At 68.9% G+C, this 115343-nt stretch carries 97 protein-coding genes and 3 pseudogenes (1 of these 100 cut by a window edge); 34 read left to right on the top strand and 66 right to left on the bottom strand.

What is annotated here, in order from left to right:
* Positions 1-47, bottom strand: partial view of a M64 family metallopeptidase gene (locus tag CLV54_RS14760; RefSeq protein ID WP_170062011.1) — the 5' end (the start) only. It extends 3199 nt beyond the left edge of the window; the window shows 47 of its 3246 coding nt (coding positions 1-47); the start codon lies at positions 45-47; its stop codon lies beyond the left edge, outside the window.
* 273 nt (positions 48-320) lie between these two features.
* On the opposite strand from CLV54_RS14760, the gene CLV54_RS14765 reads away from it, so the two are divergent.
* A complete protein-coding gene (locus CLV54_RS14765) occupies positions 321-1172 on the top strand; it encodes a helix-turn-helix domain-containing protein (RefSeq protein ID WP_100345749.1) in 852 nt (283 codons plus the stop codon).
* A 9-nt stretch (positions 1173-1181) separates the two neighbouring features.
* On the opposite strand, the gene menC is transcribed toward CLV54_RS14765, so the two are convergent.
* Entirely contained in the window at positions 1182-2291 is a 1110-nt protein-coding gene (gene menC / locus CLV54_RS14770) for an o-succinylbenzoate synthase (RefSeq protein ID WP_100345750.1), read from the bottom strand.
* Between the two features lie 100 nt (positions 2292-2391).
* On the opposite strand from menC, the gene catA reads away from it, so the two are divergent.
* On the top strand, positions 2392-3048 hold the full coding sequence (gene catA / locus CLV54_RS14775) for a type A chloramphenicol O-acetyltransferase (protein ID WP_100345751.1): 657 nt from the start codon (positions 2392-2394) through the stop codon (positions 3046-3048).
* A 23-nt stretch (positions 3049-3071) separates the two neighbouring features.
* Here catA and CLV54_RS14780 read toward each other — a convergent pair whose 3' ends face one another.
* The 10 genes from CLV54_RS14780 to CLV54_RS14825 form a co-directional block, all read right to left on the bottom strand.
* The gene (locus CLV54_RS14780) at positions 3072-3845 is read right to left on the bottom strand and encodes a GNAT family N-acetyltransferase (RefSeq protein ID WP_100345752.1); all 774 of its coding nucleotides are present in this window, start codon (positions 3843-3845) and stop codon (positions 3072-3074) included.
* A gap of 40 nt (positions 3846-3885) precedes the next feature.
* Complete coding sequence (locus CLV54_RS14785) at positions 3886-5163, bottom strand: saccharopine dehydrogenase family protein (protein WP_100345753.1); 1278 nt, start codon at positions 5161-5163, stop codon at positions 3886-3888.
* Between the two features lie 128 nt (positions 5164-5291).
* Positions 5292-5639 carry a hypothetical protein gene (locus CLV54_RS14790; protein ID WP_157803005.1) on the bottom strand — a complete coding sequence of 116 codons (348 nt, stop codon included), beginning with the start codon at positions 5637-5639 and terminating at the stop codon, positions 5292-5294.
* A complete protein-coding gene (locus CLV54_RS14795) occupies positions 5636-6013 on the bottom strand; it encodes a hypothetical protein (RefSeq protein ID WP_100345755.1) in 378 nt (125 codons plus the stop codon). The genes CLV54_RS14790 and CLV54_RS14795 overlap by 4 nt, the downstream gene beginning before the upstream one ends.
* A 74-nt stretch (positions 6014-6087) precedes the next feature.
* Positions 6088-7599, bottom strand: coding sequence for an arabinosylfuranosidase ArfA (gene arfA, locus CLV54_RS14800; protein ID WP_100345756.1), 1512 nt, complete (start codon positions 7597-7599; stop codon positions 6088-6090).
* A 2-nt stretch (positions 7600-7601) separates the two neighbouring features.
* Positions 7602-8939, bottom strand: coding sequence for a family 1 glycosylhydrolase (locus CLV54_RS14805; protein ID WP_100345757.1), 1338 nt, complete (start codon positions 8937-8939; stop codon positions 7602-7604).
* 9 nt (positions 8940-8948) lie between these two features.
* Entirely contained in the window at positions 8949-9806 is an 858-nt protein-coding gene (locus CLV54_RS14810) for a carbohydrate ABC transporter permease (RefSeq protein ID WP_100345758.1), read from the bottom strand.
* Position 9807: 1 nt separating this feature from the next.
* Entirely contained in the window at positions 9808-10758 is a 951-nt protein-coding gene (locus CLV54_RS14815) for a carbohydrate ABC transporter permease (protein WP_100345759.1), read from the bottom strand.
* Between the two features lie 119 nt (positions 10759-10877).
* Entirely contained in the window at positions 10878-12143 is a 1266-nt protein-coding gene (locus tag CLV54_RS14820) for an ABC transporter substrate-binding protein (RefSeq protein ID WP_100345760.1), read from the bottom strand.
* A 189-nt stretch (positions 12144-12332) separates the two neighbouring features.
* Positions 12333-13388 carry a LacI family DNA-binding transcriptional regulator gene (locus CLV54_RS14825; RefSeq protein ID WP_100345761.1) on the bottom strand — a complete coding sequence of 352 codons (1056 nt, stop codon included), beginning with the start codon at positions 13386-13388 and terminating at the stop codon, positions 12333-12335.
* 281 nt (positions 13389-13669) lie between these two features.
* Between CLV54_RS14825 and CLV54_RS14830 the strand changes: the two genes are divergently transcribed.
* Positions 13670-15796: an RICIN domain-containing protein gene (locus CLV54_RS14830; protein WP_245861753.1), complete on the top strand. Its 2127-nt coding sequence runs from the start codon at positions 13670-13672 to the stop codon at positions 15794-15796.
* A 48-nt stretch (positions 15797-15844) separates the two neighbouring features.
* Here the strand turns inward: CLV54_RS14830 and CLV54_RS14835 are convergent, their stop codons facing one another.
* The 7 genes from CLV54_RS14835 to CLV54_RS14865 all read right to left on the bottom strand — a co-directional run bounded on the left by CLV54_RS14835 (position 15845) and on the right by CLV54_RS14865 (position 24528).
* A complete protein-coding gene (locus CLV54_RS14835; RefSeq protein ID WP_100345762.1) occupies positions 15845-16582 on the bottom strand; it encodes a phosphatase PAP2 family protein in 738 nt (245 codons plus the stop codon).
* Between the two features lie 71 nt (positions 16583-16653).
* Complete coding sequence (locus tag CLV54_RS14840; RefSeq protein WP_100345763.1) at positions 16654-17883, bottom strand: multidrug effflux MFS transporter; 1230 nt, start codon at positions 17881-17883, stop codon at positions 16654-16656.
* Positions 17884-18133: 250 nt separating this feature from the next.
* Positions 18134-19372: an ROK family protein gene (locus CLV54_RS14845; protein ID WP_245861754.1), complete on the bottom strand. Its 1239-nt coding sequence runs from the start codon at positions 19370-19372 to the stop codon at positions 18134-18136.
* A gap of 376 nt (positions 19373-19748) precedes the next feature.
* Positions 19749-20969 (bottom strand): ROK family protein, encoded by a 1221-nt coding sequence (locus CLV54_RS14850; RefSeq protein WP_245861755.1) that lies wholly within the window; start codon positions 20967-20969, stop codon positions 19749-19751.
* A gap of 89 nt (positions 20970-21058) precedes the next feature.
* Positions 21059-22060, bottom strand: a complete 1002-nt coding sequence (locus CLV54_RS14855; protein WP_100345766.1) for a sugar phosphate isomerase/epimerase family protein — start codon at positions 22058-22060, stop codon at positions 21059-21061.
* Between the two features lie 76 nt (positions 22061-22136).
* Positions 22137-23276: a Gfo/Idh/MocA family protein gene (locus tag CLV54_RS14860; protein WP_100345767.1), complete on the bottom strand. Its 1140-nt coding sequence runs from the start codon at positions 23274-23276 to the stop codon at positions 22137-22139.
* Between the two features lie 202 nt (positions 23277-23478).
* The gene (locus tag CLV54_RS14865; RefSeq protein ID WP_100345768.1) at positions 23479-24528 is read right to left on the bottom strand and encodes a substrate-binding domain-containing protein; all 1050 of its coding nucleotides are present in this window, start codon (positions 24526-24528) and stop codon (positions 23479-23481) included.
* A 421-nt stretch (positions 24529-24949) separates the two neighbouring features.
* Here CLV54_RS14865 and CLV54_RS14870 point away from each other — a divergent pair, with 421 nt between their 5' ends.
* The 4 genes from CLV54_RS14870 to xylB all read left to right on the top strand — a co-directional run bounded on the left by CLV54_RS14870 (position 24950) and on the right by xylB (position 30431).
* Positions 24950-26470 (top strand): sugar ABC transporter ATP-binding protein, encoded by a 1521-nt coding sequence (locus tag CLV54_RS14870; RefSeq protein ID WP_100345769.1) that lies wholly within the window; start codon positions 24950-24952, stop codon positions 26468-26470.
* Positions 26467-27519 (top strand): ABC transporter permease, encoded by a 1053-nt coding sequence (locus CLV54_RS14875; RefSeq protein ID WP_100345770.1) that lies wholly within the window; start codon positions 26467-26469, stop codon positions 27517-27519. Before CLV54_RS14870 ends, CLV54_RS14875 begins: the two co-directional genes overlap by 4 nt.
* Before the next feature lie 161 nt (positions 27520-27680).
* Positions 27681-28871: a xylose isomerase gene (gene xylA, locus CLV54_RS14880; protein WP_100345771.1), complete on the top strand. Its 1191-nt coding sequence runs from the start codon at positions 27681-27683 to the stop codon at positions 28869-28871.
* A gap of 159 nt (positions 28872-29030) precedes the next feature.
* Positions 29031-30431: a xylulokinase gene (xylB, locus tag CLV54_RS14885; RefSeq protein WP_100345772.1), complete on the top strand. Its 1401-nt coding sequence runs from the start codon at positions 29031-29033 to the stop codon at positions 30429-30431.
* 520 nt (positions 30432-30951) lie between these two features.
* Here the strand turns inward: xylB and CLV54_RS14890 are convergent.
* Positions 30952-32100, bottom strand: a complete 1149-nt coding sequence (locus tag CLV54_RS14890; RefSeq protein WP_100345915.1) for a glycerate kinase — start codon at positions 32098-32100, stop codon at positions 30952-30954.
* A 142-nt stretch (positions 32101-32242) separates the two neighbouring features.
* Here CLV54_RS14890 and CLV54_RS14895 point away from each other — a divergent pair, with 142 nt between their 5' ends.
* Positions 32243-33559, top strand: a complete 1317-nt coding sequence (locus tag CLV54_RS14895) for a GNAT family N-acetyltransferase (RefSeq protein WP_100345773.1) — start codon at positions 32243-32245, stop codon at positions 33557-33559.
* A gap of 86 nt (positions 33560-33645) precedes the next feature.
* A complete protein-coding gene (locus CLV54_RS18000; RefSeq protein WP_100345774.1) occupies positions 33646-35217 on the top strand; it encodes a helix-turn-helix transcriptional regulator in 1572 nt (523 codons plus the stop codon).
* A gap of 37 nt (positions 35218-35254) precedes the next feature.
* Here CLV54_RS18000 and CLV54_RS18005 read toward each other — a convergent pair whose 3' ends face one another.
* From CLV54_RS18005 to CLV54_RS14940, 8 genes are all read right to left on the bottom strand, one after another.
* Positions 35255-35773, bottom strand: a complete 519-nt coding sequence (locus tag CLV54_RS18005) for a DUF2510 domain-containing protein (protein WP_245861756.1) — start codon at positions 35771-35773, stop codon at positions 35255-35257.
* 70 nt (positions 35774-35843) lie between these two features.
* Entirely contained in the window at positions 35844-36800 is a 957-nt protein-coding gene (locus CLV54_RS14910; protein ID WP_100345775.1) for a hypothetical protein, read from the bottom strand.
* Complete coding sequence (locus tag CLV54_RS14915; protein ID WP_100345776.1) at positions 36797-37174, bottom strand: PadR family transcriptional regulator; 378 nt, start codon at positions 37172-37174, stop codon at positions 36797-36799. Before CLV54_RS14915 ends, CLV54_RS14910 begins: the two co-directional genes overlap by 4 nt.
* Positions 37175-37237: 63 nt before the next feature.
* A complete protein-coding gene (locus CLV54_RS14920; protein ID WP_100345777.1) occupies positions 37238-38863 on the bottom strand; it encodes an MFS transporter in 1626 nt (541 codons plus the stop codon).
* Positions 38864-38873: 10 nt separating this feature from the next.
* Positions 38874-39902, bottom strand: coding sequence for a glutaminase A (gene glsA, locus CLV54_RS14925; RefSeq protein WP_211294568.1), 1029 nt, complete (start codon positions 39900-39902; stop codon positions 38874-38876).
* Positions 39903-39979: 77 nt separating this feature from the next.
* Complete coding sequence (locus CLV54_RS14930; RefSeq protein ID WP_157803006.1) at positions 39980-41512, bottom strand: hypothetical protein; 1533 nt, start codon at positions 41510-41512, stop codon at positions 39980-39982.
* A complete protein-coding gene (locus CLV54_RS14935; protein WP_245861757.1) occupies positions 41502-42230 on the bottom strand; it encodes a TIGR03943 family putative permease subunit in 729 nt (242 codons plus the stop codon). Before CLV54_RS14935 ends, CLV54_RS14930 begins: the two co-directional genes overlap by 11 nt.
* Positions 42231-42240: 10 nt before the next feature.
* A complete protein-coding gene (locus CLV54_RS14940; protein ID WP_100345780.1) occupies positions 42241-43293 on the bottom strand; it encodes a permease in 1053 nt (350 codons plus the stop codon).
* Between the two features lie 107 nt (positions 43294-43400).
* On the opposite strand from CLV54_RS14940, the gene CLV54_RS14945 reads away from it, so the two are divergent.
* Positions 43401-43772: a hypothetical protein gene (locus tag CLV54_RS14945; protein WP_100345917.1), complete on the top strand. Its 372-nt coding sequence runs from the start codon at positions 43401-43403 to the stop codon at positions 43770-43772.
* Positions 43773-43811: 39 nt separating this feature from the next.
* Here CLV54_RS14945 and CLV54_RS14950 read toward each other — a convergent pair whose 3' ends face one another.
* The 7 genes from CLV54_RS14950 to CLV54_RS14980 all read right to left on the bottom strand — a co-directional run bounded on the left by CLV54_RS14950 (position 43812) and on the right by CLV54_RS14980 (position 54209).
* Positions 43812-44654 carry a lytic murein transglycosylase gene (locus CLV54_RS14950; protein WP_245861758.1) on the bottom strand — a complete coding sequence of 281 codons (843 nt, stop codon included), beginning with the start codon at positions 44652-44654 and terminating at the stop codon, positions 43812-43814.
* Entirely contained in the window at positions 44647-45540 is an 894-nt protein-coding gene (locus tag CLV54_RS14955; RefSeq protein WP_100345781.1) for an anchored repeat-type ABC transporter permease subunit, read from the bottom strand. Before CLV54_RS14955 ends, CLV54_RS14950 begins: the two co-directional genes overlap by 8 nt.
* 3 nt (positions 45541-45543) lie before the next feature.
* Complete coding sequence (locus CLV54_RS14960; protein ID WP_100345782.1) at positions 45544-46287, bottom strand: anchored repeat-type ABC transporter ATP-binding subunit; 744 nt, start codon at positions 46285-46287, stop codon at positions 45544-45546.
* Positions 46284-47207: a choice-of-anchor M domain-containing protein gene (locus CLV54_RS14965; protein ID WP_211294569.1), complete on the bottom strand. Its 924-nt coding sequence runs from the start codon at positions 47205-47207 to the stop codon at positions 46284-46286. Before CLV54_RS14965 ends, CLV54_RS14960 begins: the two co-directional genes overlap by 4 nt.
* On the bottom strand, positions 47204-48805 hold the full coding sequence (locus CLV54_RS14970; protein ID WP_245861759.1) for an anchored repeat ABC transporter, substrate-binding protein: 1602 nt from the start codon (positions 48803-48805) through the stop codon (positions 47204-47206). The genes CLV54_RS14965 and CLV54_RS14970 overlap by 4 nt, the downstream gene beginning before the upstream one ends.
* Positions 48802-53349, bottom strand: coding sequence for a choice-of-anchor M domain-containing protein (locus CLV54_RS14975; RefSeq protein ID WP_100345783.1), 4548 nt, complete (start codon positions 53347-53349; stop codon positions 48802-48804). Before CLV54_RS14975 ends, CLV54_RS14970 begins: the two co-directional genes overlap by 4 nt.
* Before the next feature lie 161 nt (positions 53350-53510).
* Positions 53511-54209, bottom strand: coding sequence for a TIGR03769 domain-containing protein (locus CLV54_RS14980; RefSeq protein WP_157803007.1), 699 nt, complete (start codon positions 54207-54209; stop codon positions 53511-53513).
* Positions 54210-54367: 158 nt separating this feature from the next.
* Between CLV54_RS14980 and CLV54_RS14985 the strand changes: the two genes are divergently transcribed.
* Positions 54368-55102 carry an alpha/beta fold hydrolase gene (locus CLV54_RS14985; RefSeq protein WP_100345785.1) on the top strand — a complete coding sequence of 245 codons (735 nt, stop codon included), beginning with the start codon at positions 54368-54370 and terminating at the stop codon, positions 55100-55102.
* A gap of 40 nt (positions 55103-55142) precedes the next feature.
* Here the strand turns inward: CLV54_RS14985 and CLV54_RS14990 are convergent, their stop codons facing one another.
* Positions 55143-55715: a TetR/AcrR family transcriptional regulator gene (locus CLV54_RS14990; RefSeq protein WP_100345786.1), complete on the bottom strand. Its 573-nt coding sequence runs from the start codon at positions 55713-55715 to the stop codon at positions 55143-55145.
* A 104-nt stretch (positions 55716-55819) separates the two neighbouring features.
* Here CLV54_RS14990 and CLV54_RS14995 point away from each other — a divergent pair, with 104 nt between their 5' ends.
* Positions 55820-56251 (top strand): tautomerase family protein, encoded by a 432-nt coding sequence (locus CLV54_RS14995; RefSeq protein WP_157803008.1) that lies wholly within the window; start codon positions 55820-55822, stop codon positions 56249-56251.
* Between the two features lie 63 nt (positions 56252-56314).
* Here the strand turns inward: CLV54_RS14995 and CLV54_RS17600 are convergent, their stop codons facing one another.
* From CLV54_RS17600 to CLV54_RS15010, 3 genes and pseudogenes are all read right to left on the bottom strand, one after another.
* Positions 56315-57208, bottom strand: coding sequence for a hypothetical protein (locus CLV54_RS17600; RefSeq protein ID WP_157803009.1), 894 nt, complete (start codon positions 57206-57208; stop codon positions 56315-56317).
* A gap of 340 nt (positions 57209-57548) precedes the next feature.
* Positions 57549-58082, bottom strand: a pseudogene (locus CLV54_RS15005) (aldo/keto reductase); the annotation flags it as partial.
* Between the two features lie 343 nt (positions 58083-58425).
* Positions 58426-59460 (bottom strand): helix-turn-helix transcriptional regulator, encoded by a 1035-nt coding sequence (locus CLV54_RS15010; RefSeq protein WP_100345789.1) that lies wholly within the window; start codon positions 59458-59460, stop codon positions 58426-58428.
* A 106-nt stretch (positions 59461-59566) separates the two neighbouring features.
* Here CLV54_RS15010 and CLV54_RS15015 point away from each other — a divergent pair, with 106 nt between their 5' ends.
* From CLV54_RS15015 to CLV54_RS15025, 4 genes and pseudogenes are all read left to right on the top strand, one after another.
* Positions 59567-60022 carry a VOC family protein gene (locus tag CLV54_RS15015; RefSeq protein ID WP_100345921.1) on the top strand — a complete coding sequence of 152 codons (456 nt, stop codon included), beginning with the start codon at positions 59567-59569 and terminating at the stop codon, positions 60020-60022.
* 89 nt (positions 60023-60111) lie between these two features.
* Positions 60112-60285 (top strand): annotated as a pseudogene (locus CLV54_RS18225) (aldo/keto reductase); the annotation flags it as partial.
* Positions 60275-60520: a hypothetical protein gene (locus tag CLV54_RS17735; protein WP_170062004.1), complete on the top strand. Its 246-nt coding sequence runs from the start codon at positions 60275-60277 to the stop codon at positions 60518-60520. The pseudogene CLV54_RS18225 and the gene CLV54_RS17735, both read left to right, overlap by 11 nt.
* A 98-nt stretch (positions 60521-60618) precedes the next feature.
* The gene (locus CLV54_RS15025) at positions 60619-61128 is read left to right on the top strand and encodes a YdeI/OmpD-associated family protein (protein WP_245861760.1); all 510 of its coding nucleotides are present in this window, start codon (positions 60619-60621) and stop codon (positions 61126-61128) included.
* 229 nt (positions 61129-61357) lie between these two features.
* On the opposite strand, the gene CLV54_RS15030 is transcribed toward CLV54_RS15025, so the two are convergent.
* On the bottom strand, positions 61358-61966 hold the full coding sequence (locus CLV54_RS15030; RefSeq protein ID WP_100345791.1) for a TetR/AcrR family transcriptional regulator: 609 nt from the start codon (positions 61964-61966) through the stop codon (positions 61358-61360).
* Between the two features lie 79 nt (positions 61967-62045).
* Here CLV54_RS15030 and CLV54_RS15035 point away from each other — a divergent pair, with 79 nt between their 5' ends.
* Positions 62046-64256 carry a glycoside hydrolase family 3 protein gene (locus CLV54_RS15035; protein WP_100345792.1) on the top strand — a complete coding sequence of 737 codons (2211 nt, stop codon included), beginning with the start codon at positions 62046-62048 and terminating at the stop codon, positions 64254-64256.
* Between the two features lie 22 nt (positions 64257-64278).
* Positions 64279-65568 carry an MFS transporter gene (locus tag CLV54_RS15040; RefSeq protein WP_100345793.1) on the top strand — a complete coding sequence of 430 codons (1290 nt, stop codon included), beginning with the start codon at positions 64279-64281 and terminating at the stop codon, positions 65566-65568.
* A gap of 105 nt (positions 65569-65673) precedes the next feature.
* On the opposite strand, the gene CLV54_RS15045 is transcribed toward CLV54_RS15040, so the two are convergent.
* Positions 65674-66297, bottom strand: coding sequence for a TetR/AcrR family transcriptional regulator (locus tag CLV54_RS15045; protein ID WP_100345794.1), 624 nt, complete (start codon positions 66295-66297; stop codon positions 65674-65676).
* Positions 66298-66399: 102 nt separating this feature from the next.
* Between CLV54_RS15045 and CLV54_RS15050 the strand changes: the two genes are divergently transcribed.
* On the top strand, positions 66400-67146 hold the full coding sequence (locus CLV54_RS15050; RefSeq protein ID WP_100345795.1) for an SDR family NAD(P)-dependent oxidoreductase: 747 nt from the start codon (positions 66400-66402) through the stop codon (positions 67144-67146).
* Positions 67146-68084 (top strand): SDR family NAD(P)-dependent oxidoreductase, encoded by a 939-nt coding sequence (locus CLV54_RS15055; RefSeq protein ID WP_100345796.1) that lies wholly within the window; start codon positions 67146-67148, stop codon positions 68082-68084. The genes CLV54_RS15050 and CLV54_RS15055 overlap by 1 nt, the downstream gene beginning before the upstream one ends.
* Positions 68085-68134: 50 nt before the next feature.
* Here the strand turns inward: CLV54_RS15055 and CLV54_RS18015 are convergent.
* Positions 68135-68251, bottom strand: a pseudogene (locus tag CLV54_RS18015) (IS3-like element ISAar24 family transposase); the annotation flags it as partial.
* A gap of 116 nt (positions 68252-68367) precedes the next feature.
* The gene (locus CLV54_RS15060; protein WP_245861761.1) at positions 68368-69852 is read right to left on the bottom strand and encodes an MDR family MFS transporter; all 1485 of its coding nucleotides are present in this window, start codon (positions 69850-69852) and stop codon (positions 68368-68370) included.
* Positions 69853-69923: 71 nt separating this feature from the next.
* Here CLV54_RS15060 and CLV54_RS15065 point away from each other — a divergent pair, with 71 nt between their 5' ends.
* Together CLV54_RS15065 and CLV54_RS15070 are read left to right on the top strand one after the other, a co-directional pair.
* A complete protein-coding gene (locus tag CLV54_RS15065; RefSeq protein ID WP_100345798.1) occupies positions 69924-70562 on the top strand; it encodes a TetR/AcrR family transcriptional regulator in 639 nt (212 codons plus the stop codon).
* Positions 70559-71152, top strand: a complete 594-nt coding sequence (locus tag CLV54_RS15070; protein WP_100345799.1) for a class I SAM-dependent methyltransferase — start codon at positions 70559-70561, stop codon at positions 71150-71152. The genes CLV54_RS15065 and CLV54_RS15070 overlap by 4 nt, the downstream gene beginning before the upstream one ends.
* A gap of 102 nt (positions 71153-71254) precedes the next feature.
* On the opposite strand, the gene CLV54_RS15075 is transcribed toward CLV54_RS15070, so the two are convergent.
* Positions 71255-71728 (bottom strand): MarR family winged helix-turn-helix transcriptional regulator, encoded by a 474-nt coding sequence (locus CLV54_RS15075; protein ID WP_100345800.1) that lies wholly within the window; start codon positions 71726-71728, stop codon positions 71255-71257.
* A gap of 61 nt (positions 71729-71789) precedes the next feature.
* On the opposite strand from CLV54_RS15075, the gene CLV54_RS15080 reads away from it, so the two are divergent.
* Positions 71790-72224: a MarR family winged helix-turn-helix transcriptional regulator gene (locus CLV54_RS15080; RefSeq protein ID WP_100345801.1), complete on the top strand. Its 435-nt coding sequence runs from the start codon at positions 71790-71792 to the stop codon at positions 72222-72224.
* The gene (locus CLV54_RS15085; RefSeq protein ID WP_100345802.1) at positions 72221-72655 is read left to right on the top strand and encodes a hypothetical protein; all 435 of its coding nucleotides are present in this window, start codon (positions 72221-72223) and stop codon (positions 72653-72655) included. Before CLV54_RS15080 ends, CLV54_RS15085 begins: the two co-directional genes overlap by 4 nt.
* Positions 72656-72951: 296 nt before the next feature.
* Here the strand turns inward: CLV54_RS15085 and nrdF are convergent, their stop codons facing one another.
* From nrdF to nrdH, 4 genes are read right to left on the bottom strand one after another with little or no spacing between them, the layout of a single operon-like run.
* Positions 72952-73929 carry a class 1b ribonucleoside-diphosphate reductase subunit beta gene (gene nrdF / locus CLV54_RS15090; RefSeq protein ID WP_100345803.1) on the bottom strand — a complete coding sequence of 326 codons (978 nt, stop codon included), beginning with the start codon at positions 73927-73929 and terminating at the stop codon, positions 72952-72954.
* A 34-nt stretch (positions 73930-73963) separates the two neighbouring features.
* The gene (gene nrdE / locus CLV54_RS15095; RefSeq protein ID WP_281258190.1) at positions 73964-76105 is read right to left on the bottom strand and encodes a class 1b ribonucleoside-diphosphate reductase subunit alpha; all 2142 of its coding nucleotides are present in this window, start codon (positions 76103-76105) and stop codon (positions 73964-73966) included.
* Positions 76090-76491 carry a class Ib ribonucleoside-diphosphate reductase assembly flavoprotein NrdI gene (gene nrdI / locus CLV54_RS15100; protein WP_100345804.1) on the bottom strand — a complete coding sequence of 134 codons (402 nt, stop codon included), beginning with the start codon at positions 76489-76491 and terminating at the stop codon, positions 76090-76092. The genes nrdE and nrdI overlap by 16 nt, the downstream gene beginning before the upstream one ends.
* A 12-nt stretch (positions 76492-76503) precedes the next feature.
* Entirely contained in the window at positions 76504-76737 is a 234-nt protein-coding gene (gene nrdH, locus CLV54_RS15105; RefSeq protein ID WP_100345805.1) for a glutaredoxin-like protein NrdH, read from the bottom strand.
* Between the two features lie 624 nt (positions 76738-77361).
* On the opposite strand from nrdH, the gene CLV54_RS15110 reads away from it, so the two are divergent.
* The 6 genes from CLV54_RS15110 to CLV54_RS15135 all read left to right on the top strand — a co-directional run bounded on the left by CLV54_RS15110 (position 77362) and on the right by CLV54_RS15135 (position 85381).
* The gene (locus tag CLV54_RS15110; RefSeq protein ID WP_245861762.1) at positions 77362-78996 is read left to right on the top strand and encodes a M20/M25/M40 family metallo-hydrolase; all 1635 of its coding nucleotides are present in this window, start codon (positions 77362-77364) and stop codon (positions 78994-78996) included.
* 252 nt (positions 78997-79248) lie between these two features.
* Positions 79249-80436: an ROK family transcriptional regulator gene (locus CLV54_RS15115; protein WP_100345807.1), complete on the top strand. Its 1188-nt coding sequence runs from the start codon at positions 79249-79251 to the stop codon at positions 80434-80436.
* A 230-nt stretch (positions 80437-80666) separates the two neighbouring features.
* Positions 80667-81755 (top strand): sugar ABC transporter substrate-binding protein, encoded by a 1089-nt coding sequence (locus tag CLV54_RS15120; protein ID WP_100345808.1) that lies wholly within the window; start codon positions 80667-80669, stop codon positions 81753-81755.
* A 145-nt stretch (positions 81756-81900) separates the two neighbouring features.
* Positions 81901-82758 (top strand): ATP-binding cassette domain-containing protein, encoded by an 858-nt coding sequence (locus CLV54_RS15125; RefSeq protein WP_100345809.1) that lies wholly within the window; start codon positions 81901-81903, stop codon positions 82756-82758.
* Positions 82755-84035 (top strand): sugar ABC transporter permease, encoded by a 1281-nt coding sequence (locus CLV54_RS15130; protein ID WP_100345810.1) that lies wholly within the window; start codon positions 82755-82757, stop codon positions 84033-84035. The genes CLV54_RS15125 and CLV54_RS15130 overlap by 4 nt, the downstream gene beginning before the upstream one ends.
* A gap of 398 nt (positions 84036-84433) precedes the next feature.
* Complete coding sequence (locus CLV54_RS15135; RefSeq protein ID WP_100345811.1) at positions 84434-85381, top strand: hypothetical protein; 948 nt, start codon at positions 84434-84436, stop codon at positions 85379-85381.
* Between the two features lie 184 nt (positions 85382-85565).
* On the opposite strand, the gene araA is transcribed toward CLV54_RS15135, so the two are convergent.
* Genes araA through araB form a run of 3 tightly spaced genes read right to left on the bottom strand, consistent with a single transcriptional unit; the run spans position 85566 to position 89532 of the window.
* Entirely contained in the window at positions 85566-87083 is a 1518-nt protein-coding gene (gene araA, locus CLV54_RS15140) for an L-arabinose isomerase (protein ID WP_100345812.1), read from the bottom strand.
* 5 nt (positions 87084-87088) lie between these two features.
* Entirely contained in the window at positions 87089-87808 is a 720-nt protein-coding gene (locus tag CLV54_RS15145) for an L-ribulose-5-phosphate 4-epimerase (protein WP_100345813.1), read from the bottom strand.
* Entirely contained in the window at positions 87805-89532 is a 1728-nt protein-coding gene (araB, locus tag CLV54_RS15150; protein WP_100345814.1) for a ribulokinase, read from the bottom strand. The genes CLV54_RS15145 and araB overlap by 4 nt, the downstream gene beginning before the upstream one ends.
* Before the next feature lie 234 nt (positions 89533-89766).
* Between araB and CLV54_RS15155 the strand changes: the two genes are divergently transcribed.
* Positions 89767-90951 (top strand): MarP family serine protease, encoded by a 1185-nt coding sequence (locus CLV54_RS15155; protein WP_100345815.1) that lies wholly within the window; start codon positions 89767-89769, stop codon positions 90949-90951.
* Between the two features lie 99 nt (positions 90952-91050).
* Here the strand turns inward: CLV54_RS15155 and CLV54_RS15165 are convergent, their stop codons facing one another.
* The 10 genes from CLV54_RS15165 to CLV54_RS17740 all read right to left on the bottom strand — a co-directional run bounded on the left by CLV54_RS15165 (position 91051) and on the right by CLV54_RS17740 (position 105679).
* Positions 91051-91437 (bottom strand): nuclear transport factor 2 family protein, encoded by a 387-nt coding sequence (locus tag CLV54_RS15165; protein ID WP_211294570.1) that lies wholly within the window; start codon positions 91435-91437, stop codon positions 91051-91053.
* Positions 91438-91582: 145 nt separating this feature from the next.
* On the bottom strand, positions 91583-92614 hold the full coding sequence (locus CLV54_RS15170) for a LacI family DNA-binding transcriptional regulator (protein ID WP_245861763.1): 1032 nt from the start codon (positions 92612-92614) through the stop codon (positions 91583-91585).
* Positions 92615-92709: 95 nt separating this feature from the next.
* Positions 92710-93753: a type IV toxin-antitoxin system AbiEi family antitoxin domain-containing protein gene (locus CLV54_RS15175; protein ID WP_100345816.1), complete on the bottom strand. Its 1044-nt coding sequence runs from the start codon at positions 93751-93753 to the stop codon at positions 92710-92712.
* 182 nt (positions 93754-93935) lie between these two features.
* Complete coding sequence (locus CLV54_RS15180; RefSeq protein WP_100345817.1) at positions 93936-94904, bottom strand: cyclase family protein; 969 nt, start codon at positions 94902-94904, stop codon at positions 93936-93938.
* 49 nt (positions 94905-94953) lie between these two features.
* On the bottom strand, positions 94954-96336 hold the full coding sequence (locus CLV54_RS15185; RefSeq protein WP_100345818.1) for an amino acid permease: 1383 nt from the start codon (positions 96334-96336) through the stop codon (positions 94954-94956).
* A gap of 157 nt (positions 96337-96493) precedes the next feature.
* On the bottom strand, positions 96494-99634 hold the full coding sequence (locus CLV54_RS15190; RefSeq protein WP_157803010.1) for a poly(ethylene terephthalate) hydrolase family protein: 3141 nt from the start codon (positions 99632-99634) through the stop codon (positions 96494-96496).
* Positions 99635-99899: 265 nt separating this feature from the next.
* A complete protein-coding gene (locus tag CLV54_RS15195; protein ID WP_100345820.1) occupies positions 99900-101090 on the bottom strand; it encodes a cystathionine gamma-synthase in 1191 nt (396 codons plus the stop codon).
* A gap of 143 nt (positions 101091-101233) precedes the next feature.
* The gene (locus CLV54_RS15200; RefSeq protein WP_100345821.1) at positions 101234-102598 is read right to left on the bottom strand and encodes a cystathionine beta-synthase; all 1365 of its coding nucleotides are present in this window, start codon (positions 102596-102598) and stop codon (positions 101234-101236) included.
* 507 nt (positions 102599-103105) lie between these two features.
* Positions 103106-105007: an ABC transporter ATP-binding protein gene (locus CLV54_RS15205; protein WP_100345822.1), complete on the bottom strand. Its 1902-nt coding sequence runs from the start codon at positions 105005-105007 to the stop codon at positions 103106-103108.
* Positions 105008-105439: 432 nt separating this feature from the next.
* Positions 105440-105679: a hypothetical protein gene (locus CLV54_RS17740; RefSeq protein WP_170062005.1), complete on the bottom strand. Its 240-nt coding sequence runs from the start codon at positions 105677-105679 to the stop codon at positions 105440-105442.
* A 7-nt stretch (positions 105680-105686) separates the two neighbouring features.
* Here CLV54_RS17740 and CLV54_RS18020 point away from each other — a divergent pair, with 7 nt between their 5' ends.
* Complete coding sequence (locus CLV54_RS18020; protein ID WP_245861764.1) at positions 105687-107477, top strand: ABC-F family ATP-binding cassette domain-containing protein; 1791 nt, start codon at positions 105687-105689, stop codon at positions 107475-107477.
* Between the two features lie 118 nt (positions 107478-107595).
* Complete coding sequence (locus CLV54_RS15215; protein WP_100345823.1) at positions 107596-108372, top strand: isocitrate lyase/PEP mutase family protein; 777 nt, start codon at positions 107596-107598, stop codon at positions 108370-108372.
* 231 nt (positions 108373-108603) lie between these two features.
* Here the strand turns inward: CLV54_RS15215 and CLV54_RS15220 are convergent, their stop codons facing one another.
* From CLV54_RS15220 to CLV54_RS15230, 3 genes are all read right to left on the bottom strand, one after another.
* Positions 108604-109590 carry a carbohydrate ABC transporter permease gene (locus CLV54_RS15220; RefSeq protein ID WP_100345824.1) on the bottom strand — a complete coding sequence of 329 codons (987 nt, stop codon included), beginning with the start codon at positions 109588-109590 and terminating at the stop codon, positions 108604-108606.
* Complete coding sequence (locus tag CLV54_RS15225) at positions 109587-110558, bottom strand: carbohydrate ABC transporter permease (RefSeq protein ID WP_100345825.1); 972 nt, start codon at positions 110556-110558, stop codon at positions 109587-109589. The genes CLV54_RS15220 and CLV54_RS15225 overlap by 4 nt, the downstream gene beginning before the upstream one ends.
* A 193-nt stretch (positions 110559-110751) precedes the next feature.
* Positions 110752-112095, bottom strand: coding sequence for an ABC transporter substrate-binding protein (locus tag CLV54_RS15230; protein WP_100345826.1), 1344 nt, complete (start codon positions 112093-112095; stop codon positions 110752-110754).
* 367 nt (positions 112096-112462) lie between these two features.
* Between CLV54_RS15230 and CLV54_RS15235 the strand changes: the two genes are divergently transcribed.
* Complete coding sequence (locus CLV54_RS15235; protein ID WP_100345827.1) at positions 112463-113482, top strand: LacI family DNA-binding transcriptional regulator; 1020 nt, start codon at positions 112463-112465, stop codon at positions 113480-113482.
* A 14-nt stretch (positions 113483-113496) separates the two neighbouring features.
* On the opposite strand, the gene CLV54_RS15240 is transcribed toward CLV54_RS15235, so the two are convergent.
* Positions 113497-114756, bottom strand: coding sequence for an MFS transporter (locus CLV54_RS15240; protein WP_425430288.1), 1260 nt, complete (start codon positions 114754-114756; stop codon positions 113497-113499).
* Between the two features lie 3 nt (positions 114757-114759).
* A complete protein-coding gene (locus CLV54_RS15245; protein ID WP_245861765.1) occupies positions 114760-115251 on the bottom strand; it encodes a MarR family winged helix-turn-helix transcriptional regulator in 492 nt (163 codons plus the stop codon).
* Between the last annotated feature and the right edge of the window lie 92 nt (positions 115252-115343).

Here is a 115343-nt window from a genome sequence, read left to right on the forward strand (position 1 = left end):
ACCACCATCCCCGCGATGACGGCGACCGCCGCGAACATCGCGGTCATCCTGGTTTTTTTGCGTGGTATCACCGTTGCTACCTCATTCTCTCGGAGCTCTCTCACGGAGCCGATCTCGACATTGCGCGACACTGAACTCGACCGTACTACAATCCGTGACATATCACATTTTAATTAGCAAATTTGATGATCCCCCGATGTCTTTCCCCTCATCCCCAACCGCACACCTCTCGTCGAGTGGACGCAAAACGGGGGTGTGAGACCCCGCGCACCCCCGTTTTGCGTCCACTCGGGACCAGGGGCGGTTGGGATACTGGGGTTATGAGCGGTTTCGAGCGCCTGCGGCGCGCCGGCAGCCCGGAGAGCAAGGGGCAGCTCACGCCACCCGCTGAGGCGGCTGCGGACGCCTCTCCCGGCACGGCGAGACCGCTGAGCATCGACCGCCTGTACCCCCGCGACGATCTCGCCGCACTCGTGCGGCACTACTGGATCCCGCGCTGGACGCTGCCCGACGGCGTCGTCGTGCGGCAGGGGGTGCTCGAGTACCCGGGTTGCAACCTGGTCGTCTACCCGCACGGCGCCGCGCTCCACGGGGTCACCCTGGGTCGCGGCGAGCAGGCCCTCAGCGGCACCGGCTGGGCCTTCGGCGTGCTGCTTCAGCCCGGCACCGCGCGAGCGCTCACCGGGCGCAGCACCGCCGAGCTCACCGGCACGGTCGTCGACGCCTCCGAGCTCCCGCGAGCGCAGGAGTTCATCGGAGCCGTGCGGCAGGAGGCATCCGCCGGTGACGACGCGGCCGCCGCCGCGGCCTTCGAGAGCTGGCTCGAGAGCCTCGGCCTCGCCCTCGGCGAGGATGCCGCGCTCGCCGCCGGCATCGTGCAGGCGGTCGAGGCCGACCGCGACCTGCTGCGGGTCGAGCAGCTCGCCGAGCGCTTCGGTCTCGGCCTGCGACGGCTGCAGCGACTGCTCGCCCAGGAGGCGGGGGTGACGCCCAAGTGGCTCATCCGGCGCTTCCGGCTGCAGGAGGCGGCGTACGCCCTCGCGCAGCCGGACGCCCCCGCGCTGGCCGAGCTCGCGGCATCCCTCGGCTACGCCGACCAGTCGCATTTCAGCCGCGACTTCGTCTCGATCGTCGGCGAGACCCCGCGCGGTTACGCGGATCGCGCCCGCTGAGGCCGCCCCTCAGCGGGCGAGCACGACCGGCGGCCGCGAGGCCCGGTCGCGCACGAGCCCGGTGCGCACCGTGACCCCCGTGCCCGGCCCCGTCGGCACCGCGAGGCGCCCGTCGACGAGCTCGAAGGGCTCCGTGAGGTCTTCGGCGAAATAGCGCTTCGAGGCGCTCGTGTCGCCCGGCAGGGTGAAGTTCGGCAGGGCCGCGAGGGCCACGTTCGCCGCACGGCCGATGCCGGTCTCGAGCATGCCGCCGCACCAGACCGGAACGTCGAGCTCCCCGCAGGCGTCGTGGATGCGCACGGCCTCCAGATATCCGCCGACCCGGCCCGGTTTGATGTTGACGACGGATGTCGCGCCGCGCTCGATCGCGTCGACCGCGACATCCACGTTCACGATCGACTCGTCGAGGCACACGGGCGTCGCGATGGCGCGGGCCAGGCTCACGTGCGTCGCGATGTCCTCCTCGACGAACGGCTGCTCGATGAGCAGCAGATCGAAGGCGTCGAGCCGGCCGAGGTGCTCGATGTCGGCGGCCGTATAAGCCGTGTTGGCGTCGACCTGCAGCAGCATCTGCGGCCCGATGAGCTCGCGCACGGCGGCCACCGGCTCGAGATCCCAGCCGGGCTTGATCTTGAGTTTGATGCGCCGATAGCCCTCGTCGACGTAGCCGGCGACCTCCTCGAGCAGCGACGGGATGTCGCGGGCGATCCCGACGCTCACCCCGCAGTCGACCTCGCTCCGCGCCGCGCCCAGGTACTCGCCGAAGGAGAGCCCGGCGGCCCGCAGCTGCGCATCGAGCAGGGCGGCCTCGACGGCGGCCTTCGACATCCGATGCCCGATGATGCCGCCGAAGAGCTCGCCGAGGCCCTCCGCGGCGATGTCGGGCGCGCCCAGCAGGCGGGGCGCGAGGTAGTGCTCGATGAGCTCCGAGCAGCCCTGCACGTACTCGGAGCTGTAGAGCGGATGCTCCATCGCGACGCATTCGCCCCAGCCCTCGCCCTCGTCGCCGAGGAGGTGCACGAGCAGCACGTCACGGGCGCTCTGGCGCCCGAACGAGGTCTCGAAGGGCCGCACGAGCGGCATGGCGATGCGGTGCAGTTCGACGGCTTCGATTCTCATAACGCCCCTCGTCTCGTGTGTCGCGTCGCGGCCTCCGTGTGGTCACAGCCTAGGCCCGCGCGCTGGCGACGTCTCCTGCGCGGTGTGACAGGGTGGGACCATGGACCGCACGACCCCCATCGACCTCGATCACTGGCCGCGGCGGGAGCATTTCGAGCACTACCGATCCCGGGTGCCCTGCACCTACAGCCTCACCGTCGAGCTCGACGCGACCACCCTGTCCGCCGCGCTGCGCCGGACCGGTCGCAAGACCTACCCGGCGCAGATCTGGGCGATCGCCTCCGTCGTGAACGATCACGACGAGTTCCGGATGTCGGTCGACGAGGCGGGCAGCCCCTCGGTGTGGAGCGTCGTGCACCCGTTCTTCACGGTCTTCAACCCCGAGCGCGAGACCTTCGCGGCCGTCTGGGCCGACTACGATCGCGACTTCGCGCGCTTCCACGACCGCGCGGTCGAGCTGCTCACGACGCATCGCGCAGCCACCACGATGTTCCCGCAGGGCGAGGTGCCGCCGAACGTCTTCGACGTCTCGAGCCTGCCCTGGGCGTCGTTCACCGGCTTCACCCTGAACATCGCGCACGGCACCGACCACTACCTGCCGATCGTCACGCTCGGCCGGTACGTCGAGCGCGACGGGCGTGTGATGCTCCCGCTCGCGATGCAGATCCACCACGCCTCGGCCGACGGGTTCCACACCGCCCGCTTCGTCACCGAGCTCCAGGGGCTCATGGACTCCTCCGGCGACTGGCTCGGGTAGCAGGCGGCTTCGGGCTTCGGGGCTCACGCCTCGGGCGGGGTGGGCGTGAAGACGTAGGCGGTGCGGTCGAGCTCGGCGCGCAGCCCGCGCTCGGCGGCCTCGGCGAACGCCTGCCGTGACTCCTCGCGCAGAAGCGCGGCGGCATCCGGGTCGAGGCGCCGCAGCGCCTGGTAGTCGGTCGCGAGCTCGAGGCGCAGCGGCCCCGCCCAGGCCGGCGCCGGCCGTTCGGCGAGCGCGTGCCGCACCCGTGGCGAGTCGAGCCGCCAGAGCACCTCGAGCCGGTCGCTCGCATCCCCGCCGCTGATCGCGTCGTCGAGATCGCCGTAGAAGTCGGGGTGGAACGCGACGACCTCGGCGCCGAGCTTCACGAGGTTGAAGTAGGCGTTGCGGCGGATGAGCGGATCGAAGGTCCACCGCATCTGTCGGATGCCGCGATCCAGGCACAGCTGGCGCTGGAACACCTTGAGCGCGAAGCCCACTCCCCCGCCCTGGTGCCGCGGGTCGACGGCGGCCATGTGCGAGTGCAGGTGCACGCCGCCCTCCCAGCCGAGGAAGCCGAGGGCCGCCCCGACCGTGCGGCCACCGGCATCCGTCGCCAGGATCACGGTGTTGCCGGCGTGCGCGACGGCGCGCAGCAGGCCGTCGTCGGGGCTGCGGCCGGCGCCCCAGGTGCTCTCGAAGAGACGCACGATCTGCGCCATGTCGTGGGGCCGGGCCTCGCGCACCTCGACGGCGGCCCGGCGGCAGGCACGATCGACGAGGGACGCCGGGCTCAACTCCGGGGGCGTCGCATCCATGGGTCCGTCAGCTCGTCGCGCTCATCAGCTCACCGGCTCGTCAGCTCGCCGAGCGATCGTCGAGCCCCCAGCCCTGGCCGTAGCCGCCCTCGGCGAGGGGCAGGGCCATGAGGTCGAGGAAGGGCTTCGCGTCGAAGGCCTCCGGGCCGAGCACTCCCGTGCCCTGCCAGATGCCGCCGGCGAGCAGCTCGAGGGCGATCACGGGGTTGAGCGCGGTCTGCCAGACGACGCACTGGCTCTCGTACTCGGCCATCGTCCACTCGTTGTCGCTCACGTGGTAGAGGTAGACCTCGCGCGGGGAGCCGTCGGTGCCGGTTCCGGTGACCCACAGGCCCGCGCAGGTCTTGCCCGTCATCCGCGGCCCGATCGTCGCGGGGTCGGGCAGCGCCGCCGCCACGACGTCGCGCGGCGCGACCTCGACGGGGCCGTTCGCGGACCGCACCCGCAGGGGGGTCGTCGCGTCGAGCCCCAGCAGGTGCAGGGTCTTGAGCACGCCGATGAACTCGTTGCCCAGCCCGTACTTGAAGGTCACCCGCTGGGCGTCGACCCAGCGCGGCATGAGCAGCACCTCCTCGTGCTCGACGTTGACGCACTCGACGGCGCCGATGCCCTCGGGGAACTCGAAGATCTCGGGCTCGCTGAACGGCGGCGTCGTGAACCAGCCCGCGTCCTTCTCCCAGATCACGGGCGGGTTGAGGCACTCCTCGATGGTCGTCCAGATGCTGAAGGAGGGCGCGAAGATCTCGTTGCCGGCCTCGTCGCGCACCACGAGGTTCGCGCCGTCGCGCACCCCGAGCTCGTCGATGCTCGAGAAGAGGTGGTCGGCCGCGTACCGCGCGAAGACGTCGCTGAGCCCGGGCTCCACGCCCATGCCCACGAGGGCGAGGCGGCCCGCGCGCTCCCAGTCGCCCGAGAGCGCGAACTGGTCGTCGCCGAGTTTCACCCCGGTCTGCGAGTGCGGATCCGTCGGATGCGGCTCGGAGAGGCTCATGGCCATGTCGAGGTAGTCGGCTCCGGCCGCGAGCGCCCCGGCGAAGATCGTGGGCACGAACTTCGGCTCGACGGCGTTCATCACGTGCGTGGCCCGGTGTTCACGAGCGACGGATGCCACGGCATCCGGATCGCTCGCATCGATGCCGGTCGCGCCGAACCGGGCGGCCACCTCGTCGCCGTGTCTCGCGCGGATCCAGTCGACGACGTTCTGCGCGCGGGCGACGTCGTAGTCGCTCACGATGATCTGCTCGTAGAAGTCCCGTCGCGCGGCGATCTTGGCGATCGCCGTGCCGACGCCCCCTGCGCCCACCAGAAGTATTCTCATGGGGTCACGCTACCGGTCGGCGCCACTCAAAACGACGGAGATTGTGCCGAAAACGGGGCCGTTTGCGCAGTATCGCCCCGCTTTTCCCAGAATCTCCGTCGTTTTGAGTTGGAGAGAGGGGGCGGGGGTCAGGCGACCGTGGCGGCGATGATCAGCTGCGTGACGATGCCGAGCAGGTAGAACGCCCCGATGGCGAGCGCGGCCGCGGGCGAGGCGGGCGAGAGACTGCGCTGCAGGAGGCCGATGGCGCCGAGGATCGCGCAGGCGAGCGCGAGCACGGCCTGCACGATGTACGAGATCACCGTTCCGATGCCGACACCGGTTCCGCCGGTGAGCTGCACCGAGAACTGCAGCAGCGAGGTCAGCAGCGCGACGACGACGAGCAGCACGGCGAGCACGAGGCCGATCACGCCCAGGGGGTTGGCCGGGCGCCGCGCGGGCCGCTGCTCGGCGGAAGGCACGCCGTACACGCTCACGGGGCCGCCGCCGCCCCCGCGATCGCCGCGAAGCCGAGGCTCGTGACGAGGAACGTCATGACACTCACCATCCCGATCCCGATGCCCACGGCGGCCAGCGCGTGCCCGGCGCCTCTGCGGGTGACGCCGATGATGCCGAAGACGAGCGCGACGAGGCCGAAGACGAGGCTCGCGAGGGTGATCGCCGACAGGAGCACGCCCACCTCGGCGACCGTCGCCGAGCTGGCCGAGACGATGCTCGGCGCGTACACCGCGAAGACGCGGGAGAGGATGCCGGCGACGGCGACGAGGAGCGCGGCGACGAAGGCGATGACGCCCCAGACGTTGCGCGCCCGCGCGACCGGTTGCGGCTCGGGCGGCATCACGGAGGTCACCGCTCGAGGCTATAGCGAGGGATGCCGCCACCACCAGTCCCCAGCATCCGAGGATGCCGTGAACCCGCGAACGCTCAGCCGAGGGACAGCGCGCTCCACGACACGGGCGGCAGCGTCACCGTGATCGTGCCGTCGGCCTCCTCCACCGACTCGAGCGGGCGCAGCCCCACCCGGGTCGGTTCGGCGAGGGTGTTCTTCGCGTGGATGTCGGCGTCGCTCAGGGTCTGCGCGTCGAGGAGGGCCGCCGAGCCGAGGGCGCCGACGTCGATCGTGACGACCGCGGCATCCGTCTGACTGCGGTTGACGAGGAAAACGGAGGTGCGGCCGGAGCCCTCGTCGTGGGTCGCGACGGCGTCGACCAGGTTCACCTCGCCGTAGAGCTCGCTCGTGTAGCGGTCGCTCGTGAGCTTCTGCACGAGGGTCGACCCGGTCGCGAGAGCGGAGGTGAGCGCGAAGGGGAAGAACGTCGTCTGCTTCCAGGCGGGGCCGCCGGGCTCGGTCATGATCGGCGCGATGACGTTGACGAGCTGCGCGAGGGAGGCGGAGGTGACCCGGTCGGCGTGCTTGAGCAGCGAGATCAGAAGGCTGCCGAAGACGACGGCGTCGGCCACCGAGTACACGTCCTCGAGCAGGCGGGGGGCGACGGGCCAGTTGTCGATGCCCTCGATCTTGTCGACCTGCTGGAAGCGGTCTTGGTACCAGACGTTCCACTCGTCGAAGGAGATGTCGATCGTCTTGTCGCTGCCCTTCACGGCCTTCACGTGGTCGGCGGTCGCCACCACCGACTCGATGAAGCGGTCCATGTCGACGGAGGAGGCCAGGAAGCTGCCCAGGTCGCCATTCTTCTCCTCGTAGTAGGCGTGGCACGAGATGTAGTCGACCTCGTCGTAGCTGTGCCCGAGCACGACCCGCTCCCACTCGCCGAAGGTCGGCATCTGGGCGCCCGACGACCCGCAGACGACGAGCTCGATCGACGGGTCGACCATCCGCATCGCCTTCGCCGCGCGGGCGGCGATCGCGCCGTAGTCGTCGGCGGAGCGGTGCCCGAGCTGCCACGGGCCGTCCATCTCGTTGCCGAGACACCACATCCGGATGCCGAACGCATCCGTCTTTCCGTTGGCGATGCGCTGCTCCGACAACGCCGTGCCCCGCGCGATGTTCGTGTACTCGATCAGATCGAGCGCCTCGAGGGTTCCGCGGGTGCCGAGGTTGACGGCGAGCATGAGCTCGCTGCCGACCTTGTCGAGCCACGACGAGAACTCGTGCAGCCCCACCTCGTTCGTCTCCGTCGAGTGCCAGGCGAGGTCGAGGCGACGGGGCCGCTCCTCGCGCGGGCCGACGCTGTCCTCCCAGCGGAAGCCGGAGACGAAGTTGCCGCCCGGGTACCGGATGGCCGAGACCCCGAGCTCTTTGACGAGCTCGATGACGTCGGTGCGGAAGCCCTCCTCGTCGGCGGCGGGATGCCCCGGCTCGTAGATGCCGTCGTAGACGCTGCGTCCCAGGTGCTCGACGAACGAGCCGAAGAGCCGTCGGTTGATCGGGCCCACGACGAAATGCGGGTCGATGGTCAGGTGTGCGGTCGGCATGGCTATCCTCGGGGTTCGGGGTGGTCGGTCGTGCTGTTCTGTTGTGACTGTTGCGCTTGTTGCGGCTGTTGCGGACGTCGTTCGGATGAGGCCCCTCGGGCCTCTCGTGCGTGGTGGGCGAAGCGGTCGGCGACGGGGTTCCTGCGCCGCTCCAGACGGCTCGGCGTCTCCACGAGATCCCAGAGGCCCATGCTCAGCAGGTGCTCCTCGCGGGCGGCGGTGCTGTGGCGGTAGGTCCATTCGTACATGTCGAAGAGCGGCCACCACGTGTAGCCGACGATCGGGAGCCCGCGGGCCTTCGCGGCCACGACCGCGTCGACGGATGCGTCGAGCCAGGCGATCCGCTCGTCCACGGTTCCCGTGACGCAGGTCTCGGTCAGCATGACCGGGGCGCCGTAGCGCTCCGCATAGGCGCGGAGCACCTCGAGGAGCCCGTCGACGCCGTCGTCCCGCGTCGGCCGCGGGTCGGCGAAGCCCCCTCCGTGCTGCACGCCCGCCTCGAACACCTCGGTCGAGTGGCGGGGGTAGTAGTTCACGCCCATCACGTGCGGCCTGACCGGCGCCTCGCCGAACCAGGAGAGCGCGGCATCCGTCATGCCGTTCTCGCTCAGCAGGGGCCGCAGCGGGTGGGCGTCGTCGACCCGGCCCGTGACGAGGTCCTCGACGAGATAGCTCTGCCGACGCAGGCGCAGGGCGGTTCCCCGGTGCTCCGGCGCCTCGGCGTCGCCCGTGTAGCGGAACCCCGCGTCGACGTGCACGAAGGTCGCGGCATCCCCGAGCACCTCGGCGATGCCACGCTGGCTCAGCACGAAGCCTCTCGCGATCGCCGCGGAGATCTCGACGAGACCGCCCGGGCCCGTGCGATACGGAGGCCAGTAGCCGTACTCCCCGCTGAAGAGGGCGTGGATCATCGGCTCGTTGACGGGTGTGTAGTCGGTGACGACATCCCGATAGCGCTCCGCGACGGCCACCGAGTACTCGGCGACCCGCTGCGGGTAGTCGGGGTTCGCGAACTCCCCCTCGAGCCAGAGCGGGGTGCCGTAGTGCAGCAGGTCGACGATGGGGCGGATGCCGAGCTCGCCGAAACGCGCCATCACGGCGTCGAGCCAGCTCCAGTCCCACTCGCCCGGGGCGGGGTTGACCCGGTGCCAGGGCACGCCCCAGCGCAGCATCTCGGCGCCCGACTCCCTCACGAGCTCGAGGTCGGAGCGCCACTGCGTGTAGTGCTCGGTGAGCTCGTACTCGTCGACGGCGCGCTCCCCGGGGCGCTCCTGCGGCACGAAGGTGTCCTCGATGCCGAGCGCGAAGTGCAGGGCGCCGTCGTCGAACCATTTCGTCATTGCCTTCTCCTACTTGAGTCCGGTGCTGGCGACGCTCTCGATGAAGCGGCGTTGGACGACGAGGAACATGATCGCGAGCGGCACGACGGCGACGAGCGAGCCGGCCATCATCACGCCGTAGGGCACGATCCCGCTCGGCCCGGTCAGGAGGGTCAGGCCCGAGGTGATCGTGCCCATCTCGGACTGGGTCGTGAACACGAGCGGCCAGAGCAGGTCGTTCCAGTTGTTGACGAAGGTGAAGATGCCGAGCGTGAGCAGGGCCGGCACGGCGTTCGGCAGCACGATGCTGCGGAAGATCCTGAACTCGGACGCCCCATCGATACGGGCCGCGTTGTCGAGGTCGCGCGGGAGCGAGACGAAGAACTGACGCAGGAAGAAGATGCCGAAGGCGTCGGCGGCCCGGGGGATGATGAGGCCCGCGAAGGTGTTCACCCAGCCGAACTGGGCGACCAGCTGGTAGATGGGGATGAGCGTGGCCTGGAACGGGATCATCAGACTCGCGACGATCACGATCAGCAGCACGCGGCTTCCCCGGAAGTCGATGCGCGCGAGCACGTAGGCCACGAGCGAGTCGAAGACGAGCGCGCACAGCGTCACTCCCCCCGCGAACACGAAGCTGTTGCCGATGAGCCGGGCGAACGGCAGCTCGGAGAAGATCCGGGTGAAGTTGTCGAACGTCCAGGTGCCGGGCACGAGCGACGGCGGGTAGGCGTTCACCTCGGCCACGGGCTTGAACGCCGTGAAGACGATGATGATCACGGGCAGCAGGATGAGCAGGGTCACCACGATCATGCCCGCGAACGAGAGGGCGGGCACGACCCAGTGCCGGGGCGGGCGCGGGCGGCGCAGACGTGCGATCGTCGTCATCTCAGTTGGCGTCTTTCTCGCGGCGGCCGAAGAAGAAGAACTGGGCGAGGCTGAGCAGCAGCGTCGCGATCAGCAGGACGTACGAGAGCGCGGAGGCGAACCCGATGTCGAGCTTCTTGAATCCCGACTCGTAGATCTGCATGACGATCGTCTGAGTGCTGCGGTACGGCCCGCCGCTGGTCATGACGTAGATCTGGTCGAAGGCCTGCAACGCGGCGATGACCGCGATGATGAGCACGAAGGCGGTCGTGTTGCTGAGCAGCGGGAGGGTCACGTTGCGGAAACGCGACCAGGCGTTCGCGCCATCCATCTTCGCCGCCTCGTACAGGCTCGTCGGGATCTCCTGCAGCCCGGCCAGGAAGACCACCATGTAGAAGGCGAAGCTCTTCCACACCGCGACGAGCGCCACGGTGGGCATCGCGAGCACGGGATCCTGCAGCACGTTCCCGATCCTGATCCCGAACGCCTGCAGCCAGTAGTTGAGCAGCCCGACCTGCGGGTCGAGGAGGTACGACCACGCGAAGGCCGCGACCGCGAGCGACACGATGAAGGGCAGGAACAGCCAGGTGCGGAAGAGACCGCGCAGGGGAAGCCGCGGGCTGTTGAGCGCGAGCGCCAGCAGCAGCGCGAGGATCACGGCCGCCGGGGTGAACAGCACCGCGTAGAGCACCGTGTTGCCCATCGACTGCAGGATCTGGGGATCGGTGAAGACCTCCACGTAGTTGTCGAAGCCGACGTAGTTCTCGGCGCCGAAACCGCTCGCATCGGTGAACGACAGCCTCAGGGCCGAGACCATCGGCCAGAAGACGAAGAGCGTCAGGAGAGTGAGGCCGGGGATCAGGAACGCGGCGATCGTCAGGCGGCGCTGTGTGCGGCCCGTGAGCGGGCCACGACCGCCGAGCTGCGGTGCGGGTCGGTAACGGCGGGTGCGCCGTTCGGTCTGGGTCGTCATCGTCCGATTCTCTCTGCCCGGGTTCTCTCAGCACAGGTTCTTCTCGCAGGGGCCTTTCGCACGGCGGGTCGCCGCCGAGTGCCGGCGGCGACCCGCTGTCGCCCTGGTGGGTGTCGCGGCTACTGGTCGTCGAGGGTCTGCTGGATCGCCGTCTGCGCATCGCTCAGAAGAGAGGGGATGTCGCCGCCGGCGAGCGCCTTCTGGGTCACCACGTCCATCTCGGTGAGCACGTCGGTGCTGTTGACCACCCCGGGCAGGAGGGCCCGGCTCGTCTCGGAGATCTCGGTGAGCGCCTTCACGACCGGGTTGGCCGAGACGTCCTCGGCGGGCACATCCGTGCGCAGGGGCGGCCAGCCCGAGCCCAGCGACCACTTCGTGTCGACGTCTGTGCTGAGGAAGTACGCGAAGAACTGCTCAGCGGCCTTCTGCTTCGCCTCGTCCGCCTGGCTCGTGACGGCCATCGACACTCCGATCGCCGAGGCGGCCTGCTCTTTCGGTCCTGCGGGGATCGCGGCGATGCCGTAGTCGATCTCGTTCTCGGTCGACACCGACGCCATCCAGGGCCCGCCGACCTCCATGGCCGCCTTGCCGGAGCTGAAGAGCTCGTCGGCGCCCACGCCGTCGATTCCGGTCGGCGAGATGTGATCCTCGTTCACGGCCTTGCTCCAGTACTCGAGGGTCTCCTGGTTCTCGGGCGAGTCGATGACGGCGGTGGTGCCGTCTTCGACGATGTCGCCCCCGTTGCCGTAGAAGAGGCTCGGCCAGACCCCGTTGCCGACCGTCGCGTGGTCGGGCAGCACCATGCCGTACTGCTCCGGGGTGCCGTCGCCGTCGGCGTCGACGGTGAGCTTCTTCGCGGCATCCACCCACTCGTCCCAGGTGGTCGGGAACTCGGTGATGCCCGCCGCGGCGAACAGGGTCTTGTTGTAGAACACCGAGAGCGGCACGAAGCCGGTGGGCACACCGTAGGGCGCGCCGTCGACGGTGACCATCTCGACGGCCTGGGGGTTCAGCTCGGCCGTGTTGCCGTCGGCGGAGGCGTAGAAGTCGGAGAGGTCGACGAACGCGCCCTTCGATGCGTAGACGGGAAGCCGCTCGGCCGGCATCGCGACGATGTCGGGCCCCTGGTCGGCGGAGAGGGCGGTCAGGAGCGTGTCATCGATGACGGCCCAGGTCTTGACCTCGGTCTCGATGGTGACGTCGCTCTGCGACGCGTTGAAGTCGTCGACGATCTCTTGCAGGACGTCGCCGTCGGCCTCGGTGTAGCCGTGCCAGAACGTGAGGGAGACCGGGCCTTCCTCGGCCGCCGGCTGAGCCGAACATGCGGTGAGGCCGAGGGCCGCGATGCCGATGGCCGCGAATGCCGCCAGAGCCTTGCTTCTCATTGCGTGTGCCTTTCTCTTTCGGACGACTTCCCTGTCGATCCCGTATGACGTCGTTGTCCGTGACATTCCGGAGGTTCAAAGCGCCGGACCTTCACTTTACAACGTTGGAGGTAAACGTTGTAATCCAATGCTGCGGAGAGGCCGGAGGATTTGTCAAGCCCGCGAACGGCTTCGTTACCTCTTCGACATTCAGAGACCGGATGACCCCGGCGCGCCCGCAGCACGCGTCGTCGACTCGCGCTGGACCAACCGGAAATCGGTGAGTACCTCCCGGGGCTCGGCCGGGCTCGACTCCGCCGAGGCGCGCTCCTCGATGCGGGCCAGCAGCATGTCCACAGCGGTCTCGGCGATCTGCGGCCGCCCGGGCTCGATCGTCGAGAGCGTCGGAACCGAGTACCGGGTCTCGTCGAGGTCGTCGAAACCGATCACGGCGACGTCCTGCGGGATGCGCAGGCCCGCCTCCTGCATGATCCTCATGGCCCCGAGGGCGAGCGAGTCGTTGAAGGCCACGATGCCGTCGAACTCCGTGCCCGCCGCCAGGATAGACCGCATGGCAGCGGCGCCGTCGACCCGGTGCCAGCGGTCGGCGTGCACGATGAGCCGCTCGTCGACGGGCACGCCGGCCGCGTCGAGGGCCTGGAGGTAGCCGTCGAGGCGCAGGCCGGCCGAGCCGATGACCTCGCCGGGGTGGGATCCGAGGGCGATGATGCGCCGGCATCCGATCGCCAGCAGGTGCTCCGTCGCCGCCCGGAGGCCGTCTTCGTTGCGCATCGTGACGTGGTCGCGCGAGGAGTTGAAGATGCGCTCGCCGAGCAGCACCATCGGCAGCGGGATCTCGTCGAGCACCGCCGCATCCTCCTGACCGAGCGCGAGCACCGAGTAGAGGATGCCGTCGACCGCCTGACGCCGGGATCCCCGCAGTACCGAGAGCTCGCTCTCGCGGTCGCCGCCGACCTGCTCGATGAGCACGGACAGCCCCCGAGCGGATGCCGCGTTCATAACGTCGTCGGCGAGTTCGGCGAAGTACGGGTTGCGCAGATTCGGGATGATGAGGCTGATCATGCCCGTGCGGCCGGAGCGGAGGTTGCGCGCCGAGAGGTTCGGGCGGTACCCCAGCTCGGCGATCGCCGCCAGGACCCTCTCCTTGGTCTCCGGGCGCACGTGGGGATAGTCGTTGATGACGTTCGAGACCGTCTTGATCGAGACCCCGGCTACACGCGCGACGTCGTGAAGTGTTGCCGCCATGGATCTCCTTCCCCGAGGTGGCCCGGCGCCTGCGCCGTGAGAAGCACTCTATAACGTTGTACAAATTTCATTGACACGACGCCCGCTCCCTCAATAAAGTGGCAGCGCCATCCCACCTACAACGTTGTATACAACGTCAGTACTCCATTCAAAATTTACAACGTTGTAGATCGATGGTTGCTCGGCCGACAATGCTGTCGACTCGAGGCGGGGGCGCATTCTCGTGCGGGACGACAGCCGAACACATCAATTCTGCGAACAACTCAACGAGGAGAAGAGCAATGAAGACAGATACGACACCCATGCCCGGGCGAGACCGCCGGAGCAGACCCGCACGAGCGCGGATGGCCGTGCTCGGGCTGCTGACGACGGCCGTGATGGTGCTCGGCGGGCTGTCGGCGACCTCGATCGCCTCCGCCGTCACGACGGGCAACGGCGCGCTGGTGTTCTCACCCGCCGCCGGAACCTCTTTCGACCCCGAGGGCACCCGCCCGGTGGGTACGACGTACGCCAAGATCGTCTCCCTCAAGAACAGCGGCGCCAGCAACGGAACGCAGCTCGTCACCTTCGACCAGCTCGTGCTCGTCGGCGGCGTTCAGGTCTACCCGATCTACCGCAGCACCGACGATGGAGCGTCGTGGACGAAGGTCGCCGACATCGCGCCGAGCTCGACCTTCCCCGCCCTCACCCGCACCGCGCAGCCATTCCTCTACGAGCTGCCCCAGCAGGTCGGCGACCTTCCCGCCGGCACGATCCTGCTCTCGGGCATGATCATGCCGGCCGACCGGTCGAGCAGCAGGCTCGTCGTCTACAAGAGCCTCGACCACGGCGTCACCTGGTCGTTCCAGAGCACGATCGACACGGGCGGCCCGGCCGTCTACGACCCCAGCCCGAGCTCCACGACGACGACCGTGTGGGAGCCCTCGCTCGCCGTCGCCGGTGACGGCAGCCTCGTCGCCTACTTCTCCGACGAACGGCAGAAGGCCAGCGGCGTGCTGCAGGCGATCTCCTACCGCCGCTCGACCGACGGCGGGCTCACCTGGGGCCCGCTCGTCAACGTCTCGGCGCCGACCAATTCGAGCGACCGGCCCGGCATGATCACGGTCACCAAGCTGCCCGACGGCCGCTACCTGGCCACCTACGAGGTCGTCAACCGCCCGAGCCAGTCACTGAACACCGCGCCCGTCTATGCCAAATACTCCCCCGACGGCCTCAACTGGTCGCCGACGACGAGCATCGGCACGCCCATCCAGCTCGCGAACGGCCGGGGCATCGGCTCGTCGCCCTTCGTCAAGTGGGTGCCGACCGGCGGCCCGAAGGGCATGGTCGTGGTCTCGTCGAAGTGGTCGCTGGATGCCGCGGGCAACATCAACCCCGGGCAGAACTTCTACGTCAATTACAACCTCGGCGAAGGCCCGTGGGAGCGACTGCCCTACGCGGTGACCTACGACTCGACCGACACCCAGGGCGGCGCCTTCAGCGGCTTCGCGCAGGGCTTCGACACGAGCCCGGACGGCCGCACGCTCTTCCAGGCGACGAACGTGGAGAATCCCACGACGACGTACAACGACATCCGGGTCGGGTCGATCCCGCTCGACGCACAGCAGTACGAGGCCGAGCGCGCGACCCGCGTGGACACCTCGCTCGTCACCCATCACGACGCCTCCAACGGCTCGAAGGTCGGCAACATCAACAACCCGGGCAGCACGGTCACCTTCTCCGTGCGGGTGCCCGCGGCCGGCAGCTACACGCTCAACGTGCGCTACGACAACGGCACGGGCGCGGCGAGCACCCACACGGTGACCGTCAACGGGGTCGCGAGCACGGCGATCAGCTACCCGCCGACGGTCGACTGGGGCCGATTCGCCTGGGCGCAGAAGACGGTGACGCTGAACGCCGGCCTCAACACGATCGCCTTCGGCAAGGGCACCTCCTTCGCCGAGCTCGACGTGCTGCAGGTGTACCGGCCCACGGTTGCGACGGATCCGCAGTTCCGGGTGGTCAACCGCAACAGCGGCAAGTTCCTCGAGATCCTGAGCGCGCTCACGACGGATGGCGCGGGGGCAGGGCAATGGGGCGACACGAGCAACGCCACTCAGGTGTGGAACGTCGCCACGGTGAGCGGCGGGGTGCAGCTGAGCAACGCGAACAGCGGCAAGCTCCTCGAGATCCCGTCATCCTCGCTCGCCGATGGCACCCAGGCGGTCCAGCGGGGGTCGACCGGTCTCGCCACCCAGAGATGGGCGGCCGCGACGAGCGGAGGATGGTGGACGCTCACCAACGCGAACAGCGGCAAGCTCCTCGAGGTCGCGAGCGGCTCGCTCGCCGACGGCGCCGTCGTGCAGCAGTGGACCGCGAACGGGTGCACATGCCAGCAGTGGCGCCTGACCCGCGAGGGAATCCAGTGACGGGCTGACGACCGGGGAGCCTTCGCGCAGGCGCGGGGGCTCCCCGGCTCAGGCCGAGCCGGCAGGCCCGTCAGGCCCGCGCGACCCGGTCTGCGGCATCCAGAACGGCCGGTGCGGCAGCCGCCTCTCCCTGTGCAGGCGCGCGGCGAACGGCGCCCAGACGAGCACCGCGACACCCGCGCCGAGTACGATGCCGCCGATCGTGTCGGTGAGCCAATGCGCCCCGAGGTAGGTGCGGCTCAACAGCATGAGCACCGTATAGAGCACACCGGCCACCCACACCCAGACCCGGGGAAAGAGGATGCCGAGGGCCACCGCCATGGTCGCCGCGTTCGCCACATGCCCCGAGGGGAATGAACCGAAGTCGCTGGTCACGAGCATGTCTTCCGGCCTCGGCCGGCCCACGACGTTCTTGATGATCTGCACGAGGGCCGCGCTCAGCACGGTCGCCGCCGCGTAGTAGCCGGCGCCCCACGGCCTGCGGTAGATCAGCAGCGTGACGACGATGAGCCCCGGCACGACGAACACGCCCATGAGCCCTCCGCCGAGGAAGTCCATCACGAGAGCCGCGCCGTCCCAGAACGGATCACGCAGCTCGAGCAGCTCTTCGAGCCACTCCTCGTCGATCGAGAAGGGCAGCCCGCGCTCCCGCACGACGATGACGAGGCCCATCAGCACGACGACGATCACGGCCGTCACCGCGCCCAGCACGGGCCAGCGCCGGTGGAGGCGTCTCTCGACCGGGATGCCCCCGGCCGGATCCGAGGCGGGCGTCGTCGTCTCCATCGGTTTATGTTACCGGCCGTCACCGCCCCTTTCCGGAATGCGCGTCGGGGCGCGCGTCGGGACGGAGCGGGTCAGTTCGACAGGGCGGGAACCGTTCGCGGCCGCACCACGGTCCAGAGGACGACGATCGAGATGATCGCCGTGCAGCCCATGACGGCGGCCATGGGGATCGAGTTGCCCACCCCGAGCACACCCACGATCGGCGAGATGAGGCCGGCGAGCCCGAAGTTGACGGCCCCCAGGAGCGATGCCGCCGTGCCCGCCTCGTGACCGTGGTTGACGAGCGCGAGCACCTGCACGCAGGGGAAGCTGAAGCCGCACGCCGCGATGAAGAACCACAACGGGATGAGGGTTCCCCACAGCCCGGCGCCCGCCGCGTCGAGGATCATGATGAGCAGCGCCATCGAGAGCATCGTGAGGGTCGTGAAGACGAGGATCCACTGCGGCCCCACGTACTTGGTGAGGCGTGACGCCGCCTGCACGCCGAACACGACGCCGAGCGAGTTCACGGCGAAGAGCAGCCCGTACTGCTGCGCGTCGAACGCGTAGATCTGCTGGAAGAGGAACGGCGAGGAGGAGAGATAGGCGAAGAGGCCGGTGAAGGTCATGCCGCCGATGATCGCGATGCCGATGAAGACGCGGTCCTTCAGCACCGCGCGGTAGCGCTGCAGCGTCGTGCTGTGCCCGGCATCGTGCCGGCGGGGCGACGGGAGGGTCTCGACGATCCACAGCGAGACGGCGACGATCACGAGGATGCCGTAGGCCCCGAGCACCCAGAAGATCCCGCGCCAGTCGACGATGAGCAGCAGCTGCGAGCCGATGACGGGGGCGAGCACGGGCGCGAGCCCGCTCACGAGCGCGAGCCGCGACAGCATGCGCACGAGCGGGCGGCCGCCGAAGAGATCGCGCACCATGGCCATGGCGACGACACCGCCGGCGGCGGCGCCGAAGCCCTGCAGCACCCGGAAGACGGCGAGCGTCACGATGTCGGGGGCGAGGGCCGCGCCCACGCAGGCGAGCACGTGCACACTCGTCGCGGCGATGAGCGGGAGCCGCCGCCCCACCTTGTCACTCCACGGCCCGACGATGAGCTGACCGAGCGCGAACCCGACGGTCGTGCCCGTCAGGGTGAGCTGGATGACCCACGGCTCGACGCCGAACTGGCCCTCGATCGTCGGGAACGCCGGCAGGTAGAGGTCGATCGTGAACGGCCCGAGCGCGGTGAGCGCCCCGAGCACGAGGATGTAGGTCAGCCTTTGGCGCCCGGAGAGCGAATCGCCCGGGTGTACGACGGTGGTCACGTGACAGTCCTTGGAAAAGCGGATGACGGAAGGGAGGATGCGGGCGAATGCGCGCGGCGACGGGCGCAGCACCGTGAGACGACGGTGCGCGAGGGTGGTGGTGGGAATGACGATCGTTCCGACGGGCGCGGCCCGGGAACGCCATACAAGCCTAGCGGTCGGAGCGAAGGGCGCCCGACATCAGCATCCGACTGTGATCAAACGTTTTCCACGCGGATGCCGCAGCCGCAGCCGAGGCGATCACCCGAGCTCAGACGGCAACCGAGTGTCCGTACCGCGCCGGGTCGGCCAGCAGCTGGGCGAAGGCCAGCTGCGAGGCCCCGACGACCAGGAGGTCGCGGCCGAGGGCGGCGCGGGTGATCTGCACCGCTTCGCGCGGGCCCATCATCGCCGAGCGCACGACGGTGGACTGGAGCCGCTCGGGAGCCACCTCGTAGAGGGTGCCGAGGAACCCGCCGAGCACGATGAGCTGCGGGTTGAAGAGGTTGACGGCGTTCTTGAGGGCGACGGCGAGGAAGCCGAGCTGCCGGTCGACGACCTCGGCCACGGCCGGGTCGGTCGCCGCCGGATCGGCGTACTGGTCGATGAGCGCCTGCTCGAGCTCGTCGCCCTGGTTGGGGGCGAGGCCGAGCGCCGCGAGGAGCGGGCCGCGCGAGACCTCTGTCTCGAGGCATCCGTACGACCCGCAGTGGCAGGCGACGCCCTGGCTGTTGACGAGGGTGTGGCCGAGCTCGCCCGCGTAGCCCGATGAACCGGTCATCAGGTGGCCGTCGATGACGACTCCCCCGCCGATGCCGCTCGCGCCGCCGTTGAGGTAGATCATGTCTTTCATGCCCTTGCCAGCGCCGAACATGCTCTCGGCCGTCGCGCCGACCGCGGCGTCGTTGGCCGCGTAGACGGGCAGGCCGAGGGCGTCCTGGAGCATCTGCGAGACGGGCTCCTGGTGCCAGCCGAGGTGCGGGGCGAGGTTCACGAGACCGTCGCTCGCTCGGACCAGGCCGGGCACGGCGAGGCCGAGGCCCACGGTGTTGTACTCGTGGTCGAGCTGGTCGCGCATGCCCGCGACGACCGCGCCGACGATGTTGACGACCTCTTCGACCGAGGGGATCCTGAGCGTGTCGTAGCGCACCCTCTTGACGACGTTGCCGCCGAGCGCCACGAGGCCGATGGTCACGGAGTCGAGCTCGGGGTTGACCGCGAGCGCCACCGTGCGCTGGCTCGGCATGATGACCGGGCTGGGCCGGCCGACCTGGTTGGTGGTGTCGGGGTCGGCCTCGTAGACGAGGTCGAGGCTCACGAGCTCGGCGACGAGGGCGCCGATCGTCGAGCGGTTGAGACCCGTCTCACGGGTGAGCACGGCGCGGGAGACGGCGCCGCGGGTGTGCACGAGCGTGAGCACGGCAGACAGGTTGTTGCGGCGCACGTCGTCGAGGTTGTTGCCCCGGGGCGCACCACGCGCTGGCGGCTTCACCGCTTCAGAAACGACCACGACACGCCACCTCCCTGATCACGGCGCACTCAGCTGCCCGACCGACCCCACCCTCGTCAGCGGACACGTCATATTATCAGCCGGGAGACAACAAATTCGCGGCACCGTGCACGGTCTTCGAGCCCGAATACCCCCCGAATGGCCGACAACCACTCGAGCACATCGGCCCGGGACATCCGCAGATCCCCGGAAACACGGGGAAATCTCGTCAAGCATGCTTCGCCATCACCCTCGTTCAGGGGTAGACGGCCATGTCTCCCGGATAGGTCCATAGCTTGGAGAAAATAGGATCATCATAGGCAATATGAGGTGGTTTGCCAGGTCTGCGACCCCGCTCACAACGAATCGACGAAACGCCTCGAACGTCGCCGACGCCTCAGAGCTGAGCCATCCTGCGCAGGGGCAGCCCCGCCGGATCCGCCAGCACACCCGAGAAGGCGAGCTCGGCGGCACCGATCATCAGGAGGTCGGAGCCGAGCTGCGCCCGGGTGATCGTCACGCCCTGAGCGGGGCCGTCGAGCGCCTCGGTGAGCACGATCCCCGTGAGCCGGTCGGGGGCGAGCGCGAAGAGGGTCGCGAGGAAGCCGCCGAGCACGATCTTCTGGGGGTTGAAGACGTTGACCGCGTTGCGGAGGGTGATGGCGAGGAAGTCGAGCTGCCGTTCGATCTCGGCGAGGACGGCCGGGTCGGTCGACGCCGCGAGCGCCGCCTCCAGCTCCTCGCTGTCTCCGCCGTCGAGGCCCACCACGTCGAGCAGCCGCTGACGGCTGACCTCGGTCTCGAGGCATCCGATCGCCCCGCAGTGGCAGAGCACGCCCTCGGAGTTGACGAGCGTGTGGCCGAGCTCGCCGGCGTAGCCGTCGACACCCGTGCGCAGGCTGCCGTTGCTGATGACGCCGCCGCCCACGCCGCTCGCGCCGCCGTTGAGGTAGACGAGGTCCATGGCGCCCTGGCCCGCGCCGAAGATGATCTCGCCGCCGGCCCCGAGCGAGGCGTCGTTCGAGGCCCAGACCGGGTAGCCCGTCGCGCGGGCGACCATCTCGGCGATCGGCTCGTCGTTCCAGCTGAGGTGCGGGGCGTAGGTGACCACGCCGTCGTCGGCGCGCACGAGACCGGGCACCGCGATGCCGATCCCGACGATGCGGTAGGAGGTGTCGAGCTCGCTGCGCATGCCCTCGATCACGGCGGCCGCGATGTTCGCGACCTCCTGCGACGACGGCACGTGCTGGGTCTCGTAGCGGATGCGCTTGATGACCTTGCCGCCGAGGCCGACGAGGCCGATCGTGATCGCGTCGATCTCGGGGTTGATGGCGAGCGCCGCCGTCGACGGGTTCGCGTGCACCCGCGGGCTCGGCCGCCCGACGTTCGTGCTCGTGCCGGGCGCCGTCTCGTAGAGCAGCTCGAGATCGCTCAGCTGGCTCGTGAGCGTGGCCACGGTCGAGCGGTTGAGGCCGGTCGCCCGCGCCAGCTCGGCCCGGGTGAGTGTGCCCCGATGGTGCACGAGGGAGAGGATGAGGGAGAGGTTCGTGCGACGGGTCTGGTCGTTCGTCGTCGCGGTGCTCGCGGAGCCGAACACCGGTGGCTCAGTTATCGACACGATTCCCCACATCTCTCGTTTGTCGGTTGTTGCCGGGTGGAGCGACGCACGAGCGACGCGCCACCCGGCGAGGTTCGCCGTCCTCCGCGTCAGCGAGTGCTGAACGCGGCATCGAACGCCGCCGTGGGGGCGTCGAATGCCAGTCGCTTCACGAACTCGAGGGCTTCGGGTGCGCCGACGAGCCGATCCATGCCGGCGTCCTCCCACTCGACCGAGATGGGGCCGTCGTAGCCGATGGCGTTGAGCGCACGGAAGCTCATCTCCCACGGCACGTCACCGTGACCGGTCGAGACGAAGTCCCAACCGCGGTGCAGGTCGGCCCAGGCGAGGTGGGATCCGAGACGGCCGTTGCGGCCGTTTCCGATGTTCATCTTCACGTCTTTGCAGTCCACGTGGTAGATGAGGTCTTTGAACTCGAGGATGAAGGCCACCGGGTCGAGCTGCTGCCAGACGAAGTGGCTCGGGTCCCAGTTGAGGCCGAACGCCTTGCGGTGCCCGATCGCCTCGAGGGTGCGCACGGTCGTCCAGTAGTCGTAGGCGATCTCGCTCGGGTGCACCTCGTGCGCGAAGCGCACGCCGACCTCGTCGAAGACGTCGAGGATGGGGTTCCAGCGGTCGGCGAAGTCCTGGTAGCCGGCGTCGACGGCCTCCTGCGAGACGGGCGGGAACATGGCGACGTACTTCCAGATGCTCGAGCCCGTGAAGCCGACCACGGTCTTGACTCCGAGCTTGGCCGCGAGACGGGCCGTGTTCTTCATCTCCTCCGCGGCGCGCTGGCGCACGCCCTCGGGGTCGCCGTCGCCCCAGACGACGTCGGGCAGGATGTCGCGGTGCCTCTGGTCGATCGGGTCGTCGCAGACCGCCTGGCCCTTGAGGTGGTTGGAGATCGCGTAGACCTTGAGGTCGTACTTCTCGAGCAGGGCCAGCTTGCCGGCCACGTACTCCTCGTCGTCCCAGCGCCACGGATCCAGGTGGTCGCCCCAGCAGGCGATCTCGAGACCGTCGTATCCCCAGCCGCTGGCGAGTCTCGCCACCTCCTCGAACGGAAGATCCGCCCACTGGCCGGTGAACAGGGTGATCGGTCGTGACATGTGCTCTTCTCCTACTTCTTCTGTGCGGGGTGGTGGGTGAGGCGGGTGGGTGGGTCGGCGTGGATGTCGGCGAGCGTCAGACGGTGGTCCAGGCGCTCCCGTTCTCGGAGCTGGTCTCGACGGCGTCGAGCACCTCCTGCACCTGCAGGCCGTCGGCGAAGGAGGGGCGGGGCTGGGTTCCGGAGGCGATCGCCTCGACGAAGTCCTTGGCCTGGTGCGAGAAGCCGTGCTCGTAGCCGAGCATGTGCCCGGCCGGCCACCACGCCGAGATGTAGGGGTGCTCGGGCTCGGTCACGAGGATCGTGGTGAAGCCCTGCTCCGTCGACGGCGCGGTCGCGTCGTAGTACTGCAGGGAGTTGAGGTTCTCGAGGTCGAAGGAGATGGCGCCGGCCGAGCCGGAGATCTCGATGCGCAGGGCGTTCTTGCGGCCCGTGCTGAAGCGCGTCGCCTCGAAGGATCCGAGGAAGCCGCCTTCGAAGCGGCCGGTGAACAGGGCGAGGTCGTCGACCGTGACCGCTCCGCGCTCGGTCGAGGCGGTTCCGGAGAGGCCCTGCGAGCTCTCGAGCAGCGGACGCTCGGAGACGATGGTCTCGAGGATGCCGGAGACGGTCGTGAGCTTCTGACCGGTGATGTACTGGGCCAGGTCGATCGCGTGGGCGCCGATGTCGCCGAGCGAGCCGGAGCCGGCGAGGTCTTTCTTGAGGCGCCAGGTGAGGGGCGACTCGGGGTCGATGAGCCAGTCCTGCAGGTAGGCGGCGCGCACCTGGCGGATCTCGCCGATCCTGCCGGCGGCGACGAGGTCTCGCGCAAAGGTCGCGGCGGGAACCCGGCGGTAGGTGAAGCCCACCATGGCGTAGACGCCGCGCTCGGCGGCGGCGGTCGCGGCATCCGCCATGGCCTTCGCCTCGGCGACCGTGTTGGCCAGCGGCTTCTCGCAGAGCACGTGCTTGCCCGCCTCGAGGGCGGCGATGGCGATCTCGGCGTGGGAGTCGCCGGGGGTGACGATGTCGATCACATCGATGTCGTCGCGTGTGAGCACCTCGCGCCAGTCGGTCGAGGTCTCGGCCCAGCCCCACTTCTGCGCGGCCTCGGCGACCCGTGTCGCGTCGCGACCGACGAGCACAGCCATCTCGGGGGCGGCGGGGAGATCGAAGAACCTCGGGGCGACCCTCCACCCTTGCGAGTGTGCGGCTCCCATGAAGCCGTAGCCGACCATGGCCACGCGGAGTCGAGGTGCTGTTTCTGTCACGTTCGGTGCTTTCTGCTCGATGAGGAGGATCGGAGCCCGGAGGTGACGGGGCTCGCCGGAGAAGGCCTCAAGAAAGAGTACGAGTAAAGAGGAGTGTTGAGGCGGATCGGGGCGCCGACGGCGATGACAGCGCCGACACCCCGATCCGGGTCAGGTGACGGTTCGGGTCTTAGGACTCGAACGCGTTCGGCAGGAACTCGTCGACGTTCTCCTTGGTGACGACGGGTGCGTAGAGCTGGATCTTGCGCGGGACCGCGGTCTCGACGAGGTCGCTCATGCCCTTGCCCTGCACGATGAGGCGGGCGAGGTTGATGCCGTCGGCAGCCTGGGTGTGCGGGTAGATGACGGTCGCCTTGAGAACGGTGTTGTCGTCCTTGATGGCGCGCATCACGTTGGCGGAGCCGGCTCCACCGACCATGAAGAACTCGTCGCGGCCGGCGGCGTCGATCGCGGCGAGCACGCCGACACCCTGGTCGTCGTCGTGGTTCCAGATGGCGTCGATCTTCGGAGCGGCTGCGAGGAGCTGCGAGGCGGCTGCCTCACCGCCCTGGACCGTGAAGTCGGCGGCGACGCGGTTGGTGACCTCGAGGCCGCAGTCCTCGAGGGCGTCCTTGAAGCCGGCGCTGCGGTCGACCGTCAGCGGAAGGCTGTCGATTCCGGCGATCTCGGCGACGACGGCGTCGGGGTTGTCGCCCAGCTGCTCGCAGATGTAGGTACCGGCGCTGACGCCCATGCCGTAGTTGTCACCGAGGATCGTCGTGCGTGCGGCGAAGGTGCTCGAGAACTCGCGGTCGACGTTGATGACCGGGATGCCGGCGTCCATGGCCTTGATCGCGACGTCGGTGAGTGCGGCACCGTCGGTCGGGAGCAGGACGATGGCGTCGACGCCGTCGTTGATGAACGTCTCGACCTGGCTGATCTGCAGGTTCGCGTCGTTCGTGCCCTCGGCGACGACGAGGTTGATGTCCGGGTACTTCTCCGCTTCGGCGAGGGCGGCGGAGTTGATGGCGCCGAGCCAGCCGTGGTCGGCCGCAGGGCCCGAGAAGCCGATCGTGATCTCTTCGCCGGCCGCAGCGTTGTCCTCTGCGGAGTTGCCGGACGGAGCAGCACTGCTCGTGTCGGACGGGCTGGCCGTACAAGCCGTCAGCAGACCGGCGACGGCAAGCGAAGCGCCTCCGGCGACGAGCAGGCGGCGGCGCAGCGTGCGTGAAGCAAGCATGTAATTCCTCCTAGTAAGTGATTGCAGTTTCGCTCGCCAATGGGAGGTGCATCGGCGAGAGGACCGGAGCATGCACTCCGAGGTCTCGACTGAGTCCGCATTGACGTTTCATGCAACATAACAGAGATTATTCCGATTGTCGCTCTTTCTTTTTTCTCAAAGGTCACGATTTGGCCCTGTAGCGATGCGCCAACAACAAATCCCAAAGTGAACGGAAGGCGATCAATTCATGGGACGATTTGGGTCGGAACCGCGTGATCTCAGGGCAGAATAATCCCCGGCATCCCGGGCGAGAAGAGAATCGAAAGACCCGAGTCGACCACCGCCTCCCTCGAGCGGGGTGCACGCAGGCGCACGGTCGCTGCGGGAGAAATCAGATCGATTGAGTGCGGGCCTGCAACAATTCTGTTATGTTGCCACCATGATCAATGTCGACCATCCGACCTCGCTGCTGCAAGTGCGCGGTCTCACGAAGAGCTTTGCGGGCGTCCAGGCGCTTAAGGGCGTGGATCTGGACGTCGTTCCAGGAGAGGTGCACTGCGTACTGGGCCAGAACGGCGCAGGCAAGTCGACCCTCATCAAAACGCTCTCCGGCGTCAACCAGCCCGACGAGGGCGAGATCCTCTGGCGGGGCGAGCCCGTCACCATCAGCGACCCCATCGCCGCCCTCGGCATGGGCATCGCCACGATGTACCAGGAGCTCGATGTCGTCGACGGCCTCACCGTCGCCGAGAACATCTTCCTCGGCCACGAATACGCCCGCGCCGGCGTGACCGACCGCCGCACGACCAACCGCAGGGCCCGCGAGATCATGACTCGCCTCGGCCACGGCGACATCCCCCCGAACCGCGAGGTCGGGCATCTGTCGGCCGCCAACAAGCAGATCGTGAGCATGGCCCGCGCGCTCTCGCACGACACCAGGCTCATCATCATGGACGAGCCCTCGGCCGTGCTCGACGCCGAAGAGGTCAAGAACCTCTTCCGGGTCGTGCGCGAGCTCACCGCCGACGGCATCGCGGTCATCTACATCTCGCACCGCCTCGAGGAGATCCGCCAGATCGGCGACCGAATCACGGTCATCAAAGACGGCCGGAGCATGGCGAACAACCTCCCCGTCGCCGACACCCCCACCCAGGAGCTCATCCGCCTGATGACGGGCCGCACGGTCGAGAACGTCTTCCCGCCGGCCACGCCGGTGGCCCCGGATGCCCCGGTCATGCTGTCCGTCGAAGGGCTCGGCGTCCGCGGCCTCTTCGAGAACATCGACTTCGAGGTTCGCGCGGGCGAGATCGTCGGCCTCGCCGGGCTCGTCGGCTCCGGCCGCTCAGAGATCATCGAGACGATCTACGGGGCCCGCAAGGCGACATCCGGAACCGTCACGGTCGAAGGCAAGGCCCTGCCGCCCGGCTCCGTCATCGCGGGCGTCGGCTCGGGAATGGGCCTCTCCCCCGAGGAGCGCAAGAGTCAGGGCCTCATCCTCGACCAGCCCGTCTACCGCAACGTGACGCTCGCGAGCTTCGCGCGCTGGGCCAAGTTCGGCTTCCTCAACGAACGCGCCGAGAAGGCCGTCTCGCTCACCGAGCTCGAGGCCCTCGAACTGCGGCCCGCGGATCCCATCCGCCCGGCACGCACCCTCTCGGGCGGCAACCAGCAGAAGATCCTGCTGGCCCGGTGGCTCGTGCACGGCACCCGCGTGCTGCTGCTCGACGAGCCCACCCGCGGCGTCGACGTCGGCGCGCGCGCCGAGATCTACGCGCTCATCCGCAAGCTGGCGGCGGCCGGAACCGCCGTCGTCGTGATCTCGAGCGAGATCGAAGAGGTCCTCGGGCTCTCCGACCGGGTTCTGGTCATCGCCGAGGGACGTCTACTCCACACAACCAACGCAAGCGACATCGACGAGCACGGCGTGCTCGATCTCGTCATGAAAGGAAGTGCCGCGTGAGCGAGCAGAACACGACCGCTGACGCGGTCACCGCCATTTCGGCCGGCGGCGGCCATCAGCAGCCGGCAGACAAGAGGAACGTGCTCAACCGGGTGCTCGGAGGCTCGGCCGCTCAGAGCATCGGCCTCATCATCGCCCTCGTCGTGCTCTTCATCGTCGGCACCATCACGGCGGGCGACCGCTTCGCCAACTTCGACAACATCCTCACGATCATCCGCTTCGCGTCGATCACCGGTGTCATCTCGATCGGCATGACCTTCGTCATCACCGCCGGCGGCATCGACCTCTCGGTCGGATCGGTCATGGGCCTCGCGACCGTCGCCGCGACGCTCTCGTGGATCCAGACCTTCTCGACGGCGAGCAGCTGGATCGTGATGGTGCTCGTCGCCCTCGCGGTCGGCGCCGGGGCGGGCTTGATCAACGGCATCGTGATCGCCTACGGCAACGTGGTCGCCTTCATAGCGACGCTCGCGATGCTCGTGGCGGCACGAGGGCTCGCGGAGGTGCTCGCCAACCGCACGACGCAGATCGTCAACGAGCAGGGCTTCCTCAACTTCTTCCGCAGCTCCCCTCTCGGCGTGCCGATCCTCATCTGGATCTTCGTGCTCGTGATCATCGCCGGCTGGTTCCTGCTCAACCGCACGACCTTCGGCCGCCGCACGGTCGCGATCGGCGGCAACATCGAGGCCGCCCGGCTGGCGGGCATCAAGGTCAAGCGCCACACGATGTACCTCTACGTGCTCGCGGGACTGACCGCCGGCATCGCGGGTGTGATGATGCTCGGACGCACGACGGCGGGGACCTCGACGCACGGCACGCTCTACGAGCTCGACGCCATCGCCGCGGTCGTCGTCGGTGGAACCCTGCTCGTGGGCGGACGCGGAACGATCATGGGAACCGTGCTCGGTGTCCTGATCTTCTCGACCCTCACGAACATCTTCACCCAGAACAACCTCTCGACCTCGGTGCAGGCCATCGCGAAGGGCGTCATCATCGTCGTCGCCGTGCTGCTGCAGCAGCGCTTCGCCAACCGCACACCACGGAAATGATCGCGAATTCATAGCGGACGCGAATAATGCGCAAGACTGCAACAAATTTATGGTCAAGCGCTGACAAGCAGTCTCAAAGGCAGTAGGTTCGTTTTGAGCCATATGTCTATGACTGAAACTATTATCGCCGCGTGAGCGGCACGAAACAGAAAGCTCTTCTCATGACACTCACCCCGTCGCGTGACGACAAGTTCTCATTCGGCCTCTGGACCCTCGGATGGGCCGCACAGGACCAGTTCGGCGGCCCGACCCGCCCGCACCTCGACACCGTCGAGGCGGTCGAGAAGCTCGCCGAGTACGGCGCGTACGGACTGACGTTCCACGACGACGACCTGTTCCCGTTCGGCTCGGCCGACAACGTCCGTCAGGGTGAGATCGACCGCCTCAAGCAGGCGCTCTCCGACACCGGGCTCATCATCCCCATGGTGACGACGAACCTCTTCTCGCACCCGGTCTTCAAAGACGGCGGCTTCACCTCCAACGACCGCGGCGTGCGTCGTTTCGCGCTCCGCAAGGTGCTGCGCAACATCGACCTGGCCGCCGAGCTGGGTGCGAAGACCTTCGTCATGTGGGGCGGTCGCGAGGGCAGCGAGTACGACGCGGCCAAAGACATCCGCGGCGCCCTCGAGCGCTACCGCGAGGCCGTCAACCTGCTCGGCGACTACGTGACCGACAAGGGCTACGACCTGAAGTTCGCGATCGAGCCGAAGCCCAACGAGCCCCGCGGCGACATCCTGCTGCCGACCGTCGGCCACGCTCTCGCGTTCATCGCGACCCTCGAGCGCCCCGAGCTCGTGGGCCTCAACCCCGAGACCGGCCACGAGCAGATGGCGGGACTGAACTTCACGCACGGCATCGCGCAGGCGCTGTACTCGGACAAGCTCTTCCACATCGACCTCAACGGCCAGCGCGGCGTGAAGTTCGACCAGGACCTCGTCTTCGGCCACGGCGACGTGCAGAACGCGTTCTCGCTCGTCGACCTGCTCGAGAACGGCGGCCCGAACGGCGGCCCCTCGTACACCGGCCCGCGTCACTTCGACTACAAGCCCTCGCGCACCGAGGACATCAACGGCGTCTGGGACTCCGTGCAGGCCAACATGCGCATGTACCTGCTGCTCAAGGAGCGCGCCGCAGCGTTCCGCGCCGACCCCGAGGTGCAGGAGGCCCTGCTCGCCGCACGCGTCGACGAGGTCAACGCGCCGACCCTCAACGAGGGCGAGTCCTACGACGCGCTGCTCGCCGACCGCGCCTCCTACGAGGACTTCGACGCCGACGCCTACTTCGGCGGCAAGGGCTTCGGCTTCGTACGCCTGCAGCAGCTCGCCATGGAGCACCTCCTCGGCGCCCGCTAGGCCGTACCCGCTCCATCCCGCTTGACCCCTTAACCCGCTTCACCCCTTCTGAAAACGACGGAGATTTCGTCTCGAATGGGCCGTTCACGCCAGCTGAACGGCCCATTCGGGGCGGATCTCCGTCGTTTTGGGTAGGCACCGAGAACTGAAAGGCCGCACATGACACTCGTCGCGGGAGTCGACTCGTCGACGCAGAGCTGCAAGATCGTGATCAAGGATGCCGCGACCGGCGCGCTCGTGCGCCAGGGCCGCGCAAGCCACCCCGACGGCACAGAGGTCGACCCGCAGTTCTGGTGGGACGCCCTGCTGTCGGCGATCGACGACGCCGGCGGTCTCGCGGATGTCGCGGCGATCTCGATCGGCGGACAGCAGCACGGCATGGTCGCCCTCGACGTCGACGGGCGCGTCATCCGCCCGGCCCTGCTCTGGAACGACACCCGGTCTGCACAGGCCGCCCTCGACCTCATCGAGGAGCTCGGCGCCGAGGAGCTCGCCATCCGCACCGGCTCCGTGCCCGTGGCATCCTTCACCTCGACGAAGCTGCGCTGGCTGCGCGACGCGGAACCGGAGAACGCGGCCCGGGTCGCCGCCGTCGCCCTGCCCCACGACTGGCTCACCTGGCGGCTGCGCGGCTACGGCCCCGCCGACGAGAGCAGCCTCGGCCCCGTGCTCGAGGAGCTCACGACCGACCGCTCCGACGCGAGCGGAACCGGCTACTGGAGCCCCGCGAGCGGCGAGTACGACACGGCGATCCTCGTGCGTGCGCTCGGCCACTCCGCGATCCTGCCCCGCGTGCTCGGCCCGGCCGAGTCCGCCGGGACGACCCCCGGCGGTCTCGTCGTGGGCGTGGGCGCCGGCGACAACGCCGGCGCGGCCCTCGGCCTGGGTGCCATGCCCGGCGACGTCGTCGTGTCGATCGGCACGAGCGGCACCGTCTTCGCCGTCACCCCCGAGCCCGTCGCCGACGTCACGGGAACCGTCGCGGGCTTCGCCGACGCGAGCGGCGTCTCGCTGCCGCTCGTCGCGACCCTCAACGCGGCCCGTGTGCTGCGCTCCACGGCCGAGCTGCTCGGCGTCGACAACGACGAGTTCTCCCGCCTCGCCCTCGAGGCGGCTCCGGGCGCCGACGGCCTCGTGCTCGTTCCCTATTTCGAGGGAGAGCGCACCCCCAACCTGCCGAACGCGACCGCGAGCCTGCACGGGATGACGATCGCCTCGACGAGCCGCGAGAACCTGGCCCGGGCGGCGATCGAGGGGATGCTCTGCGGTCTCGCAGCGGGCCTCGACGCCGTGCGCGCGGTCGGCGTGCGCGAGACGCGGCTCCTGCTCGTCGGCGGCGCCGCGCAGAACCCCGCCATTCAGGCGATCGCCGCGCAGGTGTTCGACGCGCCCGTCGTCGTTCCGCGCCCCGGCGAGTACGTCGCCGACGGGGCCGCCGTGCAGGCTGCATGGGCGCTCACCGGTTCGCGCCCGAGCTGGCCGATCGACATCGTCGCCGAGCCCGCCCCCGACCTCCGTCCGGTCATCCGCGCGCAGTACGCCCGCTACACGACCTCCTAGCCTCCTCCCTCTGCGCTCACCCTTCCCTCTTCTGTCTGTCTGTTTCTGTCTGCGCTCAACTCTTCTGTCTGTTTCTGTGCTCAAAACGACGGAGATTTGCCCTCTGGAGGCCCTTTCCGGCCCGAAACACCCCATTTTCGGGCATAGTTCCGTCGTTTTGAGTTCCGTCGTTTTGAGCAGGCGGGACGGGGAGGGACGGGGAGGGACGGGGAGGGGAGGGAGCCGGGTGCGCACCCCAGATCAGGGGTAGACACCGCTGTCGGGAATGCGTTCATACCTCGTCTGTGGGTACTGTTTCGAGCATTCACAGATCTTCAGAACGCTACGGCGCGCCGTCATGCCGCGGCACCGGCGACGGCATCGTGACGACTGTGATGGCACGCCGCCGGGCGCGACGCCCGGCTCCCGGTCTCGGCCGGCCCCGCACGTCCCCTTCGGCGGGCTCAGGAAGTTCCCCCGCGCCCTGAGCCTGTCGGAGGGGACTTCTCTCTTCGGTCAGTCCGTCGATCGATCCGCCGGATCAGTCGGCGGCGAGTGCGGTCGAAGCGAGCACCGCTCCCGCCTCACGCAGCCACCGCTCGGTGTGCGCCATCGCGGCGGCCGACGACCCCGCCAGCTCGGTGAGCGACACGCTCGCCGCAAAACCGTCCACGGGAGCCTCGATGAGGCCCGCGACGAGAGCGACGGATGTCGCGACACCTGCAGCCGCCGACCCCGCATCCGTTGCGCCCGCAACCGCTGCGATCTGCGAGACGACCTTGCCCGCGGCCGACTGCTCGTCGAAGCGGCCCTCCCCCGTGATCACGAGATCCGCGCCACGCACGGCATCCGCGAGCCCCACGACCTCGGCGACCGCCTGCGCGCCGGACGCCAGCTCGGCTCCCCAGACGAGGAGCCCGAAGGCGGTGCCGCCCGCGGCTCCGGCTCCGGGCGTCGACGGGTCGACGCCGGCCAGGAGGCCCGCGAGCCGCACGAGGTTCGCTTCGAGCCGGGCGACGGCCGCGGCATCCGCCCCCTTCTGCGGACCGAAGACCGCTGCCGCCCCGGCCGGGCCGAGGAGCGGGTTGGTCACGTCGCTCAGCACGATCGCGCCCCCGGCCGGAAGGGCCGCGAGCGCCGTGAGATCGACGGCGGCGAGCGACTCGAGCCCGCGGTTGCCCCGGGCGAGCGGGCGCCCGTTCTGGTCGAGGAGGCGCACGCCGAGAGCGCTCAGCGCCCCGGCTCCGCCATCGCTCGAGGCGCTGCCGCCCACCGCGAGCAGCAGCCGCCGCACGCCGTGGTCGAGGGCGGCGCGGATCGCCTGGCCGAAGCCCGAGGTGTGCGCGTCGAAGGGCGCGAGCTCGCCGAACAGGGTGATGCCGCTCGTGGCGGCGAGCTCGACGACACCGGTGCCGTCGGGCAGCAGCAGCCACGCGGCATCCACGGCGTCAGCATCGGCGTCAGGCGCATTCGTCCGGCCGGGCCCGTCGACCGTCACCGGCATCCGACACGCACCGGGAACCGCGAGCTCGAATGCGTCGAGCGTGCCCTCACCGCCGTCGGCCATCGGCAGCAGCACGATCTCGTCGTGCGGGCGCACCGAGCGCCAGCCCTCGGCGATCGCCCGGGCGACGACGACAGCCGACGCGGAGCCCTTGAACGAGTCGGGGGCGATCACGATCCTGCTCACGCGCTGCTCCTCGGCGCTCAGACGCATCCGGTGCGGATACGGCTACGGGTACGGGCCGGCCCGTACTCCTCGGCCTCGAGCCCACCACCCAGCGTAACGGGGCGGACGGGCGTCGCACGACCGCCCTCGCTAGGCTGAGGGGGTGACTCCGATCTACCTCAGCGCAGCAGTCGACGCCCTCTCCGCCGCCCGTCTCCGAGAGAACGGCCTCGAGCTGCGCCTCGTCGACACGACGGATGCCGCGGAGCTCGGCTCCTGGCTGCAGGCCGAGTTCCGCGGCTTCCACGAGGGCGAGCCCTCTGCGGAGGAACTCGCCGCAGACCTCGACGGCGTGACCTTCCGCCGCACGACCGGAGTGTGGGACGCCACGATCGCCGAGCCCGAGCTGCCGGTCGCGACCGTGAGCTCCTGGCCCATGCAGCTGACCGTTCCCGGCGAGCGCAGCGTCGAGGCCTGGGCGGTCTCCTCGGTCACCGTCGCGCCGACCCATCGGCGGCGCGGCATCGCCCGCGCCCTGCTCGAGGCGGAGCTGCGCACGGCCGCGGCCGCCGGGGTTCCCCTCGCGATGCTCACCGTGACCGAGGCGACGATCTACGGCCGCTACGGCTTCGGGGCCGCCACGCTCACGGCGCCGCACACGATCGACAGCCGCCGCGCGCGATGGATCGGCCCCACCCCAGCCGGGCGGGTGCACTTCGTGAGCCCCGCGAACCTGCTCGCCGACGGCCCTGCGATCGTCGAGCGGATGCGGCTCGCGGTTCCCGGCGAGGTCGAGCGCTGGCCGCTGTGGTGGAAGAAGATGCTCGGGCTCGTCGAGCCCACGAGCGCCTCCTCCCGCGCCATCCGCACCGTGCGCTACGACGACGAGAACGGGGTGGCCCAGGGCTTCGCCGTCTTCTCGGTGCGCGACAAGGAGGACTACCCCGCCGGCCTGACGGTCAAGCACCTCGTCGCCGCGAGCGACGACGCCTACGCGGCGCTGTGGCGGTTTCTCGTCGAGATCGATCTCGTCGGCGACATCACGGTTCCGCTGCGCTCCGTCGACGAGCCGCTGCCCTGGCTGTTCGACGACCGGCGCGCCGCGCACAAGGTCGACGAGCGCGACCACCTCTGGCTGCGGATCCTCGACCTCGAGGGGGCCCTCGAGGCCCGGCGCTACAGCGCGCCCGGGAGCTTCGTGCTCGAGGTCGCCGACCCGCTCGGCTTCGCGTCCGGCACGGTGCTCGTGAGGGTGGGCGACGACGGCGCGGCCAGGGTGAGCCCTGCGGATGCCTCGGCCGACGGCATCCCGCGTCTGAGTCTCACGGTCAACGATCTCGCCACGATCTATCTCGGCGGGGTCAGGGCCTCGGTTCTGCATCGGGCCGGACGGGTCGCCGAAGGCCGCCCGGGCGATGCGCAGAAGGTGGATGCCGCCTTCCGCTCCCCCGTCGCGCCGTTCACGAGTATCTGGTTTTAGCCGATCCGGCGCGATCCGGGGCGCGGTGTCGCGAAATGGCGCCTGAAATGTCACACGGTTAACCTGGGCGAATTAGGCTACGATCTGTGAATCGTCCGGATAACCCCGCTGACGAGCCGTCTCCCGCGGCCCGCCTCTCCGCGGCACAGCAGGCCGAGGACTGGGTGACCGCCATCGGCATCATCGAGCAGCACTGGTCGGCCCTCATCGTCGAGGATCCGATCCGCATCCGCGAGGCCGTGCACTCCCTGCCGGAGTCGATCGTGCAGCAGAACCCGCGCTGGGTCGCCGCGCAGAACTACCTCGACTACCTGCCCATGGGCGACAAGCCCGGCCCGGTGCGCTACCGCGACTCCACCCCCGCGGCGCCGACCGCAGGACTCTTCGACATGCTCGTGGGCCTCACGAGCCGGTGCGCCTCCCGGCGCTCCTCGGGCGACTTCGCCCGGGCGGCGCGCTGCGTCGACGAGGCGCGGGAGGCCCTCGCCGACGCGAGTGACGAGAGCCTCGTCGAGTTGCAGCACTCCCTTCCCGACCTCTACTTCCAGTGGGGCAAGGCCCGTGAGTTCAATGGGCAGAACCCACTCGCACTGCAGGAGTATCAAGACGCCTACGACCTCGCCGTCGTCACCGGCAACGTGCTCATGATGGCGAGCTCGGCCGGAAGCTCCGCCTTTCTGCACGCCCTGGCGGGCCGCACGGGGGATGCCGAGCGCTGGCTGGGCCGGATGCCCGCGGGCGACAAGGGCTGGCACACACCGCGGTACTCGACGACCGCGAACCTGGCCCGGGCCCTGCTGCACCTCGATCGCCTCGAGTACGATGCGGCCGAACGGGTGCTGCACGACGACATCGACATCGCCCAGTCGCCCGAGTACTGGGCGGCCCTCCTCCTGCTCGAGGCGCGTCTCGTGCACAAGACCGGCGACCCGTGGCGCATGCTGAGCGACATCGATTCCGCGGCGGCGAGCCGGCCGAGCGCCATGAGCACCTCGGGAGTCAACGTCGCCTACCTCTCGATCGCGCGAGCCGAGATGTTCCTCGCACTCAAGCAGCCGGCGCGTGCGCGTGCCGTGCTGGTAACCGGGCACCAGCTGCACTCCGCGGCGATCATGATCGACCTGGAGCTCGCGAAGGTCGAGTTCGTGCTCGGTGAGATCGACTCCGCCGACCGTATCGTCGAATCGCTCCTGCCTGACGCGACCGCCGTGCCCCGAGTGCTCACCGGAGGGCTGCTGCTGCGCTCGGTGATGCGCCTGCGCCAGAGGCTGCCGCTCGAAGCGGCGGAGCTCTTCACCCAATCGATGATGCTCGAGTCGGAGCACCGGCTCCTGTCTGCTCCGACGATGATCCCTCGGGCCGACTGGGATCGGGTCTCGACCCTGCCGGGCAGCGTCGCCGACGCCGAGCTCATTGCGACCATCGAGCGCGAGGGCGGCTTCGTCGCCGTGCCCGAGACCTTCGCGCCGCTCTCGCCCCGGGAGCGCTCCGTGCTCACCGAGCTGTCGACGGGCGTCACGATCGCCGAGCTCGCGGCGCGGCGCTTTGTGAGCCAGAACACGGTGAAGTCGCAGCTGCGCAGCATCTACCGCAAGCTCGGCGTCGCGAGCGGGAAGGATGCCGTGGCCGCGGCCCGGAGGTTCGGGCTGCTCGACTAGCAGGCGCCGGCTTGCGACGCCGGCCGTCTTTCTGCCGCTAGCTGCCTGTCGCGATCCCGATGACGACGGCGATCGTCACGAGCAGGCCGAAGAAGGCGGCGAGCGAGCCGAGCACGAGGCCGACGACCGCGGCAGCCGAGGAGGCCGCTCGGGCCCCTCGCACGCCGAAGACGATCGCGAGCGCGCCGAGGATCGTTCCCACGAAGGGGATGAAGCCGAGCACGAAGGCCACGATCCCGAGCACGAGAGCCGTGGTCGCGAGCGGGTTCGAGGGGCGCGGAGCGGCGATGGACTGATAGGGCGCGGCCGTGTAGCCGACCGTCGTGTACGCCGACGGCGCGAGGCCGGGCTGAGCAGGAGCGGGCGGGGCGTAACCGGGCTGGTGCGTCTGTGTCTGCGTCTGTGCCTGCGCCACCCGGACGTAGTCGGGCTGCGTCGGCGCCGCCGGAGCAGCGGGTGCGGGCACCGGTGCGAAGTGCTCGGTCCAGCTGACGCCGTTCCACCAGCGCAGGCGTCCGCTGCCGTCGTCGTACCAGCCTGGAGGGGTTGCGGTCACGGTTGTCCCGATCGGTCGAAGACGGATTGTCCTCGAATTCTAGCGAGTGGTCACGGCCGCACGCTGGGGATCACCGGCCTCGCTCACCCCGCACGACCACGACCCGCAGCCCCGTGCGCCGGAGCGCGACCGCGCCGAGGGTCAGCAGGGTCGCCACGACGAGAGCCACGGCGACGGCGGTCAGTGCGACGACGATGTCGTCGGCCGCGAGATCGAGCACCCAGATCGCGGCCCAGGGAACCGCCGAGAGCGCCACGACCGCGGCCGCCGGGAGTCTCCGTGCCACGCACAGGGCAGCGACCGCGACCGCGAGCAGCACGAAGACGACCCCGAGGTTGTAGCCGTCGGCCACGGTCTCCCAGAAGAAGCGATCGTTGCCGCCCCGGAGCGCGCTGGTTCCCGAGAACAGCCCGCCGAGCGCGTACAGGGCGACGAAGACGACGACCCAGCCCCCGGTCAGAACGGCGAGGCGCGACCGGCTCCGGGGTGTGCCCGCGAGACTCAGAGCCGCGAGGATGCCGAGGAAGACGAGGTTTCTCGACGAGGGCCCGCCCCACGGCAGCAGCGGGAGGGTCACTGCGACCGCGATCGATGCGATCAGGGCGATCCGGGCCGCCCCGAGCCAGCCGCCGAGCAGCAGCGCGAACGCGAGCGCCCACAACGCCCCCAGAACGACACCGGGGTTCAGGAAGGGCCCGAAGTGAGGGGTCCGCTCCAGCACGAGCTCGCGGCCGGGCACGAACGGCGCCCACGACTGGAACCAGACGTACACGAGCGCGAAAGCCGTGCCCGTCGCGAACGCCGTCTGCGCGACGCGGTCGCGCACCGCGACCGGCACGATCCCGATCCGGGCGGCCAGCCCGTTGGCAGCCAGGTCGACGCGCTCGGAGAGCCGGGGACGTGTGCGCCCCTCGGCGTCGGCCGCGTCGAGCAGCGTGCCGATCGCGGCATCCTCGTTGACCCGTCGCCAGGATGCCGGATACCACCGCAGCGCGCGCCGGTACCGCTGCTCGGGCGAGGCCCTCACGGCCGCACCCCCTCGACGACGTTCGCACGCCCCAGCCCGGGCAGGAGCCCCTGCGGTCGCAGCAGCAGTCGCGCTCGTGCCTCCCGGGCGTTCTGCTCGAGGCGGTCGGCCTCACGCGCCAGCACCGCGGCGCCGGCGTCGCTCAGCGCGAAGTACCGGCGCAGGCGGCCGTCGACGATCTCGTCGCCCGCGGGCTCGACGAGGCCCTGCTGCCCCAATCGGTCGAGCGCGGCATAGAGGGTGCCGACCTTGAGCCGCACCCGGCCGTGCGAGAGCGCCTCGGCTTCTGTGATCAGGCCGTAGCCGTGCTTGCGCCCGTCGGCGAGCGCCGCCAGCACCAGGAAGGTGGGCTCGCGTATCTCGGTCTCGGTCATGTCACCATGATACTCATGTCACGGATATATTACGAACATCTGAATATATGAGATCGTCGCCCTCTACTCGCCGTGTGGCTGCAGGTCGGGGATCTCCCCCGGGCGATACCGCGGCAGACGACTGGCCGGGATGATGGCCAGGGCGCTCACCGAGGCCATGATCAGCAGCCCGAGCTTCAGAGCGGCCAGTCGTGCCGAGGTGTTGACCGCGACGGCCGCATCGACCTGCACGCTCGTCGCATCCGTCTCGGCGAGCACCTCACGCAGACGATCGTTGCTGACGAAATCGACGCTGTCGAGGTCCACCTGGGCGACGAGGGCGGGCGGCAGCTCGATGTCGTTGACAACGGCCTGTCCGATGTTGAAGCCCAGAATCGTGGCGAGCAGGGCGCCGGCGACAGCCGTTCCCACAGCCGATGCGAGGTTCTGCGTGGTCCCCCGCACCGAGCCGACATCTCCTGCGAGTTCTTTCGGGGCCGCTGTCACGAGCACGTTGAAGACGAGCGTCACCAGCGCGCCCTGGCCGACGCCGAAGACGACAAGGCCCAGGATGGTCGGCAGGGTCTCCCAGTCGTTCGTGACGACGAGGGCGAGCCAGGCGAGAGCCGCGGTCGTGAGGCCGAAGCCCGCCATGCCGATCACGCGAGGCGGGAACCGCTTGTAGAGCCGCACCACGAGCGTCGCCGTGACGAAGACGGTGAGGTTGAAGGGCATCATCGCGAGCGAGGTGTCGAAGGGGGTGCGCCCCTGCACGATCTGGATGTAGAGCGGAACCGTGAAGTTCAGCGCGGCCTCGAGCCCCACGACGATGAACATGGCGTAGACGGCGGCCCGTTCGCGCGACGATCCGAGCACTGCGAGGCTCACGAGCGGCACTCTGCCCGCCGCGATGCGCCGTCGGGTCCACAGGAAGAACGCCTGCCCCAGGACAACGCCGATCACGATCAGAAGCGGGGCGGGGGAGAGCCCGACGACGTCGAACGGCGCAGCAGGGGCGGCCTCGAGGATCCCCCAGGAGTTGAGGTTGTTGAAGCCGACCGTGAGCGAGATGATGCCTGCACCGATCAGCACGGCCGCGACGACGTCGATCGCGACGGCGGGATCGCCGCGGTCCGAGCGGAGCCGGAAGCTGAACGCGAAGACCGCGATCGCGAGTGCGAGCACGATGGCGAACACAGGCCGCCAGCCGACGAAGGTGCCGAGGGCGCCGCCGATCAGAAAGGCGCTCACGCCCGAGAGCGCGCGGGCGGATCCCAGCGAGCCGATCGCGGTCGCCTGCTGCACACCGTGGTAGTTCTCGGCGATCAGGGCCACGAGCGACGGCACGATGATCGCCGCCGCCGCACCGGCACCGGCTTGCGCGACGATGACCCAGGTGACCGTCGGCGCGAGGATCATCAGAAGGGCCGAGACCGCGAACAACGCCACCACGATGCGGAACATCACGATCCAGCCGACGCGCTGGCCGAGCTTCGCGCCCACCATCACGAGCGCGGCGACGACGAGACCGTAGGTGACGATCGCCGTGCTGACCGCGGTGGGCGGGACCCCGAACTCCTCGACCATACCGCCGAGCGACACGGGCAGCGCGGCGACGTTGAACGACATCAGCACCTGGGCCAGGAAGAGGCCCGTCAACGGCACCCATGAGGTGCGGGTCTCCGACACGGCCGTCTGCTCACTCGCCATGACTGCTCCTTCAGCTCTCCTGGCCCTGATGGCTCTCCGGATGCTTCGACCGATGGACATCGGATGCGAAGATGTTCAGCCCCAGCGCGCGCGAGAGGTATGCGGTCGCCCGCTGACCTCGCACGCTGTTGCCTGCGACGTCGAGAAGGGGTGAGAACACCCCGATCCCCGCCTTTCCCGGCGCGATCGTGACGATACCGCCCGCGACACCCGACTTTCCGGGCAGCCCGATCTCGAACAGCCACTCGCCGGATCGCTCGTACAGCCCGTTCGCCGCCATCACGGCGAGCGTGTCGCGACAGACCGCGGCCGAGACGACCTGCTCCCCGGTGACCGGGTTCACGCCGCCGTCGGCGAGAGTCGCCCCCATCACGGCGAGATCGCGGGCGCTCACCCGCAGGGCGCACTGCTTCGTGTAGACGTCGACGATCTCGGACGGATCCCGCTGGATGCGTCCGTAGCTCTCCAGGAGCGCGGCGATGGCGCGATTGCGCTGGTTGGTCGCCGCCTCCGACTCGTACACGACGGTGTCGAGCTGCAGGGAGCGGCCGGCGAATCGCGACAGGCCGTCCCGCACCGCCTCCCATTGCAGCTCCGGGGTTCGACCGGGCATCAGAGCCGTGGTCGCGAGCGCGCCCGCGTTCACCATCGGGTTCATCGGATGCCCGTCGTTCAGCTCGATCGCGACGACCGAGTTGAAGGCGAGCCCGGTGTTGTTCACCCCCACCCGCTCGTGCACGACCTCGTGCCCGAGCTCCTCGCAGACGAGGGCGTAGACGAAAGCCTTCGAGATCGACTGGATGGAGAAGCCGACCTCCGCGTCTCCGGCGGAATGCACCTCGCCGTTGACCTCTGCGACGCACACCCCGAACAACTCCGGATCGGCCGCCGCGAGGATCGGGATGTAGTCGGCGACCGCACCGCCTGCCCGGGTTCGGGAGCGCTCGTAGGCGGCGACGACATGCGCCTCGACGGCCTCCCAGCCCGGCAGGACGCCCGTCGAGACCGACTGGTCGACCCCCGCGATGTCCTGCTCCATCACCACCCCCTTGTCAGTCTGGCACGGTGCTCCCCGTTTGACGAGAGCGCAGTGGATCCGGCCTGGCGGAGGAACGGCTACGGCCAGCGGATGCCGAAACCGACGACACTGCGCACGACCTCCCCCGTGACGCGGTCGACGATCAGGGTCGTCACCGAGCTGGGCTCGGAGTTGACGGGATAGTTGTCGGACACGCTCGATGTGGTGTCGGGCACCATCGTGATGGCGAGGTACTGGTCGTTCGGCGAGACGACGACGTGACGCAGGAGCTCATGGGGAAGCCGCGGCTCGTAGATCAGCCTCTGCTCGCCGCCCCGCCGTTCCGCCACGTACTGATCCGGCTCCCCCGTCACCGGATCGAAGTAGCTCACCTGCTCGATGAAGGCGTCCTCTGACGCGAGGAAGCGCACCTCGGCGGGATAGACCTCGCTGCCGTCACGCGGCGTCGTCGCCCTCGTCGACAGCACGGTATCGGTGTCGGCGACATCCGTGAGCGAGCCATCCCTGAGGTCGAGCACCTGCCGGTTGCCCTCGTCGGAGACAGCGACCCGCGTGCCGTCGAGGGCGAAGGCGTCGATCGCCGAGAAATGACCGAGAGGCACCGGGATCGCCTGCTTCACCGGATCGAGCAGGAGCACGGAGGAGTCGAACGCCTGCGCCAGCAATGCCGAACGGCCCGGCAGAAAACCCCACTGCGAGGTCTTGATCGGCTCGCCGTCGACCCCCAGGACCGGCTCCGCCACGGCCGTCGCGAGGTCGATCAGGAAGAGCCCGCTCTCGAAACGCGGCTCGCTCGCGTCGCTGGAGCTCGTGAAGCGGAAGCCGAGGAGGCCCGCCTCGGGCGCGGCCTGGAGATCCTTGACCATACCGGGACCGGGCAGGGTCAGCGCGTCCACCGTGTCGCCGTCGGAGCGCACCATCACGAGCGAGTTGCTGCGATCCTCCTCGAGCAGCACGACGGCGAGCGAATCTCCCACGACGGCGAAATCCTGGATGTAGGGAGCGGAGTAGACCACGCGGTTGTCGGTCGAGCGCACGCCGGTGGTGATGATCTCGTCATACTCCTTGCCCGGCGTGCCGTCGGCGCGCGTGACGGTCGCGCCCCGCATCAGGTAGAAGAACGGTCGCTCGCCCGTCGTGAAGGTCGCAGTGAACTCCGACGGCTGATCGGCCGAGAAACCGGTGACGTCGTCGATCGAGACACGGTACTCGGTGTTGTAGAGCAGACGGTCGGGGAAGACGAGCGTCACCGTGTCGTTGGCGGTCTGCACCTGGAACCGAGCCTGCGGCGCAATGTGCACCTGCGACTCCTCGACGGTCGTGATCTGCTGGTTGGCGTCGAAGATCATCCGCTGATTCACGTTCGCGACAAGGTTCTCCGGGCTCACGTCGACCTTCGTGACGTGGGGGCCCTGCGAGACGGTGAGGCCGAGGAGGCCGATGCACAGGATCGCGAGCCCTCCCACGAGCCAGAGGAAGCGGCGACGGTACCCGGCGGCCGTGGCGGGCTCGGGTTCGGGCCTCGTCGCCGCGACCGAGCGCGTGGCGGGCGTGGAACGCCGAGCGGGTGGGCGCCGGGACGTGGACGGCCGTTGACGTCTAGTAGACATAGGGATCGTTGGGCTCGTCGATGGGCTCGAGGGTCGTCGGCACGACGACGAGCGGGTCTGCGCTCGCCGCGCTCGGGTTCGTCTCGAAGCCGCCCGTGGCCTCCACCCACTGGTCGGCGTCGAAGGTGTCGTCCCAGTCTTCGAGGTAGACCGGCACGCCGATCGGCTGGGCATCGACGGCGCAGCAGGTGACCACGAAGCGGGCGATGTAGAAGATGTCCTCCGGGTCGGAGGGCGCCGGGCTGATGAAACCCGACAGCTTCGCGGTCTTGCCGTCGAAGAACGACGGGTCGGTCGTCTGGGTCAGGAGCGAGGCCCAGTCCTTGAGCGTGAGCCGGTCGAAGTCTCCCGCGCCGGCCAGCAACGCGGCATCCGCGGTGTCGGCCTCGGAGGAGATGCCGCCCGAGTTGATGTCGCGCTGCTCGACGGTCGCCGTCGTGAGGGTCGAGGGCGGGACGACGATCATCGCCGTCGTGAGCACGGCGAGCACGAGCATCCCGACGACGGAGAGGACGAGCTGCCGACGTGAGGTCTTCTCGGAGTCGTCGTGGCCGCGATGGAGCAGCCCGCCGACGACGAAGGCGAGTCCGATGACGGCCATGATGATCGTGAAGACGAAGTACCGGGGGTGGATGTACAGCCCGAGCTGACCGTTGACCGCCAGCACGATCGTGATCACGACGGCGACGAGCGTCAGCACCACTCCTTGCCAGGTCACGAGAAGTCGTCTAAGCCACATAGTTCACCAGCAATCCGAGGGCGGCGCTGAGAAGCGCCACGACGAGTGTGATCTGCACGAGCGCCTTGGTCGTGTACGTCGTGCGCATGAGAGCGAGCATCTTGATGTCGATGACCGGCCCGAAGACGAGGAACGCGACGATCGAGCCCGGCAGAAAGGTGCTGCTGAACGACAGCACGAAGAACGCGTCGACATTGGAGCAGATCGCCACGATGAAGGCGAGGGCCATCATCGCGACGATCGAGAGCACCGGGTTGCTGCCGAGGGCGATGAGCACCTCCCGCGGCACGAAGACCTGGATGCCGGCCGCCACGAAGGAGCCGATGAAGAGCGCGGGCATGATGTTGCTCGTCTCGCGCACGAACAGCTCGACGCTCTCCGCGGTCTTGCCGTGCTTGTGGCCATCGGCCGGCAGCGCGCAGATCGCCTGGAACGTGGGGGTGAGGAGCTGCGACGGATCGGGGTGCCTGCTGAACAGCCAGCCGATCACGTTGGCGATGAGGAAGCCGCCGACCAGACGCGCGACGAGCACGTAGCCGTCCCAGCCGAAGGCCTGATGGGTCGTGATGATCGTGATGGGGTTGAGGATCGGCGCCGCGAGCAGGAAGGTGACGGATTCGGGCACCGTGAAGCCGCGCACCATAAAGCCGCGGGCGAGCGGTACGTTGCCGCACTCGCAGACCGGGAAGAACATGCCGAACAGCGAGATGCAGGCACGGCGCAGGATCGGTTGCCGGGGCAGGTATCTCGCGAGGATGCCGTCGGGCAGCCAGACCTGCACGACGATCGACAGCACGATTCCGAGGACCACGAAGGGCAGGGACTCGATGATCACGCTCATGCCGAGTGTGAGGAAGTCCTGCGCTCGGTTCGGGATGGCCAGATCGTCGAGGAGCGGGGCGATCAGCCTCAGCACGACGATGAGGGCGATGCCGACGAGTCCGATGACGAGCGGCCTGAGGCTCGTCTGCTGCACGAACCCGCGCCGCGCCGCTGCGGTCTGTGGGGGTATGTCAGCCTTCAACGGTGCGGAGGTGGGCATTCGAGAATAGTACCTGAGAATGATAATCGGATCGGACAAGCCACTCCTTCGGCCCGGAACTGTTTACGAAATGGCCATGTCGCAGCGGTGATCTAGGGTTGGTCGAGATGATCACACGACGAGACGCGGCACTGCATCTGGACATCCCCCTCGAGATGGCCCACCGGCACGGCATCCCCGCTCGGCTCAGCGAGGCCGAGCTCGCCGACCTCGACGAGAACCCGCCGGCCTGGCTGCAGCAGTCCCGCGCCAACCGCACGGGCAAGAAGCCCGTCTGGGTTCAGCTCACGTGCGACGTCTGCGGCTTCTCCGAGGCTGCGCGCCCCAAGAAGTGGTGGCCGGAGTTCACGTATCTCAGCTGCGACTACCACACCCCCGCGCAACTGCCCGAGCCCGCGAAAGATATGCGCCGCAGGGAGTACGACGGCATCGGCAGCCGATTCGTCGGCGTCGTCGACGAGCCGCGCGGCTCGGACTGATCGCTCGACGCCCGATACCCTTGTCCCTTTCGCCGCCCCTCATCGTCTGTCGGAGGCCGCTCCCGCCCGGGCAACGTAGCGATTGGCCGTGTCGGTGACCTCCACCGCGTATTCGGCGGAGTCGTTGTAGGCGGTGAGGGCAGACCGCCAGCCGTCGGCATCGCTCAGATCTCCACCCATCGCGCAGAGGTAGCGCGCAGCGCTCACGGCTGCATCGTCGATGTCGTGCGGATCCGCACGGCCGTCGCCGTCGCCGTCGATCCCCCAGCTCGCCCAGGTCGACGGGATGAACTGCATCGGCCCCACCGCGCGATCCCATCGCGGGTCGCCGTCGACCACCCCTCCGTCTGTGTCGGGTACCGTGCCGACCTCTCCCCCCGACAGTGCGATGCCGATGATCTCCGGCTCCGCCCGGCCATCGGCATGGATGCGCGCGCCGTCGATCGAGCCGTGATGGCTCTCCACCTCGCCGATCGCTGCGAGTGCGTTCCAACTCAGACCGCATGCCGGGGATTCGCGGGCGAGCAGCAGCACGGCCCCCGCATAAGCGCTCATCGCACGCGCGGGGATCCCGGTGCGCCTCGCGACGCTCGCGATCCAGGTCGGCGACGCGAGGGCCGCCTCCGTCTGCGGTGCGGCCGAACCGGACGCATCGGGTCGGGGCGTGTCGAGCGCTGTCGTCTCCTCCGCAGCTGTCGGGACGCGATCCGTCGCCGTGGTCGAGCCCGCTGCCATCGTGGCCATCACGATGCAGGCCGCGCCGCTGAGGGCCAGGACCGTGAGCACCACGGCCAGCACCCGGCTCGACCGGCTCGAAGGCGGGCGGCTGTTCCCGTCCTCGCCCAGATCGGCGAGCAGTTCGTAGAAGCCCGGATCAGACATCCGCTGCGACGACCTCCCGCACCCGACGGCGCAGCACCCGGCCGCGGGCCTTCGCGAGCAGGCCGTGCCTCGGCGCCACGAACCAGCAGACGAGGAACACGGCTGTGGCGACCAAGACGATCGTCCCGCCGACCGGGAAGTCCCAGCTCCACGAGATGTAGAGGCCCACGAGAGCCGAGGCCCCGCCGATCACCGGTGCGAGCAGCATCATCACGGAGAGACGGTCGGTGAGCAGGCGCGCGGTGGCCGCCGGCGTGATCAACAAGGCGAGCACCAGGATGTTGCCGATCGTCTGCACGGAGATCACGACGGCGATCGTGACCAGCACGTAGAGGGCGATGTCGAGCCAGAACACCGGGAGGCCGGCGGACCTGGCCATCTCGCGGTCCAGGCTCACGGCGACGAACTCCTTGTGCAGGAGGAACGCGATCAGCAGGATGATCGTGCCCGCGATCGCGACGGTGTAGAGGTCCTCGACGGGGATGCCGACGATCGAGCCGAAGAGGAACTGCTGCAGCGATCCGGCGTACCCCGGCGCGCGGCTGATGATCACGATGCCGAGGGCGAACGCCCCCGCGAAGAAGATCCCGATGACGCTGTCCTCCGTGAGCCTCCGATTCTGCGAGAAGACGGCCACCAGCAGGGCGGTGAGAACCCCGGCGACGGCTCCGCCCAGCACGAGGTTGCCCTGGATGACGAAGGCGACGGCGAGGCCGGGGAACACCGCGTGCGCGACGGCATCGCCGATGAAGGCCATCCCCCGCAGCACCACGTAGCAGCCGATGACACCGCAGACGATGCTCGACATCACCGCGATCACGAGTGCCTTGGGCAGGAACGACAGAGCCGGATTGAACAGGTCGGTGATGAAGTCGACGATCGACACGGCTCAGACCACCCCCACGGTCTTCAGAAGCGGACTCGACGCGGTCACGCCGAACGTCCTCATCCACGGCTCGGAGCCGGCGAGCTCCTCGGGGGTTCCCGAGGCGATGACGGTGCGGTTGAGAAGGCACAGCCGAGTGCAGCTGTGCACAGCCGACGCGAGGTCGTGGGTCGTCATGAGCAGCGCCCTGCCCTCTCGCGCGAGATCGACGAAGAGCTCGGTGAGCAGATCCTGAGTGGGGGCGTCGAGTCCCGTGAACGGCTCGTCGAGCAGCAGGATCGCCGGATCGAGCGCGAGGGCCCGCGCCACCAGTACACGCTGGCGCTGACCGCCGGAGAGCTCGCCGACAGGCCGCTTCCGCAGTTCGGTCAGCTGCACGCGGTCGAGGGCGGACGCGACCGCGCGGTAGTCAGCGACCCCGGCACGCCGGAGCCAGCCGATCACGCCCACGCGGCCCGTCAGCACGGCGTCCTCGACGGAGATCGGGAAGTCCCACGCGAACTCGTGCCTCTGGGGCACATAGCCGACGCCGGGTCGGCCCGCCGCGGCCGGCCGGCCATCGACGAGCACCGTACCCGAACGCGGCTTCACGAGAGCCAGGATCGAGCGGAGGAGGGTCGTCTTGCCGGCGCCGTTCGGGCCGATGAGACCCACGAGCTCACCGGAGTCGACCTCGAGCGTCACATCGGCGAGCGCCTCCCTGCCCCCGAGCTCCACGCTGAGGCCGCGCACCTCCAGCACGCTCATGATGCATCCCTCTCCGCTCGGCGGCGGGCTCTTGCGCCCCCGACCAGCACGATGAGGAGTGCGGCCACGAGGGCGACGATCAGAGCGACGACGACGATCGTGAGAACGAGTCCCGTCGGATCGGCCGCGTCCGGTGCGAGCGCCCCGAGCTCGGTCGCGGCCGGGGAGGGCCCGGCCGCGGCGGGGATCCCGCCCGCCAGCGCCTCACCGGCGTCCGCGGCATCCCCCACCGCGAAGCGCAGGGTCGCGTCGGAGGCGACGCTCTCGCCCGAGGCCAGCTCCGCCGCGACGCGGACGCCCACGAGATACACCCCGGGAGCGCTGAAGACCCAGTTGGCGTGCGTGTGGGTGTCCACGTCGACCCAGACGTCCTGCGGCATCGCCTTCGTGGAGTCCCAGAGCACCTGCGGCTCGCCGAGATTGCCGCTCTGCAGGTAGACGACGAGCTCGCCCGGCCCCTCCACCTGCGTCACGCCGAGGGTGACGCCGCGGTCGATCGCCGCCATGACCGCGGGGTCCTGGGTGTTCCAGCCGACCCAGACGACGTCCGGATCCTGGGTCTGCGGAACGACGTGCACCTGCGCTCCGGCCGGCAGCCCGAGGAAGGCGTAGGCCGGGTCGTCGGGCACGGTCAGCAGCGCGGCATCGCCCACCCGCAGCACGACGTCGTCGAGGGAGCGCCAGACCGGTGGCTCAGCCGAGTCGTCGTGGGCCTGCAGCCGCCACTGCCCGTCGACGAAGCGCGGGCCGAGGTCGACGTGGCCGTGCCCGAGCTCCACCTGGCCCGTTCCCGTGGCCTCGTCGGGGGCAAGGGTCTGCTCGAGGTCGTCCTCGCCGGCGGCGGCGAGAGGGCCGGCCATCATCAGAGCGGTCGAGACGGCTCCGGCGGCGAGAACGCGTGCGAGGGTCCTGCGGGTCATCCGTGATTCTCCTGAGGGGTGCCGAGACAGCGCGCGAGCGAGTCCGCGTTGAAGCGCATCATGTCGATATAGGTGGGGACGTCGCGATCGAAGGCGTCGCCGTAGATCGTGCAGACGGCGACGCCCTGCTCACGCGCGACCTCGGTGAGGGCGCTCGAGCGCTGGGCGAGGTTCGGTTCGAGGAAGACCGCGGGAACGCCGAGGTTCGCGATCGTCTCCGCGAGCCTCTTGCGGTCGGCGAGGCTCGGCTCCGTCGCGGGGTTCGGGGTGACGAAACCGGCCACCGGGATGTCGTAGGCCGCCGCCAGGTAGCCGAAGGCGTCGTGCGTGGTGACGAGGTGGCGACGCGACGCGGGGATCGAGGCGATCGTCTCCCGCACATAGTCGTCGAGCGCGCTGAGCTGCGTCAGGTAGGCCTCCGCGTTGGCACGATAGACGGCCGTTCCCGCGGGGTCCTGCTCGATGAGCACGTCGCGGATGTTCTCGACGTAGGCCTGCGCGTTGCGCACGTTCTGCCACAGATGCGGGTCGATCTCGCCGTGCACGTGCTTGCCGAGCACGGCCTGCGGGAGCTGGTAGACCGGTGTGCCGGGGCGCCCCAGGAAACGGTAGTCCTGCCCGGCCGGGATGTCGTGGAGCGCCTTCGTCGGCACGTCGATGACGACGTCGTCGAGGTCGTACTCCTCCTGATGCGCCTCGCCCGCGCCGTGCGGGTCGCTGAAGAGGTACATCCTGTGCTCGTCGAGGTCCGCCGTGATGTCGGAGTGGCCGCCGTCGAGGACGATCGCGCCCTCCTTTCCCGGGACGGAGTGCGGGTCGATCCCGACGGCGAAGGTCACCGTCGCCGAGCCGACCGGTGCGGGGGCGGACTCCGGGGAGACCTGAAGCGCCGCACGGAGTCGGAGGGTGTAGACGCCGGGCTCCGTGAAGGCCCAGCTCATGTGGGTGTGCGCGTCCGGCGGGAGGGTGGCCGTGTCGTCGCGGTATCCGTGTGCCGCGTCGAAGCCGTCCTCCGAGGTGAAGTAGCGCTCCGTGTCGCCGAAGGTGCCCGTGAGGTAGCCGTAGAGCTCCCCCGGGCCCTCGAGCCCGGTCGCGGACACGAGGATGTCGGAGGAGCGCGTCGCCCCGAGGTCGGCACCGGTCCCGCGCACCCGCAGGCCGAGCCAGATCGTGTCGAGCGACAGGTCCTCGACGAGCGGGATGACCTCGGCCGCATACTTCGTGGACGACTCGGCGAGCGAGACGTCAGGGACCCCCTCGCGCAGGTTCGCGTCGAGCGCCTTGATGACGTTGTGCTCCTCGAGCAGGAGGTAGTTCGTGAAGGCGACGTCCGCGTAGGCGATGTCGCGCACGTTGCGCAGGCTCGGCTCGTAGCTGTGCGGGTCGCCCCCCTCGGGCACGAGGGAGGCGACATCCGCCCGGTCGCCGCCGACGTTGCGCACGAGATCGGCGAGGATGCCGGTCGTCGTCACGACCCTGAGCCTGCCGTCGTCCGGTGCCGCGGTCGGCGCCGAGCAGCCGCACAGGCCCACGGCGAGCGCCACGGCCGAGGCCGTCGCACCGACCGCGGCGCGCGGGATGCGTACTCTGCCGCTCACGGGGCCGGGGTCGTTCCGCGGCGGCGCACGACGAGCGTCGCACCCACGACGGCCGCGCACACGAGCAGGACGCCGCCGGCGACCGCGAGGACGACCACCCAGCCCGGGACCTCCTCGGCGATCGGCTCGATCACGGCCTCCTGGGCGCCGGCCGCGACATCCGCGCGCCCACGAGAGCTCGGCGGCACCGGTGCAGCCGAGAGGGCGGGCGGGGGTGCGGGGGCCACGACGAGCGAGGCGGGCACGATCCCGCACCGACCGGACGATCCGAGGAGGGTCGGGTCGACGTCGCCGACGGCGATCGTGAGGGTCTCGCTGTCGCTCGTGACCGCCCCGCCCGGCAGGATCGCCGACTGGGTGAAGTGCAGACGGTAGACGCCCTGAGCGGTGAAGGCCCAGTTGCCGTGGGCGTGCACGCCGAGCGGGATGTCGTAGGCCCCGCCCTCGCGCAGGACGATCCGCGGGTCCCCGAACGCGCCGAGCTCGTAGATCGTCACGGTGCCCGGTCCCTCGACCGAGGTCAGCCGCCAGGTCACAGGCGAGGCCAGGCGCCCCCCGCCGACCTCCTCCGTGTTCCAGCCGAGCCAGATGAGCTCGGGGGCGCGGGTCTGCGGAACCTGCCAGACCGTCTCGCCCGCGGCGCCCAGGAAGGCGAACGACCCTCCGGGCGAGACGACCGCGGACGCGGGTTTGAGCCACAGGACGGTCGAGGACGGCTCGCGCCACACCGGATCGCCGCCCCGGGTGCCGTCCTTCACGAGCGACTGCAGCCCGTCGTCGACGATGCGGGTCCCGACGTCGATGTGTCCCTCCGACAGGATCACGGATCCGCTCGCCTCGCAGCGCTCCTGCGTTGTGAGCACGGCCGTGTTCGGGGTGCCACCGCCCTCGCCGGGAGCATCGAGGCCCGGATTCCCGGCCGGCGCCCTGCCCAGGAAGCACCGGCCGGGGTCGATCGAGGGCACGTCGACCTCGCCGACGGCGATCGTGAGAACGAAATCGTCGCTCAGCGTCGAGCCGTCCGCCGCGAGCGCCGCACGGGTCATCGCGAGGCAGTAGACGCCCTGCTCGGAGAAGGTCCAGGTTCCGTGGGCGTGCACGTTCTTGTCGATGACGTACGCATCGGGTACCCCGTCCCTCGTGTCGAAGATCACGCTCGGCCGGCCGAAGCCCTCCGTCTGGTAGATCGCGAACTGTCCGACGGCGCTCGTCCGCCCGTCGTCGTCCGGCATCCCCTCGACGCGGTTGAGACTCCAGCTCACCCCTCCGCGCGTGGCGGCGGGGTCGAGCGACTCCGTCGACCATCCGGGCCAGAGCACGCCCTCGACCTGGGTCTGGTCGACCGCCCAGATGGGCCGTCCGGGAGCGCCGAGGAAGGAGAACGCCGGGTTGTCCGGAACGGTCGTGCGGGTCTCGGGGAAGAGCTGCAGGACCGTCGTGCCCGGGTCGCGCCACACCGGGTCCGCGCTCGCCGTCGTGTCCTTCACCCGCGTGACGAAACGCCCGTCCTCGATCACGGAGGCGATGTCGACGTGCCCGTCGTTGAGCACCGTGGCGCCCGAGCGGGTGGTGCTGCCGTTGGCCACGTTCCACTCGGGGGCGTCGGGGTCGGGCGAGGGATCCGGGTCGGGCTGCCCGCCGTCACCCGGCGCCGGTGTCGCCTGCTGACCGCGCGAGCAGCTCGTGACGGCGGAGCGGTCGAGGTGGTCCGGGCTCGAGACGTCCGTGGAGCCGACGGCGAAGGTGAGGGTCTTCACGACGGTCGACACCGTCCCGTCCGCGAGCGTCGCCGTCCAGCTGAGCGGCACGCAGTACACGCCGGGCCGCTCGAAGTCCCACTGCAGACCGCTCAGGCTCGTGGCCGGGGCCAGGGTGAACGACCGCCGAGCCGGGTCGGCGGAGGAGAGCCCGCCCGGGGTCCTCACCTCGAAGGCGTTCGTGGCCTCCACCCGACCCGGACCGCGCACCTCTCCGAGTGCGACGGTGATGGCCGTCCCCGGCGCGAGGGCGGACGAGGGGAGCCGGTCGCTGTCGAAGCCGACACTGCTCACCCCGCCGGCCGTCAGCCGCCACGCCTCATAGCGCTGCTGGAAGACGGCCACGGACGCGATGACGTCCTCGGGGTCGCGGTAGACGGGAGCCTCTGCGACGGTCGCCGCGGTGCTCGTCACGGCGCGGAGGGCGCCGCCGTCCGCGAAGAGCTCGACGGTGGCGTCGTCGTCCGCCAGGAGGTGCGCCCCGGTGGCGGAGACGGTCGGCACGGGACGCGGGTCCGCGATCGACGGCTGCGCCTCCCCGCGACCGCAGGGGGTGACCGTGGCGGGGTCGACGGCGTCGCCCACGACGACGGTCAGCTGGGCGTCGCTGCGGGACCAGTGGCCGTCGGCGAGCTGGGCGGCGACGCCGAGGCTCAGGCAGTAGACGCCGGGTGCGGTGAACGCCCAGAGCGGATGACCGTGGCTGTTCGTATAACGCTCGAAGGAGGTGGGCGATCCCATACGGGTGTTGAACGACGAGGCGCTGCGCTGGGCGTTCGTCGCCGGCGACAGGAGCGCGACCGTCACACCGGGAGGGTTGGCGACGCCGTCGAGCGAGAAGCCGTCGAGGCTGAAGGTGAGCGGCGAGAGCAGCTGCTCGTTCCTCAGGGACTCTGTGCTGAACCCGGGCCACAGATAGTCGTCGGTCCGGCTCCCGGGCTTCTTCACGGGAGAGGTCGGGAAGTACCAGTACTTGGTGCCGACGGGGCCGATGGCCGTGCCGTCCGCCCCGGGCTGCGGCGGCTCGACCCGCCGCGACGGCGGGGTGCCCGAGAGCACCACGTCGTCGAACGGCGTGAGCGCGCTCGACATCCCCAGCGCGAGCTCGCCGGCGACCACGGCGGCACGCACATCGGTGTGACCCTCGTCGAGCACACTCCAGGGGGTTCCGGAGCCCGGATCCGGGTCGGGGTCGGGGTCGGGTTGTGCCGGGTCGATCTGCTCGCAGGCCTCGAGTCCCGCGGGAACCGTGTCGCCGACGACGACGGTGTAGCTCGCGTGGCGGAGGATCTCGCCGTTCGCCTTCCCCGTGACGCTTCCCTGGAGGGTCACGCAGTAGACCCCTTCGCGGTCGAAGGACCAGCCCAGGTACTGGACGCCGTTGCGCACGACTCCGAGAGGCGATTGGGCGGGGCCCGTGTCGAGGGTCGCGCTGTTCCAGATCGCGTCGGAGCCGAAGATCCCGCGGAAGCTCCCGCCCTGCGGCCCCGAAGACGCGGCGAGGACGATCGAGGGGTTCGCGGCGAGGTCGCCGAGGTATGCGCTGTTGATGCCGCCCCACGCGACGCGCGCCGTCGGCGCGGCCTGGAACGAGGGCTGCGAGCTCAGCAGCAGCCGTCCGCCGGCGAGGTACGGCGGGATGTCGGCGGGGGCGGTGTACGCGCTCCTCGTCGACCACGTGCCCGCCTCCTCGTCGCGCTCCGCCGAGCTCAGCTGCAGGACGACGTCCGTCGCGGGAAACCACTGCGGTGCGGCCTGATCGCTCACGTCGTAGAGGCCGAGCTCGTAGTCGGCGATCACACCCCCGTCGCCGCTCACCTTCGGCGTCACGGCGAGGGCCCCGCTCGAGACGACGCGGAGCTGCGGCGGGGGTCCCATCCGCACCGCCACGGGCTCCGAGACGCTCTCGGCGAAGTCGGTCGACCAGCTCGGCACAAAACGCGCGTGCAGGGCGTGTCGCCCGTCGGGGAGGCCGGATGCCGAGAAGTCCGCGGTGCCGCTCACGACCGGCGAGTGACCCAGGAGCGTCTCGCCGTCGAAGAACTCGACGGCCCCGACAGCGGCGGCGGGCTCGACCGTCGCCACGAGGGGCACCTCTGCGCCCGACTCGGCGGAGGACGCGGAGCTCAGCTCGAGAGCGGTCGGCGTGGCCACCGGACCCACCGCGATCGTGTAGTCGACCACCGGCGACGAGACCGGCGTCGACGCACCATCCGTGGTCACGACAGCGTCCGCGCGGAGCGAGAGGGTGAAGCGGCCGGGGGCGTTGAAGAGCCAGCTCGTCGCGAGCCGGGTCTCCTGTTCGAGGGCGAGCGCCGTCGGGCTGTCTCCCGAGGTGCCGAGCAGGACAGTGCTCTCTCCTCCCTCTCCGTTGCCCCGGAGGCCGAATCCGCCGCCGTCCGGGCCATGGACGGCCACGAGGGTGAGAACGAGGTCGCTGAGCTGAGCGCCCGCGGGCAAGCCGCCGGAGAGCCCGGTCGTGCTGAGGTGCGTCGTCGCTCCGGCAGCGACGTCGGGAACGGCCAGGAGCGTCGATCCCGGGTCCACCGGCTCGCCGGCGGAGGTCGCGGACCCCAGTGCGAGCGCGCCGTCGCGGTAGCCGACCGTCACGGCGTCGACCGCCTCGAGCGGCTGCACGGCTTGGGCGCGAGGTGCTGGAGCGGGGCCGGCGCCGAGATCCGCAGCCGAGGCCGCTGTCGGGACGGCGACGGAGAGTCCGCCGGCGAGGGCCAGGGCGAGAACCGCCGCCGCGAATCGGGAGGGGTGGCGGGAAGAGGACAAGGTCATGCACGGCTTTCTTACGGGGCTGGTCGCGGGACTGGTCGCGCTGGTTTCATCGATACTAATGGTTAATAGTAATCATTATCATTAATTGGTTCTCAGGGGCACACGGCACGGCTCGCCCGCCGGATATCGACGGGCGAGCCGCTACGCGACGACGGCCGGCGTCAGCCGACGAGGAAGGTGTACTCCTGCGCTCCCGCCGAGTACCCGCCGGGGGCGCTGACCGTGAAGGTCAGCACGTAGGTGCCGGGCTGCGAGAAGGTCCACGTCGCGTGCTCGTGGAAGCCCTCGCCGTCCTCCCCGGTGATGTCGAAGGCATGGCTCTGACCTTCGGCGGTGAAGAAGACCGTTCCGCCCTGGCGGATGTCGACCGTTCCGGTGCCGGTCGATCCGGCGCCCGCCGTGTAGTCGACATCCGTGAGGTTGTAGCTCAGATCCTCGTGGAGTGCGAACGGGCCGCCCTCAGAGGCGAGGATGTCTTCGCCGGCGGCGAATCCCGCATACGGAACACCCCACAGTGCGGCGACGGTCTCGTCGTCGGGGAGGATGTACCCCGACGGCCCGCTTCCCCCGCCGGCATGGAACGGAACGACCAGTGCGGCATCGGCAGGATCGATCAGACCGTCCGGCGCCTGGGCGGATCCCTCGTTGTTGAGGTCGAGCACGATCTCGTCGCTGTCGGCGTCGTAGCTCGTGTGCACGACGTCGATGTGCCCCGAGGTGATGTCGTACGTCGCGGCATAAGCCGCGGTCGCCCCGAGACCGAGACTCAACGCGGACACCGCGGCGACGATTCCGACCGCGAGCCCACGACGCGAGCTCCCCCGCTTCGCGTGAGCCTGTTCGGCAATTGCAACAGTCATGTTGCTCCCCATTTCCTTGTTTCCTCGTGTGGATTTCTCCATCGCGAATCGAGATCCCCTTATTGAGAATCATTATCGTTAACATAATAGGCTCATACCGTTCGCACAAGTCGCAAGCACGACATGGATCCCAAGCCGGTCGCGCCTACAATCGGGGGATGCCGGCACCCGTCATCCTCGTGCACGGCCTGCGCACCTCGGCGACGATGTGGCGTTCCCAGCTCGCGGCGCTCGACGCCCGCGGCATCCCGGCGACCGCCGTCGACCTGCCGGGGCACGGCTCCCGTCTCGGCGAGCGCTTCACCCTCGAGTCGGCCCTCGCCACGATCGGCGACGCCGTGTCGTCCGCACAGACCTTCTCGGGGCTCCGCCCCTATCTCGTGGGCTTCTCGCTCGGCGGCTACCTCGCGATCGAGTGGGCGGCGGCGAACCCCGGCCGCGTGAGCGGGCTGCTGATCGCGGGCAGCGGCACCCGGCCCCATCCCGTCGTGCTGGGCGGCTGGCGGGTGCTCGCGCGCGGCATCCACCTCTTCCCCGATCGCGGCCGCGCCCTCAACGACTTCACGGTGCGGCTCTTCGTGCCGGAGCCCGGCGCGAGCGATGTGCTCGACGGCGGCGTGGCCCTCGAGGTCATGGATGACGTGCTCCGCGCTCTGCCCACGCTCGCCCCCGTTGAGCGGCTGAGCGGGATCGAGGCGCCCGTGCTCTTCGTCAACGGGCGGTTCGACCACATCCGGTTGCAGGCCCGGCGTTTTCTCGCCGCGACCCCTCGGGGCCGGCTCGTGACCGTCGCCGGGGCCTCGCACATGGTCTCGGTCGTGCGTCCCGAGGAGTTCACCCGCCTGCTGCTCGACGGCTACGAGCAGGCGACGGGCGGCACGAGCCTGCAGTAGGCGCGCGACCGGAGCACGGTGCGGCCCAGCTACCGCGGGCTCAGCTCCACGCGTCGTGCTGCTGCGCGCGGGCGGCGAGCAGCAGCTGGGCGTGAACCTGTTCGAACGGCTCGAGGCTCTGCTCCGCCCGGCTGAGCACAACGGCTCCCTCCGAGGCCGCGACGAGCATCGCCGCGAAACCGGGCGCGGCCGCCGCGGGGATGCCGCCCGTCTCCAGAACCCGGGCGAGCCGCTCGCGCCAGGCCCGGAACGTGGCGCCCGCCTGCTCGATGAGCGCATCGGAGTCGGAGCTGACGGCGACCGCCAGCACGGAGCATCCTGCCGTGAAGTCCGAGCGCAGCAGCACGGCGCGCCACATCGCCATAAAGCCGTTGACGATCCCCTCGGCGCCTGAGCCCTCGAGGGAGTCGACGAGGCCCACGGCGCGGTCGCCGGCGAGTTCGATCGCGGCGGCGATCAGCTGGTTCTTGCCCTCGGGGAAGTGGTGGTACACGGAGCCCCGGGGAGCCTTCGACGCCGCGAGCACGGCGGAGAAGGATGTCGCCTGAAACCCGCGCTCGGCCAGGAGGACTATGGCGCTGTCGACCATCCGATCTCTGACGGTGCCTGCCACGATGCCTCCTCGTTCCCCGGGATCCTCGACATAATTATGCATGACGTCATACTATGTATGTCGTCATACTTAGTTGCCGTGCAATTGCCCGAGGAGAACCGCTTATGCCCATGATCGATGTCTACGCCACCGCCGGAACCGTCGCCGACCCCCACGCACTCGCCGCCCGGCTCGCGACGACCCTCATGCAGATCGAGCAGGTTCCCGACATCCCGATGTTCCGTCGGAACACCGCGGCTTTTGTGCACGAGCTGCCCGCCGGCTCACTGTCGAACGTCGACGGCGACTCCGGCTATGTGCGCGTGCAGGTGCTCACGAACGCGGGCGCGCTCGACCGCGACAAGCAGCTGGCGGTCGTGCGCCGCTTCACCGACATCGTCGCGGATGCCGCGGGCGACGCCTCGCTCGCCGACCGCACGTGGGTTCTGCTCACCGAGGCCGTCGAGGGCGGCTGGGGTCTCGGCGGGCACGCTCACACGAACGAGGAGCTCGTGCTCGCCGCCCGTCGCCAGATCGCCGAGCTCTCGGGGCAGTAGGCGCATATCCACAGGCGATTTCATTTGATCCCTGATCAACAAGCGAAGTCGGGACTTGAGGAATCATGTACGAAGCGATGTGACAGTCTCTGCCCAGTCGTGAAAGATATCCAGCTCACCAGGAAGAACCGAATCAATGAGTTGTTGAAACCGCTTATTCAATCGACCTCGTCTTTCGATCCCGGGCGTCCCGGTCATCTCCAATGCAGTCTTGATGTATCGTTCGAGTGCTTGTGGAGCACACACTAGATCGATGAGGTAAACCTCAAGTTTGAGCACGTTTTCTAGCGCCAGCTTCGCCTCAGCGAGCGAGGGAACGTATCCGGCATGGGTGACACGATTTCGCAGAGCTGCTGTCTTCACATGCCATGCGCCGATGGGGCCAGAACCCGTCAGATCCCATTGACCACCAAGACGAGGCGCATATTCTCGCCGAACCCGCGAGCCCAATTGTCCTCGATTGAAAACGGCTGCTGCAGCTTCGGGCGCAGCACCCTCCATCCAAAGCATGTGCAGAAGGACCGTGTCCAGATAAACCTCGGCTGCGGTTGCTGCGGCGAGAACCGCACTTCGATAATCTCCACGCAACCATAAGGCCACCTGAGCTTCTCGACGGAGATCTGCATATGACCAGAACACCCCGCCAGGCGTGAGATGACTCAGTATTCCACCGAGACGTTCCAACTGCTCGCGGGAAAGGGAGTCGGGCACCACGGAGGCCCGAAGGCCTGGGCCATGAGTAATGAACACTCCCGAAGTGACGTCAGCAGTGTCATGACTCTGGGTAAACAAAATCATCGTCGGAAGCGTCTCCCGGACGATAAGCGACACAGCATCTTGCGTCGCAAGGTAATACGCACGCTGAACGGCCCGGACCATATCCATTCCACGGTCGAACGCATCGGAAAGCTCCAACTCTGATGCAGATTCACCATCGAACTCCGCAGTGATCTCCACTGCAGAATAATCCCCGTCCGGCTCTCCCCCAACGCTTTGTCTGTCTACGGTGGCAAGCTCAGGGTGCAGAAACGCTGCAACTGTGAAGAGCTCGTTATTGACTTGCATCAGAGGGTGTGGTCTGGTCGCCAGCAGTGGGATCAGCGATAGCACACCTCTCCCTTCCCAGGCAGCGATCCCAATATGGTCACCCGGAATCAGAACTCCGGAGGGAAGGGGCAGGGGCTCAGGCAGAGGTACAACCCAGTGGTAGCTGTGTCTCATACCCATCTTCTCAGTGTGTCCTAGTTCCGACTGTGAATTACAGCAGTCGCCCAACGCGGCATCTAATGGAGCGCGCTCAGGGAACGGTGTGCCCGGCAGCCGTGAAGAGCCGGTACCATTCCTCGCGCGTGAGCGGGATCTCGGAGCCGGCCGCCGACTCGACCACACGGCTCGGCGTGGTCGTGCCGAGCACCACCTGGATGTTCGCCGGGTGCCGGGTGATCCATGCGACCGCGATCCCCGTCGGCGTCACACCGTAGGCCGCGGCGAGCTCGTCGAGCACGTCGTTGAGCTCCGCGAAGTTCTCGCGGTCGCCGAGGAAGACGCCGTCGAAGAAGGCCTTCTGGAACGGCGACCACGCCTGCAGGGTCATGTCGTTGAGGCGGCTGTAGTCGAGCAGGCCGTTGTCGCGGTCGATCGACTGGTCGAGGCCCGCCATGTTCGCCGCGATGCCGGCCGCGAACAGCGGCGAGTGCGTGATGCTCAGCTGCACCTGGTTCACGACGAGCGGCTGGTTGAGCGAGCGCTTGAGCAGCTCGATCTGCCCCGGCGTGTGGTTCGAGACCCCGAAGTTGCGCACCTTGCCGGCCGCGTGCAGCGTGTCGAAGGCCTCCTCGCCGTGCCCACGAGGGTGCGGATCTGTTCGTCGGCGAGCCCGCCGATCCGCATGAGCCCCAGCACCACGTTCGATGCGGGCAGTTGTGTGTTCCTGATCGTCAACGTCTTCATCGGAGCGCCTAGAAGTCCCAGTCCTCATCTTCTCGGGGCCAGGATGAGGCGGAATCCTGCGGGTTCCACGATCTCGTCGTCTGGCCGTGCCTTCTGCATGCCACTCGCGATGAGAACCGTTTCAGCCCGCCGATGCGGACGAGTTGCACGATCCGCATCGTACTCCTCGTCAGCCCAGCCCCATGTGCTCGGGACGGCCCGGGAGCCCTCGGCCGGTCCGACCGTTACGGAGCGTTTGACGGCCCTCGGCTCGCCGACGCTGTGTCGCTCGACCCGTTGCCGATTGCGGCCGTTGCGGCGTAACGCTCGGCGAGAAGGGCGAACGCATCCAGGAGTTCCGGTGGCCCGACTACGTCCATGGGCGCTTCGAAGCGCCCGAAGGACGCGGCGAGCGCTCCCCACGACCAGGATCCGGCCTCGAGGATGCATCGGTCCTGCCCGAGGGCGTGTACCGTGCCATCGCCGACGAACGGCAAGACATCGCCGACCGGCAGGTCCAGGATCACCGCGCCGCGGCATGGCCACTCGTTCACGTCGGAGCCCATAAAACGGGCCGACACGAACTCGCGCACGTCGCCGCCGGGCACGTCGCGGGGGGTGAAGCGCGGTCCGGTCGGGGTGCGAGGGGCGACACGCTCAACGCTGAACAGACGCCAGTCCTCGCGGTCGAGGTCCCATGCGACCAGATACCAGCGCCCCTGGGCGGCCACGATGTGGTGTGGCTCGACGCGACGCGGAGGCCGGAGTGAGGGTTCGTCGGACGCGCCGACGCGGTCGGCGTAGTCGAAGCGGAGCACCTCGCGAGCGCGGATCGTGTCCGCGAGCGAGACGAGAACCTCCATGGAAGCACCGGGCGGGGCCGACTCGCCGGGGCGCTGCGCGATGGCGATGACTTCCAGCGCGTCCAGGCGATGGCGCAGCCGGGATGGCATCACCTGACGGATGGTCGCGAGCGCCCTCACCGCCGCCTCCTCGATGCCCACTCCAGCGACCGATGCGGTCTGCAAGGCGACAGCGAGGGCGACGGTCTGATCGTCGTCGAACAGCAAAGGGGGCAGCTCGCTTCCGGCCTGTAGTCGGTAGCCGCCGTCGGGACCCATGGTGGCGTGGATGCTGTAGCCCATGTCACGCAGTCGGTCGATGTCGCGTCGCACGGTGCGGTCACTGATCCCCAGCCGTTCGGCGAGCAGCGACCCGGGCCAGTCGCGTCGCGTCTGCAGCAATGACAGCAGGTCGAGCAGCCGCGTGGTGGTGGACATCCCCCAAGAATAGTTCCGGTCTAGGACAAAACTTGACCTACTCACCTGTGACGCTTGAGCTCTGGGCCGGATGGCGGCCGACGTTCTACTCAAGGAGCAGCAAGACATGACGATTCAGACGACCACCCACCTCAACTTCCGAGGCGACGCGCGCGCGGCGCTGGGCTTCTACCAGTCGGTGTTCGGCGGGCACCTCGTGGTCAACACCTACGCCGAGTTCGGGATGCCGGCGGACCTGCCCGGCTCCGACAAGATCGTGTTCGGCCTCGTCGCGGCGGAGAACGGCTTCCGCCTGATGGGATACGACATCCCCGGCGAGACCGGCGGATCGATCGCGGGCGGCGGCTCGACCCGTCGAGAGAACAACACCACGGTCACCGATCAGGCGCTCTTCGTCTCGATCGGTTCCGACACCCTCGACGAGATCCAGGGCTATTGGAACGCGCTCGCGGTCGATGCCGTGATCGTCGAACCGCTGGCCGCGTCGGCGTGGAGCGCCGGCTTCGGCATGCTCACCGACCGCTTCGGGGTCACCTGGAGCTTCAGCGTCACTCCCGCCTGACGCCCCTCAGCGGCGGCGCGGCCCACACCCGCGCCGCCGCTCCTGCCCACCCAGTGGCAGTAGATCCGAGAACACGAAGGAACACCGACATGCGGATGCGCCCCCTTGGCCGCACTGGCCTGAAAGTAAGCCCCTACTGCCTGGGGACGATGATGTTCGGCCCCGCAGGCACGCCCGACCCGGATGACTGCCGACGCATCGTCCATCGAGCGCTCGACGCGGGCATCAACTTCGTGGACACCGCCGACGTCTATGGCGGAGGTCGTCACCGCGCACCCGACGATCACCTCAGCTATCGTCGGCCCTCGAACGCTCGAGCAACTCGACGACCTCCTCGCCGGAGCACACGTCATCCTGGGCGATGACATGCTCGACCTCATCGACGAGATCGTTCCGCCCGGCACCGACGTCGGGGTCAGCGATATCGGCTACACACCCCCGTCCCTCACCCACGCCGCGGTTCGACGTCGAGCCGCCGATGACCGCTCCGCCGCCTGACGAATGCCGAACGACGACTCCGTTCCCCATCGGCTGACCGTTGCCGACACGCCGCGTGGCGCGCATGGCTGGACGAGAACGAGGAGACGAGCGACGGCGTGTGGGTGACCCTCGCCAAGAAGGGCACCCGCACTCCGACATCGCTGACCTACGCGGAGGCACTCGACGAGGCGCTGTGCAGCGGGTGGATCGACGGTCGTAAAAACGCCATCGACGAGACCACCTACCGTCAGCACTTCACCCCGCGACGCGCCCGCTCCCTGTGGTCACAGCGCAACGTCGACCACGTGACGAGACTCATCGAAGCAGGTCGGATGCGCGATCGCGGCAATCGGGAAATCGAGCGTGCCCGATCGGATGGACGGTGGGATCGAGCCTATCCGGGCGCTGCCACGATCGAGGTGCCCGATGACCTGCTCGCCGCCCTGCGGGCCACCCCGACCGCGGAGTCCTCCTTCGCCGCACTGAGCAGCTCAGCCTGCTACCCGATACTGCTCGACGTGGCCACCGCGGGAACCGAGACCGTCCGGGCGGCGCGCATCGCCCGCCACGTCGCACGACTCGCAACCGCCAAACCCCCGAACTCCGACCAGGGGCGCAGGGTCTAGCGAACGTGCTCCTGCACTCCGTCAGAACCATGGCGTGGTGGCGGGGTCACGCGCCACAAGTGCTGACTCGGGTGCTCAGCACCGTGGAGGCCCGCGTAGCTCGATGTTGCCGGCCGGTGGTGCGTGGTTGTCGCAGGGCACCGGGCAGCCGCACACCGCGCCCGGGCCGGCTTCGCGGTCAGCATCCACTGGCCGAGAAGGCTTGCCTGCAGCACCGATCCCGCTGACGTCAGACGGTGCCGAACAGGCCGTCGGCGAAGGACTCCCACTGGGCGACGAGGTCGATGGAGGGGTCGCGGAGCCAGTTGAGCTGCACGCCGTCGAGGAAGGCGAGCACCTGGATTGCGCAGAGGTCAGGCCGGGGATGCCAGGCGAAGACATACTTCTCGAAGCCCGCGCGGCTCCTTGCGAGCCGGTCGGTGAAGTAGTCGTGCGCGGGATGCTCGGGGGCGAGCGCTTCGGCGCTGAGCACGGTGTAGAGCTGCACGATGCGTGGCTGGGTTGCGTTGCGCTGGACGAGGCGGGTGAGGAATTCGCGTGTCGTGGTCACGTCGGTCGTGGGCTCCAGCAGCGTCGCGGTCGCAAGGATGTCGACCTCGTCTCGGTGTTCGAGCACGGCCGTGAGGAGCGCCTCGGCGTTGGGGAAGTAGTGCATCAGGCCCGGCTTGGTCATCCCGCAGGCCGCGGCGAACCCGGCCAATGACTGACCGGAGTACCCCGAGGTGGCGATCAGCTGGGTGGCCGCGTCGATGATCTCCGCCCGCCGTTGCTCAGGCCGAAGACGCCGTCGTGGAGCACGGCCCGATCCGGTGTTCCGCTCGCGGGTTGCATTGCTCATGTGTTTATCTTACTGTTCGTAGATAACTATTTAACGATTCGTAGATAATCGTTCCCCTTCGACGATGAGAGAGCCCGCAATGTCAACGACGACCCCTTCCCTGTTCAGCTTGGCCCTCGAGCAGGTGCGCAACGACCCCGACCGGCTGGACGACGCCGTCTCGGGCCTGCTCGCCGAGCTGACCGCCGAGGAGAAGCTCGCCCTGCTCGACGGCGATGTCCCGTTCTGGGACGGGTTGGCGGACATGCTCCAGAACGGCTACAACTACGTGCCGATCGAGATGGGTCGGACCGATCGGGTCGGTCTCCCGGGTCTGAAGTTCTCCGACGGGCCCCGCGGAGTGGTGATGGGCGGCGCGACCGCGTTCCCGGTGTCGATGGCGCGCGGCGCGACCTGGGACGTCGAGCTCGAGGAGCAGGTCGGTGTGGCGATCGGGCGTGAGGCGCGGGCGCAGGGAGCGAACTTCTTCGGCGGCGTGTGCATCAACCTGCCCCGGCACCCCGCCTGGGGGCGGGTGCAGGAGACCTACGGCGAGGACCCGGTCCTCCTCGGCGAGTTCGGTGCAGCTCTGACCCGCGGGACGCAGCGCAACGTGATGGCGGTCGTGAAGCACTTCGCGCTGAACTCGATGGAGAACGCCCGCTTCAGTGTGGACGTGACTGTCGATGACGCGGCGCTGCACGAGGTGTTCCTGCCGCACTTCCGCCGCGTGATCGAGGAGGGCGCGGCCGGGGTCATGACCTCCTACAACTCCGTCAACGGCGAGTGGGCCGGGGAGAACGAGACCCTCATGGAGGGCGTCCTCCGCGGCCGGTGGGGATTCGCCGGGGTCACGGTGAGCGACTTCATCTGGGGCCTCCGCGACGCCGGGAAGTCCCTGCGTGCCGGTCTGGACGTCGAGGAGCCGTTCGCGCAGCAGCGCGCCCAGCACCTGCCTGACGACCTCGAGACCGGGCGTGTGTCCTGGGAGCACGTGGATCGTGCCGCGCGGCGGATCATCCGCACCCAGCTGTCCCACTACGCCTCACTCGTCGAGGAACAGCCTGGCCTGCAGGTGGTGTTCTCTCCCGAGCACCGGGCACTCGCCCGCACCGTCGCGGCGACCAGCATGGTGCTGTTGAAGAACGAACCGGTCGACGGGCGTCCGCTCCTTCCGCTGGATGCCGCGTCCCTCTCCCGTGTGGCGGTCATCGGGCGTCTCGCCGACACCCCGAACACGGGTGACCACGGCTCTTCCGACGTCCACTCCCCCGAGGTCGTCACCCCACTGCAGGGCATCACCAGGGCTCTCCCGGGCGTGGAGATCGTCACCGTTGGCGACGACGATGCGACCGCATCGGCCACGGCCGCGACGGGGGCCGACGCGGCGATCGTCGTCGTCGGCTACACCGCGGAAGACGAGGGGGAGTTCATCGGATCCAGCGTGTTCTCCGATCCGGCCCTGTGGACCATGCTGCCCCCGACCGACGACAGCCCTGTCGGTCAGGCCCTGGTGGCGAACTTCGAGCAGCTGGCGGGCTCGGAGGTGAGCATCGTCGGCAGCACCGGCGCCGGCGGCGACCGGGAGAGCCTGCGCCTGCGCCCCGTGGACGTCGAGATCATCCGCGCCGTCGCCGCCGCGAACCCGCGCACGGTCGTTGCGATCGTGACTGCGGGCGCCGTGATCACGGAGGAATGGCGCGACAGCGTCCCCGCGATGCTGCTCAGCTGGTACTCCGGCAGCGAAGGCGGGTCCGCGCTGGCCGACGTCCTCCTCGGCACGGTCGACGCCTCCGGCCGGCTGCCGTTCTCCATCCCGACCAGCGAGGAGCATCTGCCGTTCTTCGACCGCGACGCGACCGCGATCACCTATGACAAGTGGTTCGGCCAGCGGCTTCTCGATCGCGACGGCAACGCCGCTGCGTTCCCGCTCGGCTACGGGCTCTCCTACACCTCGTTCGAGCTCTCCGAGGCGAGCGTGGTCGGGGCGGGCGATGAGAGCCTGCGCGTGCAGGTGACCGTGAGCAACACCGGTGCTCGCGGCGGGCGGCACGTGGTCGAGGTCTACGGGCGCGCGCTGGATGCCGGCGCCGACTTCCCGACCCGTGTGCTGCTCGGGTTCGCACCGATCAGCCTCACCGCAGGACAGTCGGAGACCGTGACCGTCGCTGCGTCCACGCGGCCGCTGCAGCGGTGGACCGACGACGGCTTCGTCCCCGCCAGCGACACCCTCGAGCTCGAGGTCGCCGCCTACGCGGGCGACCCCTCGGCACTGACCCTGTCCACCCCCTACCCGGACGACCGGGCGTAGAGCCCCGAGAGCGAGGACGACGATGTCCGCCACACCCCTGGACCCCACCGCCCCCTTGGCGCCGGTGCCCGCGCCCGACGGCGACCTCCACCCGATCCGCTCCCGCACCGGGATGGGACGCCTCGGCGTCGCGCTCGGCCTCGCCGGATTCGGGTGGGTGCTCCCGTTCGGAGCATCCACCACCGTGCTCCTGCCGGCGAAGATCGCCGCGATCGACGAGCCGAACAAGATCGCCCTCGTCGCGACGATCACGATCGCGGGGTCGGTGATCGCCCTGCTGGCGAATGTGCTGTTCGGCGCCCTCTCCGACCACACCCGAAGCCGCTTCGGACGCCGCAACCCCTGGCTCATCGGCGGAGGGGTCGCCGCGGGCGTGTTCATGGCGCTGCTGGCGACCGCGGAGAGCATCCCGATGCTGATCCTCTGGTGGTGCCTCTACCAGATGGCGCAGAACGTGATCATCGCCGCGCTCGTCGCCATCGTCCCCGACCGGGTCCCGACTCCGCGCCGCGGCACCATCTCCGCCGTCTACGGACTCGGGTGCGTGGTCGGCGCCACCAGCGGCTCCATCCTCGGCGCCAGCTTCATCGCCGCACCCTCCAGCGGGTTCCTCGCCCTGGCAGTGTTCGTGATCGTGCTTCCTCTAGCGGCCGCACTGATCGCTCCCGACTTCTCGAACAACGACGAGCCCCGCAGGAAGCTCACCCGTCGGGAACTGTTCGACACCTTCTCCTTCCCCCGGAAAGCCCCCGACTACTACTGGGCGCTCGTCGGACGCCTGCTGATCGTGCTCGGCTACTACATGGTGTCCGGCTACCAGCTCTACATCCTCACCGACCACATGGGCCTGGACGACGCCGCGGCCGCGCAGTTCATCACACTCGCAGCCCTCGTCAACCTCGCCGCCCTGACCGTCGCAGCTCTTGTGTCCGGGCCGGTGTCCGACCGACTCGGCCGGCGGAAGGCGCCGGTCATCGTGGCGTCCGTGCTGATCGGCGTGGGCGCGGTGTTCCCCCTGATCGTGGCCGAGCCGTGGACCCTGCTCGTGTTCGCCGTCCTCGGCGGACTCGGCATGGGCGTGTACACGTCCGTCGACGCCGCCCTGATGAGCGAGGTCCTCCCCAACGAGGCGAGCCGCGGCAAAGACCTCGGCATCCTCAACATGGCCAACACCGGCGGGCAGATCCTCGCCCCTTTCGCCGCGTCCGTCCTGATCGGCGTCGGATTCGGGTTCACCCCGATCTTCATCGTCGCCGCCGCCGTCTGCGCGGTCGGCGCGTTCGCCATCGCGCCGATCAAATCAGTACGCTGAGACCCCGCGTCCTCGGTGACGGCGAACACAGACCGCCCATCACGGGTCGGAACAGAGAGATGGACTTGACAGTCCAATCATTCCAACTCGACCCCGGAGGCACCCCTACGTCGACGACGATCCGGGTCGGTGCACCTCGTCGCGGCGAGCGAAACCGCGCAGGTAGTCGAGGGTCGCGCGGAGAGATGCCTCGAGGTAATTCAGGGTGCCGGTCGCCTTGTCGACCACGGCGCCGCCCTGCAGGGTCGTCACGAACAGTGCCGCCATCGCGTCGGCGTCCGCGTCCTCACGGAGCAGAGCGGACTCCTTCATAGCCACGAGCCCGCTCGCCAAGCGGGCGTGCCAGGCGGCGAAGTTGGTGCCGAGCAGGGTGCGCTCGACCGGATCCGGACCGAGGATGCGCCCGGCGAGGGCAGCCACCTCGCAGGCGTCGTCGCGAGCTTGAAGCCGGTGCAGGCGGATGATCTCGTCGATCCACCGCTGCCACGCCTCGAAGGTGTCGAGCCGCTCGGTCGACTCGATCGCGAGGCGTTGGATCTGCTGCTCGGTCGCGACCCGGATCAGCTCCTGCTTTCCTCCGGGGAAGTAGTGGAACAGCTGTCCTTTGCTCGTGCGGGTGGTCGCAAGGATCTCGTCGAGGTTGACCGCCTCCCGGCCTCCGCGCACGAGGACGTCCACGGCGGCATCCACGATGCGCGTCCTGGTCGCGGCGCCCTTCGCAGTCGTCATAGGACGACCCTACCATTTCTGGACTTGACAGTCCATATCTTCGGGGCCATAGTGGACGCAAGAGTCCAGACTTATCGAGCATGTTCAGGAGAACGACACCCCATGACAGTGAAGACGCAGACCGCCCTGGTGACCGGCGCAACGAACGGAATCGGGAAGGCGATCGCTCTCCGGCTCGCAGCCGACGGGGCGTTCGTCCTGGTACACGGCCGCGACCGTGCCCGTGCCGACGCCGTTGTGGAGCGGATCCGTGCGGCGGGCGGAACGGCGCAGGCGGTCATCGCGGACCTCGCCGCAGGACCGGATGCCGTCAGGACCCTGGCTGCGGATGCTCTGGCCGTGAACGGCGGGGTCGACATCCTCGTGAACAACGCCGCAGCGCTGATCCCCGGCCAGTCGATGCTCGCGGTGACCGATGCTCAGCTCGCCACGGCGCTGGCGGTGAACGTGGCCGCGCCGATCGTCCTCACCGCCGGGCTGGTCCCGGGGATGAAGGAGCGCGGAACCGGCGTCATCGTGAACATGGGCTCCAACGCGGGAACGGTCGGCATGGCCCTTGCCGGCCTCTACGGCGCCAGCAAGTCTGCGCTGCATTCCCTGACCCGGTCCTGGGCCGACGAGCTCGCCCCTGCAGGCATCCGCGTCAACGCGATCGCCCCGGGCCCCACCGTGACCGAGGACAACGCGTCGTATCGGGAGCACCTGGAGGCCCTCACACAGCAGCACCCCGACCGACGCCCCGGCACCGCCGACGAGGTCGCCGGCCTGGTCGCGTTCCTCGCCGGCCCCGCCGCCGCGCACATCCACGGGGCGATCATCCCCATCGACGGCGGATCCACGGCCATCTGATGACCGAACACGTCACCCCCTGGAACCCGACCACACTGCCCGACGCGCGCGGCAAGACATTCGTCGTCACCGGCGGCAACGCCGGCATCGGCTACTTCATCAGCGAACAACTCGCCGGCGCGGGCGCGACCATCGTGCTCGCGTCCCGCAGCGAGGCCAAAGCACGCCTCGCGATGCAAGCCATCACGCAGACCGTGCCCGACGCACGCCTGGAATACATTCCGCTGGACCTCTCCTCACTCGAGTCCGCCCGCAGCGCGGGCGACCAGATCGGTGCACTCCACCGCGTCGACGGGCTGATCCTCAACGCCGCCGCACTGACACAGAAGCAGCGCAAAGAGACGACCGACGCACACGAGTTCGTGTTCGGCACCAACCACTACGGCAACGCCCAACTGATCGCCGCCGCACTCCCCCACCTCGCCGACACGCCCGGCGCGCGGCTGGTCACGATGGGGAGCGTCGCGCAGCGGATGGGACGCATCCACCTCGACGACCTCGAACAGCACCACGAGACGTACCGGGGATTCCGCACCTACGGAACCTCCAAACTCGCCCAGATGCTCTTCGCCCGCGAACTCGACCGCCGACTCCGCGCCGCGAACAGCACAACAATCAGCCTCATAGCCCACCCCGGCGGCGCGATCGACGGCCTCACCCCCGACCGCGCACCCGCCTTCGAGCACACCGCCCGCCAACGACGAGGCGCCATCGTGATGCGCCCCTTCGTGCAAGGAAAAGACCACGCAGCCTGGCCCGCCGTCAGAGCCGCCCTCGACCCCGCCGCCCAAGGAGGACAGCTGTGGGGGCCCGGCTCCGCGACGGGCAGCCGGCCGCCGCGCCTCGACCCGATGCGCGGCGCCTTCACCGACACGCGTCTCGCGCAGGATCTCTGGGAGCGCACGACGAAGGAGCTGGGCCTCCAGCTGGCCGTCTGAGCTCGCCTGCGCTCTGCGACATGCCCTGAGGGCGGGCGGGCTGTCGTGTCTTCCTTCCGGTTGAGGATCTCGATCTGCAGCGATGACCGGAACGACTCCATCATCGCGTTGCCGAGCCCGTCGCCCACGGAACCGGACGAGAGCGACGATCCTGCGGAGCGGATCCTCTCCCACTGGATGCACCTGATTCCCGAGCGCGAACCTCACCGGCATCCAGCCGGGGACCGTCTTCGCGCATCGGGTCCGTCAGACGGCTGGGTCAGAACCTCCTGGGTGAGGGTGTTCATGCGGGAGTCTCGCTCTCCATGTCAGAGTTTTGGGTCGCGGGGTCTTCGGGTGCGCTCTGCGGTACCGGGGTGGGCTTGCGGAGGAAGAGCGCGAGAACGATGCCGGCGATGCTGATGAACCCGCCGATCCGGAAGGCGGTGTCGACGCCGTCCGCAAGTCCGGAGAGGCCGTCCGGGGCGACGGTCGCTGTGGACACGACGGTGAACAGCGTGACGAACAGGGCCGTCCCGGCGGCACCGGCGACCTGCTGCAGGGTGTTCACGATCGCGCTCGCGTGCGGGTAGAGCCTAGGAGCCACGGACCCGAGCGCGGTGGTCATCAGCGGAGTCATCATCAGTGCCGTTCCTATGCTGAGCAGCATGTGGATGGCGACGACGAGCCAGACCGGGGTGCTCGCACCGAGCGTGGAGAACAGGAACATCACGCCCGTGGCGATCACCGCACCGGGCAGGATCAGCGTGCGCGGGCCAACCGTGTCGTAGGCCATGCCGATGAAGGGCGCGAGCGCTCCGGAGAGCAGTCCACCGGGGAGCAGCACGAGGCCGGCGACGTAAGCGGGCTCACCGAGCACCTGCTGCACGTACAGGGGCAGCAGGATGAGCGACCCGAACAAGGACACCGAGACCGCCACGATCATCGCCGTGGACACCGTGAACAGTCGCTCCGAGAAGACCCGGACGTCCAGCAGCACCCGATCCGTGTTCCGCAACGCGAGCTGTCGCATCACCAAGGCGAGCAGGGCAAGGGCCCCGATGGTGAGCGGGATCCAGATCGGGACACCACCTACCTGGCCTGCCTGCTCGCCGATACTGGCCAGCCCATAGATGACGCCGGAGAAGCCGACCGCGGACAGCACCACCGAGAGCACGTCGAACCGGGCCGGCATCGTCGTAGTCACGTTCCGCAGCCACACAGCACCACCGATCACCGCGAGCACCGCGGCGGGCAGCACCAGGATGAACACCCACTGCCACCCCAGCGCCGAAACGATCACCCCCGACACCGTTGGTCCAAGTGCGGGCGCCGCCGCGGTGACGATGGTGACCAGACCCATCGTCCGACCACGCCGCTCGGGAGCCACCAACTGCATGACCGTGGTGAACAGCAACGGGAGCATGATCGAGGTGCCACACGCCTGCACGACGCGGGCGACCAGCAGCACCTCGAAGGTGGGCGCGAACGCCGCGATCGCCGTGCCGACCGCGAACAGCCCCATCGCCGTGAAGAAGTTCCGACGCAGCGTGAAGCGCTGGAGAAGCACCCCGGTGACCGGGATCACGACCGCCATCGTCACCATGAACGCCGTCGTCAACCACTGCGCCTGCGCCGCGGAAACCCCGAAGCCGTCCATGATGTGCGGGATCGCGACCCCCATCGCCGTCTCATTCAGCACCACGACGAACGCGGAGACGAGCAGCAGAACGATCGCAGGCCCTGTGCGTGTCGAGGTCGGGGCGGCTGGCGGCGCAAGGATGGTCATCGACATCTCCTGTTACTAAGTGTGGTGTTGGTACTAAGTACCTTATTCGTATTGGATGCTAACATAGCATCATGGCGCACTATTCCCCGGCGGAGACTTCTGTCCCCGATCTCCGTGAACGGCGCAGGCGAGAGCTTGCCCGCGCGATCGCGCTCGCCGCGGTGGAGCTGTTCGAGCAGAACGGCTTCCAGGCCACGACCATCGATGACATCGCCGCGGCCACGGGCATCTCCCGCACCACGTTCTTCCGCCACTGCGCGACGAAGGAGGCGGCTGTCCTCGTCGACGACGCGGGCCTCGAAGCGGAACTCCTCTCGGCGGCCGGGTCCGCCAACCCGCAGCGCCCACTCGGCGATCTGGAGGGGGCGTGGGAGCCTATGACCGTCCTCTTCGATGAGGACCACGAGGGGCACAACAGGTTCCTGCGCGTACGCCGTCTCATGCGGCAGTACCCCGCGCTGCTCGCCGCGGGCCTCGAACGCGATGCCAGGCTCACCGCGCATCTGGCCGAGCGGCTGACCGAGCACGCCGGCCTGGCACCCCTGGATGCGCACGCCGTCGCCGAGTCGTTCTCGCTTGGGATGCGGCTGAGTTTCGATGAGTGGGTCCGTGCGGTGGACGCCGAGCCCGAGCACCCCGCGTCGCTCACGGACATCTACACCCGGGTGCGCACCGCGCTGCGCGAGGCGATCCAGGAGCCCACCCCATGACGCACACCTTCGACGAGGCCTACTGGGAAGCGCACTGGGGCAGCGCCGAGGGAGGTGGGATGCCACCGCACCCGGCCCTCGATACCGAGCTCAGTTCCCTCACTCCCGGCACCGCGCTCGATGCCGGGAGCGGAGAAGGCGCCGAGGCGTTGTGGCTTGCCACACGTGACTGGGAGGTCACCGCCGTCGACATCTCCGCCGAAGCCCTTCGACGCGCAGCGTCACGCGCGCCCACGGATGTGCGGTCCGTACGTTGGATCGAGGCCGACCTCACCCGCTGGGAACCCGAGACGACCTACGACCTCGTCACGACCTTCTACGCGCACCCCACGATTCCACAGGTCGAGTTCTACCGGCGCATCTCCCGCTGGGTGACCCCCGGCGGGGCGCTGTTCATCGTCGGTCATGCCCACGGTGCTCCGCACGGTGGCCACGGCCACCATCCTGCACAGGCCACTGCCTCTCCGGAGTCGGTCCGTGCGATGCTCGACGACACCGAGTGGGACCTGCGCACCGCCGAGACCCGCACACGCCACGCCCGCGGCATGACCCTGAACGACATCGTCATCCGGGCGCACCGGCTGCCCTGAGCCCGCTCCTCAGCAGGAAGTCCGTGCGCGCAAGGGGTCGAGTGCAGGTTCAGCTCCCGAGCCGAACACACAGCCCAGCTCTACTCGCGCCAGCCGTTCTGCTCACTCAGGATGGTGGTCATCCCGCGGCCATGCGGTGACGAATCGGTCGAGGAGCTCGGCAAAGACGCGGGATTCGTCGGGCGTGAATCCGGCCAGCGCTTCGGCCACGGCAACCTGGCGGGTGCGGTGCACATCGTTCACGAGCGCCTTGCCCTGCACGGTGAGGCGGATCAGAGCGTAGCGCGAGTCGTCGGGGTTGGGCTGGCGTTCGATGAGTCCGTCGTCGAGCAACTCGGTCGTCAGCCGACTGGCCCGGGGGCGATCGACGCCGATCGCCTCGCCGATCTCGGAGATCGCCATCCCTTGCTCGGCATCCTCGAGGGCGTCGAGGTACCGGAAGCGGGCGGCGCTGGCCGGGGAGGCGGCAGCGGGATCGCCGTTCGCCCTCGTGCGATGCAGGCGGCGTGCTTGCTGGTCCCGGCGGATACGCACGAGCGCTCGTTCGACCACATCCTCCGGCTCGCGCTTCGACATGACTGCAATACTACAACAGTTGTCACTTGACAATCATAAGCCGTGTGAGCAGGATAGTTGTATGAATACAACCGATAGACGGGATCAGCCTCCGATCGGCCTGCTCCTGCGCAAACTGGACAACCTCGTCAACGAACGGTTCGAGCGAACCCTCGGCACGCGCGACATCACTCGCCGCCAGTGGCAGCTGCTCCACACCCTCGCCGAACGACCCACCACCCTCGACGCCCTGAACACCGCGGTCGCGCCCTTCCTCGATCAGGCCGCAGGCGAGACGGCGAAACAGCACCTCGACCCGCTCGCGAAACTGGGCCTGGTCACGTCAACGAGCGATGTGTACGAGCTCACGGGCGCCGGCCGGACCCTGTTCGACAGCTTGGCCGAAGACGTGCAGACGACGCGCGATCTCACCGTCCGGGGCCTCGCCGACGGCGAGTACGACCGCACCATCGCCAATCTCCAGGCGATGATCGCGAACTTGGAGGACAACGCATGAGCGGCCGCATCCGGTACCGCCTCTGGCGCCGCCTCCTCCTCGCCGTCGCCGCAATCGTGCTCTACGCCGCAATCGCGTTCACGCTCGCCGCACTGATCCCCGACGGCTCCTGGCCCGCCATCGGCGACAACGGGTTCTCCTCCGGCCAGGCGACCGTCGTCCCCGCCCTCAACGTCTTCGTCGCGGGCGCGATCATCCTGGCAATCCTCCAGCCCGTCCTCCCGACGGCTGCTCGGGTCGTCCTGGACATCCTGCTCGGCATCGCCGCTGCGGCCGCCGGCCCTGGCCTGTCCATCGTGAGTGGCGACAGCACTGCGGCGGGACTCCTCACGCCCGGCATCCTCGCTCTCGCCGGAGTCGGGATCGTCGTCGCCCTCGCACGCACCGCTATCGCCACACGCGTGACCGGCTCCCCCGCCACAGCCACCTAGTCCAGCGCCACCCGCCAACCGGGGCCGGCCCCGGGCATCCCCTGTGGCGATGCGGCTTGCGCAGCCTCACGGTCCTGACCACAACCCTCGGGCGCTCCGCGGCATCGGCTAAGCGGGCCGAGCATGCGAATACCCCGGGTCAATGCGACGAGCGTGTTGATCGATGACTGCGCCAGGAGCTCGCCCCTCCTGTTCTTGTTCTGTCGGAGAAGGCACAAAAAGAGGCCCGGATCTGCAGAAACGTGCAGATCCGGGCCTCTACCAGCCCTTTTCAGGGCCAGGTCGGATCACAGACCTCAGAAGTCCCAGTCCTCGTCTTCCGTGACCACGGCCTTGCCGATCACGTACGACGAGCCCGAGCCCGAGAAGAAGTCGTGGTTCTCGTCGGCGTTCGGCGAGAGGGCCGACAGGATCGCCGGGTTCACGTCGGTGACGGCCTTCGGGAACATGGCCTCGTAGCCCAGGTTCATCAGAGCCTTGTTGGCGTTGTAGTGCAAGAACTTCTTGACGTCCTCGGTCAGGCCGACCGAGTCGTAGAGGTCTTGCGTGTACTGCACCTCGTTGTCGTAGAGCTCGTAGAGCAGGCTGAAGGTGTAGTCCTTGATCTCGTCGCGCTCCTGCTGCGAGACGCGCTCGAGGCCCTTCTGGAACTTGTAGCCGATGTAGTAGCCGTGCACGGCCTCATCCCGGATGATCAGGCGGATCATGTCGGCCGTGTTGGTGAGCTTCGCTCTGCTGGACCAATACATCGGCAGGTAGAAGCCCGAGTAGAACAGGAACGACTCGAGCAGGGTGGATGCCACCTTGCGCTTGAGAGGCTCGTCACCCCGGTAGTAGTCGAGGACGATGTCGGCCTTCTTCTGGAGGTTCGGGTTCTCGACCGACCAGCGGAACGCCTCGTCGATGTCCTTCGTGTTGCTCAAGGTGGAGAAGATCGAGGAGTACGACTTCGCGTGCACCGACTCCATGAACGCGATGTTCGTGTAGACGGCCTCCTCGTGCGGGGTGATCGCATCCGGGATGAGCGAGACGGCGCCCACGGTTCCCTGGATCGTGTCGAGCAGGGTGAGGCCGGTGAACACCCGCATGGTGAGCTGCTGCTCATCCGGCGTCAGGGTGTTCCACGACTGCACGTCGTTCGACAGCGGGATCTTCTCCGGCAGCCAGAAGTTGTTGACGAGCCGGTTCCAGACCTCGACGTCCTTCTCGTCTTCGATCTTGTTCCAGTTGATGGCCTGCACGTGGCTGACCAGCTTGAGCTTTTCAGGGGTCATGATTCGCGTCCGCGTCTATAGGGTTCGGGTGGGGTTAGAGCATGCAGCTGACGCAGCCGTCGACCTCGGTGCCCTCGAGGGCCATCTGGCGCAGACGAATGTAGTAGATCGTCTTGATGCCCTTCTTCCAGGCGTAGATCTGGGCCCGGTTGATGTCGCGCGTGGTGGCGGTGTCTTTGAAGAAGAGGGTGAGCGAGAGACCCTGGTCGACGTGCTGCGTGGCCGCGGCGTAGGTGTCGATGATCTTCTCGTAGCCGATCTCGTAGGCGTCTTCGTAGAACTCGAGGTTGTCGTTCGTCATGAACGGCGCCGGGTAGTAGACGCGGCCGAGCTTGCCCTCCTTGCGGATCTCGATCTTCGAGGCGATCGGGTGGATCGACGAGGTCGAGTTGTTGATGTACGAGATCGAGCCCGTCGGCGGAACGGCCTGCAGGTTCTGGTTGTAGATGCCGTGCTCTCGAACGGATGCCGCGAGCGCCGCCCAGTCCGCCTGCGTCGGGATGGCGACATCCGCCGTCTCGAACAGCTCGGCCACGCGGGCCGTCGCCGGCACCCACTCCTGCTCGGTGTACTTCGTGAAGAACTCGCCGGACGCGTAGGTGGAGTCCTCGAAGCCCTCGAAGGCCTGCTTGCGCTCGATGGCGAGGTTGTTGGAGGCACGGATCGCGTGGTACAGCACCGTGTAGAAGTAGATGTTCGTGAAGTCGATCCCCTCCTCCGAGCCGTAGTGGATGCGCTCGCGGGCGAGGTAGCCGTGCAGGTTCATCTGGCCGAGGCCGATCGCGTGGGTGCGGTCGTTGCCGTCTTCGATGGAGCGCACCGAGGTGATGTGGCTCTGGTCGGAGACGGAGGTGAGGCCGCGGATCGCGGTCTCGACGGTGCGGCCGAAGTCGGGCGAGTCCATCGCGAGGGCGATGTTCATCGAGCCCAGGTTGCAGGAGATGTCCTTGCCGATCCGGTCGTACGACAGGTCGACGTTGTAGGTGGTCGGCGTGTTGACCTGGAGGATCTCCGAGCACAGGTTCGACATGTTGATGCGGCCCTTGATCGGGTTCGCCTTGTTGACGGTGTCTTCGTACATGATGTACGGGTAGCCCGACTCGAACTGGATCTCGGCGAGGGTCTGGAAGAAGTCGCGCGCCTTGATCTTCGACTTCTTGATGCGCGGGTCGTCGACCATCTCGTAGTACTTCTCGCTCACCGAGATGTCGCCGAAGGGCACGCCGTAGACGCGCTCGACGTCGTAGGGCGAGAACAGGTACATGTCCTCGTCTTTCTTGGCGAGCTCGAAGGTGATGTCGGGCACGACGACGCCGAGGGAGAGCGTCTTGATGCGGATCTTCTCATCCGCGTTCTCGCGCTTGGTGTCGAGGAAGCGCATGATGTCGGGGTGGTGCGCCTGCAGGTAGACGGCGCCGGCGCCCTGGCGCGCGCCGAGCTGGTTGGCGTAGCTGAAGGAGTCTTCGAGCAGCTTCATCACGGGGATGATGCCCGAGGACTGGTTCTCGATCTGCTTGATCGGCGCACCGGCCTCGCGGATGTTGGAGAGCAGCAGGGCCACGCCGCCGCCGCGCTTGGAGAGCTGCAGAGCCGAGTTGATGCCGCGGGCGATCGACTCCATGTTGTCTTCGATGCGCAGCAGGAAGCAGGAGACGAGCTCGCCGCGCTGGGCCTTGCCCGTGTTGAGGAAGGTGGGGGTCGCGGGCTGGAAGCGGCCGGCGATGATCTCCTCCACGAGCTGGATCGCGAGCTGCTCGTCGCCGTCGGCGAGGCCGAGGGCCGTCATGACGACGCGGTCCTCGAAGCGCTCGAGGTAGCGCTTGCCGTCGAAGGTCTTGAGCGTGTAGGAGGTGTAGTACTTGAAGGCGCCGAGGAAGGTCTGGAAGCGGAACTTCTTCGAGTAGGCGAGGTCGTTGAGCTTCTCGATGAACTCGAAGGGGTAGCGCTCGATGACGGCGCGCTCGTAGTACTCGTTCTCGATGAGGTAGTCGAGGCGCTCGCGCAGGTTGTGGAAGAACACCGTGTTCTGGTTGACGTGCTGCAGGAAGTACTGTTTCGCGGCTTCCCGGTCTTTGTCGAACTGGATCTCGCCGTTGTCACCGTAGAGGTTGAGCATGGCGTTGAGCGAGTGGTAGTCGAGCTCCACTTTGGGAGCCTCGATCAATGTTGTTTCCACAGGGAGTCCAATCCTTCGTGGACGATGCGCACATCATCCGGAGTTCCGAATACTTCGAAGCGATAGAGGTGGGGAACCGTGCACTTGGTCGCGACGATGTCGCCGGCCAGGGCGTAGGCCTTTCCGAAATTGGTGTTGCCGGCGCCGATGACCCCGCGGATGAGCGACCGGTTGCGCTCGTCGTTGAGAAACCTGATCACTTGCTTGGGTACGGCGCCGTTCCCGTCTCCGCCGCCGTAGGTGGGGAGGACGAGCACGTAGGGCTCCGACGCCAGGAGCGGCTGCTCGCGGGCGTAGAGCGGGATGCGTTCTGCGGGTCGGCCCAGCTTCTCGACGAAGCGATGGGTGTTACCCGAGACGCTCGAGAAGTAGATGAGCTGAGTCATTGCTCCGGGTGGTCAGGCCAGGCGCGCCGCGAGCTCGGCGATCTTGTCGGGGCGGAAGCCCGACCAGTGGTCTTCGTCGGTGATGACGACGGGAGCCTGGAGGTAGCCCAGCTCCTTGACCGTCTCGAGCGCGTGCTCGTCGGCGGTGACGTCGAAGATCTCGTATTCGATGCCCTTGCTGTCGAGGGCGCGGTAGGTCGCGTTGCACTGAACGCACGCGGGCTTGCTGTAAACCGTAATCGCCATGTCTTCTGGCCTCTCCCGTAAATCCCGTAAAGAAAAACTGTTGTCGTGCTCACGAGCGGACCGTGATGTCCCCCGTGCCTCAGAGTCGAGCTTCGAGTGGCGGTCTGCACTGTTCTGCAGGGCGTTCCGACTGCGGCGTTCTCTGTCGTTTCAGCGCTTGCCTTCTCGCCGTCGTCCTGCCGCTGTTCTCACGCTTCAACCGGGACTCGTTCCCCGTTCGACCTGGGACTATCAATACTACATCTAGTGGTTCGACAACACACCCATCACTAGATGCAGTAATTACATTTGTGTAGTTATCCACCGTCCGCCCCCACGGTTTTCAACAGCCCGCGGATGCCGCAGCCCCGCCATTTCGGGGGTGTCGACGCGTTATCCACAGGACCGATTCCCCAGCGATTTTTTTCTGCACAGAAGTGTCGCGGCGTGTCGCCGCACGCGTCACTTTCACGTGTCGCCGCACATCTCGCCGGCGTCCCGTCGTCGCCATCCGCCCCGCACGACTTTGCCTCCAGGCCTTCACCCCCCGTTCGGGTGCCGCTAGGCTCGCGGCACAGCCTCGTCAGAGACCGTCCATAGAAAAGGCACAGACGCGAAAGGCACACCGACGTGAAGAGAAGCGCATTGGCACTCACCGGAATCGGGGCGGCTGCCGTCGGCCTCGTCGTGGGCGGGATCCCCACGGCGGCGGTCGCGGCATCCGTCGACCCCACCTCCTTCGTCGAAGCGGTGACCGTCGACGGGGTCATGGAGCATCTGGCCGAGCTCCAGGCCATCGCCGACGCGAACGGCGGCAACCGGGCCGTGGGCACCCCCGGATACGAGGCGAGTGCGCATTACGTCGAGCAGACCCTCCGGGAGGCCGGCTACACCACGAGCCGCCAGCCCTTCGACGCCGTCACACAAGAGATCACCGAGTACGAGCTCGCCGTGATCGGCGCGGCCGCGATCCCCGTCGTCGGCATCCCCTTCGAGGGCACGACCGCGACCCCCGACGGCGGCATCGAGGGCGTGGCCCTCGCCCCCGCCGATCCGCTCGGCTGCAGCGACGCCGCCTGGGAGGGCGTGACTCCCCCGGCCGAGCTCTGGGTGGCCGTCGTCAGCCGCGGCGAGTGCAACTTCTCCGACAAGACGCTCACGGCGGCGGGCCTCGGCGCGGCCGCGATCCTCGTCTACAACAACGAGGACGGCGACCTCAACGGCACCATCGCCCCGCAGCTGCCGGAGTACATCCCCTCGGTCGGCATCACCCAGGCGGAGGGCGAGGCGGTGCTCGCGGAGCTCGACGCCCCGGTGACCGTCGCCCTGAACGTGCAGGAGGTGACCTCGACGGTGCCGACCTTCACCGTGCTCGCCGAGACCCCCACGGGCCGCAGCGACAACACGGTCATGCTCGGCGCGCATCTCGACAGCGTTCCCGAGGGCCCCGGCATCAACGACAACGGCTCGGGCTCGGCGGCGATCCTCGAGATCGCGCAGCAGCTCGCGGCGTCCGGGGAGCTCAACAACCAGGTGCGGTTCGCCTGGTGGGGCGCGGAGGAGGTCGGGCTCCTCGGCTCGTACCACTACACCGACGACCTCGCGGTGAACGACCCCCGGGAGCTCGAGGAGATCGCGACCTACCTCAACTTCGACATGGTCGCCTCGCCGAACTACGTGATCAGCGTGTACGACGCCGACCAGTCCAGCTTCGAGGCGCCCGTCGAGGTGCCCGATGGCTCGATCGCCACCGAGGCCGTCTTCACCGACTACTTCGACTCGATCGGCCAGCCGTGGATCGACACGGCCTTCGACGGCCGCTCCGACTACGACGGCTTCATCGCCAACGGCGTGCCCGCGTCCGGCCTGTTCACGGGTGCCGACGGTGTGAAGACGGATGCCGAGGCGGCACTCTTCGGGGGCGTCGTCGGCGAGCAGCACGACCAGAACTACCACACCGCCGGCGACGACCTGGCGAACGTGAACCAGGAGGCGCTCGGCATCTCGCTCGGCGCGATGGCCTTCGCGACCGCGGCCCTCGCCGACGACACCTCGGCGATCAACGGCGTGCTGCCCCCGGCGGAGCCGACGCCCGATCCCACGACGCAGCCGACCGCAGACCCCGCCGTGCCGGTCGCAGGCCCCGCGCGGCTGCCGGCCACCGGCGCGGAGGCTCCCGCCGTGGGCGGGATCGCCGCACTCCTGGCGGTGCTCGGACTCGCCGCGATCGCGATCGCGCGGGTGCGCAGGGACCACCGGGTCACGAGGAGCGACGACTAGCCCGCGACCCCCGTCGCGGCACCGACGGCCCACCCCCACGGGCGGGCGTCGCGACGCACTCCTGAGGGTGCGTCGCCGGCGGCGGCGCGGGCCTCCCTCCGGCCCGCGCCGTCGCGCCTCCCGAGGCCGAGCGCAGACCCTGCGCACACCCTGAGCACGACTTGCGCCTGCCCTGCGCACGCCCTTGCGCACGCCTCCCGCACACCTCCCGGGGCGGGTGGACAAGGGCGGGAAGTGTATCGTGTGCATGTGATGAGTCGAAACCCAACACCGGGCTCGCAGACTTCATTGCGCGAAGCCAACCGTGCTCGGCTCGTGGATGCGCTCAAGCACCACGGCCGTTTGACCCAGGTCGAACTCGCCGGCGCGACCGGCCTCTCGCCTGCGACCGTGTCCAACATCGTGAAAGAGCTGTCGGCCTCGGGCGTGCTGCACACGAGCATCACCTCGCGCAGCGGACGCCGCGCCATCCAGGTCTCTCTCGCCCGCCAGCTCGGGCTCGTCGCCGGCCTGCACTTCTCGAGCCGCCACCTGCGCGTCGCCATCTCCGATGTCGCGCGCACGATCGTCACCGAGAACCACGTTCCGCTCGCCCCCGACCACCGCTACGACAGCGAGCTCGACCGCGCGACGCTGCTGCTCACCGACATGGTCGAGTCGATCGACGCCTCGCTCTCCGACCTGCTCGCCGTCGGGGTCGGCATGCCCGCGCCCGTCGACACCCGCACCGGCATGATCTCCACCCCGGGCCTGCTGCGCGGCTGGGAGGGGGTCGACGTCGCCCAGTCGCTCGGCAACCGCATCCAGCGACCGGTCTTCGTCGACAGCGAGGCCAACCTCGGAGCCACGGCCGAGGCCCGCGACGGCGCGGCCCGCGGCTCGAACGGGGCCGTCTACATCCGCGTCGGGCACACGATCAGCGCCGGGCTCATCATCGGCGGTCGCACCTTCCACGGAGTCACCGGCAAGGCCGGCCAGATCGGCCACGTCACGATCGACGAGAACGGCCCGATCTGCCGCTGCGGCAACCGCGGCTGCCTCGAGACGATCGCCGGCGGTCGGGCCCTGCTCGACCTCTTCCACAGCGATCCGAGCGTGCAGCGGCTCAGCGACCTCATCATGCGCGCCGAGAGCGGCGACGCGAGCTCCCGGCGGGTGATAGCGGATGCCGGCCGGCACATCGGCATCGCCGCCGCGAGCCTCTGCAACCTCTTCGACCCCGAACGGCTGGTGATCGGCGGCGAGCTCGCGATGTCGGGCGAGACCCTCCTGGCACCGCTGCGGCACGCGCTCGAGCGCTCTGCGCTGGGCAACGGCGCCGACGTGGCCGAGGTCGTGCAGAGCGAGCTGGGCGACCGCTCCGAGCTCATCGGATGCCTCGCCCTGGCCATCGACAACGTCTCCGTCGAGGCCGACACCCGTATCGCCGCCAACGGCTGACCCACGGCGTCACCCCCGCGCCACCCGCCGCGCCGTCCCTGTGCCGTCGCCGCGCCACCCCGTGCCGCCCCGCCCTCGCCCCCTCGGTACATTGTCGACACATTGAATTCGAAAGATAACGGCATGATCACAGTCCGTTATGTCTTGAGTTCAAAAGTTGACGCCAATGACGCGCGGTGACAAACTCAGACAAAACCGCCAAAGAGGGCGGTCCAGTGAGAGGTAAGTCAATGAAGAGCGCCAGCAAAAAACTCACATTCCTCGCCGTCGGCATAATGCTCACCGCCGGCGCGCTCACAGCCTGTGCGTCAGGCAGTGGGGATGGATCGTCGGCGAGTTCCGGCTCGGGCGAGGGAGCAGGGGTCAAGATCGGCCTCCTCCTGCCCGAATCGAAGACCGCACGCTACGAGCAGTTCGACAAGCCGTTGTTCGAGGCCAAGGTCGCCGAGCTCGGCGACTACGAGGTCCTCTACTCCAACGCCGACCAGGACGCGTCCAAGCAGCAGCAGCAGGCTGAGTCCGCGCTCACCTCCGGCGTCAAGGTGCTCGTGCTCGACCCGGTCGACGCCGAAGCAGCCGTGAGCATCGTCTCGGCGGCCAACGCCCAGGGTGTGCCCGTCGTCTCCTACGACCGTCTGGTCGCCGGCGGAGACCTCGACTACTACATCTCGTTCGACAACGAGAAGGTCGGCGTGCTGCAGGGCCAGGCGATCACCGACAAGCTCAAGGAGGACGGCAGCACCGGCGGCATCCTGATGGTCAACGGCTCGCCGACCGACGGCAACGCGACCCTCTTCAAGAAGGGCGCGCACAGCGTCATCGACACGAGTGCCAACAAGGTGCTCGCCGAGTTCGACACGCCTGACTGGAGCCCGGACAAGGCCCAGGACTGGGTCGCCGGCCAGATCACCCAGTTCCCGGGGCAGATCGCCGGAGTCTACGCGGCCAACGACGGCACCGCCGGTGGAGCGGTCGCAGCGCTGAAGGCCGCGAACGTCACCCCGTGGCCGGTCATCACCGGCCAGGACGCCGAGCTCGCCGGCATCCAGCGCATCGTTGCCGGAGACCAGTACATGACCATCTACAAGGCCATCAAGGCGGAGGCCGAGAAGGCTGCCGAGATCGCGGTCTCGCTCGCCAACGGTGAGACCGTCGAAGGCGACACCGACACCGACGGAACGCCGACGACCCTGCTCGACCCCGTGGTCGTGACCATCGACAACATCATGGACACGGTCGTCGCCGACGGCTTCTACACGGTGGCCGACATCTGCACCTCCGACTACGCCGACGCCTGCGCAGCAGCCGGCATCCAGTAGCCGGAACCGCCGGATCGACTAACACACAATCGAATAACACACAAACAGTAGCGCTCAGAGGGCTGGCCGGGATCAAATGGTGTTCCCGGCCAGCCATTCGCTGCGAGCCCGGCGAGAACGGGTTCACGAAACGCAAGGAATGCATATGACGTTGACGTCAGAGTCCACCGCCGAACGGAACCGCGCGGGCGACCACATCCTGTCGCTCCGCGGAGTCGGCAAGACCTTCGGTGCCATCCAGGCGCTGTCAGACATCGCGCTCGACGTGTACGCGGGCGAGGTCGTCGCGATCGTCGGCGACAACGGCGCGGGCAAGTCCACGCTCGTCAAGATCCTCGCCGGGGTGCACCCGCAGGATGGCGGCACCGTCGAGTTCGAGGGCAAGAAGGTCACCATCAACAGCCCCGCCGACTCCAAGGCGCTCGGCATCGCGACCGTCTACCAGGACCTCGCGCTGTGCGACAACCTCGACGTCGTCGCGAACCTGTGGCTCGGGCGCGAGCTCACCCACGGCGGCTCGCTCGACGAGGTCGAGATGGAGAAGCGCTCCTGGGCGCTGCTGCGCGAGCTGAGCGCCAAGATCCCCTCGGTGCGCACCCCCATCGCCTCGCTCTCGGGCGGCCAGCGCCAGACCGTGGCGATCGCCCGATCGCTCATCGGCGAGCCGCGCATCGTCATCCTCGACGAGCCGACCGCCGCCCTCGGCGTCGCCCAGACCGCCGAGGTGCTCAACCTCATCGAGCGTCTGCGCGAACGCGGGCTCGGCGTTCTGCTCATCAGCCACAACATCGCCGACGTGCAGGCCGTCGCCGATCGCGTCGTCGTGCTGCGGCTCGGCCGCAACAACGGCGACTTCCTGGTGCGGGATGTCACGAGCGAGACCATCATCGCGGCCATCACGGGCGCCACCGACAACGCCGTCACCCGACGGGCGGCCAGCAAGCACACCGACCCGACCACCCCCACGACCATCACCACCCCCACACCGGAGGAGACGGCATGAGCGCACCGAACACCACGAACGACGTCGCCCAGGATGCCACGGCCTCGACGCTCGCGACCGACCTGCAAGACGAGCGGCTGATCCAGAACGCCGGCGGTGTGCGCGGCGCGGTCGGCGGCTTCTTCGGCCGGATCCGCGGCGGCGATCTCGGCTCGATCCCGGTGATCGTCGGGCTCATCGTCATCTGGGCCGTGTTCCAGATCCTCAACCCGAACTTCCTGTCGAGCACGAACCTCGTCAACCTGACGCTGCAGTGCGCCGCGGTCGGAACGATCTCGATCGGCATCGTGCTCGTGCTGCTGCTCGGCGAGATCGACCTCTCCGTCGGCTCGGTGAGCGGGCTGGCCTCGGCGATCCTCGCCGTGACCTTCGTGCAGCTGGAGTGGCCGCTCATCGTCTCGCTGCTCGCCGCGATCGCGGCCGGGGTGGTCATCGGCTTCTTCTACGGCTTCCTGTACACCCGCTTCGGCGTGCCGAGCTTCGTGATCACGCTCGCCGGCCTGCTCGGGGTGCTGGGCATCCAGCTCTGGGTGCTCGGTTCGACGGGATCGATCAACATCCCCTTCGACTCGTGGATCGTGCAGTTCGCGCAGCAGATGTTCCTGCCGGCCTGGGCCTCCTATGTGCTCGTCGCCCTGACGGCCGCCGTGTTCGCCTGGCAGCTCGTGAGGCAGGCACGACGACGCACGAAGGCGGGACTGTCGGCGCACTCGTCGGGATCGATCGCCGTGCGCAGCATCGGACTGCTCCTCGTGCTCGGCGTCTCGGCCTGGTACCTCAACCTCACTCGGGGCGTCGGGGCGATGTTCCTCTTCTTCCTCGTGCTCGTCGTGATCGTGAACTACTTCCTCACGAGCACCCGCTGGGGCCGCTCGGTCTACGCGGTCGGCGGCAACGTCGAGGCGGCCCGGCGTGCCGGCATCCGGGTCAACCGGGTCTACATCTCGGTGTTCGTGCTGTGCTCGACCTTCGCGGCGGTCGGCGGCCTCCTGGCCGCGGCGCGACTCGCGGCGGCCAACCAGGGCTCGGGCGGCGGCGACGTCAACCTGAACGCGATCGCCGCGGCGGTCATCGGCGGAACGAGCCTCTTCGGCGGCCGCGGCTCGGCGTTCTCGGCCCTGCTCGGCATCGTCGTCATCCAGTCGATCTCCTCGGGCCTCACGCTGCTGAACCTCGACTCGTCGATCCGCTACATGATCACGGGCGCGGTGCTGCTGCTCGCGGTCATCATCGACTCGCTCTCGCGCCGCTCGCGCAAGGCGGCCGGGCGCGCGTAGCCGTCAGGGCGCGGCGACCCGAAGCCCGCCCCCTCATCGCGGCACGTCAATGTCCCGCGGGCACGTGATTTCTCTCGTGCCCGCGGGACTTTTGCGTGCCGCGACGGTGATCCACCACGTCATCCGCACGACACCAACACCGGATGACGCGAGCTCGCGTCATCCACAGAAGCGGGCTTCCCGCCCAGAACACGCCTGTAGCCGGGTAACAATCGCGTGTGGCGAAGAAAGCAGCGATATCCAGAACCGTCCAGTGGGGCGCACGAGCACAAGAGGCACAGCGAACGACGGAAACACAGCGAACACGACGGCCGCAAGAAAAGACACGGGCGCCACGTCCGCAAGAGATTCTCCACCTGCGAGCGGCGATCGAGGCTGCCACGGCCAGGCACGGCCCCGTGATCCGGCGAGCCGACCTCCTCGATCTCGGACTTTCCCAGCGCGTCGTCGAGAACGCCACGGCCTCGGGTGAGCTCGTGCACGTGCGCCACGGATGCTTTGTGCTCGGCGAGATCTGGCGGGCCTCCGGCGACGGCGGACGCCACCGCCTCGTCGCGGCGGCTGCGGCACGAGCCGCGCGACATCCGCTCGTCTTCTCGCACGCCACGGCAGCCGCTCTGCACGGCCTGCCGCGGATCGGGCGCTGGCCCCGCACGGTGCACGTGAGGACAACGGGGGCTGCGGGCGGCTCCTCCTCTCGAACGTCGACAGCCCATCGCGGCGGCAGTGCTCCCGAGATCGTGACGGTCGAGGGGCTGCACGCGACCTGCCTCGCCAGAACTCTCATCGACATAGCCACCAGCGAGTCCTTCCTCGTCGCTGTGGCGATGCTCGACCACGCGCTTCGGGTCGATCAGGAGCGCGAACAGGACGAACTCCGGCGACTGGGGTACGCGCGGCCCGCGCTCACCGTGGCCGAGCTCGGTGCGGAGCTCGAGCGCGCGAATCTGCGAACCGGCGTGCGGGCGGCACGAGCCGCGCTGGACTTCGCGAGTCCTCTCGCTGGAAGTCCCGGCGAATCACTGAGCAGGGTGCGGATGCTCCAGCTCGGGTTCGAGGTGCCGGAACTGCAGACCTGCTTCCCGAACGCTGCCGGACACGATCGTTTCGTCGACTTCTTCTGGCGTTCTGTCCGAATCATCGGCGAGTTCGACGGCCGTCTGAAGTACACCCGCGGCCGGGTTCTCGGGGATCGCGACCCCGCGGACGTCGTGCTCGACGAGAAGCTGCGCGAAGACGCGCTCCGCCCTCACGTGAGCCGGCTTCTCCGCTGGGATTGGGATCGTGCGTTCTCGCCGACGGCGTTCCACGCGTTCCTCACCGAACACGGAGTTCCTCGTGCCTGACCGCTCCCTCATGCCCGCCTGCGCATCTGCGCCTGCATCCTGCTTCGGTCGCTCCCTTTTCCCCGCCCACTCGCGGCACGTGAAAGTTGCGGGGGCACGTGGAAAATCGCGTGCCCCCGAGACTTTCACGTGCCGCGAGTGGGCAGCGAGCGCCCGTGCCCGCCGAACCGGCCAGGGCCGGGGGCTAGAGGCCCTGGGCGAGCCGGTAGTAGGCCTGGTTCCAGTGCACCTCGCGCTGGAAGGCGCGCAGCTCGGTGCTCGAGTCGATCACGAGCAGCTCGGTCTTCGCGATCTCGGCGAAGTCGGCGAAGGCCTCGATGCCGAGCGCGGTCGACATGACCGTGTGGTGGGCGGCGCCCGCGGTGAGCCAGGCGGCGGCGGATGTCGCGAAATCGGGCTGCGGCTTCCACACGGCCCGGCCGACCGGGAGGTTTGGCAGCGGCGCCGTCGGCGGCACGACGTCGACGACGTTGGCCACGAGACGGAACCGGTCGCGCATGTCGCTCAGCGCGACCACGACGGCCGGGCCCGAGTCGGCCGTGAAGACGAGACGCACGGGGTCGTCTTTGCCTCCGATGCCGAGCGGGTGGATCTCGAGCGTGGGGCGCGCGGTCGTGAGCGACGGCGAGACCTCGAGCATGTGCGCGCCGAGGATCTTCTCGTCGCCGGGGACGAGGTCGTAGGTGTAGTCCTCCATGAGCGAGGCGCCGCCGGGCAGGCCCGCGCCCATCACCGAGGCGACGCGCACGAGCACGGCCGTCTTCCAGTCGCCCTCGGCGCCGAAGCCGTAGCCCTCGGCCATCAGACGCTGCACGGCGAGGCCGGGCAGCTGCTTCAGTGCGCCGAGGTCTTCGAAGCTCGTGGTGAAGGCGCCGAAGCCGCCCTCCTCGAGAAAGGAGCGCAGGCCCAGCTCGATGGCCGCGCCGTCGCGCAGAGAGGAGTGGCGCTCTCCCCCGCGCCGCAGCTCGGGGACCACGTCGTACAGCTCTTCGTACTCGGCCACGAGCGAGTCGACATCCGACGAGGATGCCGCGGCCACGGCATCCGCGAGCTCGTTGACCCCCCAGGTGTTGACCTGCACGCCGAACCGCAGCTCGGCCTCGGTCTTGTCGCCCTCGGTCACGGCGACGTAGCGCATGTTGTCGCCGAAGCGCGCGAGCTTGAGCTCGTGGGAGGCCGCCCAGCCCGCGGCGGCGCGGGTCCAGGTGCCGATCTGCTGCTGCACCACGGGGTTGGTGGCGTGGCCGACGACGGTCTTGCGCGCGACGCCGAGCCGGGTCTGGATGTAGCCGAACTCGCGGTCGCCGTGGGCGGCCTGGTTGAGGTTCATGAAGTCGAAGTCGATCTCGCCCCAGGGCAGCTCGACGTTGGCCTGCGTGTGCAGGTGCAAGAGCGGCTTCTGCAGCGCGTCGAGACCGGCGATCCACATCTTGGCGGGGCTGAAGGTGTGCATCCAGGCGACGAGGCCGATCACCGCGTCGTCGGCGTTCGCCTCGAGGGCCGCGCGCCGGATCGACTCCGAGTCGGTGAGCACGGGCTTCCAGACGATGCGAACCGGGATGCCGGCCGCGTCGTCGAGCGCGCGCGCGATCTGCTGGGACTGCTCCGCGACCTGCCGGAGGGTCTCCTCGCCGTACAGGTTCTGGCTGCCGGTGAGGAACCAGACCTCGTACTGCTCGAGGGAGGTGGTGAGCTGGGGCATGACTTCTAGTCCTCCTGGGTGAGTTCGCCCTGCGGGGCTTGGCCGTAGACGTTCTGGTAGCGGTCGAAGAGGGCGTCGACGGCCTCGGGAGCGATCGGCTTCGGCTCGCCGAGCTGGCGGGCGATGTGCACGGTGCGTGCGACATCCTCGACCATCACGGCCGCCTTGACGGCGTCGCGTGCGTCCTTGCCGATCGTGAACGGACCGTGGTTGCGCATGAGCACGGCGCGCGAGCGGTGCCCGGCGAGGGTCTCGACGATGCCACGGCCGATCGAGTCGTCGCCGATGATCGCGAAGGGCCCGACCGGGATCTCGCCGCCGAACTCGTCGGCCATCGCCGTGATCACGCACGGGATCGCCTCGTGGCGCGCGGCCCAGGCGGTCGCATAGGTCGAGTGCGTGTGCACGACCCCGCCGACCTCGGGCATGTTGCGGTAGACGTAGGCGTGGGCGGCCGTGTCGCTCGACGGGGAGCGGTCGCTTCCGGGGGTGCCCGGGATGACGGCGCCGTCGAGGTCGCACAGGATCATGTTGCCCGGCGCGAGGTCGTCGTAGCTCACACCCGAGGGCTTGATGACGAAGAGCTCGGCTCCGGGCACCCGCTGCGAGACGTTGCCGCCCGTCCACACGACGAGGCCGTAGCGAGTGAGCTCGGAGTGGAGGGCCGCGACATCCTGCCGGGACTTCTCGATGGCGATCTCGATCTGCGGGGCGAAGGTCGTCATGCGCCCGCCTCCTCTGCTGTTGTGGTCTGAGCTGTCTCGGCCTGTGCTGTCTCGAGGGCTTCGCGTCGGCGGTCCTTGAGCCGTTTCATCACATCGTTGGCCCCGCGGCCGAAGTAGTCGTGCAGCGTCGCGTACTCCGCGTAGAGCGCGTCGTAGGCGTCGGCGCGGGCCTCGTCGGGCTGGTAGGCGTCGGCCTGCAGTCGACCCATGGCGTCGCTGGCCTCGCGGATGTCGCGGTAGGCGCCCGCGGCGACGGCGGCGTGCATCGCGCTGCCGAGGGCCGGGCCCTGCTCGCTGCCGATGACGGAGATGGGCAGGCGCAGGATGTCGCTGTAACTCTGCATGAGGAAGGCGTTCTTGATGAGGCCGCCGGCCGCGATGAACTCGGTGACGGGCACCCCGGAGTCGTTGAACGTCTCGACGATCATGCGGGTGCCGAAGGCCGTGCTCTCGAGGAGTGCACGGTAGATCTCCTCGGGGCGGGTCGCGAGGGTCTGGCCGAGGAGGAGCCCGGAGAGCTCGGTGTCGACGAGCACGGAGCGGTTGCCGTTGTTCCAGTCGAGCGCGAGCAGCCCGTGGGCGCCGACGGGCTGGTCCTTGACGAGCTCGGTGAGGTGCTGGTGCACGCTGAGGCCGGCGGCCGCGGCATCCGTGACGTAGCTCGCCGGCACCTGGTTCTTCACGTACCAGGCGAAGATGTCGCCCACGCCCGACTGCCCGGCCTCGTAGCCGTAGAGTCCCGAGACGATGCCGCCGTCGACGACGCCGCACATGCCCGGAACCTCGACGAGCCGGTCGGAGTTCATCACGTGGCAGGTCGAGGTGCCCATGATCGCGACCATCTGGCCGGGATGCACGGCTCGCGCGGCGGGAGCGGTGACGTGCGCGTCGACGTTGCCGACCGCGACCGCGATGCCCTCGCGCAGGCCCGTCCAGGCGGCGGCCTGCGCGCTCAGTGTGCCCGCGGCATCCCCCAGCTGGCCGATCTCGTGGGCGACCTTGGTCTCGGCGAAGTCGGCGAAGTCGGGGTTGAGCGCACCGAGGAACTCGCGGCTCGGGTACTCGCCGTCTTGCAGGATGCCCTTGTAGCCGGCCGTGCAGGCGTTGCGCACGTAGTTGCCGGTGAGCTGCCAGACGATCCAGTCGGCGGCCTCGACCCAGTGCTCCATCCGGTCGTAGATCTCGCGGTCCTCCTCGAGCAGCTGGAGGCCTTTCGCGAACTCCCACTCGCTCGAGATGAGCCCGCCGTAGCGCGGCAGCCAGCTCTCGTTCCTCGCCGCGGCGAGCTCGTTGATGCGATCGGCGTGCGGCTGCGCGGCGTGGTGCTTCCAGAGCTTCACGTAGGCGTGCGGCCGGCCGGCGAACTCGGGCAGCTCGTTGAGCGGGGTGCCGTCGGCGAGCGTCGGCACCATCGTGCAGGCCGTGAAGTCGGTGCCGATGCCGATGACCTGCGCAGGGTCGATGCCTGCCCGGGCGACGGCCTGGGGAACGGCGGTCTTGAGCACGTCGACGTAGTCGGAGGGCACCTGCAGCGCCCACTCGGGCGGCAGGGTCTCGCCGGTCTCGGCGAGCACGCTGTCCATGACCGCGTGCGGATAGTCGAGCACGGCCTCGGCGAGCTCCTCGCCGTCGGAGACGCGCACGACCACGGCACGACCGGACAGGGTGCCGTAGTCGATGCCGATGACGTACTGCTCGGGCGTGGTTGACACGGTTTCGCTCACCGTCGTGGACTCCCTCGTCTGTCAGCGCGGTCGTCGCGCTCGGAACCGCCGAATGTGAACGGTCACATCGACGGGACAATGGTAGTCACACCGCGCCCGCCGCTGTCAAGTTCTCGCGGCTCACAGCACCCTCCCAGCGCGGAACGGGAGCGTAGAGCCGCGGCGTCCGAACCGCGTACGTACTGTGCACGAACTGCGTACGAACTGTGCACGCGTCACCAGGAGAGGAGCGATATGCCCGGCTCGCTCATCCTCGACGTGCTGCTCGTGCTCGTGCTGCTCGCCTATCTCGTCTACGGCTTCCGTCTGGGCTTCATCCGCAGCATCGCCGGCATCGGAGGCCTCGTGGCCGGCGCCGTCGCGGCGATCCTCGCCATCCCGCTCGTCTCGTCGTGGGTGCCGCAGCCGCAGTGGCGGGTGGCGGCCGTGCTGGCGACCGTGCTCGTGCTCATCGCGGCGGGCAACACCCTGGGCCTGTGGATCGGGCGGCTCATCGGGCGCCCGATCGATCGCACCCCCCTGCGGGTCGTCGACCGGATCGTCGGCGCCGTCGCCGCGGTCGTGCTCACCGGCCTGCTGCTCTCGCTCGTCGCGGGCGGCGTGTCATCACTCGGCATCCCCGTCGTCACCCAGGCCATCTCCTCCTCCGCCGTCCTGCGCACGATCGACAACCTCACCCCCGACCCGGTCGACTCGCTGCTCGCCCAGATCCGTTCCGCGGTCGTCGACGACGGCATCCCGACCATCACGGGGGCGCTCGGCGCGGGGCAGACCCTCGAGATCCCGGATGTCGACACCACGAGCGACGAGCTGAGCGTCGCCGCCCGCTCGGTCGTGCGGATCACCGGCAACGCCTACGCCTGCGGTCAGGGCCAGGCCGGCAGCGGGGTCGTCATCGCCCCGGAGCGCGTACTGACGAACGCGCACGTCGTCGCCGGCGTCGACCAGCCGATCGTCGAGACTCCGGGCGACACCGCGCGCCCCGGCGAGATCGTCTACTTCGACCCCGTCGACGACCTCGCCGTCATCGCCGTGGACGGCCTCGCCGCGAGCCCGCTGCCGTTCACGCCGAACCTCGCCGTCGGTGAGGCGGCCGTCGTCGACGGCTACCCCTTCGGCGGGCCGTTCAGCTCGCAGCCGGCCGTCGTCAACGCCGTCGACAGCATCTCGGTGCCCGACATCTACGGCCAGAACCCGTCGCCCCGCCAGGTCTACGTGCTCTCGGCCGTGGTCGAGCACGGCAACTCGGGCGGGCCCCTGCTCACCGAGGACGGCTCCGTCGTGGGCCTCGTCTTCGCGAAGGACACCGCTGCGGCGAAGATCGGCTACGCGCTCGCCATGGACGAGCTCACACCCGTCATCGCGCAGGCCCCCGCGCTCAACGCCGCCGTGCCCACGGGCGACTGCATCAAGCTCTGAGCAGGCGGCACGCTCTGAGCAGGCGGCACGCTCTGAGCAGGCGGCACGCTCTGAGCAGGCGGCACGCTCTGAGCAGACGGCACGCTCTGAGCGGAGAGCCTACGAGGGCAGAAGACTTGCCGAGGGCACGGACTGGTTCATCCACCACTCGGTGAACTCGCGGGCGCGGCCGTCCTCGGCCAGGCGGATGACCCACAGATTGCTGTAGTTCGGGGCGTTCGAGTACACGGTCACCCCCTGCACGACGGCGACGGCGTCCGTCACGGCGAGCGGGGTCCATTCGAAGGTCGTGGTGCCCGGTTCGTCCCGCCGTTCGAGCCACCCGGAGACGATCTGCGCGTGGCCGTGCCAGGGCTCGACCCAGGGGTCGGTGCGGTAGTCGGCATCCTCGGTGAAGAGCGCGCGGATGTCGGCCGGATCGTTGCTCTGCCAGGCCCGGCGGTATCCGGCGATCCACTCCGCGACGGGGTCGGCGATCTCACTCATGCCTCCGTTCTACGCCCCCTCAGCGGCGATCACCACCCGGCGCCATCCGACCACCATCCGATCGCCACACCGCCGCCACCCGGAACGTCACCCCGAGCGCCACCCCAGGGGCCACCCGGCGCCACCCCGAGCGCCACCCCTCCGGTCAGAGGCGGGGAGGGGCCGTGGAGGCGCGGACGACGAGCTCGGGCACGACGTCGCCGGGGTCGTCGGGCGGCGTGCCCTCGATCTCGCCGAGCAGCCGGGCGATGCAGCGGCGGCCGAGCTCGGCGAAGTCCTGGCGCACGGTCGTCAGCGGCGGCCAGAAGTGGGCCGCCTCGGGGATGTCGTCGAAGCCCACGACGCTCACCTCGCGGGGAACGTCGAGGCCGGCATCCCGCACGGCGTGCAGAACACCGAGCGCCATCTGGTCGTTCGACGAGAACACGGCCGTGAAGCCTCCGGCGGCGAGCATCCGGCGACCGGCCTCGTAGCCGGCCGCGGCCGTCCAGTCCCCGACGACGGGCGCTGCGACCGGCAGACCGCTCGCAGCCAGCTCCTGCTCGAAGCCGAGCACGCGGGCCTGCGCCTCGACCCAGTCGGTGGGCCCGGCGAGGTGCAGGATGTCGCGGTGCCCCAGCCCCACGAGGTGCCGCGTCGCCATCCGCGCCCCCGCCACCTGGTCGACCGAGAGCGCATGGCCGGCGCCCGCCGACTGCATCGTGACGAAGGGAATGCTGATCGACATCTCGGCGAGGGTCGTCGCGATGCGCACCTGCGGGGCGATGACGACGAGGCCTTCGACCGCCTGCGACATCAGGTGGTTGAGCGCCGAGCGCATGGACTCCGGGTCGTCGAGGTCGAGGTTCGCCGTGTTGACGAAGTAGCCCGCCTCGCGCGCGGCCTCCTCGATGGCGGCGATGCTGCTCGCGGGGCCGTACTGCTGACTCGACGCGCGCAGCACCCCGATCGTGCGCGATCGGCTCGTCACGAGCCGGCGGGCGGCGAGATTGGGGCGGTACTGCAGTTGCTCCATGGCCTCGAGCACCCGCTGCCTGGTCGTGTCGCGGATGCTCGTGTGATCGTTGAGCACCCGCGAGACGGTCTGGTGCGAGACCTCGGCGAGGCGCGCGACATCCCGGATGCTGGGGGCCCGCCCCTTCGCAGGCTCGGTCGGCTCGTCGGTGTGCACGTTCACACCGTGAGCTTATGCTGGCCGCTGTCGCGGCGCACGTTCTTCGTCGGGGCGCACCTTCTACGATGCGCCGTGACGAAGAACGTGCGCCGCGAAGCTCAGCGGTGCGCACGAGGGACGCCTCGTTCGGCCAGAAAGCGGTGGAAGACGGGCGCGGCGAACGCGACGCTCCACGGCCAGCGGGCGAACGAGGCGTGTGCCGTCGCCCGCAGTTCGTCCTCGCGAAGCTTCTCGTCCCACACGATGTCACCCGGAGCCCGCGCGTCGGGTCCGTTCGGGCGTTCGTACTTTCCGCGCCCGTCGAACTCGCCGATGATCCGCGGCTCCTCCCACCAGAAGTCCACGTCGAAGTACGTTCCCCGGGCGTTCGGGAACCGCACCTGAAGCTCGGGGATGACGAAACCGAGCTCGTGCATACGTACTCTGCTCAGCGATTCGCCCGGGCTGCCCGAACGCGGGTCCGCGAACTCGATGGCACGGCGGGCGAGGCGGCCTCCACGACGGGGGTTCACCACGTCGAGCTCCTCCCTGAGCGACGATTTCGTGAGGCTCCAACGCCAGGGACCCGATCGGGGCGGGCCGCACGATCGGGCCAGCGATTCTCTGAGCGCATGATCGAGCATGACCACGGAGGTCAGGAAGCTCGACGTCGTCGCCACATCGACGAGGGTGCGAGCGAGGCTCGTCACCCGTGCTCCGTCGATGCTCTCGGTCGCGGCAGCAACCCGCGACCGGTGCACCGTGATCCCGGATCGCGCGGTTCCGCCGGTCGCGCCCGGGTCGTGGGTGTGCACCGCATCGAGACGCGCATCGACGAAAGGCAGCCCGAACAGCGCAGCCGCGGAGTGATGCGAGAAGGTCAGTCGGCCACGAGCAGCCTCGGATGCCGCGAGCACACGGATTCGATGGCGGGCACCCGCGCGCAGCCCCTTCCACCGCTCCCGCGGAAGGTAGAGGCCCCGGTGCACCCTCTGGAGCGTTCCCTCGCGAACGAGCCGGGCGAGCTGATCGGCTCCGACGCCGAGCTCGCGGAACCTCCGGGCACTGATCAGACCCGCGGCATCCGCGACACCGTCAGCACCGCCCGGGCCGCCCGCATCGCCCGCATCGCCCGCATCGCCGAGAATCTCACGAATATCCACGCCCCCATGATCGGCGCAGAAGGACGACCCACGCGCCCGCTTCCCCGGCTCCTGTGCACTCACATCCGGCATCCCACCCTGTGCAGGGCGCACGTCATTCTGTCGCGGCGCACGTTCTTCGTCGGGGCGCACCTTCTACGATGCGCCGTGACGAAGAACGTGCGCCGCGAGGGCGCGGCAAGCTACAGCTCGGCGAAGGCCCGCACGGGGAAGGTGCCGAAGCCCTCCACCTTGGGCGGCACCGCGGTGAAGCGAGCACCGCGGGCGGGCAGCTGCCCGAGGTCGGTCAGGTGCTCGACCACGTGGATGCCCGCGGCCAGCAGCAGGGAGTGCGCGGGACGCGTGCCACCCGACTCTGTGTCGTCGATGTTGAGCGAGTCGATCCCCACGATCGCGGCGCCCTGCTCCACGAGGTACTGCGCGCCCTCCTCGCTCAGGAACGGCGAGCCGGTAGCGTACTCGGGCGTTCCGAAGTGCGCGTCCCAGCCCGTGTGCAGCAGCACGGCGGCACCGGCGACGTCACGGTCGTAGAACACGCTCGCGGGGATGCCGCGGCTCGCGGCATCCGTCAGATGGAGCACCTCGGCCCGCACGCCGACGAGCTCGGCGAGCTCGAGCCCGGAGAGGTCGGCGCCGCCCTCGTAGCGGTGGAACGGGCTGTCGAGGTAGGTGCCCGTGTTGCCGATCATCGTGAGGACGTCCATCGCGAACTCGGTGCCGGGCGCGTAGTGGGAGCGCGACTCCTCGCGGGTGAGGTGCGGCGTGATCGTCGGCGCCGGCAGCCCGGGGTAGGTGACGAGCCCCGCGCGGATGGTGTGGCTGAGGTCGACGACACGCCGCGGGGATGCGGCGGCGGCCTCCGGCTGCGTGCTCCCCTCCGTGTCCGACTGCGGAACGCCCCTGCTGCCGCGGTGCTGCTCCTCGACGATCCGCAGCTTCGAGAGCTCGACGCTCTGCACGAGCGCGAGCCCCAGGTGGGCGATCAGCAGCTGCGCGATCCGGTCCTCGGAGAACTGCTCCTCGAGGATCCGCTCCTCCGACGGCGTTCCGGATGCCGCGGCCGGCAGGTCGAGGCGGAAGTCGCGTGCGCTCAGGCCGCCGCCGTTCACGAAGACGATCTCGGCGTCGAAGTGGGCACGGTGCTCGGTCACGGGGTTCTCCTCTTGTCGGTTGTCGCGTAACAGGTATTAGCTTGTCGCGTCATCGGCTGCCGCGGACTGCTTGCCGCGGGTCACGGGCACCGGCACGAGCACGAGCACGAGCACGAGCACGAGCACGCCACCGTTTCACGAGCGCGACCACGAGCGCCACGACGGCGAGCACCGCGGGGATGAGCAGGTTCGCGCCGGCGAGCAGCACGAGGCCGAAGGTGAGAACGCAGGAGACGACGGCGAGCCACCAGCCGACCGACCAGCGCTCGAGCAGGCGCACGGCCGCGATCGAGCCGAGCACGTAGACGGCGACCATCGAGCTCGTGTGGATGAGGATGAACGGCTCGAGGTCGAGCCCCGTGAGCACGAGGAGGGTGAGGTAGACGAGCGCGAGCACGGCGACGAGCAGCAGGCTGCGCCGCGGCACTCCCCCTGCCTGCGCTCCCGCACCGAACCAGCGCGGCAGGTCGCCATCGCGGCCGAGCGAGGCGCCCAGCTTCGCGAAGGCTCCCAGGTAGGCGTTGAGCACGCCGAGGGCCACGACGGCCGCGACGACGGCGACGAAGATCGAGCCGAGACCCGGCGAGCCCGCGTCGACCAGGTCGAGCAGCGGAACGGCGCTGTCGCCCGCCGAGGTTCCCAGCACGAGCACGGTCACGAGCTGCAGGGCGAGGTAGGCGGCCCCGACGGTGACGATCGCGATGGCCGTCGCGAGCGGGATGGTGCGCCGCGGCCTGCGGAACTCGCCAGCGATGTGGGTGACCGCCTCCCATCCGGCGAAAGCCCAGACGAAGAGGCTGATCGACAGTCCGACCGAGCTCCAGCCGCCGGGCATGAATGGCGTGAGGTTCGCGGGGTCGGCAGCGGGCACGGCGAGGGCGACGACAACGACGACGATCGCGAGCAGCGCCCCGGTGAGCACGAGCTGCACGGCCCCCGAGACCGTGAAGCCGAAGCTGTTCGAGACGAGCGGCGGCACGAGGATGGCGAGTGCCACGATGACCACGGACCAGCGCTCGAGCCCGAGGATGGCGACGACGTACTCCGCGCCGAGCACCGCGACGACGGGTGCGCCCACGCAGACGCCGAAGAAGAACCAGTACCCGGTCATCCGCGCGAAGGTGGGACCGAGGGCGCGGCGCACGAAGGTCGCGACGCCGCCCGAGTCGGGAAACCGCGCGGCGAGCGCTGCGAAGGTGCCGGCGAGCGGGATCGAGAGCAGCAGGACGGCGACCACCGCGAGGATCGAGGCCGGCCCGGCCACGCTCGCGGCGAGCGCCGGCAGCACGAGGATCCCGGTTCCGAGCACGGCGGCGACGTAGAGGGCCGAGCCCTGCACGAGACCGATGGATGCCGCGCGCCCGGGCTCCGCGTCGGTGGCCCGTTCGGGCGCGGCGCCTTCGGCCGGGCTGGGGGTGGTCGCTGTGCTCACTCCCCTATCGTCGCGGATCCGGGCCGTATTCGAAATGGCAGAGTTGACAGTCTGCGTTGATTATCTGCCAGTGACCCGTCCGCGAACGCAGACGCAGACAACGGCGGGGCGGAGCGACCGAAGTCGCCCCGCCCCGCCGTTCGGCGACGCTCAGTCCCTAGCTGGCGTCATCCTGGGAGACGCGCTTGCGTCGGGCGAAGAACACCGTGGCGCCTCCACCGATGAGCAGCAGCGCGAGAAGTGCCCAGCCCGCCCCCTCGAATCCGGTCGAGGCCAGACCGGCCGCGGTGCCCGAGGTGGTCGAGCCCGGGGTCGTGCCGTCGCTGCCCGGGTCGAGCGGCGCGTCCGTGGGGGTGTCGCTCGGGGTGTCCGTCGGCACATCCGTCGGAGTGTCCGTGGGCACGTCCGTCGGGGTGTCGGTCGGCTCATCCGTCGGAGCGTTCGGGTCGACGACCTCGAGCGCACCCGTCGCCGTGAACGCGGAACCCGCGCCCAGAGCCTGGAACTCGTGGGCGCCGAACTCGGCGTCGTCGGGAACCGTCGTCGTGAGCGAGACGGTGCCGTCGGTGCTCACGAGCGAGCCCAGGTCGACCGGGTCGGAGTGGAAGGCGAACGAGACCGACTCGCCCGAGCGGAAGCCCGAGCCCGTGATGGTCACGCTGTCGCCGCGCTCGGCCGATGCGGGGCTCACTGTGAGCGTTCCGGGCTCGGCGGTCGCCTCGGCGCAGGCGTCGCCCTGCACGCCCACGGCCGGAGCCGAGGGCAGCGGGTCGCCACCGGGGATCTCGGGGGTGCCCGGGTTGCCACCGCGCGGCGGGACAGAGGGGATGGTGGGCGTCACGACGCCGTCATCCTCGCGCACCGTGAGGTAGCCGAAGGAGTCGCCGATCGTCGAGCCCTCCTGCGTGTTCGAGACGGTCATCTTGAACTTCGCGGACTGCGTGGTGCCCTGCTCGTTGTCGCCCTTGGTGGGAACCGGGACGGCGATGCAGGTCTGGCCGGGCTCGAAGGTGAGCTTCTTGAGAGCGAGGTCGACCTTGCCGTTGGCCGTGCCGACCGCGCTGAACCAGGCCGTGGTGGGCACGTCCTGCGAGCGCGAGAGCAGCACCGGCACGTAGGCCGTCGCGGGACCGTCGCCCTCTTCGATGTTCACGTCGGGGATCGACAGCACCGGGCGGGTCGAGACCTTCGCGTCGCCGACGCTCGGGGTTGCGAGGAACGCCAGGTCGCCGAGCAGAACGCCGCCGGCGGCACGCGGAGCGGTGAACCGCACCTCGCGGATGTCGGAGAGGTTCACTCCCGCGAAGTCACCGGTCGGGATGGTCAGCTGCTGCAGGAGCACCTTGCGCAGCGGGCTCACCGTTCCCGGCAGCACCGTGAGGGCGTCGCCGTACTCGGAGGCGTGCACCGAGGCCGTCGCTCCCGAGCCGTCCGCGAGCGTCACCGTGAGGTCGGTCGTGCCGGTCGCGGTCTCGTCGGGCGAGACGCGGAACGACAGGTCCTCGTACGAGGTGACGTCGAACTTGCCCGCGTCGAGCGGAACCCGGATCTCGCCGGCGAGCGCGTTGGCGTTCGCCGGGGCGGTGTAGGTGAAGTGCAGCGACGGGGTCGCGGGAACCGACTGGGCGAAGTTCGCCGGGGTGAAGTCGGGAACCTGCGAGGTCGTGAGCGAGTTCACACAGTAGGGCTGCTCACCGGGAACCGGGCGGGCCGAGAGGCTCGCGCAGTACTGGTAGGTGCCCGCGCCGAGAACACGCACATCGGTGTCGGGCTTGTCGAAGTTGTTCACGTCGTACCGGGTGGATGCCGGCAGCGAGGCGCTCACACGCACGTCGGCGCGTCCGGCCGAGACCGGCTTGGCGTCGGAGCCGTCGAACATCGGCAGGAACTGCTGCTCGTCGCCCATGGTCAGACGGAAGAACGCCGTCACGTAGGCGGTTCCGACGTCGTACTGCTCGTCGTCGGTGAGGCGCGTCGGCGAGACGCCGTACTTGCAGTCGGGGTCGCCGTTGTTGTTGTTCCAGTCGTCCGAGGCGGAGAAGGCGTACTTGCTGGGCGTCCACGAGGTGTTGAAGAAGTTGTGGTTCGCGCCCATCACGAGCACCGAGGAGCGGAGCACGTTGTCGTCGAAGGCGTGCTGCGAGTCGTCGAAGAAGTGCTGACCCTGCTGGTTGGAGACGTCGCCGTCGCAGTAGGGCAGGATCGTCGCCGTCGGAACGTCGGGCAGCGTCATCCGGCCGAAGTCGGTCGGGGCGAGCGGCAGCACGGCCTCGATACCGAACGGCTTCTCGAGCTCGGCGTTCAGCAGCGCGGCGCGAACCGCACCGTCACCACCGCGCGAGTGGCCCATGACACCGACGTGGTCGAGATCGAGGCGGCCCTTGAGGCTCGGGCTCAGGCCGTCGACGGGCCCCTCGTTGGCCTCGCGGAGAAGCTCGAGGTGGTCGAGGATGAGCTGCGCACGGGCGACAGCGCCGTTGTCGTCGGAGAGGGTTCCGTCGAGGGCGTTGATCGCGTTGGCCGAGATCGAGACGACGGCGTAGCCGCGGCTCGCGAGAGCCTCGGCAGCGTCGTTGTAGCCGAGGTAGCTGGCGACGTCGACCTGGTCGGGGTTGCAGGGCCACGAGTCGGGGTTGCGGGTTCCGCCCGAGCAGGAGGTGTGGCGGCCGTGCAGGAAGAGCACGACGGGCCGCTCGCCGGCCGCGCCGACGGGCATGAACAGCGCCGCGCGCATCTCGCCCTTGCGCCCGAAGCCGCGGATGTCCTCCGCCTCGTCGCCGAGGTCGTAGTCGTCGCGCTCGACCGAGTACTGGCCGTGCGTCGCGGGGTCGTCGGCGAGGATCGAGGCGATCGAGGACTCGTCGACGACGAGGGCCTTCGAGAGGCGCTGGGCTCCGAGAGCCCCGGCTCCGGCATCCGGCACGGGGGTCTCGACCGTCGGGTCGCCTTCGCCTTCCCAGCCGAGCGCGACGTCGCCGGCCGTCAGCACCACGGGGTCGTCGGTCGTGACGGTGATCGTCAGGCCGTCGAGGGACTGGTTCGCAATGCCGAGGTCGACGCCGTCGGCCCAGAGGGTCGGCGCCGCGTCGCGGAACTCGATCGGCTCGGCGAGGGTCTTCGAGACCTGGTATCCGGCCGCTACCCGGCTGACGATCCAGTCGTCGCCCTGGGCGACGGTGGCGCTGTCATCAGACGAGCTCGCGGCGTAGGCGGGAGCTCCCGCGAGAAAGGGTGTTGCTGCGAAACACAGCGCTGTTGCGAGCGCGATGTGCTTCCAATGGCGCACAGACTTGGGCACATTTCTCCTCAAGGGAAAGGGATGGGGTCGCCCCGACCGCCGTGCATCCGCCCTCGAGTCCCACCCTCGGCACGCGCCCGCCGGTGGGTTGGGAGAAACGCTACTGGGGCGGAAATGTGCCACATCACGTTTTCAGCGACACGTAACATTCCGGAAACAGCATATTTACACCGTGCGCAATTTGAGCTCGCCCCGATGTCGCCGATGTTTACAGACTCGTCACAAACAGTGCATTCCCTATGAGGAACACACAGGAGGAGGCGCCCTACAGCCGCCCGAGCGCCCCGTCGAGGTCGGCGATGAGGTCGGCGACATCCTCGATGCCCACGGACAGCCGTACGACGTTCTCGGGCACCTCGAGCGCGGTCCCCTTGACCGAGGCGTGGGTCATCTCGGCGGGGAGGCCGATGAGCGACTCCACGCCGCCGAGCGACTCCGCGAGCTGGAAGAGCGAGGTCGACTCGACGAGCGTCTTCGCCGCCGCGGGGCCGCCCCTGAGCGCGAGGGAGAGCATGCCGCCGAAGCCCGACATCTGGCGCGCGGCGAGCTCGTGGCCCGGGTGGCTCTCGAGGCCCGGGTAGTAGACGGCGTCGATGGCGGGATGGCCGAGGAGATGCTCGGCGATGGCCTGCGCGTTCTCGCTGTGCCGCTGCATCCTCACCGCCAGCGTCTTGATGCCGCGGGTCGTGAGCCACGCGTCGAGCGGAGCCGAGATGGGGCCCGCCGCGAACTGCAGGAAACGCGCCTTCTGCGCCAGCTCGTCGTCGACGATCGCCAGGGCGCCGCCGATCACGTCGGAGTGACCGCCCAGGTACTTGGTGGTGGAGTGCACCACGACGTCGGCGCCGAGCGCGATCGGCTGCTGCAGGGCCGGCGAGGCGAAGGTGTTGTCGACGACCACGATGAGGCCGGTCTCGTGCCCGAGCTCGGCGAGCGCTTCGATGTCGCTGATCTTCATCAGCGGGTTGCTCGGGGTCTCGACCCAGAGGATGCGCGTCTCGCCCGGGCGGATGGCGGCGCGCACCGCGTCGAGGTCGCCGAGCTCGACGGTCGTGTTGGTGACGCCCCATGCGCCGTGCACCCGGTTGATGAGGCGGTGGGTGCCGCCGTAGACGTCGTTGCCGAGCACGACGTGCGATCCCGGCTCGAGCACGGCGCGCAGCAGGGTGTCCTCCGCGGCGAGGCCGGAGGCGAAGGAGAGCCCGTGCGGCGTGCCCTCGAGCGAGGCGATGAGCGTCTCGAGCGAGGTGCGCGTGGGGTTGCCGCTGCGGCCGTACTCGTAGCCGCCGCGCAGGCCGCCGACGCCGTCTTGCACGAAGGTCGAGGTCTGGTAGATGGGCGGGATGACGGCGCCCGTCGTCGGGTCGAACGCCTGTCCGGCGTGGATCGCCCGGGTGGCGAAGCCCTCTGCCCCTGAATCCGCTGCCGACGCTGTTGCTGAATCTGCTGTGCTCATGTCACTGACCTTTGCTTGTTGTACTCACATGGTTGTACTCAAAACGACGGACAATTCTTCGAAAAACATGTTTTCCGGCCTGGGAACGGCTGATTCATCCAGAATCTCCGTCGTTTTGAGAAAAAAGGGGAAAGGGCTGGGGCTCAGGCGCTCAGGAAGGCGAGCAGGTCGTGCCGGGTGAGCACGCCGATCGGCTTGCCCTCGTCGACCACGAGAAGGGCGTCGGATGCCGCGAGCGCCTCCCGCGCGCTCGACACCGACTCGGTGATGCCCACGAGCCCGAGGGGCGCGCCCACGAAGTCGCTCACCTTCGCGCCCATCTTGGCCGTGCCCGCGAAGACCTGCTCGAGCAGCACGCGCTCGTCGATCGCGCCGATGACCTCGCCCATCACGACGGGCGGCTCGGCCGTGAGCACGGGAACCTGCGACACCCCGTACTCGGTGAGGATGCCGATCACATCGTGCACCGTGTCGTGCGGGTGCACGTGCACGAGGTCGGGCAGCTGCCCGGTCTTCTGCCTGAGCACGTCGGCCACGGTGCTCTCGCCGGGCAGCTCGGCGAAGCCGTAGGACTGCATCCAGCGGTCGTTGAAGATCTTGCCGAGGTATCCGCGCCCGCCGTCGGGCAGCAGCACGACCACGACGTCGTCCGGGCCGAGGGATGCCGCGGCACGCAGCGCCGCGACGACGGCCATGCCGCTCGAGCCGCCCACGAGGATCCCCTCCTCGCGCGCGAGCCGGCGGGTCATCGCGAAGGAGTCCGCGTCGGAGACCGCGATGATCTCGTCGGGGATGCTCGGGTCGTAGGCGGTCGGCCAGAAGTCCTCCCCCACGCCTTCGACGAGATAGGGGCGGCCGGTTCCACCGGAGTAGACCGAGCCCTCGGGGTCCGCTCCGACGATGCGCACACCGCCATCCGAGACCTCTTTGAGGTATCTTCCGGTGCCGCTGATGGTCCCGCCCGTGCCCACGCCGGCGACGAAGACCGTCACCCGGCCGTCGGTGTCATCCCAGATCTCGGGGCCGGTGGTCTCGTAGTGGCTGCGCGGGCCGTTGAGGTTGGAGTACTGGTTGGGCTTGAACGCTCCGGGGATCTCGGCGGCGAGACGGTCGGAGACGTTGTAATACGAGTCGGGGTGCTCCGGGGCGACGGATGTCGGGGTCACCACGATCTCGGCCCCGTACGCCGTGAGCACGTTCCGCTTGTCCTCCCCCACCTTGTCGGGCAGCACGAAGACGCAACGGTAGCCGCGCTGCTGGGCGACGAGCGCGAGCCCGACGCCCGTGTTGCCGGAGGTGGGCTCCACGATCGTGCCGCCCGGCTTGAGCTTGCCCTCGGCCTCCGCCGCATCGATGATGCGGGTGGCGATCCTGTCTTTGCTCGAGCCGCCCGGATTGAGGTACTCGAGCTTGACGAGCACCGTCGCCGAGATCCCCTCCGTCACTCGGTTGAGCTTGACGAGCGGGGTGTTGCCCACCAGGTCGATGATCGTGTTTGCATACTTCATGACGAGAGAACCTTCGAGGTCATTCCGACGCGCGACGCGTCGAGGGAGTGGATCCGGGCTGAAGAGTTTTGCGAGCGGGCGCGGACAGACCGAGGTATGCGCCGGGCGACCGAGGGGTCGAAGCTGCTAGCGACAACAACAGAGATTCAGAGCGAACACGGCTAACACTCTATCCCGGCCCGCTGAACATGTCACTGCGTGTGACGAGGCGGAGCCCACGCGATCGAGCGGCCGAGCCCCCGTACGATGCCCGCCGTCGCGAGAGCCTCCCGGGCGCGCTTCTGCTCGTTCTCGAGCGAGCGAAGCCGAAGACGGTCGCGACGACGCGGGTCCAGGTCACAGCTCGAACTGGGCGCTCGACGCGAACTGCAGCAGCACGAAGAGGGCGCCGACCGGCAGCACGCAGTTGCGCAGCAGCACGGGCTTCGCCGCCCCGTGCGAGCAGTGCCCGAAGAGCGCCCGAACAGCGCTTGTTCAGCCCGTGACCAGCGCGTGACCAGCCCTCGATCAGCCCGGCGAGGTGTCGAGCACCTGCTCGGAGTAGAGCTCGGCGTAGGTGCCGCCGAGGGCGAGCAGCTCGCGATGGGTGCCGCGCTCGACGAGGCGCCCGTGGTCGACGACGTAGATGACGTCGGCGGCGACGATCGTCGTGAGCCTGTGCGCGATCGCGATCGTCGTGCGCCCGTGCGACGCCGTGTCGAGGGCGGCCTGCACAACACGCTCCGACACGGTGTCGAGAGCGCTCGTGGCCTCGTCGAGGATGAGCACGGCCGGGTCTTTGAGCAGCACGCGCGCGATCGCGATGCGCTGCTTCTCGCCGCCCGAGAGCCGGTAGCCGCGTTCGCCGACGATCGTGTCGAAGCCGTCGGGAAAGCTCATGATCGTCTCGTAGATGTTCGCGCTCTTCGTCGCCGCCTCGAGCTGCTCGAGGCTCGCGTCGGGCCGTGCGTAGCGCAGGTTGTCGCCGATCGTCGCGTGGAAGAGGTACGTCTCCTGGCTGACGATGCCGATGTTCGCGACGAGGGAGTCCTGCTGCAGCTCGCGCACGTCTCTGCCGCCGAAGACGACCCGGCCACGGGATGCCTCGTAGAGTCGTGGCACGAGGTACGAGACGGTCGTCTTGCCCGCCCCCGACGGGCCGACAAAAGCCGCGAACTGGCCGGGCTCGACGACGAAGGTCACGTCGTCGAGGGTGGGCCGGGCGTCGGACGGCGCGTCGGGGTAGGCGAAGCTCACGTGGTCGAACTCGATGCGGCCGAGGGTGGCGTCGTCGTCGACCGGCACGGCGTCGTCGCGATCCGCGATCGCCGGATCGAGGTCGAGGTACTCGAAGATCCGCGCGAAGAGGGCGCTCGAGGTCTGCAGGTCGAGGGCCACGCGCATGAGGCCGAGGAGCGGGAAGAGCAGCCGCGCCTGAACGGTCGTGAAGGCGACGATCGTGCCGGCCGTGACATCCGCCGATCCTCCCGTGATGAGCCAGCCCGCCACGAGGTACACGATCGCGGGAATGCTCGAGAGGAAGATGCTGACCATCGCGAAGAACCACTGGCCGCTCATCTGCTGGCTCACCTGCAGGCGGATCTGGTTCTGGTTCTCGTCGGCGTAGCGTGCGATCTCGGTCTGCTGACGGTTGAAGCTCTTGGAGAGCAGGATGCCCGAGACGCTCAGGGTCTCCTGCGTGATCGCCGTCATGTCGGAGAGCGACTCCTGCGTCTTGCCCGCGATCCTCGCACGCACCTGGCCGACCCGGCGCTGCGCGATCACGAGGATCGGCATGAGGATGACGGCGACGATCGTGAGCTGCCAGTTGAGCAGCAGCATGGCGACGAGGGCCGCGATGACGGTGACCGTGTTGCCGAGGATGCTCGAGATGGTGTTGGTGAGCACGTTGGCCACGCCGCCCACATCGTTCTGCAGGCGGGACTGGATGATGCCGGTCTTGGTGCGGGTGAAGAAGCTGAGCTCCATCGCCTGCAGATGACTGAAGAGCCGCACCCTCAGCGCGCCCATGACCTTGTTGCCCACCGTGGCCGTGAGGTAGGTCTGCCACACGCCGAGCAGCGCCGACGCGACCCAGATGACGACCATCAGCACGACGATCTCGGTGAGCACCGCGAGGTTCGGGCCGCCGCTGGGCGGGAAGAGGCCGACATCGAAGGCCTGGGCGGTCAGTAGCGGCGGGAGCACGCTCAGGCCCGCGCCGACGAGCACGAGCACCATCGTCACGATGAGCGCGGCGCGATGCGGGCGGAAGAGGTCGAAGATCCGGCGCAGCAGGTGCGGGATCTTGGGCGCCTCGGCGTTGATCTCGCGCTGCGCGGACTCGTCGCCGGCGCTCACCCGGGAGCGCCCTCCGCCCACGCCGCCGCCGAGCGCGGCGCGTCTGCCGCCTCCGCCACCACCGCCCATGCTCACGTGTTCACCTTACGACGCGGCTGCGACATCCTGGCCGTGTTCGCTCCTGGCCGGTGTGCGCTCTCGCTCTTCGCAACTCAAAACGACGGAGATACCGCCCGATTTCCTCGCTTTCGGCGTGAAACGGCACGTTTTCGCCAGAAGTTCCGTCGTTTTGAGTCGGGGAGGAGTCGGAAGGAATGGGGTGAGCTCTGGCGGGGAGGTCTGGACACGGGGTCAGCGGCCTGTTATCGTCGTCAGCGCTATGAAGTAGACACCCCCTTCCGTCCCGCGCCCGAGGCGCAGTTGATGAGGGGTGCTCCATAGCCGCAGATCGCACGGCTCTCGAGGCTTCGAGAAGGTCGAGCGCATCGACGCCGGCGGACCGCGGATGACGCGCTCCCGGAGCCCCCGCGCTCACTCAGCGTTCGCTCACTCAGCGCTCACTCACACTGCGAAGCCCGGCGGGAATCCTCGGCTCGTGCCATCCGGCGTCGAGCCCCCGCGAGAAAGGCGGTCGCCCATGACCGTACCGACGAACACTGCCACTCCGACGAACACAGCATCCCCGACGAATTCCGGAATCCCGACGAACATCGCAACCTCGACGAACATCGCGACCCCGACCAACATCGCGACCTCGACGCTCGCGGAGCCCCCGGTCAGCACCGCGTCACCGAACAGCACAGAGCACGTGCTCGCGCCCGCCATCACGAGCGACTACGTGCGCGCCGACGGCGTCTCCCGCAGCTTCGCCGACCGCCGTGTGCTCACCGACGTGTCCCTGACCGCTCCGCCCGGCGAGCGCCTCGGCCTCATCGGCGAGAACGGAGCGGGCAAGTCGACGCTCCTGCGCATCCTGGCCGGAGTCGACGCGCCCGACACGGGCGTGCTCTACCGGCCGCGGCGCACGGGCTTCCTCTGGCAGGAGCTGCGCTTCGACCCGTCCGCCACCCTCGGGCAGGTCGTCGAGGCGGCGCTGGCCGAGGTGCGCGCGATCGAGGCAGAGCTGGATGCCGCGGCATCCGCCCTCGCCGGCGACCCCGCCGCGCTCCCCCACGCCGCCGGCCGAACCACGCGGTCAGCCGATCCCGCCGAGCGCTACGCCCAGGCCCTCGCCGAGGCGGAGCGCGCCGAGGTCTGGAGCGTCGACGCGCGTCGTGACGAGGTGCTCGACGGTCTCGGCGTGGGCGGCATCCCGCTCGATCGGCGGCTCGACGAGGTGTCGGGCGGCCAGCGCAGCAGGGTCGCGCTCGCCGCACTGCTGCTGCAGCGGCCCGACGCGCTGCTGCTCGACGAGCCGACCAACCACCTCGACGACGCAGCCGCCGCCTACCTGGAGCGGCAGCTGCTCGGCTGGAGCGGCCCCGTGCTCTTCGCGAGCCACGACCGGGCCTTCCTCGACTCCGTCGCGACGCGGCTGCTCGACCTCGACCCGAGCCGCGGGCGATTCGACCGCATCGCTTCGGGCCCGGACGCGGGCTGGGCGACGACGAGCTTCGGCGCGGGTTCGGGCCCGGGTTCGGGCGGGCGTTCGGGTTCGCCCTCGGGAGCAGCGCCGGCAGCGGCATCCGGATCACCAGCGGCATCCGGCGCCTTCACGGCCTATCTGGCCCACAAGGCCGCCGAGCGCGAGCGCTGGGAGCGGCAGTTCGCCGAGGAGCAGGACGAGCTCAAACAGCTCAAGCTCGCCGTCGACGTGACCTCGCGCCGCGTCGCCCCGGGGCGCGCGATGACCGACAACAACAAGATGATGTACGACGCCTCCGGAGCCCGGGTGGAGAGCCAGGTCAGCCGGCGGGTGCGCAACGCCCGCCAGCGCCTCGACACCCTGAGCGAGAACCAGCTGCGCAAACCGCCCGCGCTGCTGAGCTTCGGCGGCATCCCGCACGGCTCGCACGCGCTCACGGAGGAGGCCGGCATCCTCATCCAGGCGACGGATGCGACGGTGCACGGCCGCCTCGCCCCCACGAGCCTGCGGGTCGAGCCGCAATCGCGCATCCTGCTCACGGGGGCCAACGGCGCGGGCAAGTCGACGCTGCTCACCGCTCTCGCAGGCGGCCTGAGCATCGACGGCGGCTCGGTCGTGCGGCGCAAGGGCGTACGTATCGCGCTGCTCGAGCAGGACGTGCGCTTCGACGACCCCTCGTCGAGCCCGCGCGCGATCTACGAGAAGGCCCTCGGCCCCACGCGCGCCGAGAAGACCCCGCTCGCAGGCCTGGGCCTGCTGAGCCCGCGCGACCTCGACCGTCCGCTCGGCGCGCTCTCGGTGGGTCAGCAGCGCCGGCTCGCACTCGCGCTCATCATCGCCCGGCCGCCGCACGTGTTCCTGCTCGACGAGCCGACCAACCACCTCTCGCTCGGCCTCGCGGGCGAGCTGGAGGAGGCGCTCAGCGGCTATCCGGGCGCGGTCGTCGTGGCGAGCCACGACCGCTGGCTGCGCTCCCGCTGGCAGGGCGAGGTGCACGCGTTGGGCGCTCGCTGAGCCGCCGATCGCGGCTTTGTTCCCGAGCGCTGGCCACCGGGGCTCGTCGCTCGGGAACAAAGCCGCGCTCGACAACAGCACGGAGACCGTGACACGGCACCCGGCATAGGCTCGAGGCATGGACTCGATCGTCGCACGCGCACACACCCTCGCCCGCCTGCACACCGCTGCCGAGCTGCTCACCGTCGTCAACGTCTGGGATGTCGTCTCGGCACGCGTCGTCGCCGGCACGCCGGGCACCACGGCTCTCGCCACCGCGAGCCACTCGATCGCCGCCTCCTACGGCTATGACGACGGCGAGAACATCCCCCGCGACCTCATGATCGAGGCCGTCGGGCGCATCGCCGCCTCGACGGAGCTGCCCGTGAGCGCCGACCTCGAGGCCGGCTACGGCGACGCCGGCGAGACGATCCGCCGGGCGATCGGCGTCGGGATCGTCGGCGCCAACCTCGAAGACGCCATGAAACCCCTCGCCGACTCGGTCGCGGCCGTGCGCGCGGCCGTCGCAGCCGGGGAGGCGGAGGGCGTGCCCTTCGTCCTCAACGCACGCACCGACGCCTTCCTGCGGGCCGGCGATCGCCCGGTAGCAGAAGTCACCGCCGAGGCGATCGAGCGCGGCCGGGCCTTCCTGGATGCCGGTGCCACCTGTGTCTTCGTGCCCGGGAAGCTCGCGGCATCCACCGTCGCCGAGCTCGTCGCCGGGATCGGCGACCGCCGGGTGAGCCTCATCTCGGTGCCCGGCGCCATCCCGCTGCAGACCATGGCCGAGCTCGGCGTCGCCCGGGTCTCCTTCGGCCCGTGGAGCCAGCGGGTCGCCCTCACCGCCCTCTCCGAGCTCACGACCGCCGCCCTCGCGGGCGGCGGTGTTCCCGAGGGCACCCGCGTGCTCAACTGAGCCTCACGGCACCCCGTCCGCAGCACATCCTCGCGCAGAGCACTCAAAACGACGGAGATACTGCTTCTCAGAGGCCTTTTGCGCCCAAACGCCGCCCATTCAGCCCAAAAGTCCGTCGTTTTGAGCAGAGGTTGAGCAGAGGTTGAGCAGAGGTTGAGCAGAGGTTGAGCAGGTTGAGCAGAAGCTGAGCAGAAGCTGAGCAGAAGGGGGGCGCCTAGCTCGCCCCCGCGATCACCCCTTGGTCGCTCCTGCGAGCAGCCCGCGCACGAAGTATCTCTGCAGGCTGAAGAACACGATGAGCGGCACGATGAGCGAGATGAACGCCGCCGCCGTCAATCGTTGCCACTCTTGGCCCCGGTTGCCGGTGAGCTCCGCCAGCCGCTGGGTCAGCGGCGCGACATCCGGTGTTCCTCCCGAGAAGACGAGAGCCACGAGCAGGTCGTTCCAGACCCAGAGGAACTGGAAGATCGCGAAGGAGGCGAGGATCGGCACCGAGAGCGGAAGGATGATCCGCAGGAAGATCTGGCCGTGGTTCGCGCCGTCGACCCGCGCCGCCTCGATGAGCTCGCCCGGGATCTCCGAGATGAAGTTGTGCAGCAGGAAGATCGCGAGCGGCAGGCCGAAGATCGTGTGGGCGATCCACACCTGCACGTAGCTCTGCTCGGGGATGATCGGGATGATGTCGTGCACGGCCTGCTGGATGGGCAGCAGGAACGTCGTGAACATCTGCAGCAGCGGGATGAGCGCCATCTGCAGCGGGACGATCTGCAGCGCGAAGATCACGATGAAGATCCAGCCGGCGCCCTTGAACGGGATCCAGGCGAGCGCGTAGGCGGCCATCGACGCGATCACCGTCGCGAACACCACCACCGGGATCGTGATGGCGAGCGAGTTCACGAAGTAGGCGCCCAGTTGCGGTGCGGAGGCGCTCGAGGAGAGCAGCACCTCCGAGTAGTTGTCGAGCGTCCAGCCCCAGTTCTCGAAGATCGTCCACCAGCCGGTGGTCTTGATCAGCTCCTCGGGGCGGAACGAGGAGATGAAGAGCCCGAAGGTCGGAATCGTCCAGAGGATCGCGATGAGGAGCGCGATGACGGTCGCCGTGCGGGAGGTCAGGCGCTTCTTGACGCGCACCGCCTTGGTGCCGTCGCGGTTGTAGCCGCGCTGCAGTTCGCCTCCGGTCTCGGAGTCGACCGGCAGCTCGATCGGGGTGACGCTCATCGGATCTCCTTCTGCTGGCGGAGCACGCGGATGTTGTAGATGACGATCGGCAGCACGAGCACGAAGAGGATGAGCGCGAGCGCCGACCCCCTGCCCGGCTCGATCGCGCGGAAGGCCTGGGTGTACATCTCGTTGGCGACGACGCTCGTCTCGAAGTTGCCGCCCGTCATCGTCCTGACGATGTCGAAGACCTTCAGGGTCGCTATCGAGATCGTCGTGACGACGACCACCAGCCCTCCGCGGATGCCCGGGAAGGTGACGTTCCAGAACCGCTGCCACCCCGTGGTCCCGTCGATCTCGGCGGCCTCGAGCTGCTCGGTCGGCACGCCCTTGATGGATGCCGAGAGCACGACGACCGCGAAACCGGTCTGCACCCAGATCATCACGACGATCAGCAGGAGCGTGTTGACCGGGGCTGTCTGCAGCCATTGCACGGGTTCGAGCCCGAACCAGACGAGCAGCTGGTTGAGCAGGCCGATCTGGTCGCGCTCGGCCGGGCGGTACTCGTAGACGAACTTCCAGATGATGCCGGCGCCGACGAACGAGATCGCGACGGGCATGAACACGAGCGACTTGTAGATCTTCTCCCCGCGCGACCGGTCGATGAAGACCGCGTAGGCGAGCCCGACCGCTGTGGAGATCGTGGGGACGAGGACGACCCAGATGACCGTGTTCCGAAGCGTCAGCAACGCCTCGGGCTGGGTGAACATCCAGACGAAGTTGTCGAAGCCGATGAAGTTGCCGGCCTTGTCGGCGAAGGCCGCGATACCCGTGCGCACGGCCGGGTAGACCAGGCCGATGCCCAGGAGCACGATCGCCGGGGCGATGAAGAAGAACAGCTGGATGAAGTCGCGGCCCCGTTTGGGAGCCTTGTCGATGATGAACAGCACGAGGCCGATGACGATCGCGAAGACCGCCAGACCGGCCACGACCTGGACGATCTTGCCGATGAGGTCAGCAGTGGTCATAGGTGCATCTCTCTCTCCGTTGAGCGAAACGTCGCTGAGTGAAGACTGCGGGTGAAGACTGCGGGTGGAGACTGCGGTGGAACCGGCGATGGGGTCATCGCTACCGGTCGGGCCTGCCGGAACCGAGGTTCGGGTCACTCGGTCTCGGCAAGCCCGACCGGCAGGGCGGAGCTCGAACTGCGGTCTGGAACCGCTACTGCGGCCAGGTCCCCTCGATGAAGTCGAGGGTGTCGGTCGTGCTCTTGCCGCCGATCCAGTCGACCATCCCCTTGAAGAACGAACCGACTCCGACGGCGCCCGGCATGAGGTCGGAGGCGTCGAAGCGGAAGGTCGTCTCCGGATCCTGCAGGATGCCGATGCTCGTCGAGAGCAGCTCGCTCGACGCGTTCGCGGGGTCGAGCCCCGAGTTCGCGCTGATCACGCCGCCGAGGCTGACCCGGTTGTTCGCCCACAGGTCGCTCGAGAGATAGGTCTGCACGGCCGTGATCTCGTCGGACTCGTTGAACGCGGCGACGATCTCGCCACCACCGGTGACCGCCGCGGCGCCCTCCTCCTCGCCCGGGAGCAGGAAGGCCCAGACGTCGCCGTCGGGCGCGACCGTCACGCCGTCGCCCCAGAAGCCCTCGTAGAACGAGGCCTGGTGGTGCATGGCGCAGCTGCCGTCGAGCACGGGGAGTCCGGCATCCGCGAACTCGGTCGTGGCGATCGAGTTCACGTCGCCGAGGCCGCCGTTGACGTTGTCGGGGTTCTTGATGAACGCGCCGACGGCGTCGAAGGCCTGGGCGATCGCGGGGTCGTTGAACGGGATCTCGTGCGTGACCCACTGGTCGTAGACATCCGGACCCGACTGGCGCAGCACGAAGTCCTCGACCCAGTCCGTTCCCGGCCAGCCGGTCGCGTCACCGGAGGCGAAGCCGACGCACCAGGGCTTCGTGCCGCTCTCGGCGATCGAGGAGGTCAGGGTGGTGAGCTCGTCGAGCGTCGTGGGCACCTCCCAGCCGTTCTCCTCGAAGGTGCTCGGGGAGTACCAGACGTAGCCCTTGATGCTCGCCATGAGGGGCGCGCCGTAGAGGGTGCCGTCGACGGTCGCGTAGTTCTGCCAGTCCTCCGACCAGAACTCGGTCACGTTGGCCGCGACCGACTCCGGTGCGGGCTTGAGGTATCCGGCGGTCGCGAGGTCGGCGAAGAGGCCGGGCTGCGGGAAGATCGCGATGTCGGGCGGGTTGCCGCCCTGCGCGCGCACGTTGATCTGGGTCTCGAACTCCTTGCTGGGCTCGTAGACGATGTCGATGCCGGTGCACGACTCGAAGTCGGCCCACGACTCGTTGAGCAGATCGGCCTCGGTGTCGCTGATCGTGCCGTAGATGCTCACCTCGGCGCCCGACTCGAATGTTCCGTAGTCCTCGTAGTCGGTGCAGTCCGCATCCGATGATGCCTCGGGCGCCGCGTCACCGGTGCAACCGGTGAGCACGAGCCCGATGGCGGCCGCGGCGGCCGCCGCGGGAACCAGTAGTCGGCGATGCCGAATCACGCTCATGTGAATCCTCCTCATTGAGTGATGCCGTGTGGTGGTGCTGTGTCGTGCCAGGTCGTACTGTCGTGAGCCGCATCTCATGCGACCCCCGTTCAGGGGTCGTTTTTTCGTGGAACCACTGTCTGGCACGGGTGGGAAGCGATTACATGAGGAACCGGTTCCACACGTCAAGTTACGGCAGTCCATGGCCGGTGGCAAGCATCGGATGATCACAGAATGGAAAAGATCGCGCTCTCATCGCCTGCGCGACGACACACCGCGAACGCCTCGAACGCTCTTTGTGTAACCGGTTCCACAATCACGGGCAAACGCGCTACTCTGAGTTTCCGCAGCGGTTGGCCGCAGTCACGAGAGTCGTCGGGAGGGTTCGTTGAGCGCCATAGCGGATGTCGCGAAGCTCGCCGGCGTCTCGAAGGCGACCGCCTCGCGCGCGCTGAGCGGCAAGGGCTACGTCGCGGAACCGACCCGGCTGCGCGTCACGGAGGCCGCCGCGCAGATCGGCTACGTCGCCTCTCCGAACGCGGCGAGCCTCGTCACGGGCCAGACGAAGAACGTGGGCGTCGTCATCCCCTTCATCAACCGCTGGTTCTTCGCCGAGGTGCTCGAAGGCATCGAGGAGGCCCTGCTCGATCGCGGTTACGACATGACGCTCTACAATCTGAGCGCCGACTCCCCCGACCGCGGCCGGATCTTCGAGTTCTTCCTCGCCCGCAAGCGGTTCGACGGGGTCATCGCGGTGGGTGTCGAGATGAGCGCCGACGAGACCGCTCGCCTGCACTCGCTCGGAAAACCCGTCGTCGGAGTGGGCGGGCCGCTGCCCGGCATCCACACGATCGGCATCGACGACGTCGCGACGGCACGTCTGGCGACCGAGCACCTTCTCCGTCTCGGGCACACCGCCATCGTGCACATCGGCGGCAGACAGGCCGAGCAGATGGACTTCGCCGTGCACGGCAAACGCTTGACCGGATTCCTCGAGGCGATGCATGCGGCAGGACTGCCCGCCGACGGCGTCTTCGAGACCGAGATGAGCCTGCCCGGCGGCTACGAAGCCGGGCTGCGGGTGCTCGGCGACCCGCGGCGGCCGACCGCCGTCTTCGCCGCGAGCGACGAGGTCGCCATCGGGGCGATCATCGCGGCGCGGCAGCTCGGCATCCTCGTGCCCGCCGAGCTCTCGGTGATCGGGATCGACGGCCACGAGTACGCCGACATGTTCCGGCTGACGACGCTCGAGCAGCATCCGCGATCGCAGGGGACGCTCGCGGTCGAGCTGCTCATGGCCGAGGTCGGCGCCTCCGATCAGCTGCCCACCGAGCCGAGCCACACCCTGATCCCCGTCGACCTGGCGATGCGCGTCAGCACCCGGGCGCCCGGCACGTCTGCCTCCTGAGCGATCGCGGCGGCTCAGCTGTCGGCGGCGGTGATCGCCTGCGCCTCCTCGAGCTCCGTCTCGACGGGCGAGTCCACACGCGAAAGAGCCCGGCGCCCCAGAACGACGATGACGGCGGCGATGAACACGGATGCCGCGGCGAAGTAGTACGGCGCACTGTCGCTGATCGCGGCCCCCAGCTCGGCGGCCACGGGTGGCGCGACGGCCCCGCCGAGGAACCGCACGGCCGAGTACGAGCTCGACGCGACCGAGCGCGGCAGATCGGTCGCCTCCATCACACTCTCGGTGAGCACGGTGTTGAGCACGCCCAGCACGAGCCCGCCGACGATCACGCACACGACGAGGGCGGCCGGCGAACTCACGAGGAGGGCGGCGGCGAGCAGGTCGATGCCGAGCACGGGCAGCGCGATCCACAGAACGCGGGTGCGCGGCATCCGGGCCGTGAGCAGTGGAGCGACGAAGACGCTCGTGACGGCCAGCCCAACGCCCCAGCCGAAGAAGGTGAGACCCAGTCCGATCGCGTCGAAGCCGAGCGGGAAGGGGGTATAGGCCAGCAGCACGAAGAAGCCGATGTTGTAGAAGAGCGCCGCCGCGGCGAGCACAGCGAGAGCGGGCGTGCGAAGGGCGCGGATGGGCGCCGAGAGCTTGGTCGGCGCGGGTTTCTCGGGTGTGCTCTTGAGGAACACCGTGATCGCGATGAATCCGATCGCCATGAGCACGGCGGTGCCGAAGAACGGCCCGCGCCAGCTGATGCTTCCGAGCAGTCCGCCGAGCAGCGGCCCGATGGCGATGCCGAGGCCGAGCGCGGCCTCGTAGAGGATGATCGCCGATCCCGTTCCTCCGGCGGCGGCTCCCACGATGGTCGCGAGCGCCGTGGAGATGAAGAAGGCGTTGCCGAGACCCCAGCCGGCGCGGAAGCCGATGACCGACTCGACGTTCTGCGAGAGGCCGGCCGCGAGAGCGAAGATCACGATGAGGGCCAGGCCGAACATCAGGGTGCGCTTGGCGCCGATGCGGCTCGAGACCCAGCTCGTGACCAGCATCGCGAGGCCGGTCACGAGCAGGTAGCTCGTGAAGAGGAGCTCGGTCTGGGTCGGGGTCGCCTGCAAGCTGTTGGCGATGGCCGGAAGGATGGGGTCGACGAGACCGATCCCCATGAACGCGATGACGCACGCGAAGGCGACCGCCCAGACGGCGGGCGGCTGTTTGAGGATCGAGGCGGCGGGCGCGGCGTTGTGCGGGGCGTGCGGCGCGGCCGGGGTGTTCGCGGTCACCGGCTACGCACCGGCCCCGTCATCGGGCACGGACTCGGATGCCGACGCGGACCCAGACCTGGATGCAGACTCGGGCCGCACCGCGATGCGCTCCTGGATGATCTGGATGGCCCGCTGCATGCTGTGCAGATCGATCGCATCGAGCCCCTCGAAATAGGGCACGAGCACATCGGCGAGCCGGCTGCGCCACTCGGTGAGAGCCTGCTCGCCGAGCGGGGCGGCCGCGATCTGCCAGGCACGGGCGTCGTCGGTGTCGGCGACTCTGCGGATCCAGTCGACCGAGTCGAGATTGCGGACGATCTTGGTCATCGTGGGCTGGGACACCCGGCTGTGCTTGGCGAGCTCGCCGAGCCGCATGGGGCCCATGCTCGTCAACACCGAGAGGGTGCGCCAGACAGCGGGCGACTCGGAGTTGGGGTACGCCTGGGCCGCGAGCCGCGTCAGCCGATGGGTCGTGCTGATGAGGTCGCCGAGCAGCTCGTGGAGTTCGGGCACTGTCGCACCCGGATTGGCCGGCACGGTCGATTCGACCCGCTTGCCGGAGGCAGACTGATTTTCTGCGACAGACAGATTTTCTGCGACAGACA

The organism is Compostimonas suwonensis (assembly GCF_002797855.1).
Classification (GTDB): Bacteria; Actinomycetota; Actinomycetes; order Actinomycetales; family Microbacteriaceae; genus Compostimonas; species Compostimonas suwonensis.

Excerpts from the sequence above, each read along its gene's own strand:
- CLV54_RS14765 (WP_100345749.1), top strand. The coding sequence starts at position 321 with ATGAGCGGTTTCGAGCGCCTGCGGCGCGCCGGCAGCCCGGAGAGCAAG.
- menC (WP_100345750.1), bottom strand. The coding sequence starts at position 2,291 with ATGAGAATCGAAGCCGTCGAACTGCACCGCATCGCCATGCCGCTCGTG.
- catA (WP_100345751.1), top strand. The coding sequence starts at position 2,392 with ATGGACCGCACGACCCCCATCGACCTCGATCACTGGCCGCGGCGGGAG.
- CLV54_RS14780 (WP_100345752.1), bottom strand. The coding sequence starts at position 3,845 with ATGGATGCGACGCCCCCGGAGTTGAGCCCGGCGTCCCTCGTCGATCGT.
- CLV54_RS14785 (WP_100345753.1), bottom strand. The coding sequence starts at position 5,163 with ATGAGAATACTTCTGGTGGGCGCAGGGGGCGTCGGCACGGCGATCGCC.
- arfA (WP_100345756.1), bottom strand. The coding sequence starts at position 7,599 with ATGCCGACCGCACACCTGACCATCGACCCGCATTTCGTCGTGGGCCCG.
- CLV54_RS14805 (WP_100345757.1), bottom strand. The coding sequence starts at position 8,939 with ATGACGAAATGGTTCGACGACGGCGCCCTGCACTTCGCGCTCGGCATC.
- CLV54_RS14810 (WP_100345758.1), bottom strand. The coding sequence starts at position 9,806 with ATGACGACGATCGCACGTCTGCGCCGCCCGCGCCCGCCCCGGCACTGG.
- CLV54_RS14815 (WP_100345759.1), bottom strand. The coding sequence starts at position 10,758 with ATGACGACCCAGACCGAACGGCGCACCCGCCGTTACCGACCCGCACCG.
- CLV54_RS14820 (WP_100345760.1), bottom strand. The coding sequence starts at position 12,143 with ATGAGAAGCAAGGCTCTGGCGGCATTCGCGGCCATCGGCATCGCGGCC.
- CLV54_RS14825 (WP_100345761.1), bottom strand. The coding sequence starts at position 13,388 with ATGGCGGCAACACTTCACGACGTCGCGCGTGTAGCCGGGGTCTCGATC.
- CLV54_RS14830 (WP_245861753.1), top strand. The coding sequence starts at position 13,670 with ATGAAGACAGATACGACACCCATGCCCGGGCGAGACCGCCGGAGCAGA.
- CLV54_RS14835 (WP_100345762.1), bottom strand. The coding sequence starts at position 16,582 with ATGGAGACGACGACGCCCGCCTCGGATCCGGCCGGGGGCATCCCGGTC.
- CLV54_RS14855 (WP_100345766.1), bottom strand. The coding sequence starts at position 22,060 with ATGTCACGACCGATCACCCTGTTCACCGGCCAGTGGGCGGATCTTCCG.
- CLV54_RS14860 (WP_100345767.1), bottom strand. The coding sequence starts at position 23,276 with ATGGTCGGCTACGGCTTCATGGGAGCCGCACACTCGCAAGGGTGGAGG.
- CLV54_RS14865 (WP_100345768.1), bottom strand. The coding sequence starts at position 24,528 with ATGCTTGCTTCACGCACGCTGCGCCGCCGCCTGCTCGTCGCCGGAGGC.
- CLV54_RS14870 (WP_100345769.1), top strand. The coding sequence starts at position 24,950 with ATGATCAATGTCGACCATCCGACCTCGCTGCTGCAAGTGCGCGGTCTC.
- xylA (WP_100345771.1), top strand. The coding sequence starts at position 27,681 with ATGACACTCACCCCGTCGCGTGACGACAAGTTCTCATTCGGCCTCTGG.
- xylB (WP_100345772.1), top strand. The coding sequence starts at position 29,031 with ATGACACTCGTCGCGGGAGTCGACTCGTCGACGCAGAGCTGCAAGATC.
- CLV54_RS14915 (WP_100345776.1), bottom strand. The coding sequence starts at position 37,174 with ATGACCGAGACCGAGATACGCGAGCCCACCTTCCTGGTGCTGGCGGCG.
- CLV54_RS14920 (WP_100345777.1), bottom strand. The coding sequence starts at position 38,863 with ATGGCGAGTGAGCAGACGGCCGTGTCGGAGACCCGCACCTCATGGGTG.
- glsA (WP_211294568.1), bottom strand. The coding sequence starts at position 39,902 with ATGGAGCAGGACATCGCGGGGGTCGACCAGTCGGTCTCGACGGGCGTC.
- CLV54_RS14930 (WP_157803006.1), bottom strand. The coding sequence starts at position 41,512 with ATGTCTACTAGACGTCAACGGCCGTCCACGTCCCGGCGCCCACCCGCT.
- CLV54_RS14940 (WP_100345780.1), bottom strand. The coding sequence starts at position 43,293 with ATGCCCACCTCCGCACCGTTGAAGGCTGACATACCCCCACAGACCGCA.
- CLV54_RS14945 (WP_100345917.1), top strand. The coding sequence starts at position 43,401 with ATGATCACACGACGAGACGCGGCACTGCATCTGGACATCCCCCTCGAG.
- CLV54_RS14950 (WP_245861758.1), bottom strand. The coding sequence starts at position 44,654 with ATGTCTGATCCGGGCTTCTACGAACTGCTCGCCGATCTGGGCGAGGAC.
- CLV54_RS14960 (WP_100345782.1), bottom strand. The coding sequence starts at position 46,287 with ATGAGCGTGCTGGAGGTGCGCGGCCTCAGCGTGGAGCTCGGGGGCAGG.
- CLV54_RS14965 (WP_211294569.1), bottom strand. The coding sequence starts at position 47,207 with ATGACCCGCAGGACCCTCGCACGCGTTCTCGCCGCCGGAGCCGTCTCG.
- CLV54_RS14975 (WP_100345783.1), bottom strand. The coding sequence starts at position 53,349 with ATGACCTTGTCCTCTTCCCGCCACCCCTCCCGATTCGCGGCGGCGGTT.
- CLV54_RS14980 (WP_157803007.1), bottom strand. The coding sequence starts at position 54,209 with ATGACTGTTGCAATTGCCGAACAGGCTCACGCGAAGCGGGGGAGCTCG.
- CLV54_RS14985 (WP_100345785.1), top strand. The coding sequence starts at position 54,368 with ATGCCGGCACCCGTCATCCTCGTGCACGGCCTGCGCACCTCGGCGACG.
- CLV54_RS14995 (WP_157803008.1), top strand. The coding sequence starts at position 55,820 with ATGCCCATGATCGATGTCTACGCCACCGCCGGAACCGTCGCCGACCCC.
- CLV54_RS15010 (WP_100345789.1), bottom strand. The coding sequence starts at position 59,460 with ATGTCCACCACCACGCGGCTGCTCGACCTGCTGTCATTGCTGCAGACG.
- CLV54_RS15015 (WP_100345921.1), top strand. The coding sequence starts at position 59,567 with ATGACGATTCAGACGACCACCCACCTCAACTTCCGAGGCGACGCGCGC.
- CLV54_RS17735 (WP_170062004.1), top strand. The coding sequence starts at position 60,275 with ATGGCGGAGGTCGTCACCGCGCACCCGACGATCACCTCAGCTATCGTC.
- CLV54_RS15030 (WP_100345791.1), bottom strand. The coding sequence starts at position 61,966 with ATGAGCAATGCAACCCGCGAGCGGAACACCGGATCGGGCCGTGCTCCA.
- CLV54_RS15035 (WP_100345792.1), top strand. The coding sequence starts at position 62,046 with ATGTCAACGACGACCCCTTCCCTGTTCAGCTTGGCCCTCGAGCAGGTG.
- CLV54_RS15040 (WP_100345793.1), top strand. The coding sequence starts at position 64,279 with ATGTCCGCCACACCCCTGGACCCCACCGCCCCCTTGGCGCCGGTGCCC.
- CLV54_RS15045 (WP_100345794.1), bottom strand. The coding sequence starts at position 66,297 with ATGACGACTGCGAAGGGCGCCGCGACCAGGACGCGCATCGTGGATGCC.
- CLV54_RS15050 (WP_100345795.1), top strand. The coding sequence starts at position 66,400 with ATGACAGTGAAGACGCAGACCGCCCTGGTGACCGGCGCAACGAACGGA.
- CLV54_RS15055 (WP_100345796.1), top strand. The coding sequence starts at position 67,146 with ATGACCGAACACGTCACCCCCTGGAACCCGACCACACTGCCCGACGCG.
- CLV54_RS15060 (WP_245861761.1), bottom strand. The coding sequence starts at position 69,852 with ATGACCATCCTTGCGCCGCCAGCCGCCCCGACCTCGACACGCACAGGG.
- CLV54_RS15065 (WP_100345798.1), top strand. The coding sequence starts at position 69,924 with ATGGCGCACTATTCCCCGGCGGAGACTTCTGTCCCCGATCTCCGTGAA.
- CLV54_RS15070 (WP_100345799.1), top strand. The coding sequence starts at position 70,559 with ATGACGCACACCTTCGACGAGGCCTACTGGGAAGCGCACTGGGGCAGC.
- CLV54_RS15075 (WP_100345800.1), bottom strand. The coding sequence starts at position 71,728 with ATGTCGAAGCGCGAGCCGGAGGATGTGGTCGAACGAGCGCTCGTGCGT.
- CLV54_RS15080 (WP_100345801.1), top strand. The coding sequence starts at position 71,790 with ATGAATACAACCGATAGACGGGATCAGCCTCCGATCGGCCTGCTCCTG.
- CLV54_RS15085 (WP_100345802.1), top strand. The coding sequence starts at position 72,221 with ATGAGCGGCCGCATCCGGTACCGCCTCTGGCGCCGCCTCCTCCTCGCC.
- nrdF (WP_100345803.1), bottom strand. The coding sequence starts at position 73,929 with ATGACCCCTGAAAAGCTCAAGCTGGTCAGCCACGTGCAGGCCATCAAC.
- nrdI (WP_100345804.1), bottom strand. The coding sequence starts at position 76,491 with ATGACTCAGCTCATCTACTTCTCGAGCGTCTCGGGTAACACCCATCGC.
- nrdH (WP_100345805.1), bottom strand. The coding sequence starts at position 76,737 with ATGGCGATTACGGTTTACAGCAAGCCCGCGTGCGTTCAGTGCAACGCG.
- CLV54_RS15115 (WP_100345807.1), top strand. The coding sequence starts at position 79,249 with ATGAGTCGAAACCCAACACCGGGCTCGCAGACTTCATTGCGCGAAGCC.
- CLV54_RS15120 (WP_100345808.1), top strand. The coding sequence starts at position 80,667 with ATGAAGAGCGCCAGCAAAAAACTCACATTCCTCGCCGTCGGCATAATG.
- CLV54_RS15125 (WP_100345809.1), top strand. The coding sequence starts at position 81,901 with ATGACGTTGACGTCAGAGTCCACCGCCGAACGGAACCGCGCGGGCGAC.
- CLV54_RS15130 (WP_100345810.1), top strand. The coding sequence starts at position 82,755 with ATGAGCGCACCGAACACCACGAACGACGTCGCCCAGGATGCCACGGCC.
- araA (WP_100345812.1), bottom strand. The coding sequence starts at position 87,083 with ATGCCCCAGCTCACCACCTCCCTCGAGCAGTACGAGGTCTGGTTCCTC.
- CLV54_RS15145 (WP_100345813.1), bottom strand. The coding sequence starts at position 87,808 with ATGACGACCTTCGCCCCGCAGATCGAGATCGCCATCGAGAAGTCCCGG.
- CLV54_RS15155 (WP_100345815.1), top strand. The coding sequence starts at position 89,767 with ATGCCCGGCTCGCTCATCCTCGACGTGCTGCTCGTGCTCGTGCTGCTC.
- CLV54_RS15165 (WP_211294570.1), bottom strand. The coding sequence starts at position 91,437 with ATGAGTGAGATCGCCGACCCCGTCGCGGAGTGGATCGCCGGATACCGC.
- CLV54_RS15195 (WP_100345820.1), bottom strand. The coding sequence starts at position 101,090 with ATGAGCACAGCAGATTCAGCAACAGCGTCGGCAGCGGATTCAGGGGCA.
- CLV54_RS15200 (WP_100345821.1), bottom strand. The coding sequence starts at position 102,598 with ATGAAGTATGCAAACACGATCATCGACCTGGTGGGCAACACCCCGCTC.
- CLV54_RS15205 (WP_100345822.1), bottom strand. The coding sequence starts at position 105,007 with ATGGGCGGTGGTGGCGGAGGCGGCAGACGCGCCGCGCTCGGCGGCGGC.
- CLV54_RS15215 (WP_100345823.1), top strand. The coding sequence starts at position 107,596 with ATGGACTCGATCGTCGCACGCGCACACACCCTCGCCCGCCTGCACACC.
- CLV54_RS15220 (WP_100345824.1), bottom strand. The coding sequence starts at position 109,590 with ATGAGCGTCACCCCGATCGAGCTGCCGGTCGACTCCGAGACCGGAGGC.
- CLV54_RS15225 (WP_100345825.1), bottom strand. The coding sequence starts at position 110,558 with ATGACCACTGCTGACCTCATCGGCAAGATCGTCCAGGTCGTGGCCGGT.
- CLV54_RS15230 (WP_100345826.1), bottom strand. The coding sequence starts at position 112,095 with ATGAGCGTGATTCGGCATCGCCGACTACTGGTTCCCGCGGCGGCCGCC.